The 115,343-nt window shown below is 43.3% G+C and carries 93 protein-coding genes, 2 pseudogenes and 1 riboswitch (1 of these 96 running past the window's edge); of the genes and pseudogenes, 12 read left to right on the forward strand and 83 right to left on the reverse strand.

Annotation, left to right across the window (positions count from 1 at the left end):
- Positions 1-7: 7 nt before the first annotated feature.
- From MHH56_RS18490 to MHH56_RS18515, 6 genes are all read right to left on the reverse strand, one after another.
- Positions 8-1,738 carry an extracellular solute-binding protein gene (locus MHH56_RS18490; RefSeq protein WP_339203051.1) on the reverse strand — a complete coding sequence of 577 codons (1,731 nt, stop codon included), beginning with the start codon at positions 1,736-1,738 and terminating at the stop codon, positions 8-10.
- Between the two features lie 119 nt (positions 1,739-1,857).
- Entirely contained in the window at positions 1,858-2,805 is a 948-nt protein-coding gene (locus MHH56_RS18495; protein ID WP_339209658.1) for an ABC transporter permease subunit, read from the reverse strand.
- A gap of 377 nt (positions 2,806-3,182) precedes the next feature.
- Positions 3,183-3,893 (reverse strand): glycerophosphodiester phosphodiesterase, encoded by a 711-nt coding sequence (locus MHH56_RS18500; RefSeq protein WP_339203053.1) that lies wholly within the window; start codon positions 3,891-3,893, stop codon positions 3,183-3,185.
- Positions 3,894-3,937: 44 nt separating this feature from the next.
- The gene (locus tag MHH56_RS18505; protein WP_339203055.1) at positions 3,938-4,666 is read right to left on the reverse strand and encodes an MgtC/SapB family protein; all 729 of its coding nucleotides are present in this window, start codon (positions 4,664-4,666) and stop codon (positions 3,938-3,940) included.
- Between the two features lie 351 nt (positions 4,667-5,017).
- Positions 5,018-5,773 carry an endonuclease/exonuclease/phosphatase family protein gene (locus MHH56_RS18510; protein ID WP_339203056.1) on the reverse strand — a complete coding sequence of 252 codons (756 nt, stop codon included), beginning with the start codon at positions 5,771-5,773 and terminating at the stop codon, positions 5,018-5,020.
- A gap of 139 nt (positions 5,774-5,912) precedes the next feature.
- Positions 5,913-6,395, reverse strand: coding sequence for a hypothetical protein (locus tag MHH56_RS18515; RefSeq protein ID WP_339203058.1), 483 nt, complete (start codon positions 6,393-6,395; stop codon positions 5,913-5,915).
- A gap of 255 nt (positions 6,396-6,650) precedes the next feature.
- A riboswitch (purine riboswitch) is annotated at positions 6,651-6,753 on the forward strand.
- 111 nt (positions 6,754-6,864) lie between these two features.
- Here MHH56_RS18515 and MHH56_RS18520 point away from each other — a divergent pair.
- Positions 6,865-7,914 carry an aromatic ring-hydroxylating dioxygenase subunit alpha gene (locus tag MHH56_RS18520; RefSeq protein ID WP_339203059.1) on the forward strand — a complete coding sequence of 350 codons (1,050 nt, stop codon included), beginning with the start codon at positions 6,865-6,867 and terminating at the stop codon, positions 7,912-7,914.
- 477 nt (positions 7,915-8,391) lie between these two features.
- Here the strand turns inward: MHH56_RS18520 and MHH56_RS18525 are convergent, their stop codons facing one another.
- The 3 genes from MHH56_RS18525 to MHH56_RS18535 all read right to left on the reverse strand — a co-directional run bounded on the left by MHH56_RS18525 (position 8,392) and on the right by MHH56_RS18535 (position 11,267).
- On the reverse strand, positions 8,392-9,084 hold the full coding sequence (locus tag MHH56_RS18525; protein WP_339203061.1) for a M24 family metallopeptidase: 693 nt from the start codon (positions 9,082-9,084) through the stop codon (positions 8,392-8,394).
- A 132-nt stretch (positions 9,085-9,216) separates the two neighbouring features.
- Positions 9,217-10,011, reverse strand: a complete 795-nt coding sequence (locus MHH56_RS18530; RefSeq protein WP_339203062.1) for an SDR family oxidoreductase — start codon at positions 10,009-10,011, stop codon at positions 9,217-9,219.
- A 242-nt stretch (positions 10,012-10,253) separates the two neighbouring features.
- Entirely contained in the window at positions 10,254-11,267 is a 1,014-nt protein-coding gene (locus MHH56_RS18535) for a helix-turn-helix domain-containing protein (RefSeq protein WP_339203063.1), read from the reverse strand.
- Between the two features lie 466 nt (positions 11,268-11,733).
- Here MHH56_RS18535 and MHH56_RS18540 point away from each other — a divergent pair, with 466 nt between their 5' ends.
- Complete coding sequence (locus MHH56_RS18540; protein WP_339203065.1) at positions 11,734-12,588, forward strand: manganese catalase family protein; 855 nt, start codon at positions 11,734-11,736, stop codon at positions 12,586-12,588.
- Positions 12,589-12,942: 354 nt separating this feature from the next.
- Here the strand turns inward: MHH56_RS18540 and MHH56_RS18545 are convergent, their stop codons facing one another.
- From MHH56_RS18545 to MHH56_RS18635, 19 genes are all read right to left on the reverse strand, one after another.
- A complete protein-coding gene (locus MHH56_RS18545) occupies positions 12,943-13,206 on the reverse strand; it encodes a hypothetical protein (RefSeq protein WP_339203066.1) in 264 nt (87 codons plus the stop codon).
- 136 nt (positions 13,207-13,342) lie between these two features.
- Positions 13,343-13,507, reverse strand: a complete 165-nt coding sequence (locus MHH56_RS18550) for a hypothetical protein (protein WP_339203067.1) — start codon at positions 13,505-13,507, stop codon at positions 13,343-13,345.
- A gap of 90 nt (positions 13,508-13,597) precedes the next feature.
- Positions 13,598-14,020, reverse strand: coding sequence for a VOC family protein (locus MHH56_RS18555; RefSeq protein ID WP_339203069.1), 423 nt, complete (start codon positions 14,018-14,020; stop codon positions 13,598-13,600).
- A 244-nt stretch (positions 14,021-14,264) separates the two neighbouring features.
- The gene (locus MHH56_RS18560) at positions 14,265-14,876 is read right to left on the reverse strand and encodes a hypothetical protein (protein WP_339203070.1); all 612 of its coding nucleotides are present in this window, start codon (positions 14,874-14,876) and stop codon (positions 14,265-14,267) included.
- A 289-nt stretch (positions 14,877-15,165) separates the two neighbouring features.
- Positions 15,166-16,101, reverse strand: a complete 936-nt coding sequence (locus MHH56_RS18565; RefSeq protein ID WP_339203071.1) for an ROK family protein — start codon at positions 16,099-16,101, stop codon at positions 15,166-15,168.
- Positions 16,091-17,872: a class I mannose-6-phosphate isomerase gene (locus tag MHH56_RS18570; RefSeq protein ID WP_339203072.1), complete on the reverse strand. Its 1,782-nt coding sequence runs from the start codon at positions 17,870-17,872 to the stop codon at positions 16,091-16,093. The genes MHH56_RS18565 and MHH56_RS18570 overlap by 11 nt, the downstream gene beginning before the upstream one ends.
- Positions 17,873-17,949: 77 nt before the next feature.
- Positions 17,950-19,269: a glycoside hydrolase family 125 protein gene (locus MHH56_RS18575; protein ID WP_339203074.1), complete on the reverse strand. Its 1,320-nt coding sequence runs from the start codon at positions 19,267-19,269 to the stop codon at positions 17,950-17,952.
- A gap of 26 nt (positions 19,270-19,295) precedes the next feature.
- On the reverse strand, positions 19,296-21,608 hold the full coding sequence (locus MHH56_RS18580; protein WP_339203076.1) for a glycoside hydrolase family 3 N-terminal domain-containing protein: 2,313 nt from the start codon (positions 21,606-21,608) through the stop codon (positions 19,296-19,298).
- Positions 21,605-24,055 (reverse strand): glycoside hydrolase, encoded by a 2,451-nt coding sequence (locus MHH56_RS18585; RefSeq protein ID WP_339203077.1) that lies wholly within the window; start codon positions 24,053-24,055, stop codon positions 21,605-21,607. The genes MHH56_RS18580 and MHH56_RS18585 overlap by 4 nt, the downstream gene beginning before the upstream one ends.
- An 18-nt stretch (positions 24,056-24,073) precedes the next feature.
- Positions 24,074-24,958 carry a carbohydrate ABC transporter permease gene (locus MHH56_RS18590; protein WP_339203079.1) on the reverse strand — a complete coding sequence of 295 codons (885 nt, stop codon included), beginning with the start codon at positions 24,956-24,958 and terminating at the stop codon, positions 24,074-24,076.
- Positions 24,959-24,975: 17 nt separating this feature from the next.
- Entirely contained in the window at positions 24,976-25,875 is a 900-nt protein-coding gene (locus tag MHH56_RS18595; RefSeq protein WP_339203080.1) for an ABC transporter permease subunit, read from the reverse strand.
- An 86-nt stretch (positions 25,876-25,961) separates the two neighbouring features.
- Positions 25,962-27,641 carry an extracellular solute-binding protein gene (locus tag MHH56_RS18600; protein WP_339203081.1) on the reverse strand — a complete coding sequence of 560 codons (1,680 nt, stop codon included), beginning with the start codon at positions 27,639-27,641 and terminating at the stop codon, positions 25,962-25,964.
- Positions 27,642-27,740: 99 nt separating this feature from the next.
- A complete protein-coding gene (locus tag MHH56_RS18605; protein WP_339203082.1) occupies positions 27,741-29,396 on the reverse strand; it encodes a response regulator in 1,656 nt (551 codons plus the stop codon).
- Between the two features lies 1 nt (position 29,397).
- Positions 29,398-31,131, reverse strand: coding sequence for a histidine kinase (locus MHH56_RS18610; RefSeq protein WP_339203084.1), 1,734 nt, complete (start codon positions 31,129-31,131; stop codon positions 29,398-29,400).
- 177 nt (positions 31,132-31,308) lie between these two features.
- Positions 31,309-32,250, reverse strand: a complete 942-nt coding sequence (locus tag MHH56_RS18615) for a hypothetical protein (protein WP_339203085.1) — start codon at positions 32,248-32,250, stop codon at positions 31,309-31,311.
- The gene (locus tag MHH56_RS18620; RefSeq protein ID WP_339209659.1) at positions 32,241-33,053 is read right to left on the reverse strand and encodes a hypothetical protein; all 813 of its coding nucleotides are present in this window, start codon (positions 33,051-33,053) and stop codon (positions 32,241-32,243) included. Before MHH56_RS18620 ends, MHH56_RS18615 begins: the two co-directional genes overlap by 10 nt.
- 138 nt (positions 33,054-33,191) lie before the next feature.
- Entirely contained in the window at positions 33,192-33,314 is a 123-nt protein-coding gene (locus MHH56_RS18625; RefSeq protein WP_339203087.1) for a hypothetical protein, read from the reverse strand.
- Between the two features lie 280 nt (positions 33,315-33,594).
- Positions 33,595-33,753, reverse strand: a complete 159-nt coding sequence (locus MHH56_RS18630) for a helix-turn-helix domain-containing protein (protein WP_339203089.1) — start codon at positions 33,751-33,753, stop codon at positions 33,595-33,597.
- A 17-nt stretch (positions 33,754-33,770) separates the two neighbouring features.
- On the reverse strand, positions 33,771-34,313 hold the full coding sequence (locus tag MHH56_RS18635) for a hypothetical protein (RefSeq protein WP_339203090.1): 543 nt from the start codon (positions 34,311-34,313) through the stop codon (positions 33,771-33,773).
- 8 nt (positions 34,314-34,321) lie between these two features.
- On the opposite strand from MHH56_RS18635, the pseudogene MHH56_RS18640 reads away from it, so the two are divergent.
- Positions 34,322-34,707, forward strand: a pseudogene (locus MHH56_RS18640) (IS3 family transposase); the annotation flags it as partial.
- A 473-nt stretch (positions 34,708-35,180) separates the two neighbouring features.
- Positions 35,181-36,092, forward strand: a complete 912-nt coding sequence (locus tag MHH56_RS18645) for an NAD-dependent epimerase/dehydratase family protein (protein ID WP_339203091.1) — start codon at positions 35,181-35,183, stop codon at positions 36,090-36,092.
- Positions 36,093-36,152: 60 nt separating this feature from the next.
- On the opposite strand, the gene MHH56_RS18650 is transcribed toward MHH56_RS18645, so the two are convergent.
- On the reverse strand, positions 36,153-36,791 hold the full coding sequence (locus MHH56_RS18650; protein WP_339203092.1) for a class I SAM-dependent methyltransferase: 639 nt from the start codon (positions 36,789-36,791) through the stop codon (positions 36,153-36,155).
- 124 nt (positions 36,792-36,915) lie between these two features.
- On the opposite strand from MHH56_RS18650, the gene MHH56_RS18655 reads away from it, so the two are divergent.
- Genes MHH56_RS18655 through MHH56_RS18665 form a run of 3 tightly spaced genes read left to right on the forward strand, consistent with a single transcriptional unit; the run spans position 36,916 to position 38,354 of the window.
- Positions 36,916-37,374: a hypothetical protein gene (locus MHH56_RS18655; RefSeq protein ID WP_339203094.1), complete on the forward strand. Its 459-nt coding sequence runs from the start codon at positions 36,916-36,918 to the stop codon at positions 37,372-37,374.
- Positions 37,375-37,400: 26 nt separating this feature from the next.
- Entirely contained in the window at positions 37,401-37,850 is a 450-nt protein-coding gene (locus MHH56_RS18660; RefSeq protein ID WP_076265539.1) for a hypothetical protein, read from the forward strand.
- A gap of 45 nt (positions 37,851-37,895) precedes the next feature.
- Positions 37,896-38,354, forward strand: a complete 459-nt coding sequence (locus tag MHH56_RS18665) for a hypothetical protein (protein WP_339203096.1) — start codon at positions 37,896-37,898, stop codon at positions 38,352-38,354.
- Positions 38,355-38,441: 87 nt separating this feature from the next.
- On the opposite strand, the gene MHH56_RS18670 is transcribed toward MHH56_RS18665, so the two are convergent.
- The 5 genes from MHH56_RS18670 to MHH56_RS18690 are packed head-to-tail and all read right to left on the reverse strand — an operon-like array spanning position 38,442 to position 44,569.
- Positions 38,442-39,677, reverse strand: a complete 1,236-nt coding sequence (locus tag MHH56_RS18670) for a sialidase family protein (RefSeq protein WP_339203097.1) — start codon at positions 39,675-39,677, stop codon at positions 38,442-38,444.
- A gap of 25 nt (positions 39,678-39,702) precedes the next feature.
- Positions 39,703-41,061 (reverse strand): glycosyltransferase family 4 protein, encoded by a 1,359-nt coding sequence (locus MHH56_RS18675; RefSeq protein WP_339203098.1) that lies wholly within the window; start codon positions 41,059-41,061, stop codon positions 39,703-39,705.
- Positions 41,058-42,278, reverse strand: coding sequence for a glycosyltransferase family 4 protein (locus MHH56_RS18680; protein WP_339203099.1), 1,221 nt, complete (start codon positions 42,276-42,278; stop codon positions 41,058-41,060). The genes MHH56_RS18675 and MHH56_RS18680 overlap by 4 nt, the downstream gene beginning before the upstream one ends.
- 34 nt (positions 42,279-42,312) lie before the next feature.
- Positions 42,313-43,275: an NAD-dependent epimerase/dehydratase family protein gene (locus MHH56_RS18685; RefSeq protein WP_339203101.1), complete on the reverse strand. Its 963-nt coding sequence runs from the start codon at positions 43,273-43,275 to the stop codon at positions 42,313-42,315.
- Positions 43,276-43,291: 16 nt separating this feature from the next.
- A complete protein-coding gene (locus MHH56_RS18690; protein ID WP_339203104.1) occupies positions 43,292-44,569 on the reverse strand; it encodes a nucleotide sugar dehydrogenase in 1,278 nt (425 codons plus the stop codon).
- 266 nt (positions 44,570-44,835) lie between these two features.
- Between MHH56_RS18690 and MHH56_RS18695 the strand changes: the two genes are divergently transcribed.
- Positions 44,836-46,263: a glycosyltransferase family 4 protein gene (locus MHH56_RS18695; protein ID WP_339203105.1), complete on the forward strand. Its 1,428-nt coding sequence runs from the start codon at positions 44,836-44,838 to the stop codon at positions 46,261-46,263.
- A gap of 351 nt (positions 46,264-46,614) precedes the next feature.
- On the opposite strand, the gene MHH56_RS18700 is transcribed toward MHH56_RS18695, so the two are convergent.
- The 33 genes and pseudogenes from MHH56_RS18700 to MHH56_RS18860 form a co-directional block, all read right to left on the reverse strand.
- Complete coding sequence (locus MHH56_RS18700; protein WP_339209660.1) at positions 46,615-46,959, reverse strand: CatA-like O-acetyltransferase; 345 nt, start codon at positions 46,957-46,959, stop codon at positions 46,615-46,617.
- Positions 46,960-47,739: 780 nt separating this feature from the next.
- On the reverse strand, positions 47,740-50,364 hold the full coding sequence (locus MHH56_RS18705; RefSeq protein ID WP_339203107.1) for a glycoside hydrolase family 3 C-terminal domain-containing protein: 2,625 nt from the start codon (positions 50,362-50,364) through the stop codon (positions 47,740-47,742).
- 503 nt (positions 50,365-50,867) lie between these two features.
- Complete coding sequence (locus tag MHH56_RS18710; RefSeq protein WP_339203108.1) at positions 50,868-51,245, reverse strand: hypothetical protein; 378 nt, start codon at positions 51,243-51,245, stop codon at positions 50,868-50,870.
- Positions 51,246-51,491: 246 nt separating this feature from the next.
- Positions 51,492-52,793 (reverse strand): ABC transporter substrate-binding protein, encoded by a 1,302-nt coding sequence (locus tag MHH56_RS18715; RefSeq protein WP_339203109.1) that lies wholly within the window; start codon positions 52,791-52,793, stop codon positions 51,492-51,494.
- 179 nt (positions 52,794-52,972) lie between these two features.
- Positions 52,973-54,763 (reverse strand): sensor histidine kinase, encoded by a 1,791-nt coding sequence (locus MHH56_RS18720; protein ID WP_339203110.1) that lies wholly within the window; start codon positions 54,761-54,763, stop codon positions 52,973-52,975.
- A complete protein-coding gene (locus MHH56_RS18725; protein ID WP_339203111.1) occupies positions 54,760-56,328 on the reverse strand; it encodes a response regulator in 1,569 nt (522 codons plus the stop codon). Before MHH56_RS18725 ends, MHH56_RS18720 begins: the two co-directional genes overlap by 4 nt.
- A gap of 536 nt (positions 56,329-56,864) precedes the next feature.
- A complete protein-coding gene (locus MHH56_RS18730) occupies positions 56,865-63,047 on the reverse strand; it encodes an S-layer homology domain-containing protein (protein WP_339203112.1) in 6,183 nt (2,060 codons plus the stop codon).
- 196 nt (positions 63,048-63,243) lie between these two features.
- Positions 63,244-64,263 carry a galactose/methyl galactoside ABC transporter permease MglC gene (gene mglC, locus MHH56_RS18735; RefSeq protein ID WP_339203114.1) on the reverse strand — a complete coding sequence of 340 codons (1,020 nt, stop codon included), beginning with the start codon at positions 64,261-64,263 and terminating at the stop codon, positions 63,244-63,246.
- Positions 64,241-65,797, reverse strand: a complete 1,557-nt coding sequence (locus tag MHH56_RS18740) for a sugar ABC transporter ATP-binding protein (RefSeq protein ID WP_339203115.1) — start codon at positions 65,795-65,797, stop codon at positions 64,241-64,243. Before MHH56_RS18740 ends, mglC begins: the two co-directional genes overlap by 23 nt.
- Before the next feature lie 78 nt (positions 65,798-65,875).
- A complete protein-coding gene (locus tag MHH56_RS18745; protein WP_339203116.1) occupies positions 65,876-66,904 on the reverse strand; it encodes a galactose ABC transporter substrate-binding protein in 1,029 nt (342 codons plus the stop codon).
- A gap of 140 nt (positions 66,905-67,044) precedes the next feature.
- Positions 67,045-68,367 (reverse strand): helix-turn-helix domain-containing protein, encoded by a 1,323-nt coding sequence (locus tag MHH56_RS18750; protein WP_339209661.1) that lies wholly within the window; start codon positions 68,365-68,367, stop codon positions 67,045-67,047.
- A 360-nt stretch (positions 68,368-68,727) separates the two neighbouring features.
- Complete coding sequence (gene bioC / locus MHH56_RS18755) at positions 68,728-69,594, reverse strand: malonyl-ACP O-methyltransferase BioC (protein WP_339203118.1); 867 nt, start codon at positions 69,592-69,594, stop codon at positions 68,728-68,730.
- Positions 69,584-70,342, reverse strand: a complete 759-nt coding sequence (locus tag MHH56_RS18760) for an alpha/beta fold hydrolase (RefSeq protein WP_339203120.1) — start codon at positions 70,340-70,342, stop codon at positions 69,584-69,586. Before MHH56_RS18760 ends, bioC begins: the two co-directional genes overlap by 11 nt.
- On the reverse strand, positions 70,339-71,517 hold the full coding sequence (gene bioF / locus MHH56_RS18765; protein ID WP_339203122.1) for an 8-amino-7-oxononanoate synthase: 1,179 nt from the start codon (positions 71,515-71,517) through the stop codon (positions 70,339-70,341). Before bioF ends, MHH56_RS18760 begins: the two co-directional genes overlap by 4 nt.
- A gap of 13 nt (positions 71,518-71,530) precedes the next feature.
- Positions 71,531-72,529: a biotin synthase BioB gene (bioB, locus tag MHH56_RS18770; protein WP_339203123.1), complete on the reverse strand. Its 999-nt coding sequence runs from the start codon at positions 72,527-72,529 to the stop codon at positions 71,531-71,533.
- Positions 72,530-72,534: 5 nt separating this feature from the next.
- Complete coding sequence (bioD, locus tag MHH56_RS18775) at positions 72,535-73,281, reverse strand: dethiobiotin synthase (protein ID WP_339203124.1); 747 nt, start codon at positions 73,279-73,281, stop codon at positions 72,535-72,537.
- A gap of 5 nt (positions 73,282-73,286) precedes the next feature.
- Complete coding sequence (gene bioA / locus MHH56_RS18780) at positions 73,287-74,609, reverse strand: adenosylmethionine--8-amino-7-oxononanoate transaminase (protein WP_339209662.1); 1,323 nt, start codon at positions 74,607-74,609, stop codon at positions 73,287-73,289.
- Between the two features lie 370 nt (positions 74,610-74,979).
- The gene (locus tag MHH56_RS18785) at positions 74,980-76,167 is read right to left on the reverse strand and encodes an MFS transporter (protein WP_339203126.1); all 1,188 of its coding nucleotides are present in this window, start codon (positions 76,165-76,167) and stop codon (positions 74,980-74,982) included.
- Positions 76,168-76,225: 58 nt separating this feature from the next.
- On the reverse strand, positions 76,226-76,960 hold the full coding sequence (locus MHH56_RS18790; protein WP_339203128.1) for an ABC transporter ATP-binding protein: 735 nt from the start codon (positions 76,958-76,960) through the stop codon (positions 76,226-76,228).
- A 3-nt stretch (positions 76,961-76,963) separates the two neighbouring features.
- Positions 76,964-77,770, reverse strand: coding sequence for an ABC transporter ATP-binding protein (locus MHH56_RS18795; RefSeq protein WP_339203129.1), 807 nt, complete (start codon positions 77,768-77,770; stop codon positions 76,964-76,966).
- A 4-nt stretch (positions 77,771-77,774) separates the two neighbouring features.
- Positions 77,775-78,671: a nickel/cobalt ABC transporter permease gene (opp1C, locus tag MHH56_RS18800; RefSeq protein ID WP_339203131.1), complete on the reverse strand. Its 897-nt coding sequence runs from the start codon at positions 78,669-78,671 to the stop codon at positions 77,775-77,777.
- A complete protein-coding gene (gene opp1B / locus MHH56_RS18805) occupies positions 78,672-79,604 on the reverse strand; it encodes a nickel/cobalt ABC transporter permease (RefSeq protein ID WP_339203132.1) in 933 nt (310 codons plus the stop codon).
- Between the two features lie 96 nt (positions 79,605-79,700).
- Entirely contained in the window at positions 79,701-81,281 is a 1,581-nt protein-coding gene (gene nikA, locus MHH56_RS18810; protein ID WP_339209663.1) for a nickel ABC transporter substrate-binding protein, read from the reverse strand.
- A gap of 80 nt (positions 81,282-81,361) precedes the next feature.
- Positions 81,362-82,666 (reverse strand): opine metallophore biosynthesis dehydrogenase, encoded by a 1,305-nt coding sequence (locus MHH56_RS18815; protein WP_339203133.1) that lies wholly within the window; start codon positions 82,664-82,666, stop codon positions 81,362-81,364.
- A 29-nt stretch (positions 82,667-82,695) separates the two neighbouring features.
- Positions 82,696-83,490, reverse strand: coding sequence for an SAM-dependent methyltransferase (locus MHH56_RS18820; protein WP_339203135.1), 795 nt, complete (start codon positions 83,488-83,490; stop codon positions 82,696-82,698).
- 26 nt (positions 83,491-83,516) lie between these two features.
- Positions 83,517-84,350, reverse strand: coding sequence for a diaminopimelate epimerase (locus MHH56_RS18825; RefSeq protein WP_339209664.1), 834 nt, complete (start codon positions 84,348-84,350; stop codon positions 83,517-83,519).
- A 466-nt stretch (positions 84,351-84,816) separates the two neighbouring features.
- The gene (locus tag MHH56_RS18830) at positions 84,817-85,143 is read right to left on the reverse strand and encodes a hypothetical protein (RefSeq protein ID WP_339203137.1); all 327 of its coding nucleotides are present in this window, start codon (positions 85,141-85,143) and stop codon (positions 84,817-84,819) included.
- A gap of 318 nt (positions 85,144-85,461) precedes the next feature.
- On the reverse strand, positions 85,462-86,001 hold the full coding sequence (locus MHH56_RS18835) for a GNAT family protein (RefSeq protein ID WP_339203139.1): 540 nt from the start codon (positions 85,999-86,001) through the stop codon (positions 85,462-85,464).
- Positions 86,002-86,373: 372 nt separating this feature from the next.
- Positions 86,374-87,267: a nicotianamine synthase family protein gene (locus MHH56_RS18840; protein ID WP_339203141.1), complete on the reverse strand. Its 894-nt coding sequence runs from the start codon at positions 87,265-87,267 to the stop codon at positions 86,374-86,376.
- A 196-nt stretch (positions 87,268-87,463) separates the two neighbouring features.
- Positions 87,464-87,712, reverse strand: a pseudogene (locus MHH56_RS18845) (thioredoxin reductase); the annotation flags it as partial.
- Positions 87,713-87,962: 250 nt separating this feature from the next.
- Positions 87,963-88,829, reverse strand: a complete 867-nt coding sequence (locus MHH56_RS18850) for an SDR family oxidoreductase (RefSeq protein WP_339203143.1) — start codon at positions 88,827-88,829, stop codon at positions 87,963-87,965.
- Positions 88,826-89,335, reverse strand: a complete 510-nt coding sequence (locus MHH56_RS18855) for a hypothetical protein (protein WP_339203145.1) — start codon at positions 89,333-89,335, stop codon at positions 88,826-88,828. The genes MHH56_RS18850 and MHH56_RS18855 overlap by 4 nt, the downstream gene beginning before the upstream one ends.
- Before the next feature lie 105 nt (positions 89,336-89,440).
- Entirely contained in the window at positions 89,441-90,010 is a 570-nt protein-coding gene (locus MHH56_RS18860; protein ID WP_339209665.1) for a MarR family transcriptional regulator, read from the reverse strand.
- Positions 90,011-90,311: 301 nt separating this feature from the next.
- On the opposite strand from MHH56_RS18860, the gene MHH56_RS18865 reads away from it, so the two are divergent.
- Positions 90,312-90,854, forward strand: coding sequence for a hypothetical protein (locus MHH56_RS18865; protein WP_339209666.1), 543 nt, complete (start codon positions 90,312-90,314; stop codon positions 90,852-90,854).
- A 114-nt stretch (positions 90,855-90,968) separates the two neighbouring features.
- Here the strand turns inward: MHH56_RS18865 and MHH56_RS18870 are convergent, their stop codons facing one another.
- From MHH56_RS18870 to MHH56_RS18885, 4 genes are all read right to left on the reverse strand, one after another.
- On the reverse strand, positions 90,969-91,694 hold the full coding sequence (locus MHH56_RS18870; protein WP_339203146.1) for a glycerophosphodiester phosphodiesterase family protein: 726 nt from the start codon (positions 91,692-91,694) through the stop codon (positions 90,969-90,971).
- A 78-nt stretch (positions 91,695-91,772) separates the two neighbouring features.
- Positions 91,773-92,153: an MgtC/SapB family protein gene (locus MHH56_RS18875; protein WP_339203148.1), complete on the reverse strand. Its 381-nt coding sequence runs from the start codon at positions 92,151-92,153 to the stop codon at positions 91,773-91,775.
- 42 nt (positions 92,154-92,195) lie between these two features.
- Positions 92,196-93,026: a metallophosphoesterase gene (locus tag MHH56_RS18880; RefSeq protein WP_339203149.1), complete on the reverse strand. Its 831-nt coding sequence runs from the start codon at positions 93,024-93,026 to the stop codon at positions 92,196-92,198.
- A 36-nt stretch (positions 93,027-93,062) separates the two neighbouring features.
- Positions 93,063-94,010 (reverse strand): glycoside hydrolase family 43 protein, encoded by a 948-nt coding sequence (locus MHH56_RS18885; RefSeq protein WP_339203151.1) that lies wholly within the window; start codon positions 94,008-94,010, stop codon positions 93,063-93,065.
- A gap of 1,292 nt (positions 94,011-95,302) precedes the next feature.
- Here MHH56_RS18885 and MHH56_RS18890 point away from each other — a divergent pair.
- Positions 95,303-96,433 carry a glycosyltransferase family 4 protein gene (locus tag MHH56_RS18890; RefSeq protein ID WP_339203152.1) on the forward strand — a complete coding sequence of 377 codons (1,131 nt, stop codon included), beginning with the start codon at positions 95,303-95,305 and terminating at the stop codon, positions 96,431-96,433.
- Positions 96,430-97,428 carry a phosphotransferase gene (locus MHH56_RS18895; RefSeq protein ID WP_339203154.1) on the forward strand — a complete coding sequence of 333 codons (999 nt, stop codon included), beginning with the start codon at positions 96,430-96,432 and terminating at the stop codon, positions 97,426-97,428. The genes MHH56_RS18890 and MHH56_RS18895 overlap by 4 nt, the downstream gene beginning before the upstream one ends.
- A 1,304-nt stretch (positions 97,429-98,732) precedes the next feature.
- Here MHH56_RS18895 and MHH56_RS18900 read toward each other — a convergent pair.
- From MHH56_RS18900 to MHH56_RS18955, 12 genes are all read right to left on the reverse strand, one after another.
- Entirely contained in the window at positions 98,733-99,614 is an 882-nt protein-coding gene (locus MHH56_RS18900) for a carbohydrate ABC transporter permease (RefSeq protein WP_339203156.1), read from the reverse strand.
- 24 nt (positions 99,615-99,638) lie between these two features.
- Positions 99,639-100,571, reverse strand: a complete 933-nt coding sequence (locus tag MHH56_RS18905) for an ABC transporter permease subunit (RefSeq protein ID WP_339203157.1) — start codon at positions 100,569-100,571, stop codon at positions 99,639-99,641.
- A gap of 1 nt (position 100,572) precedes the next feature.
- A complete protein-coding gene (locus MHH56_RS18910) occupies positions 100,573-103,272 on the reverse strand; it encodes a glycosylhydrolase-like jelly roll fold domain-containing protein (protein WP_339203158.1) in 2,700 nt (899 codons plus the stop codon).
- Complete coding sequence (locus MHH56_RS18915; RefSeq protein ID WP_339203160.1) at positions 103,269-104,801, reverse strand: ABC transporter substrate-binding protein; 1,533 nt, start codon at positions 104,799-104,801, stop codon at positions 103,269-103,271. The genes MHH56_RS18910 and MHH56_RS18915 overlap by 4 nt, the downstream gene beginning before the upstream one ends.
- 96 nt (positions 104,802-104,897) lie before the next feature.
- On the reverse strand, positions 104,898-106,496 hold the full coding sequence (locus MHH56_RS18920) for a response regulator (RefSeq protein WP_339209668.1): 1,599 nt from the start codon (positions 106,494-106,496) through the stop codon (positions 104,898-104,900).
- Between the two features lie 2 nt (positions 106,497-106,498).
- Positions 106,499-108,277 carry a histidine kinase gene (locus MHH56_RS18925; RefSeq protein ID WP_339203161.1) on the reverse strand — a complete coding sequence of 593 codons (1,779 nt, stop codon included), beginning with the start codon at positions 108,275-108,277 and terminating at the stop codon, positions 106,499-106,501.
- On the reverse strand, positions 108,262-108,894 hold the full coding sequence (locus MHH56_RS18930; RefSeq protein ID WP_339203163.1) for a TetR/AcrR family transcriptional regulator: 633 nt from the start codon (positions 108,892-108,894) through the stop codon (positions 108,262-108,264). Before MHH56_RS18930 ends, MHH56_RS18925 begins: the two co-directional genes overlap by 16 nt.
- A gap of 8 nt (positions 108,895-108,902) precedes the next feature.
- Positions 108,903-110,108 carry a pectin acetylesterase-family hydrolase gene (locus MHH56_RS18935; RefSeq protein WP_339203164.1) on the reverse strand — a complete coding sequence of 402 codons (1,206 nt, stop codon included), beginning with the start codon at positions 110,106-110,108 and terminating at the stop codon, positions 108,903-108,905.
- Positions 110,096-111,031: an alpha/beta hydrolase gene (locus tag MHH56_RS18940; protein ID WP_339203165.1), complete on the reverse strand. Its 936-nt coding sequence runs from the start codon at positions 111,029-111,031 to the stop codon at positions 110,096-110,098. Before MHH56_RS18940 ends, MHH56_RS18935 begins: the two co-directional genes overlap by 13 nt.
- 376 nt (positions 111,032-111,407) lie before the next feature.
- On the reverse strand, positions 111,408-112,547 hold the full coding sequence (locus tag MHH56_RS18945) for a Ger(x)C family spore germination protein (protein ID WP_339203166.1): 1,140 nt from the start codon (positions 112,545-112,547) through the stop codon (positions 111,408-111,410).
- Positions 112,544-113,992, reverse strand: a complete 1,449-nt coding sequence (locus MHH56_RS18950) for a spore germination protein (RefSeq protein ID WP_339203168.1) — start codon at positions 113,990-113,992, stop codon at positions 112,544-112,546. Before MHH56_RS18950 ends, MHH56_RS18945 begins: the two co-directional genes overlap by 4 nt.
- Positions 113,976-115,097: an endospore germination permease gene (locus tag MHH56_RS18955; RefSeq protein ID WP_339203170.1), complete on the reverse strand. Its 1,122-nt coding sequence runs from the start codon at positions 115,095-115,097 to the stop codon at positions 113,976-113,978. Before MHH56_RS18955 ends, MHH56_RS18950 begins: the two co-directional genes overlap by 17 nt.
- A gap of 108 nt (positions 115,098-115,205) precedes the next feature.
- Between MHH56_RS18955 and MHH56_RS18960 the strand changes: the two genes are divergently transcribed.
- A protein-coding gene (locus MHH56_RS18960) for a hypothetical protein (protein WP_339203172.1) crosses the window boundary here: on the forward strand, positions 115,206-115,343 show its 5' portion. 72 nt of this gene lie beyond the right edge of the window; the window shows 138 of its 210 coding nt (coding positions 1-138); its start codon is at positions 115,206-115,208; its stop codon lies off the right edge, out of view.

Consider the following 115,343-nt stretch of genomic DNA (forward strand, 5'->3'; position numbering starts at 1 on the left):
CTAATCTCTAATCGTTCAGGTTTACGTCCGTTTTTGGATCGGCATCTTTTTCTGCGAGAAGCTTCAAATAATCGTCCAATCCTGCTGATTTCAATTGTTTCAAGTTGCTTTCCAACATTTTCTTAGCTTCATCAATACTTTTGCCGTAATAAGCACGGATCAAAGTTTCATTGTAAGCGTCCAAAGCCGCTTTAAGTTCTGAAGATCTGTCGAATTCACCGAGGAACGCGGTAGGTACGTAGCTGTCAACGATCTTCGCATTTTTGTACTTTTCCTCAAAGTTCCAATATTCGATTAGTTTTAGAGCACCGTTATTGTCTTCTTTTTTCAATTTGTCGCCATATTGCATTTCCCCGAAATCAGCCAAGTTATCGGTGTCCGTGCCGCCTAGAATATCGCCCCATGAGTTGCCGACGCCTTGGAAGCCGAGCTTTTTCGCTTCGTTCGGATCTGTTGCTTTCAGATCCAACACTTCTTGTTTCACAAGTGGAAAACCGTCTGCGCCGAGCGTATAATCGCGCCCCTCCAAACCGTATTTCCAAATAAGTTTTCCTTCCTTACTAGCTAAGTAGTCCGCAAATTTAACGATATCTTGCGGGTTTTTCGTAGTAGTCGGGATCGCCCAAGCGCTGTAGCCGGACTTAAAGCTAACCTGCATTTGGTAAGGACCGTCAACGTTGTTAATAGGTCCGAGCGGTAGGTAATGCATATCTTGGTTGAACTCTTGATAGTTGTGGGCATCACCGATAATCGCCCATGAGCCATTCAAAGCGCCCTCTGTTGCGCGGCTTTCGTCAATCGTAAAGTACTCGGGATGAATAAGTTTTTCTTTAAGCAGCTTTTGGAAATACTCTACTTTTTTCATCGGATATTCGGTTTCTGCTTCATGAAGGATTTGACCGTCTTTCGATTTTTTGATGCGTTGGTCGTCTTCACCCCACTGCAGATCCTTGAAAGCAGCTGAAACATCTTTACCACCCCAGAAAGATGGACCGATTGGAATCACTGGACTGCCATTGTTGTCTTTGAAGTTACCGGCTTTAATTTTCTTAGCTAGCTCATACACTTCATCCGACGTCTTGATTGTGCGTGGGTCGATTCCTAGTGAGTCAGCAATATCTTTACGGATATAAGCGCCGCCTACGTATTTGTTAGATAGATAACCGCCTTGTCGATTGATATTCATATGAACGAAGTAAGAAGAGCCGTTAAACTCAGGACGGAACATAACGCCGTATTTCGTATCAAGCGGCAAATAGTCATCTTGCAAATATTTGCTGTACACTTTCGTATCTTTCATAAGCGGAGTCAAATCAGTGAACATACCTTCACGTGCCGCTTTCAAGACAACGGGCATTTCCGGTCTACCACTGTTATTGAGGTAGAAAGCAACGAAATCCGGCAAGTCGTTTGCAGCGATGCCTGCAATCAAGCCATCGATGGATTTTTCGGCTTTCATGATTTCAATTTCAAAGTCGATCCCCGTTTGCTCCTTTATCTTCGCTTTAATTTCCGGGTTCATATCTTCTGTGTAATCGTCGGTCCCCATGAATACAAGACCTTTGATTTTACGATCAGCAATCCATGTAGCCGGTTTCCCTTCCGTTGTAGGTGAAACCCCATCTGTGCCACCAGGAGCAGGCGTTTCAGTATTGTTCTTGTTGCCATTCGAGCAGCCGGCGATCAGCATCGCTGTCACCAAAGGTATTGCGAAATACTTTGCCCATTTCTTACTCATGCGATTGTTCCCCTTTTCTAAAATGATTTTATGAAACACGCCAGAAGACGTCTCCCACCAAGTGGATGGTCATGCAAACCTTTTCGCATAGCAACTATGGTAACGTTATCAGAATAAAGCTACCATAAGGATGTTTCAGAAACCTTTCGGGAAACACGGTTCGCGAATACAACCAAGATCAATCCAATTAATCCTTGCAGCATGCCAACGGCTGTCGCGTATCCGTACTGCCCGCCTTGCAAGCCAACTCGGATAATGTAAGTATCCAAAATATCAGAGAGCGGTGCATTACCCGGTGTTTTGAGCAAATAAATCTGGTCGAACCCGGCGGATAATATACTGCCCAGAGACAATATAAAGAGGATTACAATTGTCGGTGTGATGGACGGCAGCGTAATATTCCAAACCTCTCGGAATTTGCTTGCCCCATCAATTTTAGCCGCTTCGTACATTTCGGGATTAATTCCTGAGATCGCTGCGACATAGATGATCGAATCCCAACCAATAGACTTCCATACATGGCTTCCGAACATAATCTGGTAGAAGTAGTCCGAGTCCATCATAAAGAATGTACTTCCGTCGCCGCCCATATTCGTTATTACCTGATTCAATAAGCCAGTATCAGGAGCGAGTATACGTTGGACTAAACCGATGACGACAACCCACGAGAGGAAATGCGGCAAATACAGTAAGCTCTGAGAAACATTTTTGAACCATTTTGAGCGAACTTCATTAAACATGAGTGCAAGAATAATCGGAAACGGCAAGTATAGAAACAATTTCATACAACTTATGATGAGTGTGTTTTTAATCAACTCTCCGCTTTGATAGGAATTAAAAAATTGCTTGAAATAATCCAGGCCAACCCATGGGCTTCCTAAGATGCCCTCATTGAACTTGTATTCCTTGAAGGCTAACAACAAGCCAGCCATCGGAATATAGTTGAAAATGATGAAGAAGACAACACATGGCAACAACATGAAATATAAATATTTGTGAGCCAACATTTTTTTCCATAAAACGATACCACTTTTTTTTCGCTTCATGGGTACGGTCATTTGCTTCATAAGTTGAAAGTCACCTTCTTTCTGATTACTGTCTGGAAGCGATACCATATAAAACTTCAATTACATAAATTTTAAACAATCACCCTCTTATCCGAATCATAATTTTGCATCCTAAGCCGATTGTATTAACAAAAACTTGTTTCTTAAACCATTATTTGTTATCTATAGGTAAATATTTTGTTAAGATTCATTCACTCATTGGTAGCAAGAGCTGCAACAAAATTCACCTTCTTCCATGTTGGCTATGAGCGTCTTAATCTGAAACTGCTTTTTCTGGAAGCGATACCATGATGAATAAAATAAAGTGCGCTTCTTGAAGTAAGCGCTTTCTATGAACGGATTATACCAAACTTTTTTTCAATTGGCTACAGTTAATTTCATTCTTTTTTAAGTGCGATTAGATCCATGGGTTCACGTGTAGTAATGGCGTCAACTTGCATCCTCAAAAACCATTCCATTGCTGACCGAAAGTTCACTGTATAAACCCATACCTTCAAACCTAAAGCGTGCGCTCGAATTACGATAGGCGGAAGGCAAGTAAAACCATTCATATTGAGCCCTGCGTATCCACCTTGCTTAGCATCCCTGCATACGGCCTCTGCAAAGTCGCCATATCGCTCCATTTGTTCCAAAGTCAAATCGTCCGGCGTATTCAGCATGACTTGAATATCCGGATATCTTACCGTAATGTTATCGGAACATCCCGTAATGAAAACCTGTTTTTGCGCTTCAAACTTGTGAATAAGTCTAATCACCGGATCAATAGCATCTACCGTCTTTATATCCAAATTCAATTTGATACCTAGCGATGCCGAAAGCTGAAGCACTTGTTCCAATGTCGCAATTTCATGATTTCTGTAAATCGGATCGAGCAGCGGCCGTATATCCGGATTATTCAACTGTTCGAAGGTGTGTGAGTGAAGATAAGGTGAATCATCATGCAGAAGGATAGCAATACCATCTTGAGTTATGCGCACATCGACTTCTACGATATCTGCGCCGATATTAACGCCTTCTCTAAATGATGCCATTGTATTATCTGGATAAACACCACATCCCGTATGGGCTGCTATCATCGTGTTATGCATGCCATGTCTCCTTTTTCTAAAATTAAAATGATTCCGCTTTCAATTTAAGCTGAGACGCCTTCCGTTTCCAAGCTTAGTACCCCATCCATATGAGCTAACGCTGCGATAGATACCTCATAGTTTTTTATTTTCTTTAATTTCAACTGAATGCGAATCGTTAAATGCCGATCACTTAGCCGCTCTTCCTCATCGTCGTTGTTTATCGTGAGCTTGCTGATTTGCAGTCCACTTTGATTCAAGTGCATCAAAACAAGATTAAGACCAGCCGATGTTTTATCCATTTTTATTAACAACTCGCGTACTTTTTTCGTTCGGGAGAAAAGTTTCTCAACCTTGTTCAATAAAAACAAACTTACCACCACCAAAAAGGTCGCTATGACAGCGCCGTAGTAAAATCCTGCACCCGCAGAAAGTCCAATTGCTGCCGATACCCACAATGAGGCTGCCGTAGTCAATCCGGAAACACCAAACCCATTTCGCATAATGGTACCCGCGCCGAGAAAGCCGACGCCACTGATTACTTGTGCTGCCAACCGAGCTGGATCTAAACGAACATTCGGTTCTGCGGCGAAATCAGAAAATCCGTACATGGATAACAATACAATGACAGCCGAACCAAGACAAACCAAAATGTGCGTCCGGAAACCCGCGGAATGTCCGCCAAGCTCACGTTCTAGACCAATCAAACCGCCAAGTACTAAAGCCAATAATAGTCTTAGCGTCATCTCAAACAAACTAATTTGCCAAACAGTCGGATCATATTGGAGATCCATCGTGTTCCACTTCACCTCCTATGCGCTGGTATCGATATTAGTTTTGAATAACCACTCATCATTTAAGTAACTGGATAAATGGTATTATTTACACTACAAGATTTCCATCTTTTTCTCAACAGATTTTTCTCAAGCTTACCGAGGCGTTTAATAAGTACCCTAAAATAACTTAATGACGAATCATCAATCTACTACTTGTTTTTTTTCATATCTCTAACTGTCAGCAAATGTAACACCACCCTTCAAATTGGGCCAGTCTTCTATTACAACTGATGATTTCCTAGCGAGCCATATAAAAAAAGAATGGATTTGGGCTGTTTCCCGTCCATCCACTCTTTTATTGTTCGTATACTATACCTGCAGAGTAGCAGTAATTGGATAATGATCTGATGGGTATTTGCCATCGTACTTGCCCTTGTCGACATTCGCTGACACGATACGAATATTCGGCGTAACGAATATATAATCGATCGGTTCACCTTCTTCGCCGCCCTCAAAACCATGATAAGTGCAGCCTGGATGTACATCAGGATAGGTGTATGTATGACGCAGCCCTGCTTGGATCAGAGTTTGAATCGTTTTGGTTTCCGGTTCACAATTGAAATCACCTGTTAGAATCGCCGATGCTCCACTGGTAATATTCATCTTATCCAAGATGAGCATAGCTCCTTTTATCCTTGCTTCCTCGCTTATGTGGTCCAGATGTGTATTCAGAATCAGATATTCCTGCCCATCGATTTGCTTCAGCCTCACCCAAGTGCAAATGCGCGGACAAGCGGTGTTCCAGCTTTGAAAGCCAAGCTGCTCTGGCCGTTCAGACAATCCGAATGTACCGCTTTCGACTGGCTTCAGCCTATCTTTCTGGAAGAAAATCGCGCAAAACTCACCCTCTTCGCCGCCGAGCCTGCCCTCCCCGATCCATTCATATTCGGGAAGCAGCGCATTCAAGCTCTCCAGCATGGGCAAGCTTCCTTCTTGCGTGCATACAACGGCAGCACCAGACGCTTTAATCGCTTCTGCAGCCGCTTCGACACGGTTAGGCCAAGCATTTTCCCCATCCTCCGCAACATGGATACGAAGATTAAATGACATAATTGATATTTCCATAATGATCCCTCCTATCATGAATGTAAGATAAGCATATGGCGAGTTGACGGGATAATCAACCCATAGACAATGTAGCATCATGTCCATAATAAACTCATTTCCCAAAAGCAATGCGCAATAAAGCTTTAATGACGTCGCTTTACAGGTTTATCTTTTTACTAATATAGAGCCATTTATTATAGTCTTTCTTTATTTGTTCTTGTGTTTTCCCAAGTATACTGCTTCTATTGTAGGGTCTATTTAATTCTAATATTTTTAGTGCGTCATTCAATGAATAGTCATTACTATAATGTGGACCACTTATAATGGGATAAATTTTCGAGAGTAATTCGTCAGCATATTGCCTTAATATTTCCGCTGCTGAACCATACCTATTTTCTTGAATGCCTGATTCCATCATTAAATGCCATAGCTGTTCAAAGTCGCATTCAGGCAATCTAACAAACCCCGTCTCATTTCCCCAACCGAAATCATATAGATCTCGTTGAACCCATAAACAATTATCCTTTGGACAAATATAGAAGCCGTTTTCAGCACTCCTTTTTAATCCAAACTCTTCAGGTGTTGATTTATCGAATCTAAAACTCATCAAAAAATATCGCTGTAGAGGGTCTACTTTCACTATGTTTTTCCTCCGTTTAACAGCATTTTTTTAAACAAATCGTGCTTTCTTTCAGCTTAATCTTATTCTCAATCCAATTAATAATATATTGCTATTAAAGGACTAGGAATGCAAGATAGCTATTGAAATAAATATGCTGGCGGCTTTTTTAGGCTGTACATAAGCTGGAATGGCTCAGCTTAGAATAACTCCTTAAAAAACAGAATTGACAAAAAACTTCTTCCGGAATAGAATAAACACATAGTTAATGTTAAGTAATCTAACACAAACTTCTCTTGTATAAGCTCATAAATTGGTGTGAGCGTCTCGACCAGGCAACCGTAAATTGCCCCAGGCTACAAGAGGCCGTTAGTGAAGATACTCTAATTTTTTCATTTCAGAAAAATTAGATCTATTTCACTACGCGCCTCTTAAGCCTGGGGTTTTATTGCGTTCAGCCTAATCATTCATTCTAAAGGAGCGATTGTGTATGAATAAGCCAAACTCGCATGTTGAATCCGCATTGCAATACCCTCGTGATTGTACATTTACTTTAAATGATTGGAATGTACTTTCTCAGTTCTGGTATCCTGTGGCCATAGCTGAAGAAGTAACAGATAAACCAGTTGCTGTGAAGCTGCTTGATGTAAAGCTCGTTTGTTACCGCAGCAGCCACGGCAAAGTCGTGATTGCTCGTGATCTCTGCTTTCACCGTGGAGCACCTCTGAGCAAGGGTTGGATTGAAAACGATGAAATCGTCTGTCCTTACCATGGATTTCGATATAACTGCGAAGGGGTGTGCACTGCTGTTCCAGCCCATTCTGACTCCAAAATATCGCCTAAACTAAAATTAATCATGTATCCGGTTATTGAGAGGTATGGGCTGATCTGGACATCTTTAGCCGCTGTAGACGAACAAATTCCTCCGTTCTCTGAGTGGGACGAACCGGATTTTATTAATATATTACCTCCAAGCTTTGATATTGCCGGTTCGGCAGGACGCCAAATGGAAGGATTTTTAGATGTTTCTCATTTTGCATACGTGCATACGGAGACGTTCGGAGACCGCAATAACACAGAAGTTCCACAATACAAAGTAACGCGCGACGGGAATCAGCTTCAGGCGGACTATTGGAGCACCGTCAGCAATTACGGTAAAGGTCAGGAAAACCCCGCTCCTGACGGATTCATGTGGCTTCGCGCGTTTCGTGTATTTGCACCTTTCGCGGCCTCACTAACTGTACATTTCCCAAATGACGGCAAGCTCATGATTTTGAACTGCGCATCTCCAGTCTCAGCACGTTACACTCGTTTATTTTGTCCAATCTCACGGAATTTTGATAAAGAGCTTCCGATTGAAGATACGATTAAATTTAATTTGCAAGTTTTTCAGGAAGATCGAGAAATGGTTGAATCCCAAACACCAGAAGATCTACCCCTCGATTTGATGGCCGAAGCCCATATTCCAGCTGATCGTACTTCAATTGCCTATAGACAGTTGCTTACACAGCTTGGCCTTGGAAGAACCTACACATCTTAAGATTTATGATTATAGCTGATTTTTAAACAAATCCTTGAAAAGTAAGATCACCAAGTTACCAACAAAGGGGCTGTCTCATAAGCATCGATCGTTGTACGATTGTGATGTGCGTGAACCGATAATGGAGAGTAAATAAGTGCAAAAGTGCACCTGTTTTTAACAAACAAAATTGAAATGATGCAAATAGGTGTACAAATACCTCTAATTGAGCAGATTTGAAGAAGATTTGGTTAAATAAGTGCATTTCTGCGCCTAGATGAAGCTGCTGCAGGCGCTGCCGCTAAAGTCTTCGCATGACAGGGGAACATCTCCGTTTTCAAATGAAAGGACCTCAAATTCCACTGTATAGTGGAGCTTGAGGTCCTTTTTCTCGAAGAAAATAAGTTCTAAGCAGTGCTCAAAAAATCGCAAAATGACTTTTGAGACAGCCCCTTTTGTAGTTACTCTGTAGTTCAACTATATTTTCCATACCTGCAGTTAATCAACGGTTAATAATTGCTCGATAAAACCGCCAATTTCCAGCTTTCTGTCCACAAAATGAATTTCCAAAATCCAATCGCGAGGCTTACCATTCGAATCCGGATCTCTCATTGGAATATGATTACCTTGATGAATATAGTTTTCAACGGATTCTCCCTGTATTACTTCATGAGGGAATTCACCTATAAGGTGACCTGCATGCGGACCTCCAAACTCCCATCCGTATTTTAAAGCTAGATGACTCACATAGGTATAAAGTTCACTACCTGTAATCGCAGATTGAGACTGAAAATAGGCCTTCCCTTCATCCCAGGCCTCAACAATATCATTTTTCAGTTTTATTTTTGCAGGATCATCTCCTAGGATGAAAGTTCTTCCGAAATCAGCTTCCCAATCTTCAAAAATTGGGCCGAAATCCAGAAATATAATATCATCTTTGGAAACAATCAGATCAGGCGGGTTTTCTCTATATGGGAACAACGTGTTTTTGCCAGCTCGCACGATTCGTTTATGCCAATATTTCTTAATACCAAACATCTGGAATGCCAATTGATAGATTTCACGATTTATTTGCTTTTCAGTCACATCAGGACGAATAATTCCTTGATCTTCGATCGCCTTGAATAGTTGTTCCGCCTTGCTTTCAGCCTCTCTTAGCGACGCATGCCGTATACTAATAGATAGATCCATTTCTCATTCTCCTCTCTATTCTATAAACCTCCTGAAGAAAGAGTACTTACCATATCTTCTCAAAATAATTCTAGCGTTTTATTGCATCAATTCCAAATGAAATTAGAATCAAGCATTCAAATCGTAAACAACTTAAAAAATAGTCGGTACCATTCCCCCATCCATACGAATTGGAGAACCTTTAAATGCGGATGCATAAGGACTGCATACAAATGCAGCTAATCTACCTATTTCAATAGGCTTGATAAATCGCTGTATTTCAGATTGAGGCAGGTTTGTAGTCATAAAATTTTTCTCTTTTTCTGAAAAACTCATATCTTCATTTGAGTATATGCCCTCAATGATTTGATGCACATTTTCAGAGAGAGTTGGTCCTGGCAGGATCGTATTGACTGTAACTTCTGTTCCAACTGTTAATTTGGATAAGCTTTTGGACAATGATAATAGCATTGATTTTGTCATACAATACTGAGGCATTTGTCCTGAAGGCATTATTGCTTCTTCACTCGCAATAAAGATAATGCGGCCATAATCATTTTTCAACATTTTAGGTAAATAATATTTAGATAATCCATTTGCCGCAAGTACGTTCGTGCGGAAGTATTTTTCCCATATCTCATCGTCAACATCTTCATATTTCATCATTTCATAGATGCCCATACTATTTACTAATATATCAATATTGGGGTATTTTTCGAATAAAGCTTCTCTTTGTGAAATATCCACAATATCGGCTGTAGCATTTTGAGGTGAGGTAGCCGGGAAATCTGATTTGATTTCATTTACAGTTCGTTCCACCTCTTCGTAATTTCGACCATTAATGAGTACATGGACACCTTCTTTAGCAAGTTCAATAGCAATTGCTTTACCTATACCCTTCGTTGATCCTGTAACTAAAGCTGTTTTATTTTTTAATCCCATATCCATATTAAATTTCTCCCTTTTCATTTACTTATTCATTCACGACAAGCTGATTAATAGTCATGATTAAAACAGTCTTGTAATGAGGATAGTGATAATATTACCTTGTCTGAATGGGTTAGTAACTAGCATATCGCGCCAATGTACTCGTTTAACACGCCAAATAAAAAAACGCAATAAACACTAGCTCTCTATAAATTTATATGGTTGGGAATTCTATATAATCGGCAATTCTAGCCGTCCTTCGGCTAATGGGTTTGTACCAAATATTCCGTACGCCAATTTGTAGGAGTCTCACCTTCCCAAAGACGGAAGGCGCGGTAGAATGAATTTTGGTCTTCATATCCAATTAAAAAAGCGATTTCCTTAATATCAAGCGAGGGATTTGCCAAGTACTCTAGTGCCTGCTCATGTCTAGCTTTTGTTAAAACATGCTTGAAACTCGTATTTTCGTCGGTAAGCCGGCGTTGCAAGGTACGATCGCTCATACCGAGTTCCTTCGCGACAACCTGAATATCGGGGCGCCCACCTGTAAGGCTGCGTTTTAGAATCCATTTGACCATTTCAGTTATAGAGCGGCTGCTTTGCTGTTCATTGAGCGATCGGTCTAAAACAGGAGTCAGAATCTCCAGTAACTCTTCGTTGTACGTGACAAAAGGACGATCCAGATCGCTTCGATGCAGCGTCAAACGGTTATAGTTTGCATCCATTCTGATTGGGCAGCCAAAATAAGCTTCAAGAGCTTGTACATCGCCCATTGATTGTGAAAATTCGACAACACGCGCTGTCAAGGGTTGACCTGTTCCCCGACGCCCTAGCTCCAATAGAAATGCCAATGTGATACCCACCAGTAGCGGCGGACCTGCTTGCTCCGTATGCAGCCATTCCAGTTCGATTGTACAATACTCTCCTTCCTCAATAATACGCAGGCTTTCGGGTGGGCACATTTGTTTGTACCGAGACATTCGGTTTAAAGCGTCACGATAGTCACGAGCATAGTAAGTAGCTAAGACAGTCGGTGGATATTGCGCTGTTTCATATATGGTCGCAAGCTTGATAATTCCTTCCGCAGTGTCGCCAATGAGATCGGAATAAGCCTGCCAGATCGCGAAATAATGAGCGGTGGTAACTACTGATTCAGTAATAATGGTGAGCGGCAATCCTGCTTTACGAGCTACGTCATGAGGGGCAATTCCTAATTGACGTAATCCTATCCAAAATCCTGCCGGGATTTTAATACGGTCAGCGGTATGAGACTTCAACCATAAGGACCTCCTCTATCTATTTATATATATTCATTAATATTGGTTGTGATTTGATGCCTGCCTTTTGCCAAATACAGCGAATCTTAGGTACTCATAAGAATAGTCTTAAGTTCGGTATGGTGTCAAAATTAACGTAATAAGCTGCACTAAATTGCCCATTAGTTTAACAAGAAAACAGCCATAATAACCAGAAGCCATCTTAATGAGTTGGTTAGTCAATTTATCTTAAACCTAGATATTTCCATAATCATGTTTCACTTATCTATTCTCATCTCAATCCAACAAACAAGCAATGTTAACTTAATTTAACATAATCGGACGAGGACAAATTTATAAACCATTCACTTCTTTGAAATTGATATGATTTCCACAATCCTTTTCAGAATTTGCATAATGAAACTTTAACTGTGAAATCATAATCAACGTGTTCAGGTTGTTTAGAAACGATAAAGGAGTGATTGTTTTGTACTATTACAAAGAAGAACTAATCAACGTAATTAAACCAGATAAACCAGATCCAGCAGCTGCAAAAGTTCTTCAGGAAGCGTTAGGCGGCCAATTCGGTGAAATGCGAACCATGATGCAATATTTTTTCCAAAGCTCTAATTTCAGAGGAAAAGACAAACAATTTCGCGATCTACTGAGAGGGGTGTTTTTAGAAGAAATTGCTCATGTCGAGCTTGTTCAAAGTACGATCAATCAACTACTTAATGAATCTGGTTTAAATAATCCCGGAGATGCTGGGGTTGATAAAGCTCCGATTGACGAGGCGGTTAAACACGGAAACCCCCACCACTATATTATGGGAGCTAAAAGTTCTTTACCTATAGATGCGGGAGGAAATCCATGGAATGCATCGTGGGTTTATAGTCATGGCAATCTTGTTGCAGACATGTTAAACAATGTCGTACTTGAGTCTACTGGTGTTCTGCAAAAAACACGGATTTATGAGATGAGCTCTAATCAAACATTCAGAGAAACGTTAGGATTTCTTATTGTCCGTGATAATGCGCATCAGAACGCTTTTGCCAAAGCACTTGAAACACTGGGCGTTGATTGGGGTAAAGTGTTCCCAGTACCGAACTATGATATCAACAAATATCCTGAGTGCAGAAAGTTCGTAGATATGGGCTATCACAATATGCAATTTAATTTCCGCTTAGATGAAACATTAATTTCTAATATTTTTCAAGGTGAAAGCCCAAGCAGGAATAGTGGTACTTTATCAGTAACTCCTCCTCCTCAGGGGTTTCCAGTTCCAGAGCTTCCTGATATGCCAAATGAGCATAGCCCCGGAGTTGCAGATTTACTTAGATAATTAGTAAACGTTACAACGGTTTTGGCGAAAGGTTAACCCACATATTACAATTAGCACTTTCTCGACTCTTGAGGCTTATCAGAAAAGTATCCTAACTGTTAATTGATGCGTTTATTGCAAATAAAACATGATGAGCAAAGTTTGAAACAGCTTTAATCAAAAAAACCACATGGAGTTGTTGCCTTCCATGTGGTCAATTATGTAATAGTCTTACTCTTTAACTATATTTCTATATACTTCTGTGAATACGAAATAAATAGTTTTACTGCGCCTCTTGGTTCATATACTCACGTGAGATTCTGTGACCTATACTCTAATAAAACGAAAACCAAGTATAAGGTAGCTGGACCATTTTTATAAATTTCTCTCTTTTATATCGGTTACTATCACTAACGCTTCGTACACGACAGGTTCAAGGGCGTGGCTATCGAAGCTGGTTATATACGTTCCGCCATTCGAAATAATTCGCTCTAGGCGCTCGCTTGCCTCTTCAAGTGATAAAGTCGGTGCGGACTTGCTTGCGAATGCGTCGGGCATATAGGTTTTAAAGACGATTACACCAATAATGAACACGCTTAGAATAATAGCGATTATATCACGTTTTAAGTCCGTAATCATGGAAACCTACCTCCTACAAGTCCGGAACGCTTCCGCATCTCACATATATATATCGCAGGAAATTCCGACTTTTCATGTAATAATCAAGACTTTACTTTCCTCTTTTTGTTATCTGTGCAATCGTTGATCTTCATATTCATAAACTACTTAAATTGCTTACCTGTAAATTTAAATCCATTACTTCCTGTCTTATTTTTTCAAGTTTATTGTACTGCTCTTCGAATTTTGGATCAGTGATTTCTAAGGAAAATGCATCCTTTTCTGCTTTCTTTAATTCCTTATCTTTCTGATCAATGATCAATAGCTTTCAATAAAAAATCCATATTTAGTTTGGTCACATTTCATTTCTCCTTTAATAAACTCAAATTATAACTAAACAAATTTATATCATCTACTTCATTCGTTTGGAAATTGGATGATCTTCTTTCATATCTAATAAATCCCAAAGGTTCCCATACAAGTCCTTAAATACTGCTACCGTACCATATGATTGTTCTACTGGATCTCTAACAAATTCCACTCCTCTTGAAATCATTTCATTATAATCTCTCCAAAAATCATCTGTGTTTAAAAACAGAAAAACTCTACCGCCAGACTGGTTACCTACAAAGAGCTCTTGTTCAGGCTTTGATGCTCTTGCAAGTAATATTGTGGTACCCACTGAACCAGGCGGAGATACCACTACCCATCGTTTATCTTGCTCTTGCTGATATGTGTCTTCAACTAAAGTGAAATTTAACTTCTTTGTATAAAATTCAATTGCCTCGTCATAATCTCTTACAACAAGTGCGATATGTATTATAGATTGAATCATATCCCAAACTCCCCTACATTTCATAATTTCTTACTAATTTTATTTTTTTCAAATACAATGCTTGACCTAAGTGCTCTCCAAAAATCATTCTGATTATTGCCCTTTTTCAAAACCGATGATAGTAGTTATTATAACATACTCATGTAATCTGCCCGTTAGTTCAAAAAAAGCAGACTATCCTTTTAGCCAACAATAGAGGTTTTAAAATATCAAACGATCACGACAGGTACATTTACTTTAAGTATTATTTTAGTAATTCAACTATTCGCTCGTAGTCGTAGATGTTATGTGTCTTAAACGCTAACTTATGATTATTATTTCCTTCAACAAAACTAAAAATAATATAGTCATTATTTCTTACATAATTAGAAGAAAGATTGCTCTTAGTTATTACCTTAACAAGCTGAGCATCCGTATCCGTTTGAAACATAGATTTTTTCATTATTCTGAGGTTTGATTTTGTTATCCAAAATTCACCTTTAACCCGTTCATTATCAATAAGAATCGTCAAGTCTTTAATTTTTGTTTCAGATTCTTCTGTCTCAATTTCACCAATGTTTGGGAATGCAATGGCATCGTTAACTACACTTTCCTCATGCTTACTGGATGATACGGACTGGATTGACTGGGTTTCGCCACTGTTTTTATCTAGCAATTTTTGCAATAGATTCACAATTTCGGCCAATCCAATAAAAAGAAATCCTGAAATAATAGCTGAAATCCACCAGTACAATGCAATTACGACCTGGAAATCGCCATATTCATCTGTAGATAAAGCAAATCCTAAAATAAAGCCAATGGCAATTAAAAGTATTCCTATAGCCAACAGGCAGGTTGAGATGGTATTTCTCATCATTTTCGACCCCTTATGTGTATTGGGAATAAGTTCCATAGTGAAAACATATCAAAATTCCCTAAGATATACTAGAAATTTCATTTCACATTCCAATAGCTAAACCTTCATTGGACTTATTTATTATAAAAAATGAGTTAATTGCTACACTAGCACTCAATAAAAAAAGCCACCTGAAAGGGTGGCTTAAACTTAAAGAGTTTACAAAAGTATAGATAGGAGTCGATAGTACGGTCCCGCTCCATTCTCCAACCTCGGTCACCTTATGCGGCTCCACTAGTTAGGAGTCCTATTATGAAGTCCCATGTGGTTCTGAGTCGAACATACAGGAAGTACCGATAAAGGTATGGTGCAGCGCATTGTCGAGGGCTTCGACTTTCATACCGAGTGGTGAGAGCATGCGAATAAGGCCTTCTCCGAACAAATCCATGCTTTTGGCTATTTGGCCTCCAATTATGAGACGGTCAGCCTTAAAATCTATTAGGAAAGGCAGTAAGAATTGTCCCAATTCATCCCCGAATGCCCTGAACAGCTCGCTCATGCGATTCTCGCCCTTCCGGGCAACCTCCGCAAGATCCTTCACATCCATGCCATCATGCTGACAGCCGGCATCCCGGAATAACTTAAGAATTCCTCTCCGCGAGAAGCATTCATCCGCAGCCACGCCTTGATGAGGCAAGTTATATAAATAGCCATCTTGCGGTACGTGTTCACCTTCGGTGACAAGAGTTCTGCAATCAATAAAAGCTGAACCAATACCCGTCCCAAGCGTAATAGTCAGTATTCGCTCATTTGGATAGAGTTTGCCGGTTCCCAAACCAAACAATCTGCCATCATTCTGGAACCGGATGTCCAAGAAATCTGTATTCTCCCCAAAGCCGTTTGCAAGCAATGCTTGCATGAGCTTTTCTTTCACGTTTACACCGTATAGCGATTCGAATTTATCCAGCTCACGAATCCAGCTCACGCCGTTTTCATAATCAAACGGTCCAGGAAAGGACATGCCGATGCCGATGGCTTCGGGTGAGAATGAATGCGGAAACCGCTTATATTTTTCAAGCAAGTCTAATAGGATAGCTGCCAATCCGCCAATGATGACTTCTTCCGATCCCTTGGCATTTGCAGCATAATGAGAGATCGTGCCTTCCATTACTTCCCCGCGTTCTACAACGCATCCCTTGACATAAGTTCCACCCACATCCAAAGCAAATATGAGATCAGCGTTCAATCAGGCTCACGTTCCATTCCGGAGATACTCCCGCTTTAATCAGTTTGCATGGCGTTTCCGTCAGGTTTACGATTTTGTATGCACCGAATACGGAAGGTAGAATATAAGATTCCGCGTAATTCAAATCGACGAATATTGATTCATCCGCAATGGATACAATACGTACGCTATTTCCCTCCACGAGATTGTACATGACAAACTCGCCGTCCGTCTGGTCTAGCCATTCCGTCTGCAGATGGATCCGCCTTACGTAAAACAGTAGATCGTCTCGTTGACCGAGCAAATACTCTTCGTTGCCGCCTTGGATCTGCAGCAGCTGCGGCTCGGGGATGAGGTTTTGCTTAACCCACGATGTCGTTTTGTCGTAATCGATATTACGGAAGCCGTGATCCGCGTTGATCGGACGTGGTTTGCCATCTAGATCCTTACGCAAATAATCGTATAGCTTGAACGTAAACCACCAAGTCGTAGATGAGACTTCAAGCACAAGATTATCGATCCCTGAAGCATGAACGGTTCCCGGAGGAATGAGGAACAAATCCCCTTTGTTCGAATCGAATTCGTTGACATATTCAGTGAATTCCATCGGTACGCCTGTTTCCTGTGCCTGCAAGACGGCGTTTTGGAAATTCTCTCTCTCCGTTCCTTCCGTAAGCCCGAGGTAAACCTTGGCATCCTTTTTCTGTTCCATAATGTAATAAGATTCCTGCTGTGTCATAAACTCGTTGAAATGTTCACGCACGTAGTCCTGCTTCGGATGCACTTGGCAAGATAATTTGTCCCCGTTCATCGTATCAAGGTAATCGAACCGCACCGGAAAATAATCGCCGAACAACGACACCGGACGTTCGCCCATGATGGCTTTATATTCAAGGGCCATCACGATCAGGAACGGTACTTCGATCACGTCGCCTCCATATCCAATTAGAATAGAATTCTCTGGTGCGATCGGCTCGAAGCTCCATGCACAGTTCACCCACTCCTTAGGAAGGTCAGCCATGTCTTTCAAATATTGTCCACCCCAAATACCAGGGGCGAAAAACGGCTTAACGCGAAGCGGATTTTGGGCCACGCTCCGGATCATGCCTTCCAAGTCAGAGATGGTCAAGAATACAGGCTCTTCCGGCTTGTTCATGTCCAAGTAGAGATCGATGTTCTGGAAAATACGTTTACGGTACGTTTCCAGTATCGGCCATTCCACGAAATAACTAATTTTATACTTTTCAACGGAATCGCGGTTCCATGACATTCCGAAATTGAGCAGTTGCTTTTTATGCTGGATTTGCTGATATTCCCTAGAAACATCCAGAAATAAGACAGTGCCGATCCGCTCTCCCGCAAGCCAATAAGCGCCTGGGCCGAACACGATAATCGCCGTTCTCCCATTTTGTTCTTTCAATCGGGTCGCGAGCGTTTCTCTTGCGTCCAATACGAAATAAGCCTCGATTTCATCCTCAGTCACGTAACCGAACGCTCTATTTTCCGTAATGTTGCGGTCGAATTCCTCACGCAGCGTCTCACCGGATTTCAAGTAACCTGCCGTGCTTTGAACGTTCAAGCTCCAACCTTGCTTCTCGATCGCGGAAGCAGCATGCCGAATGAATGACTGAAAGTCAGCGCCGTGCGTGCCGTCCACGATAATAAGCGTGGGCGTGCCCGTCTTCTCGTCCAAGCTCGCCTTTAATAGCTCCGTTAAAGCTTCATAACCTTTTGAAATTGGCTGTTCCAAGAATGGCTGCCTGACTGGGTTTATAGGATATTTATTAAACATGGATCATACCTCCTTCAATAATCGCCGTCATATGTTTGATAAAAAGGGCTGTACGTTTAAATGAATTGACTATCGCTCTAAATAATGCCTTGTTGCAAAGCTTTCCACACCAAATGGGCAAACTGACTGTTTGACCAAGCAAACCAATCCCTCGTGAAATTGGTAGGATCATCTTTGTGGAAGCCTTCATGCATAAAGCCGGTGTCAGCATCCGTCGACTCCATGATATCGATCATTTCCCTGATTTCATCCGGGTCCACGGCGGTCAAACCTTGCATAGAATAAGCGAGATGCCACACGAAGTCCGGCGGTGTATGAGGGCTGCCAATACCGCTAAGGCTCTCGCCTTTGTAATAGTAAGGATTATCTTCGCTCAAAATGAAAGCTCGCGTGTTCAAATAGATAGGATCGTTTGCATCCGCGAAGCCGATATAAGGCGCCGATATCAGACTTGGCGTACCTGCGTCATCCATTAGGACGTGATTGCCGAAGCCGTCTGTCTCGAATGCGTACATGCGTCCGTACTTCGGATGTTCCACGATGCCGTACAATTCAATAGCATGCCGGATTTCTTCTTCCATTACAGCCATGCGAGCCGCAAGCTTCTCATCTCGGTATACGTAACGGACGATTTCGCCCATGTCGCGAAGTGTTACAGCGGCGAACATATTAGACGGAATGTTGAAATGGAAATCGCAAGCATCGTCGCTTGGACGGAATCCTGACCAGATCATGCCAGTCTCGTTGACCAGCATGCCGCGCCCTTGCCTCCGCAGTGTATCGATCATGATTCCATTATGACGCTGGAATCTATACGTTGAGAGCTCAGCATGCTGCTGCTCGATCTGCCAGACGTCCAGCATCGCCAGCAAAGAAGCTTTGAATTGCTCATTGAATATGCCCGTCCGGCCCGTTTCCTTCCAATAATGATAGGCTAGACGGAAAGAGAAGCACATGGAATCGAGTTCGAATTTACGTTCCCACACCCAAGGCGAACTTTCCGTTTCGTCTCCGGAGTTCCAATGCCAGTCATTGGCGGTTTCGTTAAAAGCGTTAGCATAAGGATCAATGCTAATATAGAACATATGGCGATTAATGACTCCCTCCAAAATACGCTGCAGCTCGGGGTCTTCCTTGGCAAACGGGACATAATGCATCACTTGCTCCACGGAATCCCGCAACCACATAGCGGGGATGTCTCCTGTTAGGACAAAGGTAGTCCCGTCCTCCAGCAGCTTTGTTGTCGTCTCCAGCGTATTTGGGAAGCAGTTCTGAAATAATCGGTTAAGCTTCGGCCGATGAGCGAGCAGCTTGTCGGCTTCCTCCATCGCCTTTATGATGGAAGGCGGCAGCTTTAGCTCGGGGATATCAATTTGCGGCAAACGATGGTTTTTCATAGTGTTGTTTCATCCTCTCTCCATACTTATTCGGGCGGAAGTACATACAAGTCAGCCCCAAGGAGCGACTCTGCGTGGCCGCCTACTTGGATACGGAACTGACCCGGTTCGACGATGCGGCGATAGTCCCTTCCTACGTATTGCAATTGTTCCTTTGCGATCGTAAACTGGACGGTCGTCGATTCGCCAGGCTCCAATTGAATTTTCAGGAAGCCTTTCAATTCCAAAGCTGGCCTCGTTACGGAACTGACAACATCAGTTACATAAAGCTGTACGACCTCCTGTCCCGCCATTCCGCCGATATTCGTGACATCAACGCTTACGGTGCAGCTCTCATCCGGCTTTATATTAGATTTGCTTAGCGTGATGCCGTCATACTGGAAAGACGTGTAGCTAAGGCCATAACCGAATGGATATCTAGGTTCTAAGTCTGTCTCCACATATCGCTTGCCTTTGGTCCGCTTCGTATTGTAATAAATCGGAAGTTGTCCCGAATGCTTAGGAATCGATATTGTGAGCCTGCCGGACGGGTTGTAATCGCCGAATAGTACGTCCGCGATTGCATTCCCGCCTTCCTGTCCAGGATACCAAGCCTCTAGAATCGCATCGGCGTGTTCGTCGATCCACGGTTCCACGATCGGCCGTCCGTTGATAAAAACGACGATAAGCGGTTTGTCTGTCTTGTGAAGCTCTTTCAGCAATTCCAATTGAACGCCTGACAAACTCAGTTCCGCTCTGTCAAATCCTTCTCCGCAATCCATATCGCTTAAGCTTGACTGATCGGTAATAATCGCAGCACCCGTCTTCAAATCTATCGTTCCTTCGCCGAAGTCCCTTGCGCTGGAACCGCCAACTACGGCTATGATCGCATCTGCAGCCTGCGCGATTTGGAGTGCGTGCTCGAATCCTTCCTTCGACGGATCTTTAATGCGGCAGCCCGGCGCATACATGACCTCGCTTTGGCCAACGCATTTTCGCTGAATGCCGTCCAGTACCGTCACAATACCGGAGCGCTCCTGCGGCGATGTATAATCACCCAATTGATTATAAATATTGTTCGCGTTAGGTCCGATGACCGCGATTTTGCTCAAGTTTGTTGACAACGGCAGCACCTGATTGTGGTTCTTGAGCAGGATTATGCTTTCTTGCGCCATCCGTCCCGCCAACTTGATGTGGCTTTCTTGGCCGATAATTTCCGAGGCCCTGTCTGGGTTCGCGTATGGTCGCTCGAACAAGCCTAACTCAAATTTCTGGTGAAGAATGCGGCGCACAGCAAGATCAATATCCTCTATAGAGACCTTTTGATTCCTTACGGCATGCAGCAAATGCTTGCCGAAGCTGTCGCCAGACATTTCCATATCGACACCCGCAAGCAGCGCCGCGCATGCTGCATCCTCTTCTCTTTCTACTACTTGGTGGCCGCCGCAAAGCATATTGATCGCTCCGCAATCGGTAATGACGAATCCCTCGAATCCCCACTTTTCTCTCAAAGTTTGGGTAAGCAGCTCATAATTCGACGTGCATGGCACGCCATCGATTTCGTTGTATGCCGTCATGATCGACAGCGCACCGGCCTGCACCGCTCGCTCGAATGGCAACAAATCCTTTTCGAGAAGCTCCCTCGCGCCGATTCGAGCGGGCGCCGCATTGCGTCCTCCTTCGGAGCTGCCGTAGCCGGCGAAATGCTTGAGTGTTGCGATAACGGTATCACCCGAAGCGATGGACTCCCCTTGCAAGCCTTCGACTGCCGCTACCGCCATCTCTCCGATAAGATACGGATCCTCGCCGAATGTCTCTTCCGTCCGTCCCCATCTAGAATCGCGGACGACGTCGAGGACAGGGGAATATGTGACCGTTCCCCCTTGTACCCTCGTCTCTGCTGCAATCGCGCGGCATACTTCTAGATACAGCGGCGTATTCCAGCTGCTGCCCATCGCAAGCGGCACTGGGAATACCGTTGCACCGATGGCCATATGCCCATGGGAGCATTCCTCCCCGAACAAGATTGGAATACCAAGCCTCGTATGCTCAATCGCGTATTTTTGAATCAGATTGATAACTTCCGCCCCTTCGCGGGGCGATAATCCCGACTCCAGTGTTACACCGGTCCAAGGATCAGCTCGCAAAACGCCGTAGAGTGAGCCAACGCTCCCCCTCTCGATATAGGAACGGAATGTTTCCGTCAGCTCTATGCCGTCTTCCGTTCGTTCGTATGCCTGCCAGCCAAAGGGTTGGATAAGCTGGCCGATTTTTTCCTCTAGCGTCATGCGTTCCAGCAGATCATGAACCCGCTTTTCCGTCGATATTGAAGCATCTAAATACTTTTTCACTTTCATCATTTCGATCTCCATGCCAAGATACCAGCATTCATGCTGCGGCAAGTGGTCATCGCTGATTCCGGCTTATTAAGCGCTTCGCCCCATGCGACAAAATATCGGAATTCATAGAAGCCGCCCAGCGTTGCCGTAAAGTTAGTTTCCCAATAATTGTTCATTGCCCATGAATAGAGATGACCTGGATCATGCTCCAGCTTCTCGTCCCCGTTCAGTAATCGGAAGCCGTGTTCAAGCTTTCCTAGTTGAATAAGCGGTGTATCCGGCATGGCTATTGACACGCCACCTTGACTTCCCACGTAAGCGACGCCTTCCCCGATGCAATAATAATCGGCTAGACTTCCCGGCAATTGATCCTTGCGCGGACGAGCTAGAGAATCCATTTTATCCATCCACAGCTCCTGCTCGCCATCCATAATATGGCCCCCAAAAGGCAAGGAAATATACAGATTCTCCGGATCCCATACGCTGTCCTTATGCATACGTACGGCCACATCCACGCGAGGTCTGTCTGTATATGCCGTAACGAGCAATGAATAATGCGAGCATCCCGCCACCTCGAACGTCAACTGAACTGTACCGTACACATCACCCTGCGCAATTACTTCCGCACTCGTCAGTACCCCTGTCGAGACAATCGCATCGGCTCCTTTACGGTTGCGGCCCATCATGCGTCTAACTTCATACATATCCTTAACGCTGGAAGCACGGGTTATGTCATATACCGGCGAGAAGGCATGGTGATTGCGGTCAGAGCGCAGCATTTCCTCCCCAGTACGCTTGTCGATCCAGGATGTAATCCCTTCGCCCTTCTTCCATTCCATCCGGACAAATGGCGTCTCCAAATAAGTCGAGGTGAAGTGAAAAGTTTTCTCTACATGCGATACGTCGATATCCATCATTCTGTCTGAACCTACGTAATCCGTAGTGTATGCTGTCTTTGCTTGACCATTGTGGACAGGATGAATCATCAATATTTTCTCTTCTCCGGCTTGAAGTGTCACTGGTATGCTAACGATGACACCCCTCGGCGCAACTCTTAGCTGAGCAGGATATACCTCTCCACTTCCTTCGACACGTGCTTCGAATCCGTCCTTGATCAGGTCATAGTGCCAACCTTCCATAATCAGATGGGCAACGTCTTCTTGTGCAAAAGGATTAGGATTGTGCAGCTTGAACCGCATCGGCCGGTCTGGTGCAAGCAGCGCATCCCCTTTATGTTCCAAAATATCATACAATGCGCGATGTACGAGCGTGCTCGCATTGGCGGCAAACGCCTCCTTGCGGACACCCAGCTCCTGCACGAAGGGATTCCAAGGCTCTGTCACAGAGGAATGGTAGCCCCAAGTATGCTCGGCGAACAATGTCAGCTCGTATTCCATCGCTCTCATCGCCTCAGCAGTTACAATCTCTCCGTTTGGATCAAGCTGCTTCACTTTCCGATGGACACGCTGCGCCTCTCGGAATACTTGCACATGCTTCGGCGTTGAACCAACGCCATCCGTCCACCAATCTGGCCAATCGCCCCGGAATACAGGAATATCGTCGGGATGCTGTTCTGCATGACCACGTACCGCGTCAAAAAATTCATCCAACGTACACGGTACGATTTTGATTTTTTCGCTATGTTTGCTGTTCCACTGGTTCACGAAATCCATAAGCTGGGCATTCGGAGAGCTGTTGTCCGTCGGCAGCCCAGACATCATGACAGGTGCGAATGGGAACGGATACCCGTCCGCACGCAACCGTTCCAAATACCTCGGAATACGCGCTTCCGCAATCTCGAACGTGATGCCCTTGGACGTATCGAATTCATCCTTAATGGTATAAGAGCCTCCGATACCTGGAATTAATCCCAAATCGTTGCCGAAGACGTAATGCTCTCCGTTCCATGTCAGGAGCCTTTCGCCATTTGGCATCTCCCACCAGAAAGGCTGCTGCTTCTTCCATAGTGGATACATCGAATGATGAGTATGGATGCAGGTGATCAAGTTTTGAATACCCGCATTGAGCAGCACCTCGCCATACCCCCAGCTAAAGCCCGTAATATCGGCTGTCATGGCAGACTTCACCGGCATTCCAATCGATTCTCCGTAAGTGCGAACACGGCCGATCATTGCTTCAAGCAGATCTTTGCCGACAAGCTCGCTCATATTAAGATAAGTGCCTGAAAGCCCGATATCTCCGCGTCTTACCGCTTCAGCAAACTCCAACTTTTCCTGCTCAGTAGCCTTTTCGAGGAACGCCTCAATTGGCCAAAACGTTTCGCAGACCCATTTAAATCCATTCCATTCAGGGCGACGTCCATCCTGAATTTCGCGAAAAATATGAAGCGCCTGCCGTATAAAATCGACGTGATATTGTTTTATCTTCTCTTGTCGCTCCGTGTACCCCACATCGGTATGCGAGTGATGAATCGCGTAAATTGTCCAAGGTTTAGTTCCAGTCTCCATTAGCAATCGCTCCTTTAATTATTCTTTTACCCCGCCCAAAACCATACCTTTCACGAAATACTTCTGCAGGAATGGATAAAAAGCAAGAATCGGCAGCGCACCTACGAAAATTTGCGCGGCTTTTACTGTTCGGTCCGACACGGAAGCTAAATTCGCCAGCTGCTCCGCGGACATGTTGGTCAAGCTCGATTGAACGATGACGGTTTGCAGGTAACTCGACAGAGGATAGTTATGCTGCGAATTCATGACCACAAGTCCGTCAAACCATGAATTCCAATGCATAACGATCGTGAACAGCATAATCGTGGCGATGGAAGGCATCGACAGCGGCACAAATATACGCCATAACGTAGTCCAGTGTGTCGCGCCGTCGACAAATGCCGCTTCTTCCAGTTCTTTGGGCAGCCCTCTAAAAAAATTCAATAATAAAATGACATTAAATACAGGAACAGCCCCAGGAATAACTAATGCCCATATGGAATCGAGCAGCCCGGTCGCGCGAATCGTCATATACCAAGGAATCAATCCCCCGCTGAACAAAATCGTAAAGACGAAGAACCACGCGTAACCCGTCCTGAATTTCAGCTCCTTACCGGTTTTGGACAGCGGATAAGCAATAAGAATGGTTAAAACCATGCTAATGACTGTGCCTAGAACAACCCTCTCCACCGTAATCCATAACGAAGTAAGAAACTCACTCTTGGATAACACGAATTCATAGGCTTTGAACGTCATTTCCTGAGGCCATAGCTTTACGATCCCAGCGCTTGCCGCTACATTTGAGCTTAGGGATACCGCCAAAATATGAATAAGTGGTATCAGACAAGATAATGCGATTCCAATAAGAAAGACATAATTGAGTGTGTGAAATAAGCTTCGTCCAAATGATTTTCCTTCTACCAAATCGGTTCTCTCCTTTCCTAAAAGATGCGGTAATCAGCAATTTTGTATGCCAGCCAATACGAGATAGATACAAGGGCAAAAGAGATAATTGATTTGAACAAGCCAAGTGCGGTAGCCACACCGTACTGCATATCCATTAACCCAATTCGATAAATTAGCGTATCCAGAATATCTCCACTCTCATAAACTAGCGGACTATATAAATTAAATACTTGGTCAAACCCTGCATTTAATACATTTCCTAAACTTAATGTCGCCATCAAAATGATAACCGGCATCATACCTGGAAGGGTAATATTCCATGTTTGCTTCCATCTGCCCGCGCCATCGATCATGGCTGCTTCGTACAAACTGGGATTAATCGTTGTCAGTGCCGCTAAATAAACAATCGTACTGAATCCGAATTCCTTCCAAATATCCGAAACGATCAAGGTTATCGGAAACCAAGTATTATCTCCTAGAAAAAAAATAGGTTTAATTGAGAAGATACCTAAAAACTGATTCAGCAGTCCGTTGGACGGTGACAAAATATCGATGAATACGCCGCCCAGAATAACCCATGATAAAAAGTGAGGAAGATAAATTAGCGTTTGAACCCATCTCTTCACATACATTTTGCCAACTTCGTTTAGCAAAATAGCGATCGTAATCGGCACAAGAAGCCCAAACACCATCTTGAGAACAGCGATATAAACCGTATTCCAGAGAACCTGCCCGAAATCGGGCATTTGAAACAAATATTCGAAATTTCTAAATTCTACCCATTTGGAATCGAACAAACCTTTTGACGGAATATACTTTTGGAACGCCATCAATACCCCGACCATCGGAAAGTAGCAATAGATCAATACGATCACGATGCCCGGTATTAACATCAAGTGCAACGGAAGCTGCCTGAGTCCCTTTTTTGTGTGCAAGATGTCCACTTCCTTATTTCGAATCTCAATTTGTCTGTATAGAAGAAAAGGGGCAAGCCATAAGCATCTTACCCCTCACACTTGGATTATTGTTGTGAAACGTTCCATTCATTGACTTCTTGTGTAATTTGATCGCCGCCGAGCGCTTTCCAATCCTCGACGAACTTGTCGAATTGGTCGATCGAAGCAGCGCCGTAAACGATTTTCGTGAAGATTTCAGTCTCCATCTTCTCTAATGTAGCTTTTTTCTCACCCATCGTATCGGTAGGAGCTCCGCCGTATCCTTCAGCGATCACTTTACCTTCATCCGACAGTTTCTTCAGCACCATCATCGCTCCTTCTGGACCGTTCTGGTACATTTCACCGTAGAAATTCAAGTCTCCGCCTTCAAATGCCTTGATTTTGTCGTAGGTTGATTTCTCTTCCGGGTTCAGCTTGGATGGATCCCCGATCTTGATCGCTTCCGCTACGTTCACCGAACGGTTGATATCTTTGTCCGGCGCAAACAAATCCACCATTGAATATTTGGCAACCGTTATACCGCTGCCGTCTACTCCATATTTCAAATAATCTGCAGTTTCTCCATACAGCTTCTCCATGAAGAGATTTGCCATCTTGACCGCAATTTCCGGATGTTTCATATCCTTCTTAACTACATAGTAGAACGATGCGCCAAACGGCATTTGCACGGTGGCATTACCGCCATCGACGGACGGGATCGGAAACGCTCTCCACTCTGCAGCACCGTTTTTCTTTTTGTTATCTTGAAGCGGCCATTGTGAAGCCCAGCTTGGTCCAAACATCATCCCAATACGGTCGCCGACCAGCGACTCCGCAACTTTCGAGCCGTCCTTTACGCCAAATTCCTTATCCAGTTCGCCGTTCTTGTACAGTTCTGCCAGCTTGATTAGCGCTGATTTGACTTCTGGCTGGATGCTTCCGTAGACTAAGTTGCCTGATGCATCTTTTTTCCAGATCCGAGGATATGCGCCGTAAGCATTTAGGAATCCATTCAGGGAAGGATAGCCGTTAATGATATCTTTGCTTAGCGCGATGCCGAATGTATCCGCTTTGCCGTTGCCGTCAGGATCTTTGGTCGTGAAGGCATTCGAAATTTGCAATACTTCTTCCCATGTTTTCGGCTCGGAAAGACCCAGCTTCGTCAACCAGTCCGTACGCAGCCATAGCAACGGTGTTTGCGCGCCGATCATCGGCTCCGTCTTTGGAATTGCAAATAATTTGCCGTCGAAAGTAACGGATTGCAAAGCCTGCTTGTCCTGCTCGAAAACGCTTTTTACAGCTGGAGTTGCATATTTCTCATAAACTGATGTCAGATCTTCCAACATATCCGATTCGACCAATTGCTTTAATTGAGAGGAGTTAACCATCATGAGATCGGGTATTTCTCCGGAAGCGATGGAGAGGTTCAGCTTCTGGAAATATTGTGCGTCCGTACCTTTTACAATCCAATCGTATTTTAGATTAATACCCATTTCTTTATAGAGATCTTCCCAGGCATTTTTCGACTCCGATTGACCTTCTGGATACACCACGTCTTGCGTGATAAATTTCGCCGCTGTTACATCAATGGGAGGATCATATTTGCCAAGCGGCTCAATAACGGCTTCTCCTGTCCCTTGATTTCCAGAATTAGCACTCCCGCTTTGTTCGATGCCGTCGTCTTTGCTGCCACAGCCTGCCAGGACAACGGAACATACCAAGATGTTTGCGAGAATGATACTCAAATGACCTTTTCTCTTCATCATGAACACCCTTTTCTAGTTAGTTTTCTTTGCTACGGCTTCATTATAAAAGTAAAGCGAGTACGCTAACTAGTTTCCATTCGTGACATTTGTATCTTTTATTTACACGTTTGAATCCCTCTTCAGTTCACGGTATTCCTGCGGCGTCAGATGCGTCGCTTTTTTGAAAAAACGATGGAAATACTGCGAAGACAAGAAACCGAGCTCGGATGCAATCTCGTGCACCTTGTAACCATCTTGCTCCAGCATACGCTTCGCTTTCTCCAGCCTAATTTCGTTGATATAACTGGACAAACCTTTACCCGTCAGTTTTTTGTACAACCTGGAGAGATAGGAAGGGTTATGCCCCACCACCTCACCAATTCTCGACAGCGACAAATCTCCAGACAGATGGCTCGCCACGTAATGCTGGATTTTCTGAATGAGCTCATGCTCCTGAACGACCATGCCGGCATGCTGCCATTCAAATATATTCTTGGCATAAGAAGTGAATTCTTCGCAAATTTGATGCCAGGAACGGTATCTTTCGAACTGCGTAAACCGTCCCAAATCCTGATCGGTGTGAGCGTCATTACTCGAATGCAGCAAGCCATGAGGCAGGAATACTGCGACAAGCAAATAGTATAGCTCCATCTGCACAGCGCTTGGGAAAGCTCCTGACAGCGACGCGAAAGCAAGCAGCTCCTCCAGCGTTTCAATTGTTTCATCCTCTTGTCCGTTCTCCATGCAGGACTTCAAATAGGAAATTTTATTAAAATGAACCGAGGTAAGACGCATCTCTGCGCTACTGTTATTAGTTTGGGGCATGAATTCAGGCTCCAGTAAAATCAGCTCGCTTCCGAATCCAAGACCGCTATGGAAAAGCAGATTAAGCCGCTCGAACTTGTGCGGAACGTCATACCATTCCGAGAAGCTGTTCGCAAGCGCCAGAGACAGAGGCAGCTTTAGCAAATTAAGCGATGTCAATTGAATTTGTTCCAACATTTCGCGAACGAACAGGAATGTTCTTTTGAAAGCGCCTTGATCAGATGGAGCTTCGGAAGGCTGGATAAACCAAACCATTTTGTTTTTGTCATAACTCATAGAGATTACTTTCGTGAGTGGAGATAATAATTCGTTCGTCATATTGTCCAGAGCAAATTGGAACAGAGTTTTGTCCATCAAGCTTTCCCGTTGTCCCCAATCATCGATGCGCACAATCATGAGCAAGCAAGGAACACCAGCATCCAGAGGAATCTGCAGATCTTCGAATTTGTCGCGTAGCGAATGCAGCGACCTGTCATCACCTTGTATCAGCTCGTTCAAATACTGCTTCTGAATATAGGGCAACGCGACCTTCCTTTGCTGGCTTGCCTCAATGAGCTGCATATCCACTAATTGCTCTTGATCAAGCTGCTTGGCAACAGCGAGAATGCATTCCACAATTTTGGCATTGCCTTCCGTCTTTAGAATGTAGTCCGCGCTGCCTTGCCGAATCGCTTGCTGAATATAAGTAAAGTCGCTGTGACCGGTCAAGAAGATCACTTTGCACCTAGGCCACTGCTTCACAATCTCGCCCTGAAGCTCCAGACCATTCATGCCTGGCATCCGAATATCCGACAACACAATGTCTATTTTCACTCTTCCGAGCCACATCAACGCCTCCTGCGACGTACCCGCCGAATAGATTTCCAATTCGGGTTCCGTCAATCGGCTGCATAACTTCGTAAGCCCCTGCAGAATCAAAGGCTCATCATCTACGATTAATAAGCGGTACATCTTACTCCTCCTTTGTCTTAACAGGTATTATCATCGCAACGCCCAAGCCGCCTAGCTCGCTTCGGAAAACGTATAGACCAGCCGATAGGCCAAATTTGATCTGCAGCCGCCTATGCACATTGACGACTCCCGTCGTTTCAAGTTCCGATGCATCCTGAAGCTTGAACTTGAGCCGCATAAGCTCGTCTTCCGTAAGCGCGGTGCCATTATCTTCAAAATAGATACAAAGGAAGTTGTCCCGCAATTCATTCGTTATTCGCAAATGACCATCTGATATTCTGGACTCCAGTCCATGCTGGTAGGCATTTTCAATGATAGGCTGCACGATGAGACGCGGTACCAGCAATTCCTCCCACCAAGGGGGAATCGGTTCCACCGAAACATTAATCCTGCTGCCGAACCGCATCATCTGGATATTCAAATACGCTTCAGCATGCTTCATTTCTTGCTCTAGTGACAGCTCTGACTTTGCATCTCTCGTAATAAACTGAAAGTAGTTGCCAAGATAGTGTACGAACTTCCTTGCATTATCCAAATCCTCGAATTCGATCAGCTGATGCAAAATAAAAAAGCTATTGTAAAGGAAATGCGGGTTGATCTGCGACTGCAGCTGTCTTAATTCAGACTGCTGACTCCTAATTTGCTGCTCGTATACTTCTTGTATCAAGGATTGCAGCTTAGCTACCATCTTATTGAACTGTTCTGACAGGTCCGAAAATTCGTCATTACTCCTCTGTGAGACCCGAACCGCTAGCTGGCCTTGCTCCACTTTTCGGAAGGCCTTTAACAGGTTGCGGACGGGATTCCGAATCGCTTTGAAAATCCAATACGAGAACAGCGCCATCACAATGATGGACAAAGCGAACAAGATCCAGAACAACGCATTATATTTGTCAAAATCGCGCATAATGACGTCTTCCGGCGTGTATATTCCTAGCGAAAAATCATATCCTGACGATTGCCGGAGCGAAACCAAATATTTCTTCCCTTGGTTCTCAAATATGACGCTTTCAACTTCACCGCCTGACTGCCGAGATAATAATTTTTCGATTTCATCGGAAGTATTGGGCACCGCGTGATTAGTAATAACACGACCCTCCTGCTTGAAATAGAGGTAAGCTCCTCCTTGATCGGACATACTGCTTAAATCGTCCATGATCATCCGCTGATTGATCTCGATCTCGATCAAGAAGACGGGAGCCCTGTTTTTGATCACGCTTTCCGGGTAATAGGAGCCCATAAGCAACTTGTCGCCATGCCATACTAATGGAGATAATTGCTGCTGCATCTTGAATCGAATCGTTTCCAGTTCTTTGATCGAGACACCCTCAATGTAGCTTCCGGACTTTATTTGCTTGTCAATCAACGGGATGTAGAGAGTTGCACTCGCAATATAAGAGCTGGAGTCCTGCAGAAGAGCCACCTTTCTCTCTAACCGCAAAATCGCTTCACGCAGCTCGTTTTCCGTCAAGGCCGGAGCTACCGTACTTAAAGCCATAAGATCCTCGTCCACCAGTAAGGAACGTTTGAAATTTTCGATATTAACGATTTCATTCGTCAGTGATGACAAATAAAATTTCACATTGGTTTGCATGGATTGCAGAATTTGATCCCGCAAACTGCTGGCCACCTGCTTGTTCAAATAAATGCCCAACATGTACACAGGTAAAATCGCGATCAAGAAGCCCAGGAGCAGCTTAGGAAAAATCGTAAATCTTCTCTTTTGAAACCACATTTCATTTCCTCCTGCCAAGCCTTTGCATCGATATCCATGATGTACTTACCATTCTCAGAAAAAAATCAATTGTTTGAACCCGCAGAAGCGTTCCAACATTGGAAAAACCCGACCTCAAAGGGTCAGGTTTTCATTAAATATATGGGTGAGCTTTACCAATCTATTCGGTAACTTGTTTTACCGTAATATTCTTGACTTCGTCATGTTCCCTTTATAGCCTTCCAGCGTAATACCGATTACAGATCCCTCTACCGGAATAGATAATCCATTCAAATCATGATATCCCCGAATGAAATAATCGGTTGTTGCACCATCATACTTTTTTGTAGGTTTAACCGCTACTCCATTAACGGTAATGTACGTATGCCACCAGTCTTTCGAGGAAGGTACATCGATCCAAAGCTTATTGCCATTAATATAGTAGCTTCCATCAAATGATTCGGAATAAATATCTTTCATTTTGCCTGCATAACTGACGGTATCTATAACATTCTCTCTCTTATCCAATGTGGATATTCTTAACAGGTAACGATCATCATCTTTCACTGGTACTTCGAATTTCCCTGAAGCCAGTTTTATATCCAAGGTCTTGGTATAAGTATCTTTTCTGCCATCCGTAAAGCTCAAGTCGAAACGAACTTTGCTGCCGCGGTTCTCCTTGCCCCAGCTGATATCGAATCCTTCGGCTGTTTCATTGACTGACACTTTCGAAAGATAATCTTTACTTTCAAGTTCAATAATGGCTGGTTTGCTCTCGCTTTGATCGGCTCCAACAGCAGTCAATTTAAGAGCCACGACATGTTTATCTAAGTTTTTCACATAGAAGTTGTCGCCATAAACTCCGCCTAAAAATTCCTCTTTTCCATTATTCAGCTTTGCATAGAGATTGTATTGCTTCACCTTACTATAATCAGTACGATTCCACACGACATCGATTTCATTAGTATGATATCGATCTTTGACTGCAAAACCCGTAGGCGTGCTAGGCGTGTAGTTTCTCCCATCTGTGAGTTTAAGCTCCCCGATGTTGACTTGATAGCCGTTGATGGATTTCCCCTTCGGATCAAATGCTTGACCCAGGGCAGCGATTTCACGATTCGCATACGAACTTAATACCACATGCGCTCACGTTCAGCGATCATCCACTGTTGATCGTCATCACCTCGAAGGTTCTTGCTCGGATCACCCAAGTTCTCATCCAGGGCATGTTGAACAAAGTTTCCTCCTAGTGACGCAATCGCAGTAAGCGGGTTCCCTGTCTCTGGATCAAGAATGACATCCATATTGCGAGTGGAGTTGTGAGTTCCTCCGAAGTTCCCCATACCTGCCTCGATCCCTGAGAAAACTGTTTTTAGAGGATCAATGCCTCTTCTCTTCGCTTCTTCGACGCTTTTCTTAATATAGACTTGATTCGTGCTATCACCATTATTCCATCCATCCGGAGAGTTCCAGTTATAGTTCATAAAGATGGAGTTGTTAATGAATTCGGGATTAATAGACGTATCTTGGTTAATGAAATACCCATCGAAGCCGAAGTATTCCTTCATCTCAATCAGCTTCTCTGCTACAGGGAAACTTCCGTCTTCCCTTTGCTTAAGCAAAAGATCATACGGTTGCCCTCCGCGCGGGATAAAGATACAACCTACCGATTTCACGCCATTTTTGTGCGCCGCATTCGTATAAGCTGGGTTAGGGAGATCTACGATGCCGAACTCAAATGCTCGTCTTTCCCAAGATTCGGTAGGATCATATAAGCTGGAAGGTACATCCTCTGTTGCTGTTCCATGCCAACCGCCATAATAGTCTGTATATTGCCAGAAGTTAAATAAATAGTTCGAAAACTCGTTATTATAAGGCGTTGCGCCAAGGAAATAGAAGTCATAATCCCCAATTAGGTTAAAAAACTCAGTCTCTGGGCTCAGCTTAGGATTCGCTTGGGTCGCAGAAAACGCCTAATTCCTCTGTTGCAAGGGCACAAAAGCTCTTAATCACTCAGCATTCGGATCAGTCGCTGGAGACCATTGCTCGATATCGACAGCTCGATATCCATGGGTCATCGGTTAATTCTTGCCATATGCTGCATCGCCTGTAGGCGGCATGGAGTCTCCTGCTAATACATTATAGGGGAACGCTAAAAGCGACATCGTTACTGTTGTTATAAGTGCTTTTCTTCTTATTTTCACCGATCTTTCCTCCTAATTGTTAATTAACCCTTAGAGATTCCTTAAGACAAATGGGGCTGGTATGACGGACAGACAGATCCTGTATTCACAAGTTTTATTGTTTCATTTTACAAAAAGTAATCGTTTCAAGTCTTTGAAAGATAAAGTCTTATTTTTGCACATTTCGGACAACTAGTTGATATTCACTTAGCTAATTATTTTCCCCCTTCGCAATTGTCTCTTCTCGATCTTGCACCTTGATTATAATAGAGCTTGTCGTCCCCCTTCTATTCGCCGTTGTTTACATTCGACTATCATCTGTTGACCTTCCAATCTGATCCCGGTATTCCAGCGGGGTTGCATTCATTGCTTTACGAAAAAAACGGTAAAATGATTGCTCGGACAAGAAACCGACTGCTTTGGATATTTCGTTGATTTTCAACCTATTTTCCCCCAGCAACTCCTTTGTCTTCGTACCTATTGACCGTTTTCCAGAAGCGTTTGCATCAACGTCATTTTCTTCATTTGTTTGCGCAGCTCTCTTACGTCTAAATCCGCGGCCAGTTCGTGTGATTCCTGTTCAAGCAGCAGTAATTCTTGTCCAAGTCCCAGCCCGCGATTCATCAACAAGCGCAAATGCTCAAACTGATCGGATAGCTCTTTCCATTCCCGGTATGTCGTACCCACGGGAAATGATAGTTTTATATTGAGCAGCTTCTTGCACGCGTTCTGGATCATCTCTGCTGCGCCTTTAACAAACGCCAAAGCCCACTCTCTCGTCACCGTCACTCTGCTGGAGAAGAATCCTTCCTGTTTCGGTTGAATCAACCAAGCAATCTTCGTCTTCTCTTCGAATTCAAAGGATACTTGAGGGATAGAAGTAGACATATACTCTTCCGCAATATTTTGTATTGCAAATGAATACAGCGATTTGTCGAAGGCGCTTGTACCCTCACACCATTCGTCAATCCGGCCGAGGAGTAGAAAAGCTGGAGCTTCGGCATTCAAAAACTCGGCCATTGGACAGCATGGTTGAAGAGATTCGAGAACTCTGCACTGAGCATAAATTCCGTTACGGATACCAAAAGATTACAGCACTGCTTCGAAAAAAGTACAAGATTAATCACAAGCGCGTACAACGAATCATGCAATGTGAGCAGCTTCAATGTCGAGTCAGAGTCAAGAAACGAAAGCATACAGGGCAGCCTGCTTATGTAGCTGAGTACCTATTAAAGCGGCCATTTCAAGCTGAAGCACCGATGCATAAACTCGTCACGGATATTACGTATTTACCATTCGGTGGAAAAATGATGTACCTATCGAGTATCCTCGACTTATATAACGGAGAGATCGTAGCTAGCAGTCTATCCGATAGCAAGATACGGACTTTGTCCTGGATACACTTAATCAGCTCCTAATACTCGTCTCTCAGACACTTCATTTGATCCGAACGCAGACCCGAGTTATGGAGAGCCTTCCAGGTCTTTAGGAGACTACATTGATGTTGCATTCTCATATCCTGACAGACAGATTACGGTATGGACAGGAATGATCAGCAATATACAAAATATTATTTCAAACCTTTAGCTTAATCAGCTTCTTCCGTTAGCTCGTAAAAGTGTTACCCGAAAAAAAGTTCTTCGTATCAGCCGATTTATCTTCCACTAGGAGAGGCATACTTCATGTCGCTCCTTTTTCTGTTGATCTAGACAAGAAAATATACGCGGAACTAGTTCAGTTAACTTGCTATGGGCATATATAACCTCTTGACCAAAATTAGATGAAATATTAGCTGTCAAATTGGCTATAACCTAGGGTATGAATACATATTCCAATCCCTTTTTTATGCATATGATGAATCAAAACGTCATAGTGGGGAGTTGTGTTATGAAAGCTTTGGTTACAGGAGGTGCAGGTTTTATTGGTTCCCATCTTACAGATATGCTTATCTATAATGGCGCTGAGGTACACATTATCGACAATCTTACAACTGGATCAATAAAAAATGTAAATCCTGCAGCAACATTGCATATTGAAGATATAAACAGCGATTTATCTTCTCAAATCATTCAAACAGTTAAGCCGGATGTTGTGTTTCATATGGCAGCTCAGGTTGATGTTCAACGGTCGATAGCCGACCCTGCATTCGATGCTAACGTAAATATCGTTGGTACCGTGCGGCTTATTCATGCTTGCAAGCAAGCTAGCGTCGGAAAAATCATATTCTCCTCTACTTCGGCCGTATATGGTGTCTCAAAAAAAGAACGTGCATCGGAGGATGCATTACCTTCTCCGATTTCCTATTATGGTTTATCCAAACATGCAAGCGAGTGCTATATTCGATTGTTTCATGAATTGAACGGCATTAACTACACGATATTACGTTATAGCAACGTATATGGTCCTCGTCAAACTGCAAAAGGTGAAGGTGGCGTTATTGCCATATTTATGAGCAACCTGCATAAAGGGCTTCCGCTTTTTGTGCATGGCAGCGGCAATCAGAATCGCGATTTTATTTTTGTGCAAGATGTTGTAAGAGCAAATATAGCTGCGAGCCGTCAAGGGAATCAAGAAACGATCAACATAAGTACAGCCTTGCCTACTTCGATTAATAACTTAGTGCATAGGTTAAATATGATTCACGGCTCAGCCATAGATGTTGCACATGGCCCAGAGCGGCCAGGTGATATTATGGACAGCTGTCTCGATAATTTGAAAGCTGAACAAATATTGGGTTGGCGGCCGAAAGTTAGCTTAATCGAAGGATTAACACAAACTTATGAGTATTACCGTAAATAATAGGCTAAAGCGGCGATCGTTTCTCGGCATTCAGCCTGAGAGCGATCGCCTATTTTTTATTCATTTCATGGCAACAAGAACCGTTGTAAAACCATCATCACGGCCTATAATAAGCTCATACGTCTCATTATCTTGTGTACATACCTGTTGGATACGAAAGCCACAATCCGTCAACAAGCTGGACAATTCATTAGGTTGATAATGGCGATAGTGATGAGGATTCACACCACCTAGGAAGTACGGATTGTTCAAATGCGGAATAACCTTTTCATTTGGTGCTGAGATAAGAAGAATGCCGTTTACATTAAGAGAATCATAAAGCTTCTGGACGAATGACCGATCATCCTTCATATGCTCGACGGTTTCGAAGCAGGTAATAACATCGAACTTTTGGATAGGAAGTTCTTCTTGAAACAATCCAGATAAGTCGCTTTTCACATAAACGGTTTTGTCGCAGTAGAAATGATCAATCGCCCAATTTAATGCATGATCCGATCGATCCACACCGACAGTCAGTGTGCAAGCAGAGTTTGTAGCCAAGTAATGAGTGCCATACCCTGAGCCGCAAGCCGCATCCAATATATAATCTCCACGACGAATGTAGTTCAATGCAAAATGATATCGATAATGATGATCCATCATGACATCGTGGAAGGACGTCGCGTACATTCGTTCCATCTTCGTAATTTCGTCATCCATTCTCTTTCCTCCAATAACCAAAAAAATCAAACCTTTAAACGGGTACATCTATCCGTGTCCGCAATGTGAATCTATGAATCTACTATAATGTAATATTCAATTGAACAGGAAAGGAGCTGCGTAAATGGCTCAATTGATTGATTTTGCATCACAAGAAGTTTCTATCGGACAAATGTCGCTTCCTCTTAATTTGCCAGCTGGCACAGAAGTTTTGCTGACCTCTATCTTTCTTAATATCGCTAATGCAAATGTGGAAGTGGAACTGTCTGCTACCGTCGGCTGGGAGGCTCAACTATCACTGCTGCCCCTTGTTCCTGAGGTCATCTTCCGTATCCGCCGCGGTGGATTCACACCCGCTAGCACGCTCATCTTTCAGACTACAGATTCCGTTTTTCTCGGAGCTGGCAACTTGATACCAGTACTGACTTCTGACTTGACTACATCCCTTCAGCGTTCCGACTCTCCTGATACCCCAGCAATTGCAGGAACCTATCAACAGTATTTTTTAACCGCGCAACTGAGCGGCACGGGTGGGGCGACAATTATTGGACCCGTTACATTATTAGGATCAATTATCGGGTAATTTACGATTAAAAAGGAGTTGAGAGTATGGCATTTTTAGTTGATTTTGCGTCACAAGAAGTGAAGCAAAACACACAGTCATTACCATTATTGCTGGCTGCCGGTACTGAAACGTTATTAACATCCGTATTTCTTAATGTCACGAGCACAAGCAATAAATTAGTATTACAAGCTACGGTCGGTTGGCAAGCTGAATTACTTTTGCTTCCGATTGTACCCAAACTCACATTCCGCATCCGACGCGGGGGGTCTACGGTGGCATTCCCTGAGGTCTATCAAACAACAGATTCGGAATTTTTAGGAACAGGCGGGTTGATCTCGAACATCATAACAACAACTTTAAATCACGTAGAATCGCCTGATCAAAGCCTTGTCGGTTCGTTTCAACAATACTTTTTGACTGTGCAAAGCAATGGACTCGGAACGATTACGGTTGTTGGTCCGGTTACGTTAATGGGTACAACGATTGGCTTTTAAATATCCCAATTCATGCTTTTTTCAATAGGAAAGGAGGTGAAAGCTATGGCTGTAATCATTAATGACTACCAGTTTCAAGAAGTTCCCGTTGGATCAGGGTCTCTCCCCCTTTCTATTTCTCCCGGTTCGGAAGTGCTGCTGACATCTATCTTTCTTCAAGTTACTAGTGTAAACAACCGGATTGAGTTAAAAGCAACCATCGGCTGGGAGGCGCAATTACTCGTTCTGAATATCGTACCGAAGCTTCTCTTCCGCATTCGACGCGGCGGAACGAGTGCCCCCGCGACGGTAGTCTTCCAAACGACTGATTCCGTATTTTTAGGAACCGCAAGTGAAGGTCCATGGGTACCGCTCGATTTCACGACTTCTTTCCAACACACCGAGACGGCTATTCCTGCTATCGTTGGCACATTCCAGCAATACGCATTAACTGTTGAACATATCGGTCAAAACGTTGCTACGATTACTGGTCCAGTTCATTTGGACGGTACCGTTCTTCTATAACACAATAGTCCGATACCTTTACCGTTTCTATACTAAGCAGTATGGCGAATTGATTTCCGTTAGGCTGGAAATCAATTCGCTCTTTGTTTAGATATCCTCGAAGATGTTCTGTGATCCCGTCCGTGTGTCCATCCAGACAATGAGTGCTGCGCCAGTTGCTTTTACAATTAGGTCGTTATAATCACCAATCGATGGTGTTGGAGTGCCTAATGACGGGTCCGCATTCGGATCGAAGGAGACGCTTGTCACACGAAGATTAGGCGCAAACGACGAACCGGCATTGTTTGATTCAGCTAAAAACACATCGATTAACGAGTTGCTTACACGGTTCGTATAGTACATCACCTTCACCCCGCCATTATCACGCGATACCGTTAAATTGGGCAAAATATTTTGCGATCCTGCCGGGCTATCATCTACTTGAATTGGCGTTGACCATGAAACGCCTTTGTCAGTCGACCGCGAGAGAAATATATGTGCAGAACCTGTACGGTTGTCTTGCCAAGCAGCATAGACGATGCCTTCTCCGTTAAATGGCGAGATATCTACGGCTAAATAAGCAATCGTCAAGACGCGAAAACCAAAGGTTGGTACAGGAAGAGGGGTTGGAACTAACGAGACTGTCGATATGGTAATAATAGGACCATAAGTCACTCCCCCATCATCTGATCTGCGCATAAGAAATTGCGGCGTTCCTGGACCATATTGCATCCATCCGACATAAATTTCGCCTGCGGGACCAATTGCGATACTCGATCCAAAATTCGAAACATCTTGAACTTGATTTGTTAACAGAAAGGGAGTAGACCAGGTTAACCCTTGGTCTAGTGATCGCGAAATCAATGTTTCAGAGCTTTGGAAATTGTTGAAATAACGTGTAAACGCAACATATGCTTGACCAAGATACGGACTGCCATTCGACGTATCTATGCGTATTGACGGCTTGTCGTTATATACCGCGGTGCCAAACCCCTGGTTTACAATGATTGGGGCTGAAAAGGAGGCGCCATTGTTCGTCGAGCGGTACACGATAATGGACGAGTCCCTTACAGGGTTTACATTCAAAGCTGTCGCTGCAACAAGAAACAGATTAGGATAACCGTACGCTGCTACACCATCACCTGATGCCGCAAACCCCGCTGGAGGGGGATTCAGCATCTCGGTGTATGATGCACCGCCATTGACTGACCGGTAGATCGTCGTCATATTATTCCCCGACCGCAGATCATTTGTTGTTACGATGACAGTAGATTGATCCAGTGAATTAAGAGCGATGGAAGGTTCTTGTTGAGGACCTGATGGAGTGATTTGTATATTGGCCATGTGATCTTTCCTTTCAGATAGTTTTTTATTTTCCTTGATATAGAACGGAACCAACAATATGATCATCAACAATTGAAAAGGATTGCGGAATGTACATATTGTACATTTCTCTTAATGAAGAGCTTATCCATGCCCCATGTCTTCCATCATGTTTCGGAGGATGTGTTACTTTTCGTATACGCTGTTTATTCAAGAGCTGTTCATAAAGATGTGTGGTTAGCTGCTCCATGGTCGTTAGTGACCATCGTTTCACGCCCCATTTGTAACCATTAGCTGCAAGCTTATTGCGAAGCTTATGATCATCCAGCAGTGCATTCAAGCAGTGTGACAATTCGTCACTGTCCCCAGCTTTTGCAACCAATCCCGTATGATTGTGTTTCACCATTTCCGGAATACCGCCAGCATTGGAAACAACGAGTGGCTTATGTGCAATCTGCGCTTCCATGACAGTAAACGGATGATTGTCATTTAAGCTTGCGAGCACGACGATATCAGACTGCTTAATCAATGACGGAACGTCATTTCTGCTGCCCGTAAAAATGACGTGACTAGCTAAGCCCAAGCGGTTTGCTTTCGACTCTAACTCTGACCGAAGATTCCCATCACCAACGAGTAGACATATCCAATCATTTCTTATTTGTTTGAGAGTATACAGAGCATCTAGTAAACAGCTGTGCCCTTTTACTTTGTCAAATCGCGCAGGACAGATGATGACATTCGCTGCATCCGGTATCGTAAAGGTAGAGCGTTCATTCATCCGTTGCAAATATAGCTCCACGTTCATCCCATATGGGATAACCTCCATATGCTGAGAAGGCACCATATAACCAACGAGCGTATCATGCAGCCATTTCGTCGGAACAATGGTCAAATCGCTTGAGGTTGCGCCATAATACTCCCGAGCACATGCATACTTCCAAATCGTATCGGACGGCAATTTCCCTTCGAGCGATACCCAGTAGTCAGTTGAGAGGCATCCATGGATTGTACTTATTAATGGTATCTCTTCCGGTTTAATTTGCCATAGTGCTCGGGATGAAATGACATCCTGAGTATGAATCAAATCATATTTTCCAAGTCCAAAATAAGATGCTGCAAGGGCATAAGAGCAGAACTCAATTTCCTGTTCTACAATCCATGGATCAATTAGCGACTGGTATGGAGCGTAGATCGCTCGTATTTCGCCTTCGACGAGCCGTTTAAATCTCTCTTTCTCTACCCGCTCACCAGTATTAGCCATATAATAGCTATTTTCATCCGGATGCCTAGCGAACACATCCACCTCATGACCTAGTCGTTCCAAGCTTGCTTTTAAATCTTGAATATAGACCCAAACCCCTCCAACATGGGGGATCAGCCAGTACGTTGCAAGTAAAATTTTCAATTTACTTCACCTCGTTTGACTTGAAGCGCCTTTTCGTACAGCTGTAAAGTTCGATCGCACATCGTATCCAACGACCATTTTTTGAGTCCATAAGATCTGGCTTTATTGGCCAGACGTTTTCGAAGAGAGTCATCATTGAATAGTTTATGAATTTGGCTGCATAACAAATCTGCTCGACCGGCCGGCACTAATAAACCGTTCTCTCCATGAGTAATCATTTCTGGAATACCTCCTACTGCTGAAGCAATGATCGGTTTCCCCATTGCTTGCGATTCCATGACCACGAACGGAAAATTATCATGAATGCTTGGCACTACAACGTAATCCGCTTCCTTCAATAGAGCTGCCATATCGTTCCGATGTCCAAGAAACTTGACATGGCCCTCCAGATTATACTGGTTCATCACTTGTTCAAGACTATCCCGCAGCGGTCCGTCTCCGATCAACCAACATATCCAATCCGAACGGTTCTTTAACAGCAATGAAAGTGCATGGAATAAAACATCATGGCCTTTCACCTGATCTAGACGCGCGGGACAGACCAACAGCTTCACCCCTTCTGGTTTAGTCGTTATTATTCCATTAGTAGATTTATGGAGGAAAGATAACGTATCGAATCCATATGGAATAACATCCATTTGTATATCATTCATGAGCCCAGTTGATTCATATTGTTGTTTAAGCCATTTGGAAGGGTAAATATTCCAATCACCAACCATGCTTCCATAATGATCGAGCGCATTTCCCCATTGTTCAGATAGGGTATCATTAGAAATATAACCTTGAAGCCTCCATTCGGCTTCTAGTTTCCCGTGAAGGGTTACAATAAGAGGTGTAGTTCGCGGCTTAACTTCAGATACTCCAATCGCAGAGATCACATCTTGCGCATGAATCAGGTCATATTCCTTTAAGGAAAATTCGGATAATGCTTGACGGAAAGCGATTCGTTCCCCGTCCATTGCTGCCAACCAAGAATTATAATTCAATGATTTCTCATTGAACCGAAGACCCATATACTGCATGATCGGAGTTAATACAGCTTGCTTATCAATCGACTTACCTTTATCGACAACGTGGTAATTCTGCCCAGTTTCGTTATGAGAGAGGATATCGACCTCATGCCCCCTATCTTCAAGTCCTTTCCTGAGTGCCAATACATAAGTGGATACTCCACCTGTATATGGAACACACCAATATGAAACAAGTGCAATTTTCATCCGTCACCCCTCTTTCAGCCAAAAGGAACAAAAATCATATATGATTTCGATACCAGTCTATTGTTCTCATAAGTCCTTCTTCCAACTTCACGGAAGGCCTATAGCCAAGCAAAGTTTGTGATCTTGTTAAGTCCGGCTCTCGTGCCGGTATATCCTCATAACCCGCGCCATAAGCTTCATCATACGTTTTGGACACGATAGAAGATTTCGAATTGCTAAGAGAAACAATCAAGTTTGCAAGTTCCCTAATCGAGATAGAGCGGTTCGTACCGATATTGAATGCAAGTCCGTTAGCTTCCGGCTTGAGTGCTGCTAAAGTACCAGAGATCGTATCATCTACATAAGTGAAACAACGTTTTTGACACCCATCTCCATAAACCTCAAGTAGCTCTCCCTTCAAGGCTGCCTTAATGAATTGTGCTACAACACCGCCATATTGCGAATTTGTTTGCCTAGGTCCGTATGCGTTGAAATACCGAAGCACGTTAACTGGCAGTCCCTTTTTGGCATAAGCAAAGCACATATGCTCATCCAGCGATTTCGCCGTTGCATAGCACCAACGATGAACAGATGGAGCACCATAGATACGTCCGGACATTTCGTGAAAAGGCAGCTCCTCATTTTTTCCATATATTTCGGATGTTGAAGCAAAAATGACTTTGACATGACGCGGATATGCTAATTCAAGTACATTGCGTGTACCGTCAATGTTGCCTTCTATAACTTTAATGGGATCATCTACCGTATTTTTAACGCCTAGAACAGCCGCTAAGTGGTAAACAACATCAGCTTTGGCAATCAATTTCTTCATCACCACTCGATCCATTACTGAGCCTTGGATAAGTGTGTGACGTTTATGGTTTTGGAGATGAGATAAAAATTCCGGCCGCCCATTCGAGAAATCATCTATTGTCCAAACGGTGTGGCCTTCCTCCAGCAAACGCTCAACTAAATGTGAGCCGATAAAACCTGCGCCACCAGTTACTACTATTTTCATTGAAATCCCCCCTCTTTTAAAGTAAGATGACGTTTTTACGGTCTGCGACTTTGCTTGTAGCATTGCGTGTATCTATGACAACAGGTGTGTGTTTCACAAATAGCTCGTAAGGAATATTCGAATGATCAGTTAAAATTAACGTACAATCAATATTTCTCATATTTCGTGCCGTAAGCGGGACTGCATGAAGCACAGTTTCGCCAATTTTCAGTTCATTTACATACGGGTCAAAATAATCTACCTTAACTCCGGATTCTAGCAGTTGCTCTATAATGTGCAGCGCGATGGACTCTCGCAGATCATTTACATCTTTCTTATACGTAACCCCGATGACAAGTACATTGCATTCCTTTAGCTCTTTAGGACGCAAAGTCTTTGCAACCCGTTCTACTATTAAACTAGGCATATCCTCATTTACCTGACGGCAAAGCTCAATAAAAGGCAGATCAATATGGTGTTCCCTCGACTTCCACAACAAATATAATGGGTCAACCGGTATACAATGTCCGCCAACGCCAGGACCTGGATAATATTTCGTAAAACCATATGGCTTTGTACCTGCTGCCTCGATCACTTCCCATAGGCTTATATCCAGCTCCTCGCATATCTTCAACAGACTGTTCATAAAGGAGATATTCAAATAACGCTGACTGTTCTCGAGCAGCTTCGTCATTTCGGCAACTCGCGGTGAAGACACGACGACCATGCGTTTAAACACTGCTTCATATACTTCCTTGGCATACGATGTGCATGATGGCGTTACGCCTCCGATAACTTTGGGGATATGCTCCAATTCCCATTTCGAACCGGGATCAATTCGTTCTGGTGAATATGCGAGCGAAATTTCTCTGCCTACTAGGAGACCAGTGGACTCCAAAATCGGCTTAAGCAGCTCCTCACAAGTTCCCGGGTACGTAGAACTTTCCAATACAATGAGTTGACCTCTTCGCAAATGTGGAAGCAAATTTTGTGCAGCTCCAATCACATATTTCAAATCAGGTTGATCATGATCATCTAGCGGCGTAGGCACACAAATGATTATGACATCGACTTTCTCGATGACATTGAAGGTAGTCCCAACATGAAAACTATTTTTACTGAAAAGATTTCGAATCTCGTTTTTCTTATAGTCAGACAAATAGGATTGACGCTTGTTTAACATATTGATTTTTCGTTCATCAGTATCAATGCCATAAACCGTATTTCCTTTCTCAAGAAACAACTCAGCCAATGGCAATCCAACGTACCCTAGCCCAATAATACCAATTTTATAATTAGTAGCATGCTCTTTCACTCTTTCAACTCCTTTGACTAATCTTCTAGCATCATACGAAAATTAATCAAAATCGCATTAGATAAAAGTCTATATTTTACAGAAATAGTAGAATGTCACGAAATTTATAAGGTTTTGAGGATATTGAATTATACCGACTAGATGCAATTGTTGATTGACAATCGCCTGTAATGATACGAGAGAAAAATAGGTGGATGTACGTTAACATTATTGTAATAGACTCATATGATAGTGGAATGACAGACAAATTGACCGGAGGGGAACAAATGCGAATACTAATCGCCTGCAGCTGGTCTCTACCTCATGCAGGTGGCGTAAATACGTATGTCAATCAGTTGTCAAAAGGATTACAGCTCGCAGGGCATCATGTAGATATATTCTCCCCGACGCCGGATGGACAGGGATTCCATGTCCCAGGAAAAAGCTTATTCATTGATAAAAGCAAACTAACATCTCTTATTGCCGATCAGACTAGTCTCTATATGAATCACTATTTGCCCGGAACTGATCCATGGATAACTAGCACCGAAATTGAGCGGTATTGTATTGAAGCAGCTGCCTTGTACTTCGACTTATCCGATTATGACATTATCCATGCACAGGACATTGTTAGCGCACATGCGTTGTCACGTGTTAAATCTCCTAAAACTCCTTTAGTAACGACAATTCATGGCTGTCTCACCAAAGAGTGGCTTGTTAAGTTGAAAGAATTGGGGTTACTGGAACAAGACACAAATACCCCGCTTTGGCACTATTCGGCCATACGTGAAAATTTGGGTGCAACCGTCAGTGATGTAACAATCTCGCCCTCGCAGTGGTTAAAAGATGTTTTAGTAAATGAATTTTCTGTTCCAGAACATAGTATTACAGTCAGCCATTATGGTTTTGACATTGACGAGTTTCTTCAAAACATGAATCGAGAATCAAATGTTACAAGACCTGCTGAGAAGAAAGTATTTATGTGCCCTGCACGCTTTGATGTTGTAAAAGGTCAAATTCATCTCATCTATGCACTAGCCAAACTAAAAGAAGAACGTACGGATTGGATTTGTTGGTTCGTAGGAGATGGTTTTCTTCGTGAAGAAATAACGCAAACTGCCAATAATCTCGGTCTTACTGATCACGTTATCTTTATGGGAAACCGCGAGGATGTTCCTGAATTGCTTCGACAAGCTGATTTTGTCGTCCTGCCCAGCATGCAGGATAACCAGCCATTTGCCATTATCGAAGCACAAATTGCAGGCAAGCCAGTCATCTCTTCAGACGCTGGTGGTATTCCAGAAATGGTAACCCACTCATCGACTGGACTTGTATTTCATGCTGGAGATAGAGATCAGCTGTTTCATTGCTTAAGATCAGCCTTAGATGAAGATGATTCAACATCACTGATTGAGCTGGCAAATCATGCAAAGAGATGGGGAGAGGAACATTGGTCATTGCATGCGATGACTGAACGTGTCATCGATTTGTATAATCTCGCGAAAAGCAAGCATCCAGAAATCGATAACGAAATTAGTTTGCAACCTATACAACCTACACAAATTATACAACCTATACAACCTATACAACCTGTTCAACGGAAGAAAAAGAAAGGAAGAAGTAAATGGCGCATCTTACGAAGAAGAAGATATCTAATCGCATTAAAAATAAGAAAACGAAAAAACAGAAAAAGAAGACTCGCAAAAAGAAGATAATTAAACGAATGCTTAAAAAAGCAAGTCGAAGATCAATACTTTTTAACCTGAGAAGACCAGAATTGCTAACTGCTCATAATTTACAGCAGATGATCGATTCCAAATTCTCATCAGCCCATGATATTGAACAAAAAAACATCTGGAATCGTATTCTTCAATTAATGCCTATTGGATACACAATTCCCGATATGAGCATTGTGCAACCGCTTATGAATAAGCGTATAAATTAAGATTCTATATATAAGTAATTTCTTATTAGAATTAAGAATAGTTGCTGATAGATCGTATGAGCAGGCTGCCCTTTAGCTTAATAGAAACAAGGAGCAGCTACCGTAGTAGCTGCTCCTTGCTCTATTTAACCCGTGTAGTTTGGTAACCATGCAGCTCATTATACAGCACCCCGGCATGGTAACCGTCGCAAACGGCATGGTGGAATTGTCCTGATAATGGCAACAGTATTTTTTCGTCATGCTGAAAATATTTCCCCATTGTAAAGATGGGTAATAAATAGGTTCCCTCATTATAGATGTTCAGGTTAAAGCCAGTGAAGCTAACCCAAGGAATGCTGGAAATGGGGAAAGTGCCCGGTGGGTTGTTTGTTTTAGCGGCAAATTGTTTAACATTTCCGTACTTTTTTATGTCATCAAGATAACGACTGTAGAGATAGCCACAGGATGACACCACCTTTTGCTGAATACATTTAATTGTTAACCTTATGTTTTTATTTTGGTTAACAATAGAATGTAGCTAGTTTAGTAGACATAATTTTTCCTGTAAAGATCATCACTCCAGAAATTTTTAGAATCCAATTCAAACGTTTATACCGGATAAATACGATGCAAAAGTAAATTAGCTTTGTTCGAACGGTGGATTAAGAGTAAAAAAACTAGGATAGAAACCTACTAAGACAATAAAAAAACCACTTTAGAAAGTGGTTTGAGATCATGTTTAATTTTGTTTTACTAATTGATTTTCTGACCAACACGGCCGGCACTGAGCACTCTATAATTATCGAGCAAGCAGAGTCAACACATCATAATTGTCCATTAGTTCCTAATTCTATCCAGAATGTTGTTAACCTCATCCATCCCGTGACAATAGCGCAAGGTTCCGTTTTCTTCCGCTTTATAACATGATCACTCCGCTTTTAATCATTACGCTCATCGAAAAAGTCTAGTCCGGATTCCCTGAGCTAACTTCTACTTCATGATCGCCGGCAATCGCTTTAACCTCATGAGCAGTCACGGTGCGTTATGTAAATTATTGGGGGTCATTATAAAAAAGTCAAAAGGTTTTTCTGATTTCGAAGCAATTTTTAATGAAAATCATGTTATTCCTATAAAATGGGGAGAAATGCAGAGGTAAATGGAACCAAAAAAAGGGATACAGTTCCCTTGCTGCGTATAAAAAGAACACGCGGCAAATGAACTACCTCCCTAATTTCGAATCATACCAGCAGTGATAACTCATACATATTTATTTCCGAACGAAAAACTCTCCTGTTAGCGGAACGTCGCCCGAGTTTGGTCCGACCATTACCTCAAATTTACCCGGTTCCACAACCCAATCATGGCTTCTAGTAAGTGTACGGAGTTGTCTGTATCCCAGTGTAAGCGTGATGCGCTTTGTTTCGCCTATTTCAAGATGAATTCGCTTAAACCCTGCAAGCTCCTTGACTGGTCTGACCGTACTGCTGAATTCATCCCTAATATAAAGCTGAGCAACTTCCTCACCTGCGACATTTCCCGTATTAGTTACGTTAAACGATACATCTACTGTTCCATCCGGAGCAATTTCCCTTGTTGAAATGTCAAGATCCGAATACGCAAATGTTGTGTAACTCAGACCAAACCCGAATGGGTACAGTGGGAGCCAGTCCATTTCAACATATTTATGTCCATAGAATGGTGTGCGGTTATAGTATACAGGTAGCTGACCAACCGATCTTGGGAAAGACATCGGAATACGACCAGCAGGATTGACATCTCCGAAAATAACCTCTGCAATAGCATTTCCGCCCTGCTCGCCAACAAACCATGCCTCTATAATCGCGTGCAGATGCTCTGCCTCCCATGTGATCGACATCGGACGTCCGTTTTGGAGGACAAGAACAACAGGCGTTCCTGTTTCATAAATTCTCTTGACGAGTTCAAGTTGTCTGCCCGGAAGATTAAGGTCCGCTCTGTCCAGGTTCTCTCCACTAGTCTGATCGTTGTCACCCACCGCTACAATAACAACATCCGCCTCTTGTGCTGCTTTAACCGCAGCGTCCATATAATCGTTGCCGAGGCTGTAACCGAGGATTACCCTTACCCCACGTGAATCATTGAGATACTCAACCTTAACATCGTACTCTTCGCCTTCGACAAATTTGAACGCAACCATCTGATTGGAGTCAAGGTCGCCCCAACCGTCAACAAGCAGCGTGCCGTCGATCCACAAACGCATGCTGTCCATGCTGCTGAGTCCAATGTAACCATCCACTGTATCGCACGGTTTAATTTTGCCTGTCCAACGAACGGTGAAGTTATCTGCGTTTACACCGTCAGCAGGTTTTGTGTAAATCCAGTTGAAGTTTATCTGTTTGTCATTTCGCACACAAACAGGATTTCCCTCAAAAGAAAGAGAATTGTAGTACTCACCTACAAGTCCGTCGTTGCCATCATTGTCCTTGAGCCATTTGCCCGGTATAGTCATTAAGTCGGACTCCAGAATTTCGCAGCCCTTGGCGTAGATAACTTCGGTCTTTTCCGAAACGATGTTTTGGATGCCTTTCAAAAGCGTAACCGCATGCTCAGGCACAACTGGGCTGCTGTAATCTCCGTAACGGGGAATATCCGCGCTTGGTCCAATCACTGCAATCTTGCCAATGTCTCTTTTGAGAGGAAGCGTATTTTTGCTGTTTTTCAACAGGCAGATCGACTTTCTTGCAACTTCGAGAGCCGTCTGTACGTGCTCCTCACTGTGCACAACTTTCGAAGAAAGTTCGATATCTGTATATGGATTTTCAAAGATTCCAACTGTAAATTTAACTGTAAGTACACGTCCAGCAGCTGTGTCTACTACTTTCTCGTCCACCTCACCTGATTTTACAAGGTCAATAATGCTGTCCTGGTATATATCATGCGGAAAGTCGTAAAGCTGCATGTCAACACCGGCTTCAAGACCCATTTTGATAGCTTCCCGATTGTTTTCAGCAACAAAGTGCATGGTATGCAGCATGGAGACAGCCGTCATATCCGCTCGTACGAAGCCCTTCATGCCCCACTTATCGCGAAGTACACCAGTAAGCAGCGAATGGTCGCTAGCTACAGGAGTGCCGTCAATAGAGTTATAGGAACACATTGTGTTCATTGCACCCGCTTGAAAAGCAGCCTCAAATACAGGCAGACAGTAAAATGCATTATCATGATGCCCCATCATGGCCGGAGCACAATTGTGTCCTCCCCTAGGAGCACCGTATCCTGTAAAGTGTTTGGGTTCCGACACTACGGCATCGGGTCTTGTAAGGTCATCCGTTTGAAGCCCTCTTACCATGTTCTCCGCGAACATAGACCCTAGATAAGGATCCTCTCCGTATCCTTCTTCCACTCGTCCCCATCGGATTTCCCTAGCTAGATCGAGAACAGGTGCCCAAACCTCATGTATACCAAAGCTGCGCGCTTCGGAAGCGATGACTCTCGCTTGTTTATATCCGAGTTCTGGCTCAAATGTTGATGCGAGTGCGACCTGCTGAGGGAGCACTGTACAGCCTTTCCACCCAAAACCGTGAAGTCCCTCTTCACTAAAGAGTACCGGAATCCCCCATCTTGAATTTTGGATGATATACTCCTGAATTTTATTAGCAGTCTCCGCTTTGGAATTTCGGTTTTGGATGCATCCGATTCCAATTCCAGCAGATACCTTTTCCATTTTTTCGTAGTTAAGCAAATCTGCATTTAAGCCTTCTACTGAATCGGAAATTTCATTTCCAGAATAAATATCAAGCTGTCTTACCTTTTCTTCAAGTGACATTCTCGATATAAGGTCAGCAACTCTTTCTTCAATAGGCAAGCTTGCATTCATATAAGGGTAATGTTGTAAGTCTTTTCTTGTGCTCATTGTTTTCTCCTTTTAGCTCTCTGAGTGCTTGATTCTTTCATTTGTTGGCTAAAGTATCTGTCAAACTTCAAGTGAACAAGATCACAAGCCTGAATGGCCATATTGCCCAGCCTGGAATAAGATCATAGCTGTATACCGAATTTCATAATTAAGGTTTTTTTCGTTGTCCTGAAGTTGAAACAACTTCTCCAGACTCTAAACTATCAGTCTATTAGTAAAAGCATATTCTTAGATGATAAACTCCCAAACCATATTAGTATTTGAACTAACAAGACTTAATTTTGCACTATGTGGACATGAATGGATAATCGGAGATACGGAAGCAATAGTGAATCATTAGAGTTTCGGAAATCGGCGTACTCAGAAAAAACAACCGTTCCCCTATTATGTATAGGAAAACGGTCGCCGCTTATTTTACTACTTCTTCCCCTGTCGTCACTCGGACGCTAACTAGAGGTTTCGGAGCGCCTTCGAACTTGCAACTAAAAGATCGAGGTTGTCCACTAGGCGCCAGCTTGTCTGGCAGCTTCCCACTTGCGTACGGATGTAAATACCGACTCGATGTTGCCGTTTCGCCTAAGCACCTGCATATCGGCAACTAAAGCAAAACCAGCGTTAAAACCTGCCGCTTTCGATAATACCCACTCTATTTCATCAGGTGACGTTGCTTCGAACTGATCGGAAGCCGAACGAACAAGAAACCATCCAAGCATTGACGGAATGAAGTTACGAGCAAAAAACCGTTGGTTGGTGCGCCGCCATTCAAGCTGCCCTTCACGTGTTGCTGCACCCCAAGGCTCACCCCAATTGAACCGTGTGAATACATGCCACAAATAGTTCGGAACGACAATGCTAGCATCATTTATGATCTCTGATGACAATAGTCGGATCGTATATGCGAATCAAAGTGCAAAGTTGATGGCCTTCGACTTCAAGGAAATTATGAAATTGGCTGCTATGCAACAGGACTTGACGGGTACGGGGTGAATCGTTTTGTGAAAATGTGTTATGACGGCTGGGGAGAAGAAGTTATAAATTGATCATAGAAAAACTGCCCCCTAATTGTTAGATGGTGTCTAACAATTGGGGGGCAGTGGAGAGAAACTATGATATACAGTTGTGTGTATTTAGCGAATTTGAGTACCGACTTGCATCTGCGCATCTTTCAGAACAGTATCCACATCTTTCCCGCCAAAATAAGCTTGCAGTGCAACAACAATAATATCCTCTATGGCGTAAGTGTTCATGCCGTAGTTGACGGTGGGGATCTTAGCGGTCCATGTTGCAAAATCAGATACGATTTTTTGGCCTTGAAAATATTCGTCTTCCGCAGAGTAAGCTTCTCCACTTGCCGCAGCCTTCAGGGTACCGATGACTCCAATCTTAGTATTTAGAGACTGATAGAGTTCAGCATCGGAGGCAAACGTCTTTTCGAGAAACTCGGCAGCAGCTTCTTTTCCCTCCACATTCATTACATACCAAGAGCTGCCGCCAAGGCTTGATGCATGGACGGAGCCTTTTGCTACTGCAAGCTTAGGAAGCGGAGCTACTGCCCATTTTTGTGACTGAGAAGCTTCTGCTTTAATTGAAGGAGTAATCCAGTTACCGGTAGGTACGCTGGCGACTTCACCATGATTGAATGCACCAACAAATTGGCTCCAATCCGATATCACCTTCACAATGCCGGAATCCAGCATTTCTTTATACAATTCAATCGCCTCTTTTAAAGCGGCGTTGTCTGCAATGAACGGAGTCTTGCCATCCTCAGCCGTATACCATTGCCCAGCAGATTGCATCATCATGCGAATAAGTCCAAGATCGTTAGGGTCAAGGGTGAGCATACTTTTGCCGGTCTTCTCTTTTACAGCTTTGCCGATCTCGATATACTGCTTCCAGTCGATTTCTTCCATGTCAGCTAAGCTATAGCCCGCTTGCTCCAAATAATCTGTCCGTACATACATTCCGGTGACACCTGAATCAAACGGTACGCCGTATTGCTTACCATCAACACTGGTCGGATCAATCTTATAATCAGCGAAATTTTCGACTTTTACAGCGTCTGTCAATTCATAAAACGAATCCGGATACGCTTGCAAAAAGCTCTGTGCTCGATAATCCTCGATCAATACGATGTTAGGTAAACCTTTCGTTGAACCTGAATTCAACACGGTGTTCAGCTTTTGAACGATATCAGCCTGCGCGTTTTCCACGATGTTGATCAAGACATCCGAATGAACTTGTGAATATGCTTCTTTTGCTACACCCATGGCGGCAATGTTAAACGCCGGGTCCCACGCCCAAACAGTAATCTCTTTCGGATTGGATGTGCCTCCATCGCCCGAGCTTGTTAGACTGCCTTTCGTTCCACCAGACGAACATGCCATCAAGAGAATAACGCTAGTAAGCAGAACGAAAACTAATTTTTTCAATTAATAATCCCCCTTGTAAAATAAAAAAAGATGAAAACGTTTTCCAATAACGCATCCATCTTAACACTTTGTGTACATATTCTTTTGTATTATCTTTGTTAGCTTTTGTGCTATTATTGGATCGTTTATTTACTTTTCATGACGTCTCTAGCACATTCTTTAGTTGTTTTGCACATTCTTTATTTATTAATTAATGGAATGTTAATTTTGATTTTAGTACCTTCTCCCCGTTTGCTTGTTATGTTAATCCCATAATTCTCCCCATACATTAATTTAATTCTGTCGTCTACATTACGTATGCCGATGCCGGAGAAAAATTGGCGTTTCCTCTTCGGCGTACGTATCTTCTCCACTTTCAGCTGCTTTTGCTCTATATCCATACCGTCTCCGTTATCCACAACCTCGCATACTAGTTGGTCCTCCTGCACGGCTATCATGATCAAAATACTTCCTTGTTCTTTAATGTTGAATCCGTGAAAGAAAGCATTTTCGATAAAAGGCTGGAGAATGAGCTTCGGTATGTGGTAATCCAAGCTGTCCGGCTCCACAAAATAATTCACGCGTATCTTCTCACTGTACCGCACATGATTGATATAGACATAATGCTTCATTGTCTCCAGTTCCTGACAAACAGGAATAGTGGACTCTACATCACTAACTGTATTTTGCAGTAGAGAGATAAGTGCATTAATTGTACCTGCTGCTTTTTCCTTATTACCCTGCAGCACCAAAAACTTTATTGATGCCAGCGTATTGTATAGAAAGTGCGGATTGATTTGCATTTGTAGTGCGGCCAGCTCTGCGTTACGCACTTGCTTTTGGGTTTCCAACAGTCGATCTACATAATCATGCAGTGCATCAAGCATATAATTAAAAGCGTTGCCCAGCTCTTTAACTTCATAACTGCTAGTAGCGATATCGATATGATTATCGAATCCACTCGTTGGAATATGTGACATTTGTTTAACGAGTACACGCAGGGACTTCGTCATTTTTCGGGTAATTAAAAATACGATAATAAGGGAAATCGCCACGATGACCATAATGGTCAACGTCACCGCTTCTGCATTCACCATCTGTCCGGTCACGGCTTTCTTGTCAATTAGATTTACCAGATAAAAATCAAACTCCGGCAAATATTCAGAAAACACAATTCGTTCATTACCCATGACGTAGGCGGATCCTTCATCTTCTTCTCCGAGCTGCTGAGCTGCTACTTCTGTATATAACGGCTTGTCCATCAGCCCAATCCGCTCGCTCCGATTGCTGGACACAATCAATCCGTTTTTATTTATCAACAACACGTCATTGCCTTCACTCGTAAAGTTAGCATAAAAAGATCTGAAATTGCGATCACGAATTGCGACATACAAGGTGCCGTAAAAACTACTTGTCTGTTGATCAAATAAAGCTTTGGAAGCCACAAGCACTTGCTCTTTCGCTATGCCTTTGTTATCACCAGCTGGATAGAGCTGGTACAAGATTTGCGCAGATTGGTCATTTGTTGCTTTCGTAACGGTGTGATTTTTCATTTCCTCGGCGAAAGTGGACCAATAATAAGCATCTGTTGAATAACTCCGACCATTCACGCCTATGATCATAATCCCAACGTCATAAGCGCTAAAGTTGGACCGAATCGCCTTCATGCCTTCTGTCATATGGTATGTTTCGGTGGCAAGTGATACTGCATCCGTCTCTTCGCCAGATAAATAGTTTCGGATAGAGGCATTTTGAGCTATCATCGCTGCTCCAGTAGCTACCGTGTAGTTGTAAGACTCAAGGTTGGTCTTCATCTGGTTCAGTAACTTGCTGTTAGTAATGCTGAACGTTTGAAAAAATAATTTCTCCGACATGCTGATCGTTATAGCTAGGGTTATTAGCGATACGGTAACGATGCTAATGAGCGTGACGAGAAACAACTTGAGGAACAAGCCCTGCTTTTTCAGCTTTAATGCAGCCTTTCTTATCATGACTCCTTTATCTCCTCCGAGAATTGTTTCCGATACTGGCTTGGCGATATGCCGGTATGCTTTTTAAACACCTTTGTAAAATAACTCTGGTCCGAATAGCCTACATTTGCACTGATTTCGGATATCGATTCTCCTGTCGTCAAGAGAAGCTCCATCGCTTTTTCCAACCGGACTTTGTTCAGGTATTCACTGAAACCTTCCTCATTATGAGTAGCAAAAAAGCTTGAAAGATACGAAGCATTGAAATGAAACTGCCTCGCCACTCCGGTCAGCGTGATCGGATCAGCGTAATGCTCATGAATATATTCAAGTAGATTAGATATATTTGGATTAAATAATGAGTTCGCCTTGAGAATCACATGTTCTGCCTCATGTATGAATGCTTCAGCAATAGCAATTGCTTCTTTGGCATACCTTGCTTCATCAATTTTTCGGAAGTAGTCGTATTTAGCGTCTTCTCCCCCAGGGGTTTCATACTTCATTTTCCCAAGTGTTGTCGTCACGTTAAATATGAAGTTACCCAAAAACGATTTGAATTCAAAAATTTCGGTGCGATAGTCCTTCGACCACAGATGCACAAATTCCAGAAAGCTCGTAAACGCCTTCTGGAATTGCTTGCGTCGCAACTGTTCCGATAATTCGCCCATGTCATATTCTTGATACGCATCCGAGAGTCCCGGTAAATGATCATTTTCAATCAGGCTTCGTGTCGGCAGGTAAAAACTATATCTTGTAAGCTTCAAGTAATTGTTCCGATAAATCTCACCAAGGCGGTTAAAATCTTCGAAGCTTTGACTAAGTACGAATTGGGTACCGCTCTTAATCTCTGTCATTTCTGGGACGAGGCACCTGAGCTCCATGACCATTTCGACCCATTGCTCTGGATTCACATTGATTAAGAAAAGAATAGAATCGTTGTCAAACTTCAGCTGCATATAGGCTGCTTTGTCCTTGCTGAGCTTACGCAGCCCTCTATCTATTTGGCTTGCGAAAGTCACCTTATCATCAGAATCTTTAATATGGTGCATGTCCGTACCGAAAAATGCAAAACGCCTGTATGGAAACTTCGAATGCACCAACCCAGGATCTTGCGAAGCCTCGTAACCGCTCATTAGCTTCTCGATTATTCGTGTAAGCTGTTTTTCCTCCATATCAATTCCTTGATCACCCATCTGCGTCCCAACCATTTTGGCTGTTGTTTTATTTAAGATCGATAACAGGTATTCGGCTTCCAACTTCGGCTTTAGGATATAATCCGCCACTCCGCTCTGAAAGGTGGAGCGAACGTAGCCGTATTCACTGAAGCTGCTTAGGACGATCACCTCAATTTGAGGGTACTTCTCCTTCACCCGCTTAACAAATTCCTCACCGTCCATAACTGGCATTACGATGTCTGTTAGAATGACATGAGGGTTGACCTCATCAACCAAATCCAAAGCTTCAAGACCATTCGAAGCCTCAGCGACGATTCGGTATCCCTCTTGTTCCCAATCTAGAAGGTGCTTGACTCCTTGCCTAACAAGCATCTCGTCATCAACAATCATAATCTTATATATTGGTTTCATTTCTGCCCCCTTGCAGCTTTTCAACCTATAATTATTACACTACGACATGATTTCAATCTAAAAAACCCTGAAAATTACCAGGGTATACAGAACATATTTTTAAATATATCTTAAGAAAATTAGACGACTCCTAGAGAAGACCATACGGTATCGATTCATTTTTGGTCTTTCAATCAAATACACTCCTCTACTCTTGGTAATTGTTATAAGTGTAGAGGAATTTCACAAATTCATCCATGTATGCATGTATTCAGATCATGTATAATTGTACACTTCAATCGTGATATTTAATGAAAAAATGGTAATTTAATGTATATAAGTACGATTTTTAGGAGTGTCATGAGTTGTAGACTTGCCAATCTTAATCTTTCAAGAGGTTATTGCCAAACACAGCAACATTTTCTTCGATGCTATTTTTAATATCGCTTGCAATCAGTGTTATGCGATCGTAATTTGAGCTCTATCTTCTCATATGTTTGGTTAAAAACACGTAGTCAGCTCACATGATGAGCTGACTACGTGTCATTCTTTATTGATTACGAATTAATCAGCTTAACAAAGCTCAATGCTCGCTTCAGCATGACTGCTGTCTGAGCACGGCTTGCTGTATCTTTAGGCGCAATCGTGGTTTCCGATTTGCCATTCATAATACCTGCATTTATTACGGCTTGAACCGCTTCACGGGCAAAGCCCGATAGCTGGTCTTGATCAGCAAATGCAGCTAACGAAATGCTTGATGAATTCGATCCAGCGCTTGTATCTCCTTGAACGAGCTGAACAGCTTTCATAATCATAACTGCCATTTGCTCTCTAGTGATGAATGCTTCAGGATTGAACTTGTTGTTGCCTACTCCTTGTACTAACCCGTGCTGAACCGCAGTACTTACATCTGCGGCATACCATTTAGCAGCTGCTACATCGTCAAATACCTGCTCTGCACCATTATTATTCAAGCCCAAGCTTCTTACTAGCAGCGATGCGAATTCTGCACGAGTCACTTTCCCTTCCGGATCATAAACTTGATTCGTTTTCCCATTCACGATCAGCTTAGAAGCGAGTGTTTCTACATCCTTCTGTGCCCAGTGTCCGCGCATATCTTCGAATGTTTTACTGCCTTCAATGAAGACATACATGCCATTCGAGTAATGCTTGATCGTAGCTACAGTCTTGCCATCCATAACGGTAAACACCGCTGGTACAAATCGAATGGCTCCCGTTTCAGGATCATATGATACGACCGTTGCTTCATTGAAATTGCGAATTACTTTGTCTACGGTTAAAGTACGCTCAATAGAACCGGTGGAATGATTATCGTATTCCGCATCTTTCGTTTTCAGCGTTGCTTTATAGTCGATAATATCGCTTATACGCTTCATTCCATTGCCGGATAGGGCTGCATCCAATTGCTGCAACTTATCTTCGTTCGCTTTCACCATGCTTACAATTAACACAGCATTGGCATCTACTTTCCCTTTCATATCCTTGCTGTTTAATATAGACACCGGCCATTCGTAGCTTCCAAACTTGCTGCGAATCGAAAGAATCGAATCTGGCTTGTTCGCGGCTAATCCACTCAAAGCGTCCAATGGAATCCTCACTTCATATCGTGTGTGGTTTCCAGGAACATCAATCGTTAGAATGGAACCGGCTTGTACAACCTTTAAAAACTCCGCTGCCTTTTTGGCAAGTTGATTGCGATCAAGCGAAGCCGTCAAGCTATTTAGTGCGGAATCAATCGATAGCTCAGATTTCTTCGGCTCGTATAAAGCTGGGTTTTCAAGGTCTGGATCTGTAATACCAACACCGCTACCACCGTTGTTTCCTCCGTCGGAAGTTTGATTAGTAATTTCAATCGCTTTTTCACCTCGAACCCCAGATCCGTCCGTTGCAGCTGCGACTACTTTTACAGCGCCGTCCTTCACGGCAGTCAACAATCCGTTTTGATCGATCGTTGCTTTGTCCGTTGCCGTTACGCCATCTGACTCATAGACAGTCCAAGTTACCTTCTTAATGGAAGCGTTCGTTGGCAATAGCTCTGCCGTCAACTTCAGGCTGCCGCCCTTCACTTCTATTGCCGCTTTGCCACTTTCGCTAGTCAGGCTGATCGATTCTACCAACACATTCGTAGATTCTGACTCCCACTTCGCATATAAGGTGATATCTTGTTCTGCTACTCTATCTGTTGCGAAATTCCATTGTTCCTTCAATGCTTCATCCTTGTACCAACCGATGAAAATATAACCTTCCTTGTTCGGTGCTGCTGGTTCTGCAATCGGTGAATCTGGTTTTGCTTCGATGCTAGCTACACTACTACCACCATTACTATTGAATGTTACTGTGTACTTTTCTATTTGCGCTTCCCCAAATTGTGAGTAATCCCATTCCGATTGCCAATTCATTGAAATGCGTTTATTCTCAGTGTCCAAGTGTAATGGGGACCAAATATATCTGGAGTCACTCAAGTTTCCAGGATTCCAACGATCCGCCATAAAGATAAATTTATCTCTTACAATATTTCCATTTTTATCTCTGTATGGAAGTACAAAAGTACTTTGACTCTCATGAGTCGTACCTTTGTAGTCATCCCAGAATGGATCGCCTTTATCTTCCCACCACCACGTTAATGGATGACCTGTAATATGATATTTAGCAGGATTTGGGTTCCAGCCTGTTAAACCAGATGTTATAGAATAATACGTATCATCTTGTTTAAATAATGTTGGAGCTTCTCTACCATTGCTATGAGCTTTCGCCCAAATCGCATTTCCATGTTCCTCACGAGCTGGTTGTGTATAAGTATCATCCAGTTTTAGAACGATGGTTGTCCCATTTCCTTCGGATGAATAGACCAAATATGCTGTTTTATCCTTATCATCATCTACATAAAGGGTCATATCGCGGAGCATACCATCTCCTTCACCCCTTTTGTCAGGATCCCATCCATCATTTGGCATTCTCTCGATATCAAGCACTTTAAACGGACCTATAGGAGATTTACTTACAGCTACACCACCTGATGCTGTCCAATATTTACCCGACATTGGACCATCATGATGCCACCACATTACATAATTATCATATTTCTCGTTGTAAACAACTTTTGGCCGTTCCACAACTTTATCCCAATTGAACAGCCCGTATAATCTTTGTTTCTCTTCGATAGAAGTATCTTTATAAAGTGCATTCAAATCGGCAATTTGTTCCCGTGTATTATGTTTTTTAAGTGTTTGAACTGGTGATTTCATGTTAACAGCGAAATTATAAAAACGTTTTTCCACTCCATTTTCCGGAATGAAATTCCAATCATCAAGCTTCCCATAATTTTGTTCTTGTCGCCAAGATTCGAATCCTACTCCCGATTCCTTATACAATTCATCATCTTCATGAATATACATTGGAATGTTAGAAGCATCCGTCAATCCATCGTAAGTTCTATCACCAAGAGACGGATTATTAAATACCGGCAATACAACACCTTCATTTTTCCAATTATAAAGGTCAGTAGATGAGTAAGCATGTACACCAGTCATCGGAACATAACCAGCACCCATGTTCGATTCCGTTTTATCTTCTCCGTACCAATAGTATTTTTTAGTCTTTTCGTCATATATAATACCTCCGCCATGCGCCTGAATTGGCACACCGTCAGTATCTAGCCACACTTCACCATTTTTGATGGAGCTTACATGACCAAGATTAGAATAGAAATTATAATATTCATTAAGCCAGTAATTATAATGTTCTAGTGATTCTAACGTTAGATGCTCTGTATCTTCGAGTTCATTTAAATAATTGTCCATAATATTTCTTACATATGGAACCATATCTTCGTAAAGAGTGACCAACTTTTCCTTAGCAATTTGAACTATACTCGTATCAATGTCCGCAACATACTTTTGATAAACAGCCAAATCACCAATCGATAAAGTAGAGCTGTTGCCGCCAGTTTTGATAACTTGAATAGCTACGTAACGTGCATTTTTTGAGGTGAAGGTTGCGAATTGATCATAATCTTTTCCTGTATCAAGACCGCCGACGGCTGCCAACTCAAAATGTTGATCCAATTCACTTTGTGTTCCTGTTAATTCAACGTTTGACAAATCTTTATCGCTTGTATAAATTTTGAATTGTCTAATACGACCGTTTTCTTTATCTTTACCTTGTCTCGGTGTGTAGAGGATTTGACTTATATCTTTTCTACTTTTATTCAAGTCAAGAACGATATAGTCGCCTGCTTGGTATTTGCGGCCCCAATCTTCCCAATTCGTTTCATAAAATGTATCTCGATTACCATCTAACATGCTTTCTACAGGTGTGCTCCAGTGTGCTTCTGGGGCGTATTTTACTGTGATCCCTTCAACTAAGAAACTATCTCTCTGCAAATTAACCATTTCATCATTAATTTGATTAGTCGTACGATTCATTTCTTCTTGCGTGGATGAATCCGATTTCATTAATGCATTGCCTGCATCAACATACTGTTTCAAAAGCTCTAATAGATTTTCATCTTTATTCGAAGTTGCAATAAATTGTTCAGCATCCGTTATTGCTTTAGCAAGTTGCTCTGAATTTAGTTTAAAATTTGAATCCCTGTACAAATTGATTTCAGCAGCAGATGCAAACTGTGTGCCAACATCACTTTGCGATGCTAGTGCTTTGAATTTAACATGAGTCGCATCGACGGGAGTAAAGGTTGCTGTTTTTATTGCTTTGTTAGCATCCCATGTTCCTTCTGCAATTTTGTTAAAATTCACACCGTCAATACTTGCTTCAATTTCAAACTTAGTAACTGTACCATTCGTATCTGTGTCTTGTCTTGGTGTATATTCCAGTTTGTTAATGCCTTTGTACAGTTTGCCTAATTCATAAGTAATAGAGTGCGGTGGTTCTTGATAGCCATCGCCCCATGGCGTATGCCATTTTGTATTTACATCACCGTCTATGGTAAGCTCCGGACCTTCTCCAGATTGTGCGCTGCTCGCCGAAGCTCTCATCAACTGTTGTGGTATAACACCTATAACACCATCAGACAACATTGCCTTGAATTTGAGGCTGATTTCAACAATTGCATCAGATATTTGTTCATTGCTGCCAGATTGAAGCGCATCGTCAGCTTTTGTAATTAGCGCTTCCAACTCTTCAATATCCGGGTTATCTTCATTCAAGGTTGCTTTATGTTGTTCAATACTTACCTTTAAATCATTTAATATCTGTGTAACGTCTGCTTCTTGGCCTTCAACGTACTGTGTATTTTTGATTACAAAAGTTGTAATTGATTTTCCTTCCACATTTGCATAAAGCTTAGTTCCTAAAACCTCTAATTTACCTTCCTGTAAATCTTTTTCTGAAGTTGTCACATAAGTGGATACTTCACTTCCCGGCTTTGCAAACTTGGAAAGATCAAATGACAATTGTCTGCTGACTTGATCCGGGTTGCGATAAACGATAACCGTTTCCCCCGTCCCTTCGTTATAAGCCGTTAGTGTCTTTCCATCACCGTCGCTATTCTCAAAAAATTTCGAGCCTTGCGGAATGAATTTACTAAATTGCGCCATCGCATAATATTTTTTTGTATACCACCATTGTTCAGTATCAAAATCAGCATGAATCAGACCCCAGTTCATATTCTCTTTGTCTGGTTGCATATTTTGTTCGCTTTCAATAGCTTGCCAAATTACCCATGCCTGCGGTTCAAACCATTTAATATCCACCATAATTTGATCAGCCAGCGCTAATGCCGGTTCGATATCATCATGATTATGAGCAATACCGCTTGGTCCTAAATCAACTTCTGACATCCATAGCTTTTTATTTTCCTTTTCGGCAAGCTGACGAACCTCATATCTTTTTGAACCTCCATAAGCATGAACATTCATTTGAGATATGCTGTTTTTTGCATCGTCGTTATAATGGCTCCAATTTTCCAGGAAAGTATCAATTACGGATTCTTCCATTGCTGAAACGCCAACATTATTCAATCCTTTTTCATTCAGCTTTTGCCGAGCTTCCCAAATAATCCATGACTGCGCCCAAGGATCCCAATGCGAGCCTTCCTGACGATTGAATGCACCCCAATAATTTGTATTGGGCTCGTTAATTGGCGAAAGAGTATCGAACTCTATTCCAAAATCATCTTTATAATGTTTGACTACCTCTGCTAAATATGCCGCGAAATCATCATAATAATCTTCTTTTAAGTTATTCTCCCAAGCATTATGATTACCAGCAGTACAACCACTGTGGGTCATATAGTATGGTGCAGAATTGGAAAACGCTTCCATAATTAGTTCTGGTTTACGTTTCAATGCTTCCTGCAACCACCAACGCTGTTTTTCATCGCGGTTAATATCAAAATGACCCTCTTCTGTTGAAAAGCCTTGAATATCAGCGCCTTCACGCATATGATTGTGAGTCGGATCATCGCCACCGCCAATGTTGTAGCGGGCAATATTATAATTAAGTCCCTCTTTGCCATATAATGCATCCACCAAATCATTTTTCGCCTGCTCGTTTTCCCAGCCGCCAGTAGCATTAGCAAACCATATTAATGAAGTTCCCCAACCATCCCATACTTTCTTCATCTTGTGTGGACTTAACTTAATTTCAGTTGCACTTGGTGCTGCCGAGACAGCATTCGGCAAGCCAACGAACATCGATCCTACTAGCGAAAATGCCAAGTATGACAACATCATTTTTTTTACGCGTTTTTTAATACCCAATTTCAACCCTCCCCAAAATAGTAACATCCTAAAGCAACACTTTTTTTATAAATCCTCTGTTACCTAAAGGAATGTATGCCTTTAATAGCCATGGCAATCGCCAAGGCTGCATTTGATAAACATCCCTTTGAATCATCGTGTACTTGCCAATAAGCAATACATTCATCACCTCCTTTTAATACGTTGAATGTATAAACTATTTTTTTGCCATATATTTTCGAATATCAAAAGCTACGGCTGCAACTATAATGAGTCCCTTAATAATTAATTGATAATAGGGACTAACACCGATATACGTTAATCCGTAGTTAATAACGCCAAAGATTAATACGCCTGCTGCTACGCCTTGGATTTTGCCCACCCCGCCAGCAGTTGACACCCCGCCAACTACGCATGCCGCAATGGCATCTAATTCATACATGTTTCCGTAGTTATTCGTAGCTCCTCCCGTTCGGGCTGCTTCAAGCACACCAGCAAGACCATACAACGCTCCCGAAATGGCATAAATATAAATAAGATTTCGAGCGACATTAATGCCGGAAACATGTGCCGCATGGACGTTTCCTCCAATTGCATACATGTTTTTTCCCAGACGAGTCTTATTAAATACGACCCAACAGATAAGTGCTACAGCGAGCGCAATAAGCACAATATACGGGATCGTATAGCCGCCTCCAAGATCGATATATCCCGAACCCCACACTTTAAAATCATCTCGAAGACCGCCAATCGGCTGCGATTGATTCGGCTTCATATCGAAGTAAAGGCTATTGATACCGTAGATTCCTACCATTGTTCCTAGCGTAGCAATAAAGGGTGGAACATGAAGCTTTGCTACGATAAAACCGTTTATTAATCCAACAAGCAAACCAACTGCAATGCCTATTAAAATCGGAGCTATTACCCAAAGCTGCGGCAAGTCCGGGTAAAATCGGTTGGCATACGTATCTATTTGCAGCATCGATGCCGAAATAACTGCCGTTAGTCCAACAACTCGTCCAGATGACAAATCTGTACCGCCTGTAATAAGAATAAATGCCGCACCAATTGCAATAATTAGCTTAGTCGAAGACTGCTGCAATATATCTCTAAGCGTAGAAAAGGCTAGAAAGTTAGGATCTGCCACCGCGATGCCAATTACAATCAAAATCAACACCACGAAAATCGCTCTTTGCATTAAATAGTCTTTCACTTTAAACAGTAATTGCGTGTTCATTACGTTTACCCCCTGATACGACCGAACGTTGCTGCGCAGCTAGGCGCATAATTTCTTGCTCTGTTACTGACTTGCCCTCCACAATGCCTGTCAATTTGCCTTCGCTCATAACCATAATTCTGTCAGACATCCCAAGCAGCTCAGGCATTTCCGAGGAGATCATAATAATGCTTTTCCCTTGCTTCGCAAGCTCGGTAATAATCGTATAAATTTCAAATTTAGCGCCAACATCAATACCACGAGTAGGCTCATCAAGCAGCAATATATCTGGTTCTGTAAGCAGCCATCTTGCCAAGAGTACTTTCTGCTGATTTCCTCCTGATAAATAACGAATTTGTTGATGAACAGACGGTGTCTTTGTTCCAAACTTTTCAACATTATCCGCTGCGTCAACTCGTCCTTTTCTTTCATTCAACAGCCCAAATTTATTCTGGTAACGAGACAAATTCGCGATAATCGTGTTCTCATAAACCGATAACACTGGAAAAATTCCTGTTACTCGCCTTTCTTCGGTTAGAAGTGCAATCTTATTCTTTTTCGCTTCAGATGGTGTTTTTAAATTCACTGGCTTCCCGTTTATGGAGATTTTGCCGGAAACAACGCTCCGAAGCCCAAACAAGGCTTCAATAAGCTCTGTTCGTTGAGCGCCAACCAAGCCGCCTAGGCCGAGAATTTCCCCTTTCCTCAGCTCAAAGCTAATATCCTGAAACGACTTGGGATTTGGCGACGATAGACCTTCTACCTTCATCATTGTGCCGCCAGGCATATTCTTTCGTGCAGGAAAGCGTTCTTTCAAATCACGACCGACCATTCTCGTAATAATGAGGTCTGTCGTTAGTTCACTTGAAGGCCAAGTTCCAACATAATGACCATCTCGCATGATCGTCACTTCATCAGAGATGCGCAAGATTTCTTCCATTTTGTGAGAGATATAAATAATAGATACGCCGCGCTTTCGCAAACTATTGATAATGTTGAATAGCTGTTCAACTTCATTGCCAGTCAAAGAGGAAGTTGGCTCATCCATTACAATAAGCTTTGAATGAAAAGAAACCGCTTTCGCAATTTCCAGCGTTTGAATTTTTGAAACAGACAGCGTCCCCGTGCGCACTCGAGGATCTATATCCACCTCAAGATCTTTGAATAAATGCAATGTGTCCTCGTACATTTTCTTTTCATGAATAAACTTAACCGGACCAAAACCTAATTCCGGAAACCGACCAAGCCAAATATTTTCCATTACATTACGATGCGGTACCGGATGAAGCTCTTGATGAATCATGGAAATTCCATTTTTCAGTGCCTCTTTAGAGTTATGAATCGTTGTTTTATGACCATTTATAAAAATCTCACCTTCATCGGGTCTATATATGCCGAACAAGCACTTCATTAGCGTTGATTTCCCAGCCCCGTTTTCACCCATAAGGGCATGTACAGTTCCTGGTTTCACCTTTATTGTTGCGTTGCTGAGCGCTTGTACCCCTGGAAAGCCCTTCGAAATTCCTCGCATTTCCAGAACATAATGCTGCTCCATATCATATCCTCCCATCAAAAACCAATAAATAAGTTAGGAGGAAACAGCGGGATACCGCTGCCCCTCATCTTTATTTCATTATTCCGCGTCTGCAATGTTCGCATTTGTGATTTTCTTGTAAGCGATCCATACATATTTATCATCTGTGATTTCAAAACCAATATTTTCTTTTGTTGGCGTCTCGCCTTTGGAAAGCGCTGTAGCAATCGCAACAGATGCTGCTCCTTGGTTTTTCGCGTCATTCAGCACCGTACCCAGCATGGTTCCGTCCTTCAAGGCTTGAATAGCCGGAGCCGTTGCATCTACACCAACAACCGGAATGTACTTATCACCTTTGAAGTAACCCGATGCTTTCAACGCTTCAATCGCGCCAAGCGCCATATCATCATTATTAGAAAGAACTGCTTCGATTTTATCTCCATTTGATGCTAGAAATGCTTGCATTTTTTCTTGCCCTTTGACTCGGTCCCACATCGCTGTATCTTTAGCAAGCTCTTCAACCTCTATGCCTGCGTCCTCAATAGCCTCAACAGAATACTTTGTACGAAGCTCCGCGTCTTGATGCCCTGGCTCACCAGTTAACATCACGTATTGCAGCTTGCCGTCACCGTTCTTATCCGCGCTTGGGTTTGCTTTCCAATAATCACTAATTAATTGCCCCGAAATCGTTCCTGAATCCTCTGCTCTAGCACCGACGTAGTACACCTTATCCCATTTTTCCATATCCTCCGCAATCGGCTCGCGATTCAAGAATACGACTGGCATATTAGCTTCTTTCGCTTTATCGATAATGACGCCTGCAGCTGTACGATCAACTGGATTAATAATAAGCGCATCGTATTTTTTCGAAATAAATAGATCCACCTTCTCATTTTGCGTTGGTTGCGAGTTTTGGCTGTCCACAACATCTAATTTCGCTCCGTTCTTCGCTGACTCCAGCATTGCATTGCGCACACCCGTCATAAAGGTATCATCAAATTTGTAAATAGCTGCTCCGATCTGTATGCTTTCCTTTTTTTCTCCTTCTGTATTTCCTCCATCGTTGCTGCATGCTGCGGCCGTCAACATCATACCTGTCAGTAACGCAAGAACCCATTTCTTTTTCATCCAAAATTCCCCCAAATTCATTTTTTAACTTCTCGACCTATTATGTAGAAGAATGATTGTTATTCGAACCCACAATTCTCACGTCTTGTCTGAAAATTCTAATCTATTGTTATAAAACTGATATGGTGTGTAACGATGAATCACTCATATTTCACTAGGGATTCTGTAATTCTACTCCGATACTCCGTTAGCGAAATCCCAACATGCTTCTTAAAGCAAAAACCCAAATATTTAGGATCGGTTATCCCGACGCGATCTGCAATCTCAGAAGCTTTAAGCTCTGTAAGACGCAGCATTTGCTTAACAGCCTCTATCCGGATGTGCATGACATATTGTCCATAGGTTAGTTTTACTTCTTTTTTAAATACACGACTGAAATAACCTGTACTAATGTGAAGGAATGAGCATACCTCTTGAATGGACAAAGCTGGATTCATAAAATGATCTTTCGTATACTGAATGGCTTCTTCGACAATATCTTTATATACATGCTTCCGCTGGCTGGAAATCTTCCTCATCATTTCAATGCATATATCAAAAACCCAACGTTTTGCCTCCCTTAAACCCGGCAATCTATACATTTCTGCATGCAGTTGAATACTTGTACCTAACAGTCCGTCAAGATCAATATCAGCCTCTTTCGCTGTACGCAATATTAACGTCAATACTTCAAATAAATAGATTTGAATGTCCTGCAAAGCAAATTTACTTTCAAACAGTTCATCGAATATCGTATCAACTGCTTCAGAAATCTCTTCGGCCGTCCCCATCTTCAAACTGTTCCTTAAAGCTTGCCCCTTCAGTTCGTCGAATCGAAGTTGCTCACTCTCATCATCTTCAATATTGTGAAAATAGATAACCTTCTTGGACCCCATAACAAGACGATAGTCTAGTGCAATAAGCGTTTCTTGGTAAGAATGATGTACATCGGCAATATCTAAAACACGCGAGCCAACACCAATCGTGACATTCAGCTTCAGATCTTGTACAATCTGCTCAAGAACATCCGACAGTGCTGCTTGCATAATCGAAAACCAATGCTCCTTGTGCTGTCCATTATCGATGGCCAGCAAAGCAATGCTTTCTTGATAAATAAACACTTTCCCAAGCGAATTGATGTCCCATACTTCTCGCGTTCTATTCAAAACAGCTTGAATCATACAATCCACACCACGCGACTGTCTTAACAAGGAAGAGGAGTATTCTTTTGCTTCTTCCGTAGGATAAAGAGCGATGAGCGCTACAACATACTGAGAGCCGCGCAGCTGAATATCATAATTCATTGATTTTTCTTCAATTTGCTGGCTTGTTAGTTTTCTCGTAAGCAGCGATGCTAGAAATGATTCCTGAAGCACAGGCATACTTGTTCGATAATGATCTTGCAAAATTCGAAAGTATTCAGAATGCTCTACATTCTTCTTCATTTCTTTTGCTATGTCTGACTCTTCATCCACAAGAAGCATATTATTCAAACGAATCCCCTCCAATTTAAACAAGATGCGTCATGAATTTTTTACAATTTCATCATATCACCCTATAAAATCGGGCCTTATGACAAACTTTATACATTTTTGTCCTTTTCATTGCCTATCCGAAAATGCTTACATTTTGTGTTGGTATTATTTTTAGATTTTGTTTTTTTATTGGTTATCAGCTATGCTCAGCTATCCAATGAGCAGTATTTGGCCCGGATGGATTTATTGAAAAATAAATAATGAATTTGGGTTTAAAGCTAGAGCTCATAAAAAAGCAGCCCCGTCTATAACATGGAATACCATGCTCTAGACGGGGCTGCTTTTATTAAGCTTTGTGATTTTACTTATTTACTCATTTGCCAATGCTTGAATCAATAGAAGTTCATAACTGGCAGCAACGCCTCCCTCTATACTGAACTTCCCCTCGTATTCCTTATACATGTTGGCAAACAGTCGTCGCGAATTGAGACCAGGCATCGTATTAGCCTCTAAAGTGCTAGCTCCCATCGCTTTTACCGAGTGAAGAAAGTCTCTTGCTGAAGCATACTCTTCCATCTGAATGAAGCTTTCAGATTGAATACTATAAAAACCAGATTGCTTGAGCAAGCTGCTCCATTCATTTGTTGATAGAAACCAAAGTCCGTGCCTCTGCGGCTCGACTGCACTCGCTCGATAAACTTCGTTAAAAGCATAATGCATCTCGCAAAATGTAGCTGGTCCGAATGTCGTGAATATGAGCAAGCCTCCAGGACGAAGCATACGCCGAAGATGACCTAGTGTTTGCCTTGGATTGCTCAGCCATTGAAAACAGGCGTTGGAGACGATGAGATCATAAGAGGATTCCTGAGCGTCTTCTGCCCATACTTCAACATCCGCTTGAATAAAGCTTATACGATCTAAAGTATTTTTTATGATGCCATCACGTTTCGCTTCATTTGATAAGACACGTTGTTCAGCCAGCTTGATCATAGCGGGAGCTATATCGAGTGCTGTGATACTTGCACTCGGCCATTCATTAACTAGAATCTCAGTCAATGTCCCCGTGCCGCAGCCAATCTCAAGAATGTTGGGAATGGCTATGTTGCGCTTGTTCTTCCACTCTATGAATGTTTTCGCAAGTTGATCTGACATCATGCGCTGAACATGAGCATGAGCGTCATACGAATTTGCACTACGGTTAAATTGACGTCGGATATCATTTATCCTACTGCTCATGCCACCATCTCCTCAGCTCATTAGCTATTTGGTCTTCCCTTCCTAGGAAAGAGGCATGCCCGCAGGATGGCATCGTGAATAACTTTGCTTTTGGCAACTGGGTCATAAGCTCCGCTGCAGCGCCGTAAGGACAAATACGATCATCAGTCCCGTGCACAATAATTACCGGGCAAGAGATGCTCTTCAGTTGAGACAAACAATCCTCGCTTCGCAAAATTTGAAGTCCTGCGATTAACGCTGGGGTTGTCCAGCTGCCAATCGAGGGAAGTCTTTTGCGTAATTCGGCTTCCCCTTCTGCATCCGAAAACATAAGTTCTCGGAATCTTGATTCAACCCCTTGTCGGTCCTGTTTGAGCCCTGTAATCATCTTCCTAACATATATATCTGCAAAGCCAACACTAGACTCACCTTTTGTTCGAGTAAATCGAGCAGTTGCTCCGAACAACACAAGACCATCAGCGAATCCTTTGGTCGCGAGTCTCAGTGCAAGTAAACCGCCAAGAGACCAACCTCCGATTAACAACGGGCTATGGCAAGCCATCGCCTCGTCTACTGCCATCTCAGTCAGGAGCAGCATTTTCTCTGGAGAATCGGCATCACTGTAATCAACAGAAACATGATGAAAATCCGGAAGAAACTCACGTATCCGATCGAAAACCGTATCTGGCATACTCCATCCGCATAACCATATAATAGTGCCGCTTGTTTGTCTCTTAAGTTTCACTGATTCGCTATCCAATGTAATCATGGACTTAGCACTCCTAGTCGAAGTCCGATTGAATGAATGCGTGCGGCTGCATTTAACAATTCCTTATCTGTATGAACTGCTGACAAGGAAAAGCGAATACGCGCTGTTCCATCAGGTACAGTAGGTGGACGGATGGCAACCGCTGTGATTCCCTCTTCTTCAAGAGCTTCGCTGAAGCGTAAAGCCATATCGTTAGAGCCTACGATTAAGGGTACAATTTGGGATTTTCCGGAACCGATGTTAAATCCCGCATCACTAAGGAAGGAACGAAATAATGTGCTTGCTGCATAAAGCCTTTCTCGACGCCAGTGTTCCTCTTTTACCAAAACTAACGCCTTTGAAATACCAGCAACGATTGAAGGAGGCAGCGCTGTTGAATATAGGAGTGGTCTAGCCTTATTTACCTGCCATTGTATTAGCAAGCGGCTGCCACAAATATAAGCGCCATAAATACCGAACGATTTACTGAATGTTCCCATATGAATATCAATGTCATTCTGCAATCCGAGTTCATGGCACAATCCTTCGCCTCGCCCTCCGTAGATCCCCCCACTATGTGCCTCATCCACCATAAGCATCGCTCCGTACTCCTGTTTGAGCGCAACAAGTTCACGCAATGGTGCCATGTCGCCATCCATAGAGAAAATAGCGTCTGTAACGATCAGCTTACGCCGTTTATCACGATACTTATTTAATAGCGTTCGTAAATGTTCCATGTCGTTATGGCGATACCGGGCGTGCTCCGCATGGCTGAGTACAATGCCATCCACTATACTCGCGTGGTTCAACTGATCGCTAAAAACAACATCTCCTCGCCCTACAAGTGCACTAATAACTCCAGAATTAGCCATATAACCATTTGCAAAAACTAACGATGCTTCACAGTTTTGCCAATCCGCTAGTTCTTCTTCTAGACAACCATAAGGTAATCGGTTGCCCGTCACATGGCGTGAAGAACTTGAACCAGCTCCTTCAGTGAGCAAGGTCTCACGCATCACTTCAAGTATGGCAGGATGCTGGGCGAGTCCAAGATAGTCATTAGAGGACAAATTGAGCAATGTTCGTTCTCCGCGCATCGTATAACCAGGTGATCCGAATACAGAGCTAGTTATACGCAAAGAACGCTCCCTCGAAGCATCAGCCAATAATTCTAGTTCTTCTTCCATCCATTTCATAGTCGGTACCGCCTTAAAGGGCATTTAATTCAATCTCAAAGCCCAAATCCTCAATAATTTGATGATCAGCTGATATGTCTTGGCCTGCTGTCGTTAAATAATCCCCCACAAAAAGTGAATTCGCGGCGAAAAGAGATAAAGGCTGCAGCGTACGAAGGTTGACCTCTCGGCCACCTGCCACACGGATTTCTTTAGAAGGACAAATGAAACGAAACAGTGCTAGTACCTTCAACGCTTTCATCGATGGCGTGCGACCTGCGTGTTCTAGTGGTGTTCCCGGTATTGCATTCAGAAAATTGATCGGAATTGAATCCGCATCTAGTTCGCGCAGCGCATAAGCCATTTCGACAATTTCCTGGTTTGTCTCTCCCATGCCGATGATGACGCCAGAGCAAGGGGACATGCCGTATGTCTTTACTTTTTCCACCGTTTCAACGCGTTGATCATAAGTATGGGTCGTCGTGATGGAAGGGTAGTTGGCTTTACTGGTGTTCAAGTTGTGGTTGTATCGATGTACGCCTGCTTCAGCAAGTCGCCTAGCTTGATCATCCCCAAGAATACCCAAACATGCGCAAATCTTTAGAGGCATCGATTGACGAATTTCTTTTACTGCAGCCACCACTTGGTCTAGCTCCCTGTTTGTTGGGCCTTTCCCGGACGCAACAATACAATAGGTTCCGGCTTTACGCGCCATCGCTTCACGTGCGCCTGTAAGCAATGTGTCTTTATCAAGCAGAGAGTATTTTTTAACTGGGGCCGTCGAAACAAGCGATTGCGAGCAATAGCCGCAATCCTCGGGGCAAAGGCCGCTTTTGGCGTTGATGATCATATTCAGCTTCACTTTTTTACCGTAAAAATGTTTTCTAATCGTAAACGCTGCTTGCATGAGCAGCAGCAGCTCATCATCGTCGGCTTCAAGCACTGCGAGCCCCTCTTCTAACGTTAAACATTCTCCTTGCAATGTTTTTCGGGCAAGCAATTGCCACTCCGTCTCTACTTTAATTGTTTTCATCTCTATCATCCTCCCATAGATTTAACTGCAAATGCCTCTCTAATAGGCGCGAAATGTATGAATTCTTGTAAGGTATGTATAAGCATCTGTGGAGTCTCTTCGGTACGCAAACGAGGAAACCGTCCGAGAACCTTAAGGCCGCTGTACTGTTCAATTAGTTGAGCATTCGTAGCAACACTTGGATCGTCATCTGTTTCCGTTAATTCCCCATCGTTCAGGATGACGCCAACAATAGGAATCCCTCGATGTTGAAGGAAAGAAGCGGTCAGAAGTGTATGGTTAATTGTCCCAATACTGGAACGAGCTACAATTAGAGCAGGAATCCGAAGCTCCGCTATGAAGTCCACCATGAGGGTGTCATCGGTCAATGGCACAGCGACGCCACCAGCCCCTTCGACCAGCAGTGCTTCATAATCTTTTGTGAGCGGTAAACCAGCTGTAATTAGCTCTTTCAGTGTAAGAATCACACCAGCCTGCTTAGCTGCGAGCATTGGCGTAAGCGGAGCTTCGAATGTAAATGGCGCGACTGCCTCAGGCCGTTCGTTAATTCCCGTGCTTCTTATCAGCCGCTCAGCATCGGTTAGTCCGCAGCCAATACGAGCACCGGTTTGAATCGGCTTCCAGACACCCACATTCATTCCTTCAGCACGGAGCATAGCGGTTATGGCTGCCGTTATAACCGTCTTCCCGACGGCTGTATCTGTTCCTGTCACAAATAATCCGCGTATCAAATCATAGTTATAAACGTTCAAAATACTCACACCCCTTCGGTGACGTGAAGTATCGATTCCATCAAAATATTTGTCATGGCATCCAGTTCAGCAACATTACTCGAGAGCGGAGGAATAAAGACGATCACATTGCCGAGCGGCCTTGTTAGCATTCCAAGCTCTCTTGCCCGCAAGGTTGTGCGAACTCCAATTCGATCTGCCCAGTCATATGGCTCTCGTGAAACCTTATCGCGAACGAGCTCTATTCCGATCATTAGTCCCTTTTGCCGGATTTCACCGACATGCTGGTAATCCTTTAGCGCTGCGAGCTTTTGCTGGACAAATGACGCCTTTGCTCTTACTCCTTCGATCATATTGCGCTCTTCAAATAGCTTTAAGCTTGCCAAAGCAACGGCACAGCCAAGCGGGTTACCGGTATAGGAATGACCGTGGAAAAATGTTTTCTGCTCTTCGTAATCAGCATAAAACGCTTCATACACCTCGTCAGTTGCAAGTGTCGCTGCTACAGGCAAATACCCACCGGTCAACCCTTTGCCAATCACCATCAAATCAGGTGAAACATCTTCGAGATTACAAGCGAACATCGCGCCTGTCCGACCGAAACCAGTCGCCACCTCGTCAGCGATGAGCAGTACGCCATACTCACGGCACAGCGCAGCCATCTGGCGTAAACAGCCTGAAGGCATAACGATAATGCCCCCAGCCCCTTGCACAATCGGCTCCACGATAAGAGCCGCAATTTCATCCGACTTTGTCTCAAGCAAATGACGCAGTTCCACTAACGTATCTTCCATTGCCTGCGTCTCACCGCCTGCATGACGATATGCATAGGGATATGGGATAGTGTAAGAAGAAAACAACATGGGGCGAAAAGTGTCATGATACAGAGGAATGGCACCGACGCTTACCGCGCCAATTGTATCGCCATGGTACGCTTGGTTCATCGTTACAAACTTCGTCTTACCTCGTATCCCCTTGTTATGCCAGTATTGAAACGCCATTTTGATCGCGATCTCGACACCGGTTGCTCCTGAATCGGAGTAAAACACTTTGTTTAGTCCTTCCGGAGTAATTTCCACCAATTTTTCTGCAAGCTCAATTGCCGGAACATTAGCCATACCGAGAAGGGTGGAATGGGCCACTCGCCCTAACTGTTCTCTAATCGCCTGATTTAGCTCCGGCACGTTGTGTCCATGTACGTTAAGCCAGACGGATGAGAAACCGTCATAATATGCGCGTCCTTGGACGTCATAAAGCATGATGCCTTCTCCGCGTTCAATAATGAGTGGATCAGCGTTATTGTAATCTTTCATTTGAGTAAAAGGATGCCATAGGTGGTTCTTATTCATGGCAGCAAGCCGTTCGAAATTTGTTATCACAAATGATCACCATCCAATATTTTTAATTGTTAACCTAAAATAATAAATTAAGGTTAACAATCGGATTTTGCTATTCTAGCAGACCTGCACTCCTCTGTAAAGAGAATTCAAAATGAAAGATTGAAGATTAACACCGCGAGGTAGCAACCAAAAAACATATGAATAATAACAAAATATAGAAATATTCATTTGTTCAGATACTCGAAAAAATACTAAAATAGAAACAACAAAAACCCTTCTGTTTGGATCACAAAAGGGTCGATTTTTCAAATTATGAAATATGATTTACTATTTTTCTAGCTTGCACATGTGTGTGAATAATAAATATTTTCAAGCCCTGCTATCGTTGTCGAACAGACATTTTCCCTCGATCATAAGCAACAATGATCATCGTAGCGCCTAAGCCAGCACAGATCATATACATCATAGAGTATGATGTGAAATCAGCTATTGGCCCCATAATAACGCCACCCAGTGAAATTCCTAAATCAGCCATAGCAATAAAAAGACCGATTAACACATTGCGGCTCTTCTGCGGCAAAACAAATGTTAAATAGGTTGTTAATGTAGGGTAGATGAGAGCTTGAGCCGTTCCCATTAAAATGGAACCCGCATAGAAGAAAACAGCTCCTCCCGTTACAGAAAAGCTCACGCTTTGCGCCGCCAATGTCAAAAGGAGCATATTCCCCATCATAAACGATGAATGCCATTTACCGTCCGAAGGAATCTTTTTTCTTAAAGCAAAACGGGCCAAAACAACGGTACACGCTTGAAGCATAAGATAGATTCCAGCATTGCCGTTTTTTAATTCCGAAGCGTATAAAGGAATAAAGGTGGTAACTGCTCCAAATACCATTGAAGCTACCAACATCAACATGCTGCACTTAAACAAGGATGGGTTAGCTACTAACTGACCGAAGGATTTAAACATACTTTCTGACTGCCCGGTCTGATTTGCAGCAGTCTGGTCGCTTCCTTGATCCATTTTGGTACCATAACCGAACACCCCCGTAAAGATCGCAATCGCAATCATGACCATCGTAAAATAATTCATATCCCCCGTTTGCCAAATACCCAAAGCCAGAACAGGGCCAAGGATACCCGGCATATACGTAAATAAAGAATAAAGTGAAATGCCTTGGGAGCGATCCTTCTCTGGCAGTGAATCAATGATGCCGATCTGCAATGCCATTGAGAAAAAAGCGGTAGAAACTCCTTGTAAAATACGGGCAATTAAATAACCCTCTAAACCCGTAATCGTATAGAGGATTAAAGCAAAACCATTGACGATAAGAATAATGCGTAGCACTTTTATCGGTCCGTGCATTTGAATAATTCGGCCTGCCCACGGTCGAAAGAACATGGTTGTGAACAAATACGCCCCCATGATTAAACCGATCGTTGTGTTGCTGGCTCCGAGTGACTCTCCACGCAAAGGTATAATGACATTTAATATGGAATTGCCGCTGAAATAAAGAAGAGCCAGCATATACAATCGTATAAAAGGCCAAGATAATGCTCCACTCACAACTTCCCTTCCTCCTAACTTCTGCATGCAAATATCCTATTCTCCAAAACTCATTCAGCTAAAAAGTGATAAGCATCTGCAACAATTTTTTCGCATATTCCGACTTGACGTCTTTTAATTGTTCGATTCTCACTATTTCTTCAACTTGACCATCTCTAAAAATAATGACTCTATCGCAAATATAGGCCGCAACCTGTATATCATGTGTGATAAATACATAACTCATGTTGTACATTTTTTTTAAATCTTTTAATAAATCAAGCACTTGGGTTTGAACAGATACGTCTAATGAGCTGATTGCTTCATCTAACACAATGCATTTTGGTTCTGTGGAGATGGCTCTTGCAATACATACCCTCTGTACCTCTCCGCCCGATAGTTCATGTGGATATTTTGTTCTGTATGATGGATGTAATCCAACTTGATTTAACAGCGTATCAACCATACTATGTTTTTTTTTATACCTTTTTATTGGCTCCATAATGGCTTCTTCGACCGTAAAAAAAGGATTAATGGACGACTTATAGTCTTGAAATACCGCGCTAATGTTACCAAAGCGCACTTTTCTATCCCCTACACTCTTGCCATCAAATAAAACGCTGCCTCGATCAGGCTTTTCAATGCCTAATAACAATCGCCCTAAGGTTGATTTTCCGCTGCCGCTCTCTCCAATAATACCGAGACATTCGCCAGCTCCACATTCAAAACTAATATCATTCAACACTTTTTGTCTCTTTTTCGAAAATAATCCGCCTTTTTCATACGATTTATCCACATGATCAATTTTCAGCATGGTTCAACCCTCCCCCATAATCAGCTTAAAATGATTACTCAGCGCCAATCTAGTAGACAACAAATATTTTGTATATTCATGCACTGGTTCTGAAAAAACAGCTCGGATGCTCCCTTGTTCGACAATCTCTCCATCCTTCATGACCAAAACGTCATCAGCCATTTTTTTTACAACGCCGAGGTCATGAGAAATAAAGATCATCGAGCAGCCCATTCGCTCACGCAATTGCATAAATTGTTCAATTACTTCAAATTGTGAAATGGTATCCAGACCTGTTGTTGGCTCATCTGCGATAATAATGTCAGGCTCCAGTACTAATGCGAGCGCAATCATAACTCGCTGCAGCATGCCCCCAGATAGCTGATGCGGATACTTATTCATCACTTCGATCGGATTGTTCAACATCACGCTTGCCAAAGCTTTTTTCATTTTTTCTACGATTTCGTTCGTACTCCAGCCGAAATGTTCATAAAGGGTTTCCTTCAAATGAATGCCGATCACACACGAAGGGTCGAATGCACTCATCCCATTTTGCATAATCATACATAGCTGCTTTCCCCTTTTATTCCTCATTTCATGTTCAGAAAGCTGATTTAGATGTTCACCTTTGAATACGATATCTCCAGATTGGCGCAGCCAGGCTTTATTCAACCTCATAATCGACCTGCTGGTGACAGACTTGCCGCTCCCGCTTTCCCCTACTATAGCGAGGCAGCTGCCTTGCTTTAACTCGAATGAGCTGTTATGAATGATCACATGATCCGTTTTCATATCCCATACTTTTAAGTTTTTCACCGCTAATACATTCATGGCTTTAATCTGCCACCTCTTTTTCGCGAAGTCTGTTTTTAGTCACGATTCGTTTCTCTTGATGCTTAGCATTAGAGGTCATTAACTGAGGATCCAATGCAACCTGAAGGGCATCTGACAAGAAATTAAATGCCGAAACAATAATAATAATAGCTATGCCTGGGGCTAACATGAGCTCAGGTCTTGTAAACATAACTTCTCGCGCTTCATTCAGCATCATTCCCCATTCCGCGTCAGGCGCTTGAATGCCTAATCCTAGAAACGAAAACCCTGATATTTGTAAAATCATCGAACCGATCGCGCTGCTCGAGATGACTGTTATGTCCGCAAATGTAACCGGAATCATGTGCTTATAAATAATTTTTGCATTGCTGATGCCAGATGCTTTGGAAAATTTGACATAATTAAGTTCGGAATACTGCATCACAGACGTTCTGATTACCCGAGCAAACCATGCCCATTTCATGACAACAAACGCTATCATAATGTTTTCAAGACCTACGCCTAAAATGCCGACTATCGCCAGTGTCATAACATATAGCGGGAAAGAAAGCATGATATCGCAAATTCGCATAATAAAGGCATCTACTTTTCCTCTAAAGTAACCCGCGATAAAGCCTAATAGAGCGCCTATCCCTATCGATATCGCTAATGCAGCCAATACCCACAGGACACTGGGACGAATGCCATAAATTAATCGGGATAGAATACATCTCCCCAAGTGATCGTTCCCGAGCAGGTATTCCCAGGACGAGGACGCATATCTTACGCTCATCTTGATTTCGTTAGGATCATGCGGGGCAAAAAAAGAGGGGAATAATCCGACAATAAGCGTTGCAGCAATAACAATTAAGGATAAGCTGCCTATTTTATCTTCGCTTATGTTTTTTAATCGTTTCATCTAGATCTCCTTCCTCATTTTAGGATTCAAAGCGGCATTTACGATGTCCGAAACGGTATTAAATAATACAAATGCGACTGCCACTATCAGAACATAGGCTTGAATCACAGGGAAATCTCTGCTTAGAATCGATCTTATACTTAAACTCCCTAACCCTGGCCACGCAAAAACATTTTCAACAACGACGGTGCCTCCTAATATAATCGGGATAGCCATACCGAATATCGAAATGGCAACCTGCAAGGAATTTCTTAATATATGCATCGTAATTTTTTTCTCAGACAAGCCAGATGCCCTGCCATATAGAACATAGTCTTCATTTAGATTGCTTATCATCGAGCTTCTGACGTTTCGAAAATAAATCCCTGCATAACTTATCGCAATCACAGTTACCGGCAAAATATAGCTTTTATACGAATCCATTCCGCTCGTAGGCAGCAAATCCAATTTAACGGATATATACCAAATTAAAATAGCTGCAAGCCAGTATGACGGCATGGATGTTAATAAAAATGAGATGCCCCTTACTGATTTGTCTATCATTTTCCCTTCATTTATTGCACTAAGCACCCCCAATAGGATGGACAAAACAATAACAACGATAGATGAAACTAGCGTTAGCTTTAACGTATTCAGTAAAGCTGGACCTACCAATGACCAAATCGGTTTTCCTGTGACATATGAATCTCCAAAGTCTAGTTGCATGCAGGCAACGACCCAATGTAAATAACGAATGATAAATGGCTGGTTCAAGCCAAGTTCTTCTTTCGTCTGAGCAATTAAATCATTTGTTATATTGGGTATGCCTTGCGCTTGCAATACCAATTGGGCCGGATCTTGGGGAGAGAGATTAATGAATACAAACGTTATAAACGAAATAATTAATAGAAGAGGGATTGCTAATAATAGCCTTCTATAGATGTACCTTGCCATATAAAAATCTCCTTTCTACAGAAAATATCAAATGACTCTATCCTTCTTTACTCAAAATAAAAAAGGGAGTAATCCTCCCCTTTAATTTTTCGCGTTCTATTCAAAGCTCATTCGCTCGAATGGCAGCTCAAATTGTGTTTGTTTAAACGAGATATCTTTTATCTCTTTTGGCGCCACGATAGTGACACTGCCATTCGAGATTGGAATAAAGACAGCTTCGTCATGAACGATTGTCATAATATCAGCATATAACGCTTGCCGTGTTGCCTCATCCTTGGATACCATGACCTCATCAATTTTCTTGTAAAGCTCACTTGCTTCCGCAATTCCGCTTGTTGTATGCAAATAAGCATTCTCAGAAGTAAAAGCAGAGATGGTGCTTTGCGGATCATAAGCAAGTCCCCATGTTTGATTGAATAATAAATGATAATCTCCGGTTGATCTTCTTTTGGCGATTGAGGTTGATTCCTCACCGATAATTTCCAATTGAATACCTATCTCCTTCAAAGAGCTTTGAATAAATTCAGCCTGTGTTTTTTGGGAAGAAGAATTGCTGTCATAATATAATTGGATTGCTAATGTTTTATCATCCTTTACTCTAGCAGCAGCGCCTTTCTCCAGTTTCCATCCTGCACCTTCCAATAGCTGCTTCGCTGCTTCCATATCATAGTCTCGTTTCTTCAAATCGACATTCGCATAATTGACGTTAGCTGAAAATAGGGAATGGGCTGCTGATTCAGTCCCATTTAAAATATCCTTACTAATCGTATCTCTATCAATAGAGTGCCAGATGGCTTCACGAACAGCTTTTTCACTTACGGGATGATCGGATTTACTGCTGTTGGCCACGATCATTTTTGTGTTCATCGCTTCACTTCTAACAAGCTGATAATTGCCTGTTTCAATTAATTGTTCCATCGCTTCAACATCGATACTGTCTGCACCGCGATCGTCAGTGAATACAAAGTTCACTTCACCCTTTTGCAAAGCTAGGAATGTCGTCTCTCCTGCTGGGAGAACTTTAGAAGTAATTTTTTTAATTTTAGGTGCGCCGCCCCAGTATGCGTCATTTGATTCAAACGAAGCATACTCATCAGTTTTATGGTCCATAAGCTTATATGGTCCTGTTCCGTTGTAGCCATTTACGCCATTTTTCGTTTCTCCATCAATAAAGTTTTTAGGGGAGATGAATACGTAAGGCCTAGTCATGGATAATTCAACTAAGGTTGGATAATAGGATTCAGACAGTGTGAGTTCAACTGTATATTCATCTACCGCTTTAACGCTTACTATTTTTGTCGACAGCTTGATCCAAGTATGCTTTTCTTTATTATGTTGTACCGCTTCAATATTTTGCTTTACAGCCTCTGCGTCAAAAGGTTCACCATCATGGAACTTCACATCTTTCCTCAAATGAAAGGTATATATTTTGCCATCTTCAGAAATTTCCCATGATTCCGCCAGTAAAGGCATGATTCCCTCCTTTGTGTTTTCGACTAAAGATTCGTACACCATTCCTTGTGCTGGCATTGAACCTGCATACAGATGTGGATTCATATCATTAATGTCTTTGGCCGATGCATACACGAGTTCTGTTTTCTTTTCCTTATTTGCTGAATTCGATTTCGCATCTTTGACGTCGCTGCAGCCTGCCAGTACAATTAAAAGCATCAGCATGGATAAAACAACAACAAGCAAATTTCCTTTTTTCAAAATACTTCCTCCTAAAAAATATAAGTTCATTATGGTTTCAACAATTACGCTTTTAAATATTTTCCAATTTCATTACAAATTCTGTTCAAGTCTTCTTCAAAGCTTTGAACAGCAAATGCAGCAGATAACCTAATTTCCTTATGGGATTGAGCAACTTCTTCCAATTTACTCTCATAGGTAAGTATGAATTTATCGATAGTAGGGCAGCTCGAATCTGTATATTTTGCAATTCCCTGAATGATTTTCAGACGATAATAATCCTCCTTTGGCATTCTTGGAATATCCAAATCACCTTCTCTATTAATGAACATCTTTCTGATAGGGACTGCAGAAAAGTCAAAATATTTCCCATCCTTATCAGGTTCAGAAAAAGGATCGATCAATAGCGAGGTATAACGGATATACAACAAATACTCTTGATGAATCGTTTCGAAAATTGGAAAGTTTTCTATATCATGACGTGATAAACTTTCGAGTCTTACCGGATAATTGTCATCCGTCATAAATTTAAGTAAATTTATACCTTTTATATGCAGCTTACTGATAATATTCATAATTTCTTTCCAATGGGCCAACATCTCACGAATAAGTAATGGTGTAATTGGCCCTTCAGGATAAATTTTATAAACATATTTTTTGGTATCCTGATCACCGAATATGGCGCTTAATGAAACCTCATTCATAAAGAGCGGCGGATGAACGTATAACGAAATATTTCTTGTTTCTGCTTCAATCGGCGATTCCATTATGTCTATCGCAATACCTAAATGTTTGTATGCTTTACAGAGTTCTTCAACATTAGGTGATGGGTAATTTGTAGAGCCAATAAATACTTTTTTCTTAACCGCTGTCGTTAGGACATGATTTGTAGGTCTAGCATGCATCCATCTTGTATCGCCAAAGTAGGTGGAAAAACTAATAATCTCCACACTCGGATTAAAATCATTCATATAATGGCGAATTAAGCTATGCGAGCCTAAGGTCGGGGAAATTAATAGCATACACTTTACTTTCCTTAGAACCTTAGGATCGATTAGTTTCAACACTTCGATATAGGCATCCGTTGTGACAGCAAATATAAGGGTATCCCATTCACCTGTAATCGTTTCGTACCCTTTAAATATGTAATCAACAAAACATTCACCCTCCAAAGCACGATGTTTCTCATTCTGAATGCTTACACGTAAACGTTGATTGCTCTGTTCAAGCGCATCATAAAATGACCCAGAACGTACAGATTCTCTCCCTACAATCGCTACAGTGCAATCCCAACATTTTTTTAGCTTCAAAGCTAGTTGAATTGAAGCTGGTCCCGTGCCTAACAGCAAAACATGTTTGAAATCACTCATAAAGGCCTTCCTTCCTATCCAAAAGCAGACTATGCTTTTTGGTACAATGCAATATCAAACAAATGATCTGGACGTCTTACCTGTTCAACCAACTTCCATTTTTGAGCGTTCACCGCTTTCATTGGGAAATTGAATAATGATTTTATTTGTTCTCCATATCTCATTGCCACAACGACATGCTTATTGGTCAATGAATAGAGTTGATCCAATATGTCATATTTATTTTCAACGGTTGAGCTAAAAATGATATGGGTCGCCACTTTCGTAAAATCAAGATTTTCCACCAGCCTATTCTCTAATCGAATATTAAAGCCAATGCTAAATTTCTCTACAACGCTCCTGCCAAGCTCAATAGCTTCATCGTCAATATCTAAACCAACGACCTCCGCTCCAGTGCGCTTCGCAATCAAAATGGGCGTCATCGGAAATGCACCTGAGCCTATTAATAACACTTTTGAATCCGAGGATAGTTGGAAGCTCCCAAATTCTTCTTCGATGCACGATTCTATGTTTTTGAAATAATCGGTTATCTCAGCATTTCCTTCATGAAGCTTTAATGCACGATATTTCTCCATAATCGCAACGCAAAATGCCGATTTTCTTCTCAGATCCACCACAAGTTGAAGGATATCATTGGAATCATGATGTCCAAGTAGATCCCAAGCTTCATGGTTACTTCTGTTTGTTACGAATTTCGAATATTCATCTATTAAATTTTCCATCTCCGAGCTATTGTTAACCGTATGATCATATCGACCTGCTAAACTATCAAATTTATCTGAAAATTCAATCAATTTATTTTGAAAACTCTCCACCTTATTCATTGTTTTCCCCCTGCTATAAAAAATCACTACACTTCTATAAAAGCTTTGCCCTGCGCAACAATTCCAACAGATCCTTCAATTTTAAGACTTGCAAGTACTTCTTTATAACAATCCGCCATTACTTTAATCGTGCCACCGGGTTGTTTTATTTGTGCAACAACTCCCTTCTTATTTTTCCATGCTAGATAAGCACCCAATGAAGCAGTACCTGAACCGCAACCCCTTTCCCAGATCATACTGTCTAGATGCGGAACATAAATCAGCGGAGCTAATTCAGCAGATTGTGATTTATACAATAAAATGCCAACCAAGTTTGCTTTTAAAGTTGATCCAAATAATTTAGCTAATCTTTGCGCTTTATCTCTATTCCATTTATCAAATTGCTCTACTTCTATCACAATATGAGTAAACTCCTGGTAACTCACTAGAATAACATCCAGATCGCAACCGTCATGTTTAATCGTTCTCTTTTCTATCTTGTTAGGAACTGGCATAGCAACTTGACATAAATATTCATTTGCCATTTTTCTTACCTGGCACATGATTAATTTATCTGTTCCTGATACCTCTAATCGTAATTCCGCCAAGGCATCCTGATCTAACCCTTTTTCTGACGCAATAAAAGCTGCCAATGACATGCACGCATTCCCGCAAAACTCACCTCCAGCCATGATCAAATGTGCATCCGCTTCTTTTTTATTCGATTTTTCGATAAAACCTACTTGCTCCGCATTCACGTTGTCATAGGACATCATTTTTGTTGCAATATGCTTATACTCATCAACAGGATGATTCGATTTAACTAAAATCGTCATATTTTGTGTTGGATTAAATTTAATAAAATCTATTTCCTGTTTCATCACAACTACCCTCAACCCTCCGATTTTTTATTGGTATTCCTTTAATGTGTACAGTTTCCCAAGTTATAAAGTGTAATTATTACGATATAACATTGTTTTAAATGTAATGATTACGATTATCACTCACAGGTTTGATTATAGCATGATGTTAAACTGTGTCAATATTGATTTTGGTTTTTTTTGGATTTTCAATACTATTTGACGCTACTAAACAGCGGTTGCGCGGAATTTTGTGTTTTTCAAAAAGAAAAAGCCACCTAATAAGGCGGCTTACAATCAAAAAGAGTGCAAAAGAATATTTTCCATTCCCCACTCCCAGCTTTAAATCCAATAACAAAGGAACAATTCCCTCCCATTAACCTTTTTCTTCTGTCCTCGACTGGATGAAAATGCTCTGATTAACGAGAGCTCCTCCATTGTTCATGCTTTTAAAATTCTCTACTGACTTACTATTGTAAATTGTTTTTTATCCAGCTAAGCAGTGACTCTTCCTTAGGGCCCAACCAAGTAAATTTCTTGCGTGAGCCGCACGTACACGGCTGTTCGAAGCGATGGCAAAACGCGCCCAATCCCCAAGCTCTGCAATCGCCTCGTTTGCGGACCAGCTTATCGTCTTGCCGCCAAAGCCTAGCGCCTCACTGACCGATTTGGCGATGTCCCCGTACGATTCCTCTCCATTTTCGGCAAAGAAATATGATGCGGAAGGTGCTTTTTCAAGTGCCAACACATACAGCTGAACCAAATCCTTGATGTGTACATTGGACCAGCGGTTTACACCTTTACCAAAACTCATGTGCCGCTCCAATCTTGATTACGCTCAGCGTAGGCAAAGAAGTTGATTTAAAGTTCATCGTCGTATTCTCTAACGATTCAATGAGCGGAGCGAGCTGGGAATACAACTCCTTTACCAAGCGGGAATACAGTTCTATAAAATATTGTTGATATCAGTAAAAGTAAGTATAGAGCCGTTTTAATCAAATAAAACAATTACACAGAAGAAAAACCTTCCAGCAATCGCTTAGAAGGTCCTTTTTGTTGCTTTTAGTGAAGCTTTTCGTCATACAAAAAACGGTCCAAAAGCTTTCTTGAAGACAGTTTTTTGCACAGTTTGTTACGTAGCAATATCATGTTGCATGACTTTATTGCAATCTAAAAAGTCTAACCGCTCCACTTTATACAAATCATAGATCTGTTGCGCATTATTTATCGATTTATATATTTGATGGTTTATATCATTTGCTAATTTGGCATACGGTAATTTTTCTATCGCCTTCCTCGATCGAATATTTTGTTTACGGACTTTCAAAAATACCGTTTCGATATTATGCTCAAGGAATAGTTCACTAAAAAAAGATTCCTTCGCTCGTTGGTTATAACCTTTTCCAAAATAAGGAGTTCCAATCCATGTGGCTAAAAAGCCGGTTTTATTAACAATATCATATAGATCAATGGTACCAATGGGATGTCCATTCTCATTTATAATTGTTCTAGATATACATGTCTCCTGTTCTTCTTCAACGATCAACTGTTTGGTTATGAATAAGTATTGTTCATATAATTGGCAATTATAACGAACGTAAGGAAAAACCGCAGGATCCATCATTAAGTCATACAGTGAATGGCATTCCTGCAAATCACGTTTTTTTAACATTAAATCTACCACCTAGTCCTTTTATTTCGCTTATTCTAACCATTAAAGTATATAAAAGAACTTCGATGCTTTAATTAATTCTATATGGTCTTTGTGTAAATTCATCGTAGAAATTACTTACACTTTAACTGCGGCAGAAAATGATGTGAGCTGATCTTATCAGCTTGTCCACCATCCCTCATTTAAAGCGTATCCTATAGCAGATAGGTCTCTAGATGAGCAATAAAAATAGCCACCTCGAAGGGTGGCTCGCACTAAAAAAGTACAAAAGTATAGACTGCTCGACTTATCCCAAACTCCTCATGCAAATCAGATCCTCAAGATCTTCGCCAATAATGTCGATAGCTTTGACGTTATGTACACGATACGATGTCAACCAGGTATAGCAGGAGTAGTCATACTTTCAAGAAACAAGGTCGAATTAATGACTAGCGTTTCTTCAGGCCAAGTTCGCGTCAGAATCCGCCACCCTTGCTTTTTCAACTGTGATTCATCAACCGCTTCGTACATGATTCGCTTCATTCCCTCAGCTGTTCGAACAGCTACTAGAGAATCTGGGGATGTACGTTTAATTTGATTCAGCACCCCAAGCTTATCTCTAACGAGACTAGCTACGAATACTCTACTATAAGAGCTATAATCAAAATCTGATCCATTCTCCAATACAACAGTCACTTTATTCCCTAATCCCATACGCTTGAGCAAAAAACATGATGCATCATAGGCCACAGGATCAATTTCCAAGCAGAGAACCTCAACATCCCCGATAAGATGCAAAATAATAGGACTTAGAGGCATCGGCCCACTTCCAACAAAGACAATCCGAGACTTCACTTTCTGACCATCCGCTCGAGTAATCCGGCGAAGAGTGGACAGCTCCTCACTAACTAAGGCCATATAAATGTTCCAGTAAGACAGCCTTCGAATGTTATCCAAGACGGAATCCTCTGATTTGCTAATGTGAAGAGAATCGCCTAACTCTACTAAAAATTCGGCTTCTGACAACTTATCCTGCAAATTTCGTTGGTTCATTCGAATATATTCGTTGCTTAGAACGGCCTGTACCTCCTCCGGTAAGTAGTGGGAACGTAATTGAAGTGAAAGGCGCCTAATCATGTTCGCAACTAATTGATTAGCAGGAGACAGATCAACTTCTTTTTGAAGAAGTTCATTTACTTCACGGATAAAAGCGATAAAGCCGTCAACCATTTGTATTCTTGTTGTGTTGCTTGTAAGTAAAATAGAACCAGATGAATAAACCTCCATTTACCCATTTCCTCCTTCATTCTCGATCCAATTTCTTACTACAGAATATATTCATATGATTAAGGTTGTATACGAATATAGGAACGTGGATGGAACAAAGTAAGGGGACGCGAATGTTCGCGTCCCCTTTTATCTCTTTCACTAGTCACTCACTCAAATACTTACTAAGAACCAAATGCACTCCTCAAAATGACTTTTATTTCGTATATAAGCTTTTCATCAGTTCACGGTTTTTTTTCCTAAACAAGTCATTGTGCGAGGATACCATTCCATTCGCATTTGCATCCGGATTCACGTATTGCTTCGCTTTATTAACTGCGTTCGCAGCGTCCTGGATCGCCCCCGCAATGAGATGCAGCTTTCCATCATGGTGTAAAATATCGCCTGCTGCATAGATGCCTGGCATCGATGTTTCGCTCATCGGAGATCCAGAAATCCAATGATCATGGAGCACAACACCATCAGTTGCTAGCTTAATCTAAATCGGAAAATCAATACATATGATTATCTAATTTATTTGTGTATGCGGATGGAGACACACCAAATTTTCTTCGACAATAAATGATGTGGCGTAAGAGGTTTTCCTATTTCAAGCAGAACCTTTCGCTGGAATAACTTTAATCACAAAAACCGCCTGAAGGCTGTGACAGCCGGTTCAGACGGTTTGGTTTGTGGAACACGCTTTTTACAGATGCCTACCGAAATATTTCCACATTCTCTTGCAGAAACCCGTCCAGCGTTCGGGGCTGTCTGCCGAGCAAACGCGTGACATCGTCCGTTGGCCTTTCCGGCACCAACGTAGACATCGTCTGAATTTCCACAACGTGGTTTGCGAGCCAAGGTGGCATGCGCCCTTGATCAGTCAGATTGCGAAGCATCACTTGAGGCTCCACGTTTATGTAGCGAATCGTCTTGCCTAGCAAAGCGGATAGCTTATCCGCGATCTGCGGATAGCTGTAGATCTCCGATCCGGTAAGCGTATAAATACGTCCGGCGGCCTCCTGGTTGGTCAGAATTTCTGCTGCAACGTCCGCTATATCCCGGCAATCGATGAAATTGCAAGGCGCATCGCCCATGACGCCGAAGAAAGCACCTTGAGCTGTAATCGTCGGAACATGGCGCAGCAAATTTTGCATGAACGCATAGGGACGCAATACCGTGCTAGTCATACCGGACTCGCTCAAAAACGATTCGATATCGCGATGCCAGCCGGCGACTGCCACGGGCGAGAGCTCCTCGAAGGCTGGACTGGATATTTTGACGATATGCTCGATGCCAGCTTCGGCGGCGAGGCGAATAATCGTCATTTCCATCTCGGCCTGTCTCGGGCTGTTGGATATGGTCAAGAAGAGCTGCTTCACTCCCGCAAACGCGCGACGAAGCGATTCGGGATCGGCGGCATCTGCCCCTGCCACCTCGATCGTGGATTTATCTGCATCTCCGAGCCGGTTGCGCAGCATCTCCGGTTCCCTGCTGAGTGCCCGAGCGGGCACCCCAAGATCGGCCAAACGTTTCAAAAGTTCGCTCCCTATCGTGCCTGTTGCTCCAATAATCGCTATCATCTTCGATCTCCTCCGTTTAACGTATCATTTTTTTCCAACACCTTGCGCCAACGCCATGTTATGATCGTGCTTGCAATCGTGCCGGATAATGGAAAATCGATCCATATGCGATCAAACCAAATCGAATAGTCGCTCAAACGAACTGTATCCGGCACTTTGTTCGTCACCCATGCGGCGTAAAAGCCGAGCGAAGCGCAGATTATCGCGAACATGACAACGACTAGCAAACGAGGCGGTCCAACAACCCATCGTTTGCTTCTCCCCCGTTTACGCAGCCAAAGCCCCAACAGCCATGCGATCAGCGCGGACGTTCCCCCAATTGTGGTTAACGCAGCGATCTGAAGACTCTTGTCGCCTGTGATCAGTCCCCCGATGCCTGCCATGACGGCGGGCGAAACATAGGCCATCAGTACTTCGCGCCATAGCACAAAACCTTTCAATTCGGGACCCTCCGATGCAAGGCTATAAGCAGGATCTGTTTTGTGCGAATGCTTCACATTGTTCATGTTGTCACCCCTTTCTTCCAAGATTTGCTGCAACTGTTTATATCGCCATATAATTAGGCACCTAACTATATGGCGGTAAATATGGGCTAGCATGACTAGCCCGTTTTACCCTTTCTGTATGCTACCATTTTCCTTGGATGCGCCCTGCTCGTCGCTCAATGCTGACATGCCTTGCGTCACCCGGCCTAACAAATCGAGAAATACACTGCGCTCCTCGACCGTAAGCAAGCGGACCATCGCTTCCAGTCTCTCGAAGTGCTCTGAAGCCATGTCGCGAAGCTTGCTCGCTCCATTCTCAGTTAAGATGACTGACTTCTGACGGCCATCCGCCGAACTGGTCCGGCGGGATACGTAACCGTCCCGTTCGAGATTGTCGATAAGCCCCGTCACGGTAGCACGCGTTACGCCTAGATGCTCCGCTAATTGCGAGGGCAGCTCTTCGCCTTGATGATCTTCAAGATCCGCTAATAAACGATACCGGCCTGTGGACAAACCGAATCTGGAAAAATGAATTTCCGCGGCATGTTCAAGCTTGGCTCCAGCGGCCATCAGCCTAGACGCGACAAGTACGGCTTGCGCATCGACGTTCAACCCGTAGCGCTCAATCTGACGTTTCGTTTGGACAAGTGAAGGAACAGCTTGACTATCCATCATTACATTTTTATCGTTCGTCATAAATGTAGTATGGCACCTAATCATTTTTGAGTCAATATTTTTTTTCGCTGTCATCCCAGCTCCTCTCCCCCTCGTGAGTGTCTAGTAACACAAATGGGCGAATGCGCATAGACTAGCGCTGAATATCATGATTCTTTGGGCATTGGAGATGCGAGAATTGAGCAATACAAAAACAACTAAGGATAAAGCACAGCAATTTTCCATGAAAAAACTTTCACCCGTAAGCATTGTAAGAGAGCTTCCTCCCGTCCGCGGTAATTTAAGGACCTCCTCCTCAAATTCTAAGCCCTCCGATAATCAAATGGGCACAATATCGGCTATCGATGCATGCGTAGATCGCGCTTTTCGAATTCCTATATTTTTGAGTACAACAAACTCAGTAAATGACCTGCAAGGACAATTTCTGAATCGTCTTATTACGGAAATTGAAGATGCATTGCTTTTTCCCCGCACATTGCCTGTAAGCGAACAATATCCAGAGAGCATCCTCACGAATATACGACGCTTGGTTTTTTCAAGCTACGGGTTGCTCGCGATCAACTTCCGCAAATTTTTTGTTGAAATTCTTCAATCCAATGTGGGGCAGCCGCCATCGAGCACTCCGTTCTGGGAAGGATCGACTTTCTCTCAAATCGAGCCTGCCATGGCTTTTCAATTCGGAATTCCAATATTATTAGTTAGAGAGAAAGGAACTGACGTCAATAATGGCGTTTGGGCTGGTGGAATCACACCTCTCAACATATTTATTGATTGGGATTCCGACAACCAATCCGTTGACGATTTCTTTAACAGTGTTCAATGGAGAGAGGTCTTTGCAAATTGGACTGCAGAGGTAAGAAAGTAACCCAAGTGTATAGAGCGTGTGCAAGTGATTAAGCCTAAAAAAAAGACAACCTTCATCAAAAAGGTTATCCTTTAAACAGTTAACTATGTTATTCATGTGCTTGTAAACGTCTTTTTAAGATATGTGTAATTCGGGATGTTTGCGGTAGAAATCCGCCCAAAGCTCCAGATTGTCAGTTGTAACCAGAGATGTCGGATAATTTTTTGCGATTAACTCCATATCCTCAATCGTATCAATCGGCCAAGGGCCGGATTCAATGCCGTGCTCCGCAATCATTTCCGCATATTTCGGCGTCATAAATTGTTTATGCACCCCAAGATACGTACAGCGGATCTCCTTCATAAACGGGAAAACGTAAGGCATACTGCCACCGCAAATCATTCCCAATTCAATATTAGGATCAAGTTCTCTAGTACGTGCTATGGAAAAATGGTCGAAGCTGATAATCCGCGATTGGTCCAATGTATTCGTACGGCGAACAACATCCAGCACCGCTTCTTCCAGCCCTGGATACCGGTCTCCAGTTTGCTTTAATTCGATAAGCACAGAAATGTTGCCCTTGAGCAATTTCATCGCTTCCTCCAGCGTCGGGATCGTTTCTATTTCCTTCACACGGAACCTTTTCAATTCCTCCAACGTATAATCCCGGATCAAACCTTGCCCGTCCGTCATACGGTCAATGGCAAAATCGTGCATCAGCACGGGCACGCCGTCCTTAGTCAAATGGACGTCCAGCTCCAAGTGGGTAAAGGACAAGTTAATGGCCGCCTGAAACGAAGATAATGTGTTTTCCGGCAATTTCACCGGATAACCCCTATGCGCTACACCTCTGATTTTCATAGTCTTTTCCTCCACTATTATGAATTTATGAATAGGCATTCGGCTGATAAAGTAAACAGCAGAATCTGCAAGCAAATTCTAGTATTTCTTAACTGTCAGATTCAAATCCGCCGCCGAAGTTAATCCCTTCACCTTCAATCCATCTTTCAGAATAACACCCGCCCCGAGAAAACCGAGCCCCGCCACAATCTGAGCGGCCAGCCTCATAGGGTCCATCATCGTGTTTTGATATTGACCACTTAGAATGCCGACGCTGTGAATGGAAATCAGCGTAATTAAGGAGCAAGCTACGCAGACGTACATATATGTTTTCAAGCCAGCAGGCTTGCTCTTGGTCTCCCTGTCCCAGCCAACGGCTAAACCGACAAGCGCACTTAGGACGATTCGCACATACGCTTCGTAGTATAGTTTGAAATGACGTACGATATCTGACACGGCGCCTGCCAGAGCATCATTCATTGCCTTGCCTCCACTCCAGAGCGATCTTTTTAGTTTGTACCACTAAAACATCATGATTTGATCCCGATCCGCGTTTTGCCCATATGCATTTAATGGCCGATGATACAGAGGTAATTTTTCATATAAAACCTGCGCAGCTCTTACTAATTCTTCATCCTCGATGGCTACAATTCGGGTGCGAACTTCAGACTTATCGATTTCCACGATGCGTATGGAAGGATGACACAAGCCTGCAGCAGTTTGAATAAAGTTCCATTGCCCTTCCTTTACAATGGAGTGTACGTGATTGTGGCCGTTGAAGTAAAAACAGTTTCCTTGTCTTTTTTGTAATATGGCTCGCATATCAATCGTAGGATCAATATGCATCTTCTCATCCAGTGACCCGGTTGTCGTGTTATATAGGGGATGATGGGCAAAAACCAAGATTGGCTTAGATGGAGAAACGAGCATTTGTGCCTCCAACCATTCCAATTGTTCCGGATTAAGATGACCGCTATAATCTTGCGGGTCCATTTCTCTAGTAGAATCAACAAACACGAACAGGGCTTCACTTGTTTCAAATACATCGTTTAATGGTTGATCAATCAAAGATTGAAGTTTTGTTTTAGGTAATTCATATGCATCGTGATTCCCTAGTACTTGTCGAAACGATACACCGGAGCTACAAATATACTGATATACGTTTTCGAATTCTGCCTCCGTTCCCATGTGGGTCAAGTCGCCAAGGGAGATGTGTAAATCCGCCTCGATTTCGAATAGCTTTTGCAAATATTTTTCATAGAAACATTCTTTAGCCCTTAACAGTTCTTCATTTCCTTGCACAAATTTGTTATCAAAAAAATGCAAATCTCCAAATAGCGCCAAACGCATCATTTTATCTCTCTCCTATCTAAATTTGAGTCGATTTCATTATTCGCCAGAAGGCACATCAATTGGCTGATCGATTGGGACCGGAATTCCGAAATCGGGATTACCTTGTTCATCCCATCCGAATTTTTGTGCTCTAGTACTTCTATGCGCACTTCCTGCTCCTGATACTGAAATAGCGTGGTAGATTATCCAATCTTCCTTGCCATCAGGTGACTTAACAAAACTATTATGCCCTGGCCCAAACACTTCGTTTTCCAAGCTCTTTTGGAATACTGGACTTTCGGTTTTTATCCAAGATTTTGGATTCATCAAATTATCCTGTTCAGAGCACGTCAGCAAACCTAGTGAATAGTCATCAGACCAACAAGTGCTAGCCGAGAACACAAGAAAAATCTTCCCGTTATTTTTCAAAATGACAGGGCCCTCATTAATCGCCATACCACCTTGCAATTCCCAAGGGTCCGTTGGTGCACTTAGCAGGACGTTTTCTCCTTCTAATGTCCAAGGATTGATCATTTTTGCCATATAAATTGCAGACCCATACTCCGGAAAATGGCCATATCCTGCATATAGGAAAAAAAGACTGCCCATATGTTCAAATACCGTACCGTCCAAGCCTGCATATTCTGTATTAATAAATCCTTTATCCGTCCAGGTTCCTTCAAAAGGGTCTTCTTCCTCATTCTCAAGGACGAATATTTTACGAGTACTGTCCCCGCCCCCATCATTCGCCGTATAATATACATACCATTTTTTGTTAATATAATGAATTTCTGGAGCCCAAAGATTATTACTGTTAATTCCGGTCTCTTCCGGGATCCAGATTGTTTTTTTGTCACCGTTGGCGATATTCGTAATATTGTCTGATCTCCATAGGTCTAGACGATTCCTTCTTGTAACCATGAAATAATAGCTTCCATCTTCATGTTTATACATCCAAGGATCCGCGCCATGCACTAGTAATGGATTCACAAAAGTTTTGCTCATACGATTCCCCACTCTTCTAAATTATTTGAAGTTCGTTTTTAGTCAACAGGTGAAGATCTATGCTTATAGTAGTAGTCTTGGCCTGTCGATCCATAGACCCGCCGTAACTTTTATTTCCCAACTTCACACTTTTTTGAAGGCAAGCATGGAGTAATGCCTCCATTTCCTATTTTTTAATACCATGCCTAGATATTTGTGTTCATTATACTTAGGATATTTTAAAAGTTATATATTAAATTTAGTACATAATATATAAGTTATAATAAAGAGTATGAGCTGTTGGTCTAATTGAAGAAATCATCGCAGATTTCGCATTTTCAGTGTATACCTCATTAACCGCCATATATTCCGAGAATGCAAAAAAGACAGCTGATAAGGTTGTTTAAATTAGCATTTCGCTTAATAATGCTTTATGAAATAGCCTTTAATTTGGAATACCCTCATTAGATTCGTATTAATATACTTTTCACTATTAACCCTATGATAGCTCCGATAACCTTAGTATCATTCAGGAACAAACATCCAATCACTACATTCTATAAATACATATTATATATGATGGTAAAAACGCTACGAGACGAAGTGAATAATGCACAATAACCTTGGTACGATTCTGGTGTTTTTCATTCTATTAGTGATTATTGCTTGTAGTTGAGGTGTCCTCGGCCGCAATGATAGAAGAGAAGAAATATCTATCCAGAAGGCCCATAGTTTGGGTCTTTTGTGTTCTAAAATTCATATCTAGAGCTTCAATATTCAATCTAGTCACTCATCACCGCAGAGAAAACGTCCAATCCCAAAGCATCATCCGCACATAATCTACATAGCGCTTAAAAATTGGGATGTGATTGTTTAGCAACATAACCTTCCGGTACAAACGTTTGAGTTCTCAAGCAATGCAAAACTGTACGTTCACACACATTGTCCTAGCCTTTTATAAACGGCTAGTATCATACCAGAACAAACATCCAATCACTAAGTTCTATCAGTACATACTCTACATGGAAATCAATACACAGGGAGGCGAATTAAAAAACACGCAATAACCTAGGTACGATTTTTGTGCTTTTCATTTATTGGACATCATCTCTTGTGATTGCAACGTCCACAGTAGCAATGAGAGACACGATGAGAGAACGCGACGAAAAACGTGAAGAAACAATCAGCTTCATCAACAACAACAAAGTCTATTAATTGCGTAACCTACATTCGTTAACTCATATAATATCATTAATGAGCAAGTCCATTCTTTGGGCTCGTTTTATAAAAATTAATGTGAAAGGAGGATTCTAATGAAAAGTAGAAGGAAACTTAAAGTATGGGTCATGACAAATGAATTTCATCCAAATATTGTTGGGGGACTCGGTATTGTCGCAACCAATTTGACTAAAATGCTGAGCAAGCTCGATGTAGAAGTTATGGTGTTATGCTCCAGTGACTCTAAGCAACTTTCGTTTTCAAACCCTAACGGCAGACTGCGAATCGTTAGGATTCCCAAAAACTTACGTTACTATAGTCATCACACTCGAGCGTTCAAAGCTAGTACCGTTCTGCGGGCTGCAGTAGCCATGGGCTCCGGCAAACCAGACCTCATTCATGTTCATAGTACGGATTTCGCTGCAGTTGCTTTGGCAGCAGGAAGCTTGTACCGTATTCCTATTATTTATACATGCCATTCAATGGCTTCAAAAGGAATCACTTCATCATCAGGAAAAAACCAAGCCAAACTGTTTCTCACCGCGAAACGGATCGTCGTTCCGAGCAGGTGGCAAGCAAATGAAATCAAGCGGCTGAATCCACGTAAACAAGGCAGTATAACCGTCATTCCTAACGGTGTGAAAGCCAAGTCGAAGCAAACTAAAGGTTCTCCTACCAAATTGCTCTATGTCGGAAGACTTCTTCCTTCGAAAGGCATTAACCCCTTAATCAAAGCTGTTGCTTTGTTAAACCACAATCACAAGAATGTTAGTTTAACAATCGTCGGAAGCGGCTCAGTGGCTTATCAAAATAGTCTACATGCCCTCGCAAAGCGATATGGCATTGCTGAACGCATTCATTGGATTAAAAAGAAACCGAACGATGCGGTACAGCGGATGTACGCTACTTATGGGGCCGTTGTTGTTCCGAGCAAAAAAGAGTCGTTCTGCCTTGTCGCGCTCGAAGCGATGGCAAACGGTGTACCACTTGTATCCACATTGTCTGGCGGGCTAAAGGAATTTGTGAACACTCGGAATGCCCAAGTTATTCATTCCGTTGATAGCTCCACTATCGCCGATGCAATTGCAGCGCTGTGGAAAAATCCGGAGAAGAAAAAGCAGCGTCTGACCAACGCCCATTCGACTGCCGCTCGTTATAGATGGCCTTCAATCGCTCGCCGCTACAAATCACTATATATGAAACTGAGGAAGGTGAATTCGCCTTGAGTGAGCAACCGATTTCTAGTATCGCAGAACGATTTGGAATAAAGGCAAGCAGAATAAAGAAAATTCGGAAAGGAGTTTATCGGGTTGTAACACCTAGCGGGAAAATATTCAGCTTGAAACGAATGCCAAAGCAGCTTGCGCGTTTGCAGTGGACCGATCGAGTACTGCGACGTGTCCAAAATAGCGGACCACTTCTTGCTTGGCGCAATCCACAAATGCCAGAAGGACGAAGGCTTTATGTAATCTCGCAAAAAGGAGAGCCTTACGTACTTACACCATGGATCTCAGGGAGAGAGCCTTCTCCCCGTTCTTTAAGCGATATGCGAGCATGCGGCGTCGCCTTAGCACAATTTCATTTGGCTGGACGTACCGGACTTAAAGGTAAAATCGCTCATAGCAGGATCGGATCATGGCACTCTACTCTTCGTTATCGGCAACGGAATCTACAAAAAAAGATTACCAAGGCGATTAGAAATGGTTTCAGTCCTCCGATTAACCGCTTTGTACAACAGCACCGCTCGGAAATTTTGCATTATTCGAGCCAAGCGGGAGCGCTGCTGCGAAGCAGCGGATATCGAGCTTATTGCCGTAGTCCACGCCAAAACGGAGTACTATCACACGGCGATGGAGGGCCCAGCAATTTTATTCTAAATAAAAAAGGAACATATCTTATCGACTTCGAAACGCTGCACGTCGATTTGCGCGCCTATGACCTGTTTCGAGTCATCTATAATTCGTGCAAAGATTACAATTGGAATTTCGCGATTGCTAAAGCTATTCTGACAGGTTACCGCAAGGTAGCGAAACTGAGTAAAACCGATTATGAACTTATTCAAGTCTGGTTACGGTTTCCGTACACTACGTACTTGGTGCTATCTCCTTTTGAGAGGTTTCCTTTAACTACAAGCTGGTTGCAATGGGCGCTTGCATCAGAAAGGAAAATCGGCTCGTTCCTGCAAAAACTCGACAATTATGCCGCGAAGCATAGCCAATAAATTTGCGGTAAAATCACTGGTTTGAATATTTCATTTACTCCGGTCTCGACTTTCTAAAAGAAGCTGCTCTTCCTTCGCAGGCAGTAATAATAATAGAGTAGACTCAACAAACGTAATTGCTTCTTTCCCATTCAGGGATTGAACTGTAGAAATATCGGATTCACTTAGATACTTCGTCATCATCAAGTTGGCCATTAAAACAACCACATTATTAATAAGTTTCTTCCACTTCAGTCTCACCCTCAATAACAGCAAGGCATCTCTGGCATTAAAATTACACTAGCCTGCTGGAGAATCAAAAACGATTGATTTTACCATTTTTGAATTTTAGCACTTTAATTAAAAAAATAAACAATGAGATAGCTTAAAAACGAAAATAGCGAGTAAACCAATAAGGTCTACTCGCTATTTTTTTCTAGTTCATTATGATTTGCTAACTCTTAAGTTCATTAACATAAGCTTCTTCCCTCTTATTCATGAAGGTCCAAGTTTGCTGTTTTCTGCCTTGGCTTCCATCTCTAGTGCTTCCCGCTGTTGATCAGTCAAGAACAATGAAATTTGTCGCTTGCATTTCTTAATTCCTTATTTTTGTCCAGCACTCATTCGAGCTCCGCATCGATTCTTTTGGTTTTCAATCATTCTATTATCCATCCACCTTATAAATTAACAATCAAGATCCTAATCCGATGGAACAGATCTATATTCGTTTTAAATTTGTCTCCAGCGATAGATACCTAGACTCATCTTCTTCTGATTGCTATGTCCTCACCTCGCTCTACCAATTATTGATACCTCCTCATGGTCAGCTTCACCCGTTATTGCCCATAGCATACGTTCTTTGATCAAGCCATTGATTTCACAATTTCGTGACTGCTTCCCACGCCATATTCAAATTCATCTAATAGCCCGAAATATCGTGGATGTTTGACCTCCACAAAGGAGACAATCGAAGGGCCTTTTGAAATATCCGAATAAAAAGGTGGACCGTTCTAATACACCTGTGGGAAAGTACCTGATTCAATTGGTGGCTAATATACTCGTTATCTTCAATGAATACTTTAGTGAAAATCTAGGTGACTTAACTAGCGACAACAATAAAAATGAAAAAAAAAAAGACGTTGGAATAAAAATATCAAATACTCTATCATTTTATATAGTTTCTTTCTATGTCTAACGGCAGCTGTTACTTTTATATTATTGCTCTTTACCTCAGCACATGCTCGCCTTCTCCTCCACTGTCATGAGAGAAGCCATTCCTTTATTTTCACTTGTTTCATTTATTCATCCACCTTAACCCTACACCCTTACCCCTTCACTGCACCAATCGTAATCCCCTTGATAAGATACTTTTGGAAAAAGGGATACATCACCATAATCGGCAGAACACCGATCACAGCAATCGCCATCTTCACCGTCGTACTCGGCAAGTTAGCTCCAGCCTCACCTAGCTGAGCACTAAACTTGCTCTCCGTCAGAAACTGGATGTCGGTTAGCATTCGATTCAATATGTTCTGTACGCTGAACAGCCTGGAATCAGTCACGTAGATCATCCCATTAAACCAATCGTTCCAATAAATAATCGTCTGAATCAAACCTACTGTAGCTACAATCGGCATCGATAGCGGCACAATTATTTTCCAGAATATTTTGAATTCTCCTGATCCGTCGATTTGCGCCGCCTCGATAAGTGCCGGCGGGATCGTCGTCATGAAGAATGTCCGCATTAGGAGCACATTAAAGCCATTCATGAGCAAGCCTGGTACGATCAAGGCCATTATGGTGTTTTTAATATCGAAGTATTGGACATAAACCAAGTAGGTTGGTGTAAGTCCACCGTTGAATAGCAGCGTGAAAAATACAAAAAATGCAATTCCGTTACGTAAAGGTACTCCCTGTCTGGACATTGGGTAAGCAAGCATCGAGGTCATCAGCAGACTTGCTGCCGTGCCGAAGACCGTAATAAACACTGTGATCCCATAAGCACGGGCGAGCTGCTCCGAGTGATCCCATAGATAGCTATAAGCGCCCAATCCCAATTGATCCGGAAAGAAGGTATATCCCTGCCGCAGAATTGAGCTCTCATCGGAGATCGATGAGATTACAAGCAGCAGGAACGGCAGCACGCAGGCCACCGCCAGGGCCATCATCGGAAGATGAAGCCATATTCCCTTGTTGATCGTTTTCATGCTTCTACACTCCAGTCCCACGCCTTAGAACAATGCGCTGTCCTTGTTGAATTTGCGCACCGCGTAATTCGATAACAGTACCAGTATAAAGCCGACTACGGACTGATATAGCCCCGCTGCCGAAGACATTCCAATATCGCCTAAATTCATAAGCGCCCTGTATACATAGGTATCGATAACCTGTGTCGTATCATTCAGTGCCCCAGAGCCGAGTGGAACTTGATAAAATAGACCGAAATCAGAATAGAAAATTTTGCCGATGGCAAGCAAGGTCATCATGATGATAATCGGATACAATAATGGTAGAGTAATATAGCGAATTTGCTGCCATTTGGAAGCCCCGTCTAGTTTTGCTGCCTCATAATATTCCGGATCAATCCCGATGATCGCAGCCAGATAGATGACGCATAAGAACCCGGCGCCTTTCCATAAGCTGATAATCGTCAGAATGAATGGCCAATATTGCGATTCGCTATACCATGAAATACCCTCTATCCCCAGACTGGAAAGAATGGTTTTGTTAATAAATCCAGTCTCCATGCTGAGCAGGGAATAGGCCAAATAACTTACGATAACCATCGATATCAAATGGGGCAACAGTAATACACTCTGGTAAAACCGCGACATAAAGCGGCTGCGAATTTCATTCAGTGCAATTGCAATTCCCAGTGCAAAAGCAGTATTTAAGATGATGAAACAAAAATTGTACAATATCGTATTGCGTGTAATGATATACGCATCCTGCGTTTTGAATAAATACTCAAAATTTTTCAGGCCAACCCAGTCACTGCCGAGTAGTCCCTTCGCAAAATTGTAATCCTTGAAAGCGATAATTAGCCCGAACATCGGCAAATAATTGTTGATGAGCAAGTAGACAAGCCCCGGTATCATCATAAGCAGCAGTACGTAGTACTTTCGCACACTGCTCTTCCGGCGGGGCCGATAGGTTTGTTCCATATTACTCCCCGCTTCCCTGGCTGATCGCAGATGAACCAATAATGTTAACTGGACCCAGCAAGCCAGAGGGCTCCTGCTGGACGAACTTGGAGAACCAGTCCTGCTGATTCTTCGCTAGTGTATTGGTCACCTCAATAGTCACTTCATTCTCTCCTTGCTTCCAATAGCAAGCGATATTCCATACATAAGGCGCACACAGCTTCACACCCACATCCTGACCATTGACCCACACCTGTGCAATCTCATAAACCTGCCCCAGATCCAGCCATATCGGGTCAGTTATTTCACCAGTTAATTCACCAGTTACAACACACTCATACTTCATTGTGCCAGAAAATCTCGGCAACAGGTCGCGTGAGCTCATATTACGCAGCTCCTTCATGGTCCCCCAAGGTGTGAACGCTGGATATTCTTTGGCTGTAGAGAGGGAAATGCTCCACTGGACATTCTCAATCAAACGTCTGGATAAAGCACGATCCGCACTGGCATGCAGGCTCAAATCTGTCCCAAGTGGAGCACGCTGCCACTGGCCTATTGGTGCCGGTAGATTCCCCTCTTCTCCATCCGGTACACGAAGCAAAATTAGTGATTCATAAGCGCTCAGTCGCAAATCAAGCTGATACTTTTCTCCTGCCCCTACGTGATCCACCTTGTTAGTGAAGGCATCATAACGAAGCCATACACCAGAGCCTGGGAGCGTAATGCTAGTCTCAATCGGCTGATCTGGATTCTCATTGAACAGCATAAGAACTTCCAATTGATCATGACGGTACTGGTAGGCTCGTAGATAAGGCTGTTTGTCCCTGAGCACCAGCTCATTCATCCCTCGGTCGATAAGCGTCTCTGCCAGAAGCTTCAATGGAGTTATAGTAACTTGAGGGTAAGCCGCCAGCTTCTTCAGCACTTCCTCGCATGGTACAGATTGGCTCGCTCTTACTGGCAATGCATCAATGAAGATAATAGACAAACCAGCTGATGCGAGCTCAGTAAGCTTATCCAGCCATTCTATTGGCAGCGCCTCGGCATAAGGTACGATTAGGCAGCTATAGCGTTCTTTGTGCACCGCTAGCTCCCCATCGATAACTTCCGAAGAAACCAAGATATCGATCGGCAGCACATCGCAGTCGATTTGGCTCTGCATCAACTGCTTCACCGGCTCCTGGAACAGCATGTATTCCCCGGACCATTCAGCCTCAGCGTGATATAGTACAGCAGCACTCGCAATATGCTCCCCGTCATTCAACAAGTGGCATACCCGGTTCGTATAGTCATTAAGCAGTCGGTAATACCTGAACTGCGGATTATACCCTCTGGCATAGAAGTGCGGCGGGCAATCCCAGTCAGGAAACTCTTTCTGAGAAAAAGCATGCGGCACAAAATGATTGACGCCTCTAACCAGCATATGGTCGGTCAGCCACTTCATCAGCTTCAGCCCTTCCGCCCAGCCATAAGCGCCGAAGATTTCGCAAAAGGTTCTTCCTTGCTTCCTAGGGTCGATATGTCCCAGTGAAGTAGCTAGTTTGGTCATCCCGTAATGGAAAAAGACGCTGTCTGTCTTCCCACCCATCCATGAGAAAGACATTTCATCAAACCCGGGTACAATTTGCCATAACACGACATCCAGACCAGACATGTCCTGCCCCTCCAGCGCACGGAAGAAATGCCCTGCTCCGCAGCCCAGTCTGGCGTGTACATTATTGTCCTCCATTAGATGGCCGATATAGGCTACGCCGCGTTCTCGGCACCAGTCTCCAATCCGCCTGCTGAAGTGCTCCGCATACAGCTTGCTCACTACGTTCATGTAGGCGTAGCGCACAGCAAACGTCTGAGTTCCTCCCTCATGCCAGAGCAGAGGCAGATGCTGCCGCAGGTTCTGACCGTATTCTGCTTCCAGCAGCTCCAGCAAATCGGAACGCCACGGCAGAGCCATCTTGGCATCGCCAAGTCCCGAAGCATAATCGTACGATGCTTTGCTGTTATAGAAGCCAGGCTCATCCGAGAAGAAACCTGCGAATGCGACGCCAAAATCATCCTTGTATCGTGCGTAATAGGCTTCGTAGATTGTATCGATCAGAATCTGCGTCGATTCCGGCACGATCGGGTTCAAATAATCTTTGCGGCGATCATCCCCGCCTTCCCTGGTGACGACGAACAAGCAGATCGTCCAGTAGCCTTCCGGCACAGGCCAATAAAGAACCCCGTCTTGCACTGAAGCATCGAGATCTATTGCAATAAACTCCCCATCCAGCTCGCCCGTAACTGGATCACGCCTAGCTGCAGCAGCACCGACAGGTCTTGCTCCATCTAGCACCGACCAGGGGCGCAGCAGGAATGAAGCTTCAGAATCGGGACCGCGTGCATCAATTCGACGCTCTGAGAGGAACTGCCGCTGGTGTTCCAGCGGCGCGTCCTTCACCTTACCTGCTGCGTGTCCTGTCGGAAAGTGATCATCGTCGAAGACCCAAATTTGCATGCCATGCTTCCGGGCTTCATCCATAATGATATCCATATCCTTCCACCACTGTGGACCAAGCATATCAGGGTGGGGACGGGATTCCACACATACGGCATGGATGCCCGCTTCCCGTATACGAGCCAGCTCCTCACGAATGACCGCCTCTTCTTCTCCGCGCTGCCAGAAGAACGGAAGAATATAATTCCGTTCCTCACCATTTAGCAATTCATGAAGTTTACGACTCATTGCACACCTTCGGCTTTCGCCCATTCATCCAGCTGGCTCTGCTTATCCGCAATAACCTTATCGATTCCTGCGGCCTTCAGCTTCTCAATAAATTGCGGCAAAACCTTATCTGGGTCCACAGAGCCTGTTTCCAGGACGAGATAATATTGCGCGATGACGTTGGATACTGCCGCTATTTCTGTTTTGACGGACTCCGGATTCATCGTAAAGCCCATCGCCTTGGATTTAATCGCCTGCTCATTAAAATCCTTCATCTTCTGCCAAATATCCGGGTCTTCACCCTCAAATACATAAGAGAGGAACTGGTTGCCAAACAGCCAGCTCATATTTAAATTGTAGCCGTTCGTCAGCATCGTGACGCCTTCTGGGTATTTGATGACATGATCGGACACTTTGACATAATGCTTGCCTTCAATACCCCAATCCAGTAGATTAACAAGCTCAGCATCCCCATACATCAGATCCAGAAACTTCATAGATGCCACCGGATTCTTAGCTTGACGCGGAATCCCCCACATAATGTTCAGCACATGATCTGTCATGGATACAGGATTAGACAAGGTTGCACTAATCATTTCCTTGCCAATGGATCTGGACTCCTGCGCATCAAATCCCGGTTTCAGCTTAGAGAGATAACCAAAAGCTCTATCAGCCTTCATTAATTCGATTTGACTCGACTTGTTGGTTGCTGAATCTTTCAACGTATAACCCGCTTCATACCAGTTCCTCATCCGTTTCAGGAGCGCTGCATATTCCGGAGACTCGATGCTATTTACAAGCTTCAGACCATTATCGTAGCCTGGTAGCACGCCCATCCCGTTGCTAAGACCATCATGCCAGCTGTAGCTGGTCAGAAAGGAGAAGCCTGCTCCGCTAGGAATTAGTGGCGTAATGTCTGGTTCATTATCTTTAATGATTTTGAGCGCTGCTTCTACATCATCCAGTGTTTTAATCGCACTCGCGTCGATTCCATGCTTATCTGCAAGATCCTTGCGCATTGTAAATCCGTTGGCTGTTGCCAAGTCTCTCACAGGCGTGACGCCGTAAACCTTTCCATCTACCTTACTAGCGTTCAAGTAGTCCGGGTCAAGCGCCTTGCGAATATTTTCCCCATTCTTCTCCAGCAGCTCATCAAGCGGCAACAGCTGTCCTCTGGACACTTGGGAGCTAAATCCAAACGGTGATCCAACGACAATCAGATCCAGCTTCTCATTGCTCGTCAGCATTAAGTTAACCTGCTGGGCATAAGCGCCGTAATTGATTGGCATCAGATTAACCGTTACATTGATTTTTTCCTTTGTTATCTTGTTAATCTCATCCTCTACAGCCTTCATATCCGGTGGCGTGCCGGTAACACTGAGAAATGCGACATTCAATTCATCGATCTTTTGCGATGCTTCCTCACCTGTTGTTCCGGGGCTGTTAACCGGATCTTTCGCCAATCCGCCTGAATTTCCATTCGAACCACATGCTGATATGAGCAGCGATAGACTCACTAGACTTGCGAATAACCATGTCTTCTTGCGCATTTTGTTTTCCCCCTGGCTTGATCATTTGGCTTTCTCTTGCCATTATAGCGGGAAGAGGACCGCATCCTCTGCTTCAGGTTCGACCTTTGACTGACGTCATTTCGACTTTGCAAGGGGGGCACCTCGTTGGTGCTGGCGAAACTCGATTGGGCTTAAGCCTGACTGAGCCTTGAACAACTTTGCAAAATGAGAAAAGTTCGAATAGCCCGTAGCCATCGCCACGGCGCTTACAGGAAGCTCAGAATGAATAAGCAGCTGCCTAGCCAGCTTGATTCTCTCCTGCAAAATATACTCTGGAATCGTACAGCACAGCTCTTTTTTAAATAAGCGGGTCAAATAGTCCGGGTGCAAGTATACGTGGTTCGCTGTCGTTTCTCTGGACAGATTCTGATCCAGATTGGATACAATATAGCGTGTCGCCCTTTCAATCACATCGCTAATCGAGGACGGATGTGTGGTATTCACAGCCTTCATAATCACATGGGCAAGCCAGCGCTCCAGATCGGTAAGCGAGCGGGATGCTGCTTCCGCCAGACGCAGGCTCTCCTCATCACAGAACATCAGATGTGCCTGAACCCCTTGCTGCTGCAGGACTGCATGGGCCATTTGCAAAAAATTCTCTTTCAGCGCACGCAAATAATCGCCATCTATTCCCCTATGATCCCGCAGTCCATGGATGCAAGCTCTCGCTTCTTCCAACAGCCGCTCCTTCACGCCTTGCCTCATCATCGCTGCCCAGCCACTCATATCTGGCAAAGCTGGAGGCGCTGCTGCAAGACGCTTTGCCTCATTCAGAGCAACATAATGGATTCCGGTCACATTATCTCTGTCTAAATTGTGTAATTGAGCCAGCTGAGCAGGGAGTTCATGTCCTTGTACTGGTCGTCCCCCATAGCAATATAATTCACAGTATAAATGTACACGACAAAACTCAACCAAGCGGCTACACATAATGGCAAGTTCGTTCTCTAGCTGTTCCTGTTCCACAGGCATAATCAGCAACCAAGCGTCATTCCCGGCAGGTACAACGACACTGCCTAACGTAAGTCTTCCCAGCATCTCTTTGCCTGCGTTCTTGAGCCCATATTCCAGCAGCTTCCGATCTCTGACCAGGAAGTCCTGCTGCCAACCACGTATGATCATTAACACTGGCAGAACCAAGGAGTCCGCAGGGAGAGATACTTGCCTTGCCGCCGCTTCCTTTGCAAAAATCTCACTCACTGCCGGAATGGTTTCATTCAGAACATCCAGCCAGAAGCGCTCACGATTTATATCCTGCTGCCGAGACCACCAGTTCTTAACCTGCTGCGCATCCGCCAGTTCTTGCTCGCGCTTCACAGCGTCTGCCGCCTTGCACAGTGCGGCTTCCAGCTCTTCCTTGGTCAGCGGCTTCAACAAATAATTGGAGCAGCCCAGACGTACAGCTTCTTGGGCGTAATGAAAATCCGCATGGCAGGTCATCAGCACAGGAACGGTGCGAATTCCCTTCTCCCGCATCCACTTCAGCAGCTCTAGTCCGCTCCGCTGCGGCATTTCAATATCGCATAGCAGAATATGAATCTCCTGTACCTCAAAAATCCGCTCCGCCGCAGTCGGATTGTAAGCGACATAAACGTTGGAAATGCCAAGCTGCAACCAGTCCACCATTTTTTTAACCGCTTTCACAAAATGAATCTCATCATCTATGATCAGCACGTTCAGCAAGTTGTGCCCTCCTCTCCTTCCGGGAATGACTTCATGGGTAAGCGAACTTCGACTCGAGCCCCGCCTGAATGAAGATTAAGAAAGGTAAGGTCCGCTTTTCCGCCATACAATAGCTCCAGTCTGCGCCATGCATTCCAGATGCCATGCCTGCTGCCGTCCTCACGCTCCAAGTTCCTCTTCTCATTTAAGAGCTGCAGCAGCTCTGGGGTAAATCCTTCTCCGGTATCTTCAATAACGAGTAGAATGCGAGGCAGCTGACCATCTGATTCCAGCTTTCCATGAATCGATAGCCGGAATGGCGCTTCCAGCGTAAAGGCGTGCTTGATGGCATTCTCCACAAAGGTTTGAATCACAAGCGGGGGTATAGCGAGGTTCAGCAGATAAGATGGCACCTCAATTTCACTGCTCAGCTGATCTGGAAACCGCAGCTCCTGAATACGTATATAATTGCGCATATGCATCAGTTCATCCCCGAGAGAGACGAGTGACACATGACTACGGAAAATGTAACGGAAATAGTCCGAGAGACAGCGCGACATCTCCTGGATTAATTCATAATTGCGTACAGCAGCCAAACTGTGCAGCATATTAAGGGAATTTAAATAAAAATGAGGATTAATCGTTGTCTGCAGCTGCCTAAGCTCCGCCTGCTGTTTGCTTAATTGTTCCTCATAAACATGGATTTTTAGCTCTCTAATGTGGGAAAGCATTTGGTTAAAATGATCGTTAACGACGCGAAATTCTTCGGTTGAGGCTTTAGATTCTGGAATCCCTTGCATATGCCCTTCACCGATTCGATTCATGGCAGATAGCAGTCTTCTGATCGGAAGCAAAATCATCTTGCGAAGCAGCACCAAACTCAAGGGAATCAGCAATATAGAACCCACAGAGACAAACCTATTCCAGCTCCAGAGATTGAAAAAACCTTTCAAAATATCTTTCTCCGGTATAAGCGCAACCAGTCGGAAACCACCATGCCGGGATCGTTCACCTACCGTCAGATAACGTTCGGGACCACCTGATAAGCTATATCCACCAGAGGCAAAGCTTAAATCAATTTGTTTTTCGCGAACCACTTCAGCATGCAGCATAGGCTCTCCAGCTTCTGTAGAAAATAGCGAAAAACCGCTCTCGCCTAAATTAATCAGGTTAAACGGAATGAGAAGTGTGTCCGCCTTGACCCAGGCGCCAACATAAGTGTTGGGAGCTGCCTGAAGCAAGCGGAGAATATAATAGCTGCCATCGATCTGTCGTACAAGCCAGTCACGCCCCCCAAGCTCAGACTGTGTGGGGGACGCATTCAGCTTACGGGTAACCTCATCGGATACCGCTACTCTTTCCATATAGGATGGGCGTGGACTGAATGCTTCTATGAAGCTTGCATCTAGTGTGCTATAAATAAAAAAGCCGTCCACTGCTCCATTACGGGAGTTTTCGTTCCATAGCTGCTTGGACAGTTGTACCTTTAGCAGTGCCGTCTCGGCTTCTGGCTGCCTTCGGTCCAGCAGCAGCAGGTTCGAGTCAGAAGCCACCATGTTAATTAAGAAGCTGTCGATTTCATCGAGCAGTCCATCAATTTGATTCATATAGAGGGTGATAAAGCTCTGATTGCTCTCAGCGACTTGCTTACGTACTACTTGAGCGGCATAATATTGGTTGAAATTGAGCAGCACAATGAGCGGAACCAAAATGGCGGCTACGCCCACAATGAGTTTGAATCGCATCGTATTTCGAAGCTTGATTCTGCGCTGTGTATTCATTGCTTTTCCCATAGGCTAAGCAGAAAATCCTTATAACGCGCATTCTGCTCCAGCTCTTCTGCCTTGGTTGCGTCACCGTTCTGCCGGCAAATCAAGACAGACTTTTGTAAATAAATGAAGTACAAATGTGTAATCATTCGCGTCCGTTCGATCCAAGCCAGCTTCTCATCATTAGGAATTTCGGCTGCGCGCTCAGTGGCAAAAGCACTCATCGACAAGCGTGTCTCCTCGCTGATCAGCTCCTTGAATGCCTCCAGTTCCGCCGGATTCTTGCCCATACTGGCGTAATACACACTAAAGAGCGAATCATAATAGAGAAGATCTGGCTGGTGCTCTCTTAACCACAAATACTTGTCGAGAATGGCTTCAATAGAAGCACGCGGGGATTTAAAATCGAACTCCACCAGCAAGCGTCCGAACATGCGCTTCAGATTATCTACATACACTTCAGTGGCCAGCTCCTCCTTATCCTTAAAATGATGGTACAAGGTACGTCTGGATGCGCCTGAGCGGGTAGCAACGAGTACCAAATCCGCACCCTCAATCCCCTTCTCGCAAAAGGCGGCCAGCGCCGCCTCTTTAATCATTTCTCTGGTAAGCTGCAGTTGTTTCTCTCTAAGCTTCATCATGTGCTCCCCTATCCTGTAGTGCTAAGCTCTTCAGCAGCACTCGGGCCCGCTTCTGCATCGTTATGCAGGAAGCGTGTGCCTCGAGAGCTGCGTTCTTGCTTGTGAATAATGCTATCCAGCCATGCCACTAATTTCTGCCCTTCCTCCTCAGCCTCATAGAAGGCTTGCATCGGCAGCAGCGTATGCGGAGTCGTGTGATTCTCCTTATCATAGCCGTATTCTGTAAGAAAATAATAAAAATTAGGCAGTTGTTCGTCAAGCTGGCGGGTAGCCGCTCGAAACTGCTGGCTCCATGCCTCCAAACTTTGCGGGTCAATATCGTCTCCTTTGCCATTAAGACGGTTCTGGAATGAGGTGAGAACCTTGTCATTAATCGTACAAGCATGCATGAGCACAGCATGAGCAGGCATGGCCTTCGCATTGTGGCGGAACGCCGCCCCAATCATATCGGTCTCCATCGGAAATGCGAACTGGCGTGTGAAATCAGTATTCCACTGCTTGTTTACAATACTCGGCCATTGCTTGGAAGCAAGGAAGGAGCTGTCAGAGAGATGATAGATTTCTGCATCTGCATAATGGCTCGCAATGTCACTGGCATAGAAGGCTGAACCAAACCCACCAGCACTGGAGCCTGTAATCAGAAGCTTATCCGGTGTGTCGAAATTAGCATACACCCATTGCAGCGCTTCCTCCACATTATTCCTGCCATTATGACGGATATGCCGCACCTTCTTTCCCTTCTCATCGCTGTAAGTAACTGCAGCATTGCCGGTATGGAAGTCAGCTGAGACATAAGGAATGAAGACGACATTCCACTCGGAGAACGGGTTGTCTGGACGTTGATCGAAGATCCCACGATGCATATTAAAGATGTAGAACGGAATTCGGGCGAAATAATAGCCAAATTGCCCGTACTTGAGATAAGAACGCAGGGACAACGGGATCTTCGCTGTCTCTGCATCCCAGCAGGCCCCGCCCCCGCAGAAATAGACCATCAAATTTCGGCTGCTGCCTTTGCGAGAATACAAGCAAAACGTTGAACCATCTGTGGCCATTGTCTGCTTGCTAAGCTTTACCTTGTTCCACTTGCCCGGTTTCGTATCACGGAAGCTATTCATTTGGCTTGGTCTTTTGAAAACCTTACGGCTGACAAAGACAATGGAAAGGACTGCCACTGCAACAATAAAAAAGAATGTTCGCTTCAGCCTTTGCATGCTAATTCCCCTCTTCTCTCATAATTAACAGCCTTCAGTCCTTGTGAATGGACACCGCTCCAGCCTTTATTGCGGTACAGCTCCGGATGCTCTCCAGTAAAAGCTGCCGCTGCATCTGAATCATCGGCCAACCGATAACGCAGCCATGCGGTCAAATAACCTCTATGCATGCCGCCCTGCCCCATGCTCTCTAGATGATGAGCCGCTCTCGTCATCGCCATAACAGCTGCTTGGCCTGATCGAACCGCTGCGTAGGCACTCCGATTGGAGGACTTTGGCGAGATCATAAAGTCATGTGTTCCCGCCATGAAAAATAATGCAGCAGTTTGCGTTTCGATCTTATAAATATCCTTGGATTCACACCACATCTGAGCAGGCAGCGCAATCGTAACCACCGTCTGAAGCGGCTCATCCAGATAATTCTCTGCATTCAGGACCCCTGTCGCGCCTTGGGAATGACCCACTGCACCAATGCGGTCTATCAGCAGCTTGCGATAAAAAGGGCTCGCAGGATTAGCATTCTCCTGCAGGGCATAACGGACCGTATCTGCAACTTCTCGGCCTGTGCCCGTATGACGGCAATAGCTGTCGATTACAACAAAGCCCCACGTCGCCAAATGAAGCAGCAGCGCATCATAATTCTCAGGCTGAGCATCCGACCCATTGCCCCAAACAATAACAGGACAAGCTTCGTCCATCTCCTCCGGGCAATAGATTTTGTATTGCGGATTCCCATCCTCTTCCTTAATTACCACACTTCTACTACGATGCGGCCCTAGTTCGCCATAACACTGCTCCACAGGTTCTGGCTGATAGTGGTAAAGCCACCTTCGTAATTTAAGCGGATACATCATTAGCAGATAGACCGGAATTAAAATCCACTTTACCCAGGAGCGGGAAGCTGGCTTCTCTGATGTTATCATCCGTGCTTGCCATCCTCTCATTTTCATTTCACATTACACCAAGATCACTTACTGCACACCGTGTGTAATGAAAGTATAATAAAGGACACCACCACTGTCAATGCTGGATTTGTGAAGTTGCGTATTGTTATGTCTAGTGACGATAATAGGGCGGAAAAGAGTAGCGTGTTCAGGCTTTTGTGTGGAGGGGAATCCTAATCCTTTAATCGTGGCGTTGTTGAGGGTTCTGGAGAGGATAGGGCTATTGGACCTTCGCCAATAGCACTTTCTTGTACCGTTTCAGTCTCATCGTTCGGTCTTTGTTTCCTATACCGTTGCTTGCTTATAACGCATAAAAGGCCGGAATCACCTTAATGTGACTACCAGCCTTTATGACTCAAGAAGTAAAATTCGTATGATCTATTCTCGTATGCACCTGTATGTCAAATTTCACTTCCGGATAGTACTCCTCCCAATTATCCTTCATTTTACGCCAATATTTTGGCTGCTTACGATGAATCATTTCTCCTATCCCTAGCATATCAACCTTATTTTTCTTGGAAAATTGGATAAACCGATCGATCTCTTGGGTAATGCTTTCATTTAGCGCTCTCTCCCAAGCGGCTACCTCTTTCGAATCGATCTTCGTATCTGCGCATTGTAAACTAGTTAAATTCAGATCCGCATAAATTTCTATTTTGACAATTGCTTTGAGCTGCTGATCCACATTAGGATGTATGACGCTGCGGTTATTAATGTTTTCAAATGTCAGCATCTCCTTCTTTCGCCCGCACCCGATCGTTTCGGAAGAACCATTCATCTGGCCTGAAGCACGAAGGAAACCTTTTGTCTCCTGTACATGCAAGAAACCGACGAGATGATCACCTTTAAAAGCAAAAAGTCCCTTCGTCTGCAACAATTGAAGTTTTTTATCTACCTGGTCACTAACAATCTCTACCGACGGAATGCTTATGTCTTTGTACTGGTTAATTAATTCTTGATAGACATCAATGAAAGTAGTTTTATGGGTTAAGGCCGTCGTGTTCCCTCCCTCGGATAAACCCCTTAGTGCTTGAGAAGATATGGATACGTTTGGCATAGATACTTTTAACGCTTCAAAGGCAGTACCTTCCTTTACGTATACTAAAGTTGAATTCCTAAATTGTCTTAACCGTCGGATATCCTCTAACATCTTATCAATTCCGCTCCTGGCTAGGTCCGCACTAAATATAATGGCCGACGTGTGGCCCCAAAGCAGCGTTCGGTCCGATTTCGATCTCATGAGACGGGCGGCCTCGAATAAGCTTCTACCCTCCGTGGATAAAAAAAACGTTCGCTCCTGCATCCCCTTCGGCTGTTGTCCGCCAGTTGTCAGCCTCGCAATTTCAGCCGTTAATCTAACCGCACCGTTCTCCCCTTTGTCAATGGCAATGGAATGTACAATATGGAGCTCGTTAAGCTCCATACTGCCCTTGCAGCCCGTATTAATAAAACAAACAACAATTACCGCGACAGCAAACCATTTTCTTGCTTTCATCTTTGCTTACCCGAGAATCGCCTGTTTTGAATCGAACGAAACAATCCGGGCCGTTTATTGCTCATGGAATGCGGCCTACGAACGATAATGTCCGTTAATTCTTCGAACTTAAATGGTGAAGCAGGTCCCAAATAAGGTATGCCGAAAGAGCGAAGCGAAGCGAGGTACGTCAAGAGCATAATGATTCCAATCATCACTCCGACATATCCTAGCAAGGAAGCAAGCAGCGTCATTCCGAACTGAAGCATACGAATGACATAGTTAACAGCCGTAGGAGGCAGCGTAAACGTGCAAATTCCGGTTAGAGCAGCGACGATAACCATAATGGGGGATACGATTCCAGCTGCTACGGCTGCTTGCCCCAATATGAGGGCGCCTACGATGCTGACAGCTTGTCCGACCTGCTTCGGCATGCGGATGCCCGCTTCGCGCATAATTTCGAAAGCGATCATCATCATGAAGCTTTCCACCACCGCCGGAAAAGGAACAGGCTCTTTCGCCGATGCTATGCTCTGCAGTAACGTCGTCGGTACCAGCTCATGGTGAAACGTAACCGTAGCTACGTAAAAGGCAGGAAGCAGCATGCCGATCATTGCGCTGAGAAATCGAATTAGGCGCATCACAGAGCCTATATAGTAATTCCAGGCGTAGTCCTCGCTCACTTGGAATGCTTGCAAAAAAACGAACGGCAGAAGCATTACAAAAGGCGTTCCTTGCACAATGACCGCAATTCTGCCGTCAAGCAATGCGCCGATAACTCGATCAGGCCTCTCTGTCGATTCAATTAACGGAAATAAGGTCCCGCGGTTATCGGTAATCCACTCCTCCACGTAGTTGCCTTCCAGTATCGTATCCGCTGGAATTTCGCTGATTCTTAAGTGGACTTCCTTTAAAATTTCCGGATTCGTTATTCCACCAAGTGACAGAATGATGAGGTTTGTTTTACTCAAGTGACCTACCTTGCGGTATTCAACCTTTAAGATGGGAGACGGAAAATGATAACGGATTAAAGCTAGATTATTGGTCAAGGACTCCGTAAATCCGCTTCTTGGACCTTTCACTACCGCTTCAGTTACCGGTTCATCCACGCTTCGCAGTTGAATTCCGAGCGTATTGATGGATATCGCATATTCTTTTTCATCAAAAAGTAGTACCGATAGGCCAGCCGCAAGAGAGTCCGCGGCATCCTCGATGGTGTAGACCTTCTCGTCCATTTGGAAAGCAGTCAGCAGGTTTTCGTCTTCTTTATATCGAATCAGCATAAGATCAAGCTTCCTCGTATCAGTCATTTCATTTAGATAACATACCGTAGCAGACTGGCCCTGACTAAGGGTGGAATGAACCATAACCAGATCATCCGTCGCTTGCATGTATTCCTTTAGCAATCGTTTGTTATCGCAAACGTTGCTCGTGAGCTTTGTTTTGTTGTTACTGTTGTTGCCCACAGCATTCACCTGCTTTTTTTTTCATATTCTCTTTGATCAAAGCAATAAACAGCAGCAAGGCTGGAATGAATAGCTGAAACATAACAAAATACCAAGCCTGGCTGTCATAAAAGGCAGATAGCTCGATTAATCCCCATACTTTGAACTTGGAGACGATAACAAAACCAATGGCCATCGGAATAATGAACATGTGAGGCTTGCGGAGCCGCAGCAATTGTGAAAGACCTTGGTGCGCGGACCAGAAGTATGCCGTTATTTTGATAAACGAGCTCATCACCCAAACAACAACGAGCGCGGCATCAAACCGTTCTATGTTGCTGAACAGCTTTATATTTTGAATGAGACTAATGCTCGGGTAAGTAAAGGTTGCCGTCGTCTTGCCCCCAAACAGCATCGTGCACGATAAGATCGACATCAAAAGCAGAAGCAAAGTAATGCCCACGGCACTCATGGCATAAGCAGTCGTGTGCTTCGTCTTACGAACATGCTGCAGGACCATTGATATAAACATCAAATCACCAAACCATGACATGGAAAGTAAAAGCCCCCTGAGCGGCTGAGCCAGACCGTTTTCCAGTATTGGAAGCAAATATTCGGGGTGATATTGGTTGATCAGCAGCATGTAGATCAACAAAAAGGTGGTTACCGTAACAAAGAATATTATTTCCGAAACACGCGCAAACACTTCAAGGCCATGATAAGCCGCGTACGCACACATGATAGCACCGGCAGACAAATACCAGATCTGCGGAATGAGCGGATTTAAAACGATAATAAAAAACTGGGAAAACTCGCGTAAAACCCAAGACGTTACGTCAATAAAATAGCAGATAAATAAAAAGGCCATAACGCTTCCGATCCAAGAACCAAGCAGATGCGTACAAATGGAAATGATATTTTTATTCGGGTAAAGTTGATTGAGCTTCAAAAAAACGAACAAATTTATGAGCCCCATTATTCCTCCCGCCACTGCCAAGTACCAAGAGTTTCGTTCCGCATAATCGGCAAATGTTGCAGGGGCGTAAAGACTCGAGGTTCCGATCGTTGAAATGACGATTAGGGTCATCATTTGAAAGTTGCTTATTGTAGTGACACGACGTTCCATATTGAACCTCCCTTACCGATTGCTTCATTATGCGCTGTAATTGGTAATTTATTCGTAGCATAATTGGGTTGCGCATAAGGAATAATAGCTCAGAGGTGAGATATCATTGTGAAAGCTTATATCATCGTGTCTACTTTTTCAGCCGTCTGGCTTGTTATGGTGTATGTATTTTTATCTGACTACTATTGGTACCAAAGGATAGCTGCTGGAACATGGGGATTTATACTCGTGAATGCCATTACGCTG

Origin of the sequence: Paenibacillus sp. FSL K6-3182 (assembly GCF_037976325.1) — a bacterium.
In the GTDB taxonomy this organism is placed as follows: domain Bacteria; phylum Bacillota; class Bacilli; order Paenibacillales; family Paenibacillaceae; genus Pristimantibacillus.

What these genes read in the sequence shown, in the direction of transcription:
- MHH56_RS18850 (WP_339203143.1), bottom strand. Translation starts at nt 88,829, where the DNA reads ATGATAGCGATTATTGGAGCAACAGGCACGATAGGGAGCGAACTTTTG.
- MHH56_RS18790 (WP_339203128.1), bottom strand. Translation starts at nt 76,960, where the DNA reads ATGCTGAAAATTGATCATGTGGATAAATCGTATGAAAAAGGCGGATTA.
- opp1B (WP_339203132.1), bottom strand. Translation starts at nt 79,604, where the DNA reads ATGGCAAGGTACATCTATAGAAGGCTATTATTAGCAATCCCTCTTCTA.
- MHH56_RS18915 (WP_339203160.1), bottom strand. Translation starts at nt 104,801, where the DNA reads ATGCGCAAGAAGACATGGTTATTCGCAAGTCTAGTGAGTCTATCGCTG.
- MHH56_RS18610 (WP_339203084.1), bottom strand. Translation starts at nt 31,131, where the DNA reads ATGTGGTTTCAAAAGAGAAGATTTACGATTTTTCCTAAGCTGCTCCTG.
- MHH56_RS18885 (WP_339203151.1), bottom strand. Translation starts at nt 94,010, where the DNA reads ATGAGCAAAACTTTTGTGAATCCATTACTAGTGCATGGCGCGGATCCT.
- MHH56_RS18840 (WP_339203141.1), bottom strand. Translation starts at nt 87,267, where the DNA reads ATGGAGGTTTATTCATCTGGTTCTATTTTACTTACAAGCAACACAACA.
- bioB (WP_339203123.1), bottom strand. Translation starts at nt 72,529, where the DNA reads ATGAAAACAATTAAAGTAGAGACGGAGTGGCAATTGCTTGCCCGAAAA.
- MHH56_RS18930 (WP_339203163.1), bottom strand. Translation starts at nt 108,894, where the DNA reads ATGATGAAGCTTAGAGAGAAACAACTGCAGCTTACCAGAGAAATGATT.
- MHH56_RS18745 (WP_339203116.1), bottom strand. Translation starts at nt 66,904, where the DNA reads ATGAAAAAGAAATGGGTTCTTGCGTTACTGACAGGTATGATGTTGACG.
- MHH56_RS18720 (WP_339203110.1), bottom strand. Translation starts at nt 54,763, where the DNA reads ATGATAAGAAAGGCTGCATTAAAGCTGAAAAAGCAGGGCTTGTTCCTC.
- MHH56_RS18570 (WP_339203072.1), bottom strand. Translation starts at nt 17,872, where the DNA reads ATGTTTAATAAATATCCTATAAACCCAGTCAGGCAGCCATTCTTGGAA.
- MHH56_RS18575 (WP_339203074.1), bottom strand. Translation starts at nt 19,269, where the DNA reads ATGAAAAACCATCGTTTGCCGCAAATTGATATCCCCGAGCTAAAGCTG.
- MHH56_RS18605 (WP_339203082.1), bottom strand. Translation starts at nt 29,396, where the DNA reads ATGTACCGCTTATTAATCGTAGATGATGAGCCTTTGATTCTGCAGGGG.
- MHH56_RS18760 (WP_339203120.1), bottom strand. Translation starts at nt 70,342, where the DNA reads ATGATTACATTGGATAGCGAATCAGTGAAACTTAAGAGACAAACAAGC.
- MHH56_RS18905 (WP_339203157.1), bottom strand. Translation starts at nt 100,571, where the DNA reads ATGGAACAAACCTATCGGCCCCGCCGGAAGAGCAGTGTGCGAAAGTAC.
- MHH56_RS18705 (WP_339203107.1), bottom strand. Translation starts at nt 50,364, where the DNA reads ATGAGCACAAGAAAAGACTTACAACATTACCCTTATATGAATGCAAGC.
- MHH56_RS18665 (WP_339203096.1), top strand. Translation starts at nt 37,896, where the DNA reads ATGGCTGTAATCATTAATGACTACCAGTTTCAAGAAGTTCCCGTTGGA.
- nikA (WP_339209663.1), bottom strand. Translation starts at nt 81,281, where the DNA reads ATGCTGATGCTTTTAATTGTACTGGCAGGCTGCAGCGACGTCAAAGAT.
- MHH56_RS18740 (WP_339203115.1), bottom strand. Translation starts at nt 65,797, where the DNA reads ATGGAGCAGCATTATGTTCTGGAAATGCGAGGAATTTCGAAGGGCTTT.
- MHH56_RS18695 (WP_339203105.1), top strand. Translation starts at nt 44,836, where the DNA reads ATGCGAATACTAATCGCCTGCAGCTGGTCTCTACCTCATGCAGGTGGC.
- MHH56_RS18910 (WP_339203158.1), bottom strand. Translation starts at nt 103,272, where the DNA reads ATGAGTCGTAAACTTCATGAATTGCTAAATGGTGAGGAACGGAATTAT.
- MHH56_RS18530 (WP_339203062.1), bottom strand. Translation starts at nt 10,011, where the DNA reads ATGGATATGGGATTAAAAAATAAAACAGCTTTAGTTACAGGATCAACG.
- MHH56_RS18505 (WP_339203055.1), bottom strand. Translation starts at nt 4,666, where the DNA reads ATGGATCTCCAATATGATCCGACTGTTTGGCAAATTAGTTTGTTTGAG.
- MHH56_RS18490 (WP_339203051.1), bottom strand. Translation starts at nt 1,738, where the DNA reads ATGAGTAAGAAATGGGCAAAGTATTTCGCAATACCTTTGGTGACAGCG.
- MHH56_RS18820 (WP_339203135.1), bottom strand. Translation starts at nt 83,490, where the DNA reads ATGAATAAGGTGGAGAGTTTTCAAAATAAATTGATTGAATTTTCAGAT.
- MHH56_RS18945 (WP_339203166.1), bottom strand. Translation starts at nt 112,547, where the DNA reads ATGAAAGCAAGAAAATGGTTTGCTGTCGCGGTAATTGTTGTTTGTTTT.
- opp1C (WP_339203131.1), bottom strand. Translation starts at nt 78,671, where the DNA reads ATGAAACGATTAAAAAACATAAGCGAAGATAAAATAGGCAGCTTATCC.
- MHH56_RS18685 (WP_339203101.1), bottom strand. Translation starts at nt 43,275, where the DNA reads ATGAAAATAGTAGTAACTGGTGGCGCAGGTTTTATCGGCTCACATTTA.
- MHH56_RS18495 (WP_339209658.1), bottom strand. Translation starts at nt 2,805, where the DNA reads ATGAAGCAAATGACCGTACCCATGAAGCGAAAAAAAAGTGGTATCGTT.
- MHH56_RS18870 (WP_339203146.1), bottom strand. Translation starts at nt 91,694, where the DNA reads ATGAAAATCAGAGGTGTAGCGCATAGGGGTTATCCGGTGAAATTGCCG.
- MHH56_RS18645 (WP_339203091.1), top strand. Translation starts at nt 35,181, where the DNA reads ATGAAAGCTTTGGTTACAGGAGGTGCAGGTTTTATTGGTTCCCATCTT.
- MHH56_RS18830 (WP_339203137.1), bottom strand. Translation starts at nt 85,143, where the DNA reads ATGAGTTTTGGTAAAGGTGTAAACCGCTGGTCCAATGTACACATCAAG.
- MHH56_RS18670 (WP_339203097.1), bottom strand. Translation starts at nt 39,677, where the DNA reads ATGGCCAATATACAAATCACTCCATCAGGTCCTCAACAAGAACCTTCC.
- bioA (WP_339209662.1), bottom strand. Translation starts at nt 74,609, where the DNA reads ATGAATAAGAACCACCTATGGCATCCTTTTACTCAAATGAAAGATTAC.
- MHH56_RS18815 (WP_339203133.1), bottom strand. Translation starts at nt 82,666, where the DNA reads ATGAGTGATTTCAAACATGTTTTGCTGTTAGGCACGGGACCAGCTTCA.
- MHH56_RS18560 (WP_339203070.1), bottom strand. Translation starts at nt 14,876, where the DNA reads ATGATGAGAAATACCATCTCAACCTGCCTGTTGGCTATAGGAATACTT.
- MHH56_RS18875 (WP_339203148.1), bottom strand. Translation starts at nt 92,153, where the DNA reads ATGAATGATGCTCTGGCAGGCGCCGTGTCAGATATCGTACGTCATTTC.
- MHH56_RS18825 (WP_339209664.1), bottom strand. Translation starts at nt 84,350, where the DNA reads ATGAAACAGGAAATAGATTTTATTAAATTTAATCCAACACAAAATATG.
- MHH56_RS18750 (WP_339209661.1), bottom strand. Translation starts at nt 68,367, where the DNA reads ATGCTTCTTGTGGATGAAGAGTCAGACATAGCAAAAGAAATGAAGAAG.
- bioF (WP_339203122.1), bottom strand. Translation starts at nt 71,517, where the DNA reads ATGAAATGGATGGAAGAAGAACTAGAATTATTGGCTGATGCTTCGAGG.
- MHH56_RS18900 (WP_339203156.1), bottom strand. Translation starts at nt 99,614, where the DNA reads ATGAAAACGATCAACAAGGGAATATGGCTTCATCTTCCGATGATGGCC.
- MHH56_RS18835 (WP_339203139.1), bottom strand. Translation starts at nt 86,001, where the DNA reads ATGTTAAAAAAACGTGATTTGCAGGAATGCCATTCACTGTATGACTTA.
- MHH56_RS18680 (WP_339203099.1), bottom strand. Translation starts at nt 42,278, where the DNA reads ATGAAAATTGCACTTGTTTCATATTGGTGTGTTCCATATACAGGTGGA.
- MHH56_RS18795 (WP_339203129.1), bottom strand. Translation starts at nt 77,770, where the DNA reads ATGAATGTATTAGCGGTGAAAAACTTAAAAGTATGGGATATGAAAACG.
- MHH56_RS18635 (WP_339203090.1), bottom strand. Translation starts at nt 34,313, where the DNA reads ATGGCCGAGTTTTTGAATGCCGAAGCTCCAGCTTTTCTACTCCTCGGC.
- MHH56_RS18940 (WP_339203165.1), bottom strand. Translation starts at nt 111,031, where the DNA reads ATGATAACATCAGAGAAGCCAGCTTCCCGCTCCTGGGTAAAGTGGATT.
- MHH56_RS18935 (WP_339203164.1), bottom strand. Translation starts at nt 110,108, where the DNA reads ATGCAAAGGCTGAAGCGAACATTCTTTTTTATTGTTGCAGTGGCAGTC.
- MHH56_RS18890 (WP_339203152.1), top strand. Translation starts at nt 95,303, where the DNA reads ATGAAAAGTAGAAGGAAACTTAAAGTATGGGTCATGACAAATGAATTT.
- MHH56_RS18860 (WP_339209665.1), bottom strand. Translation starts at nt 90,010, where the DNA reads ATGACGAACGATAAAAATGTAATGATGGATAGTCAAGCTGTTCCTTCA.
- MHH56_RS18725 (WP_339203111.1), bottom strand. Translation starts at nt 56,328, where the DNA reads ATGAAACCAATATATAAGATTATGATTGTTGATGACGAGATGCTTGTT.
- MHH56_RS18520 (WP_339203059.1), top strand. Translation starts at nt 6,865, where the DNA reads ATGAATAAGCCAAACTCGCATGTTGAATCCGCATTGCAATACCCTCGT.
- bioC (WP_339203118.1), bottom strand. Translation starts at nt 69,594, where the DNA reads ATGAGCAGTAGGATAAATGATATCCGACGTCAATTTAACCGTAGTGCA.
- MHH56_RS18855 (WP_339203145.1), bottom strand. Translation starts at nt 89,335, where the DNA reads ATGAACAATGTGAAGCATTCGCACAAAACAGATCCTGCTTATAGCCTT.
- MHH56_RS18525 (WP_339203061.1), bottom strand. Translation starts at nt 9,084, where the DNA reads ATGGATCTATCTATTAGTATACGGCATGCGTCGCTAAGAGAGGCTGAA.
- MHH56_RS18925 (WP_339203161.1), bottom strand. Translation starts at nt 108,277, where the DNA reads ATGGGAAAAGCAATGAATACACAGCGCAGAATCAAGCTTCGAAATACG.
- MHH56_RS18955 (WP_339203170.1), bottom strand. Translation starts at nt 115,097, where the DNA reads ATGGAACGTCGTGTCACTACAATAAGCAACTTTCAAATGATGACCCTA.
- MHH56_RS18580 (WP_339203076.1), bottom strand. Translation starts at nt 21,608, where the DNA reads ATGATGAAAGTGAAAAAGTATTTAGATGCTTCAATATCGACGGAAAAG.
- MHH56_RS18500 (WP_339203053.1), bottom strand. Translation starts at nt 3,893, where the DNA reads ATGCATAACACGATGATAGCAGCCCATACGGGATGTGGTGTTTATCCA.
- MHH56_RS18880 (WP_339203149.1), bottom strand. Translation starts at nt 93,026, where the DNA reads ATGATGCGTTTGGCGCTATTTGGAGATTTGCATTTTTTTGATAACAAA.
- MHH56_RS18510 (WP_339203056.1), bottom strand. Translation starts at nt 5,773, where the DNA reads ATGGAAATATCAATTATGTCATTTAATCTTCGTATCCATGTTGCGGAG.
- MHH56_RS18655 (WP_339203094.1), top strand. Translation starts at nt 36,916, where the DNA reads ATGGCTCAATTGATTGATTTTGCATCACAAGAAGTTTCTATCGGACAA.
- MHH56_RS18650 (WP_339203092.1), bottom strand. Translation starts at nt 36,791, where the DNA reads ATGGATGACGAAATTACGAAGATGGAACGAATGTACGCGACGTCCTTC.
- MHH56_RS18600 (WP_339203081.1), bottom strand. Translation starts at nt 27,641, where the DNA reads ATGATGAAGAGAAAAGGTCATTTGAGTATCATTCTCGCAAACATCTTG.
- mglC (WP_339203114.1), bottom strand. Translation starts at nt 64,263, where the DNA reads ATGAACACGCAATTACTGTTTAAAGTGAAAGACTATTTAATGCAAAGA.
- MHH56_RS18545 (WP_339203066.1), bottom strand. Translation starts at nt 13,206, where the DNA reads ATGATTACGGACTTAAAACGTGATATAATCGCTATTATTCTAAGCGTG.
- MHH56_RS18660 (WP_076265539.1), top strand. Translation starts at nt 37,401, where the DNA reads ATGGCATTTTTAGTTGATTTTGCGTCACAAGAAGTGAAGCAAAACACA.
- MHH56_RS18585 (WP_339203077.1), bottom strand. Translation starts at nt 24,055, where the DNA reads ATGGAGACTGGAACTAAACCTTGGACAATTTACGCGATTCATCACTCG.
- MHH56_RS18865 (WP_339209666.1), top strand. Translation starts at nt 90,312, where the DNA reads ATGGGCACAATATCGGCTATCGATGCATGCGTAGATCGCGCTTTTCGA.
- MHH56_RS18555 (WP_339203069.1), bottom strand. Translation starts at nt 14,020, where the DNA reads ATGATTCAATCTATAATACATATCGCACTTGTTGTAAGAGATTATGAC.